Source organism: Jeotgalibacillus aurantiacus (genome assembly GCF_020595125.1).
GTDB classification, from domain to species: domain Bacteria; phylum Bacillota; class Bacilli; order Bacillales; family Jeotgalibacillaceae; genus Jeotgalibacillus; species Jeotgalibacillus aurantiacus.
On record NZ_JACNMS010000001.1, the window covers coordinates 807400 to 922742 of the forward strand.

A 115343-nucleotide genomic window follows, 5' to 3' on the forward strand; every position below is an offset into this window, starting at 1 on the left:
GTGTTTAAATTTTTTTGCTCCTCCGTGCAGTTTCATGTAAATGTAGGGACTGAATATCCACTTTTTCAGTGCGGCGCGCTCTATTTTTTCATGCGTGTAGCGCTCGACTAGATCATATCCTCCTACTGCGTTTGCTACAAAAATGACTTCTTTTTCCGTTACTGCCAGAATGCCCGGTCTTGCCACCCGGCTATAGATATAGGTGTCCAGGGAACATCTGATATGGGCAAGTATACGATCATTTTCAGACATTTGTTCCTGGACATGTTTTAATGTCATTTGCATCGTACCGCCTCCTATATTCCCTTTATTCCCCATCAACATCATTTAAATCTTTCTATATTTTCTCAGTGCACGAATATTAACAATGGTCAGCATGACCCCAATCAGCAATAAGATGAGTAGATTGAGATAGATATCATTGATCCCCTGACCGTAAATCATGACTGCCTTTAACGCATCTCCCCCATAATAAAGCGGCATGATTTTAGCAACAGTCTGCAGCCAGTTTTGAAGTGAATCTACCGGCAGTAATCCTGCAAAGAATATCTGTGGAATTACAACGATTGGAATGAATTGAACCATTTGCAGCTCCGAGTTTGCAAAGGTGGATAACAGCAATCCGAAGGCAAGCGCTACAAAAGCAATGAAACTGTTGATCAACAATACGTTCCAGATGCTTCCTGTATTTTGAATATCAAGTACATACGTACTATAAATCACGACAATAACTGTTTGAATGATGGCAAAGATTCCATATCCGATAATATAGCCGAAAACGATGTCAGACCGTTTAATAGGCGTGCTGAGAAGCCTTTCAAGTGTGCCGGTGGTCCGTTCGCGAAGAAGGGAGATACCTGAGATCAGGAAAACAAAGAAAAAAACGAAAAAGCCGATTAAAAAAGGACTGATCGTGTCAAAAAAAGTAGTGTCGTCATGTCCAAATGCAAATGTCTCTTCAACTTCTAAAGGAACCGGTGTCTGGTCAGGAGCAATCACCCCTGCTTCAGCAGCACGCGAGAGGACTTCTTCCACCTGGCCGGCAAAATGCTGCTGTTGCATACGTGCCACCTGTGCTTTTACTACTCCGGTTGAAGTCGTAGCGCTGGCATTGTAAGTAATGTTTAGCGTTTCATTGTCCCATACAAAATAACCGTCAAGCTCATCTGTCAATAAGCGCTCCTGAACCGATTGGTCAGAAGCATAGGAAACAATATCGATATCTGCTTCTGCAAGCTGTTCAAGCATGGAATCTGATAGGTTAACTACTCCGATTGTGGCAACCGAATCCTGATTTGTCTGAAACAGAAAGTAAATCAGTGTCAGGATAAATAATGGTGCCACCAGCATCAAAGCTAGCGTTCTGTGATCTCTGAAAATCTGTTGAACGATTCTTCCCGCAACGGCTAATACTCTCATATCAACTCACTTCTCTTTCTTTAAGGAAGATAGATTCGATTGAATTTGTTTGAAATTGCTGTTTTAATTCATCTGGAGTTCCTGCGGCCAGTACACGACCTTCGAGTAAAAGAATAAGGCGGTCGCAACGTTCTGCCTCATCCATCACATGTGTTGTCACAAGAATGGAGTTCCCCTGCTCTTTCAATAGCGTTAACTCTTCCCATATTTCTTTTCGCAGTCTTGGGTCTATGCCAACAGTCGGCTCATCAAGAACCAGTAATTCCGGTTGATGCAGTAATGTCATCGCAAGTGAAAGTCGTCTTTTCATCCCACCGGAATATTGGCTCACTTTTTTATTCAGCTCTTTTTCTAAATCAACCAATGCCATGCAGACACGAATACGCTCATTTCTGTCTTTTGCAGGTACCTTATATAGCTTTGCAAAAAACTGGAGCTGTTCCTTTGCGCTCAATTCCATATACAAAGCATCTGATTGTGCCATGTAACCTAACTGATTTAACATCAATCGATCAGGCATTCTCTTTCCCCGAACCATCACCTCACCCTCATCAGCTTTTTCCATGCCAATAATCGTTTTCACGAGCGTTGTTTTACCGGATCCCGACGGTCCAATTAGTCCAACGATTTCTCCTTCTCCCAGCGTAAAAGAAACATTTTTCAAAACAGGTGTCTTACTAAATGACTTGGATACATGAACAACCTCTACTATTTTCATCTCATCTTCACTCCTTCTTAATCAACAACTCATTGCTTATTGAACACTCTGTTGATTATAATATTAGTAAATTGGCAATTTAATTCAATGATTAATTTAGTTGTAAATGTTGATTAATCAACACTTTTTAAATAAATGTCTATTATTTCAATAAATAAAAAGGAGGCTGGACGATGAAGCAGGATTTGCGTGTTAAAAAAACAAAGAAAGCGATACATGATGCGTTAATAACACTGGTTAAAGAGAAGGATTTTTCACGGATCAGTGTTAGAGATCTTTGCGAAACGGCTGAAATTAATAGAGGAACATTCTATTTACACTACCTGGACAAGTTTGATCTGCTTGAACAACTTCAACAGGAATTACTTGATCGACTGTGGCAGATTGTAACGATCAGGTTGACTGAAAAAATGCACCAGTTGTCATCTAAGCCGGATATCCTTCTTCTATTTGCAACTGAATTGTTTACTTACGTTGATCAGGAAGCTGACACCTTTTATATGCTGCTGGTGGATGCAATCGATCCTTCTTTTCAGGAAAAAATCAAAGACCTGATCAAAAGAAATATGCTGAGACTGACTGATCACGAGACCGTTTCCACGGCTGTTCCGATTGATTACGTGATGGCGTATGTAACAAGTGCTGCAGTCGGTATTCTTCAGCACTGGCTTCAGCGTGGCAGAACTAATCCCCCTGAAGAGCTTGCCAGAATGATCGTACAAATCAACCTGAATGGACCTATGAGAATGTTAAATGCTTGAAAGATCATTGAAGTTCACTTCTTTTACTGTATTTTTAAAAGGAGAGAAATGAGTGTGTAAATAAACATGAGATTTTTATAGCTGGAAAGCACTTAGAAAAAAGATTATTTTCAACGAATAAAAAGTTAAATATTACAATTAAATTCACTTAATTATGCATATTAGCTGATTTATTCTGTTGCGCAACCCATTTTCAGGTGATATAGTGATCGTGCATAGAAAAAGTTCATACCGTTATCTGCACTGGGGGTGCTTATGTAGCTGAGATGAGAGCAATGGCTCCGATCCCTTATGACTCGATCAGGATAATACCTGCGTGAGGAAGTGTAGTGACTTCTCTTCGTATACAGCAGGAGCAGTGGCTACATCTTTCACGGATGTGGTCTTTTTTTATGCAAATGCTCAGAAGGAGGAAGTTGAAATGGAATGTGGAACAAGTAACATTGTCGGGTGCCGGTTTTCGCTGCATCCGATGACAGGTGATTTTATTTCGGTGATTAAAGGAGCGCTTGAGGCAACGGATCTTTCGGCTGTGTGGCGTCATACAGACGATGTGTCGACTGTGATTCGCGGACAGGAGCAGCACGTTTTCAACGTCATTAAAGCGATTACGCTTCATGCTGCTAAAACGGGTGCGCATGTGGCGATGAATGCGACTTTTTCAGCGGGCTGCCCCGGGGATACGGCTGGTGATGTGTATATGGAAGTTGATCCTGCTGTGAAAAATCATGACGAGACAAAGCAGTATGTGTCGTCACAGTTTGCGCTTTACCCGATGAATAACCCTGATTACATGAGTGTGATTTATAGAGAAGTAGACCGTGCGAAGGAACGCGGTGTCTTTAATGATTCCATGCATTATGCGAGCGGCATTCACGGTGATATTCACGATGTATTTGCGTTTTATGAAGAGACTTTTGGAAAGGCGCGTTCGGGTGAGCACCGTCACCTGGTCATGACGGTTTCAATGAGTATTAACAGTCCGTCGCATAAGGGCTGAGTTAATGTTAAAGTCGTGGAAATTGAAAGAAGTCGTATTGATGTCGCTATTTGCTGTTGTATTCGGGATTATTTACCTGATGTTTTTACATCTTGGAAACGTATGGGCAGCGGTGATTGGGCCCATCGCCTATGAATGGATTTTCGGGATTTGGTTTATTGTCTCGATTATTGTGATGGCGATTATTCGCAAGCCGGGTGCTGCGGTGATTCCCGAGACGATGGCTGCTGCCATTGAAGTGATGCTTGGTAATGCGGTCGGACCACGTCTGATTTTAGCCGGTGTCATTCAGGGGCTTGGGGCAGAAGCAGTTTTTGCTGCTACCGGATACAAACGCTATAACCTGGCTGTCTTTATGATGGCAGGAGCCGGAGCGGCTATATTCAGCTTTGTTTACGGCTATCTGCTTGGCGGTTTTGCAGCGCTGGCACCTGAATACGTCCTGCTCATGTTTGTGATTCGCGTGATGAGCGGTGCGATTATTGCCGGAATTGGCGGTAAATATTTAGTGGATGCCCTGCTCGCAACAGGCTCACTTCGTGGTTATGCGATTACGAAACGTGATGCGCATGCCTGATGTGATTGATTTACAGAACGTGTCGTTTCAGTTTCCTGAATCGGACAAACCCTTGTTCAGCGGGCTGGATTTTCACGTGGGACAAGGCGAAAAAGTTGTGATTACCGGACCAAGCGGCTGCGGCAAATCGTCGTTATTGTTTTTGTTGAATCGGCTTTATCCAGCGAATTGTGATGGGATTCTTTCGGGCAGCGTGACGCTGTTTGGACGAGACGCTTCAGAATATGGACCTGGTGAAATCAATCAGCGGATTGCGACTGTTTTTCAGGATCCCGACAGTCAGTTTTGCATGCCAACTGTGGAAGAAGAGCTTGCGTTTACGTTGGAAAATGCGAAGATTCCGGTTGAAGACATGGATCAGCGGATTACTGCTGTGCTTGAGGAAACCGGGTTGAGTGAATTCAGGCATGCGGTGATTCAAACCTTATCGGGCGGACAGAAACAGCGGGTCGCAACGGCCTGTGCGTGGATCATGGAGCCTGATATTCTGCTGTTGGATGAACCGCTCACGCATTTAGATCCGGTGACGGCTAAGGAATTTGTGGCGTGGCTTCGCAGGCTTCACGCCTCACGCGATCTTACCGTGGTGGCGATCGATCATCAGGTCGCATTATGGGATGGATTTTTTGATCGCAAATGGCAGATGGAAGCGCCGAAGCATGAGCGCCCTCAAGTACTTCGGCAGGTGAGAAGTCAGGCGGCCGTGAGTTTAAATGTTCATGAGCTCGCTGTCTCGCCTATCCTCTCACCTGTATCGTTTTCATTGAAAGAGGGCTCGATCGCGGTGCTTGCCGGACCGAACGGCAGTGGTAAGTCTACACTTTTAAAAGCGCTGTGCGGCTTAAAATCTACCGGGGGCAGTGTGAAACCTGACAGAATCGGTTACGTGCCGCAGTCTCCCGAATTTCTGTTTTTAACAAAAAGTGTTCATGAGGAGCTTGCCTTTGGTGGAGGTTCAAATGTGGATCACATGCTTGAACGCTTATATTTGAACGAAGTGGCGGACGCTCATCCTTTTGCAGTCAGTCATGGTCAGAAGCGGCGCGTAGCCATCGGTGCCATGTTATGTGACGGCAGACCGGTTATTGTTATGGATGAACCAACTGCCGGACAGGATGCTGCGGCCCTTCAGGAGCTTGAGTCATTGCTGATTGAAAGGGCGAACGAAGGCGTAACTTTCCTGATCGTCACGCATGATATGAACTTTGCTGCGCGCGTGGCTGATCAGGTGTTACTTTTGCGCGAGGGACAGCTGACAGGCGTGTTTTCGCCCGGGCAGGTTTGGCAGAATAAGGAGCTTTTAAGCGCACACCGTTTACTGGCTCCAGCGGGGGGTGAGCGCTATGCGGCAGTGGCTGCACCGCATGAATCCTTCTATTAAGTTTGTGATCATCACGATTTCTATGATGACGATGGCGTTTTTCTTCAATCCATGGACACCACTCGTATTCTTTTTTGGTGTTGTGCTGTTTCAGCTCGCATTTGCGAAGGTGTCGTGGAAGATCTGGGGGCTGATGATGCTGCCGTTTTTACTCGGTGCCGTCGGCTATTTCTGGACCACGCTTGTTTTTGGCAATGACAATGCTGACCCGCTCGGCACGGCTTTATCGTTGAGCTTCCGGGTGCTGGCCTTCTCCAGTTTGTCGTTACTATTTGTTTTTACGACAAAACCGGTTGACTTCATTCTGAGCCTGATGCAGCAGCTGAGGCTCTCGCCGAAGATCGCCTACAGCATTTTGGTCGGGTATCAGTTTCTTCCTGTATTGAAGGATGAATTTGTTCAGATTCAGCAGGCGCAGGAGCTGCGGGGTATCGTGAAGCCTAAGTCGCCTGTTAAACGGGTGCTCACGATGCGACACGTGCTGATTCCGATGCTGGCCGGTGCTGTGAGAAAAGCGGAACGGACTGCCTTTGCGATGGAAGCGCGGGGGTTTACCGGTGAAAGTGACCGTACGTTTTACCGGAGAGCAGCAATTGGACGGACAGACATTTGGATGACGATCATGTTTTTGGCACTCGTTTTGATCAGTATCTATGCAGGGATCATGGGACCGGCTATTCAATAGGGAGTAGCCGGTTTTTTTATATGTAGACGTGAAGAGGTTCGAAAGATTTCGGCCGTTGTTCGCAGGATATCGATGCTGGTTCGCAAGATATTCAAGTTGGTTCGTAGAATGATAGATGACGTTCGCAAAATATCAGCACCCTTTCGCAGGATTGTGCCATTTGGACTATCGCAGAGTTGGGGTCTGTCCTGAAGTCTACCGTAGACTTCATGGACAGACCCCTCTTCTACACTCATCCCCACTTTACACACCCCATCAATAAGCATAAAATTATTCATGTTAGAAAATTCATCTGAAAAGAGGACTTATTTATGAAAAAACGTTTTTTGACGGCGGCTGCGCTTTCGACAGCCATGATTCTTGCTGCTTGCGGGAATGCTGAGGACAGCGAGGACAGCGACCAACGAAGCTCCGATGAGGAGGCCTTTACGATTGGTGTCATTCCAGCTCAGACCGAGGGCGAAATGGAAGGCGCGATGAACAAGCTTCAGGACATTTTGACTGAGGAGCTTGGCAGAGAAACGAAAATTGATGTGTATCCTGATTACAACGGCGTCGTGGAAGCAATGAATTATGATCAGATTGACATGGCGTATCTTGGACCGCTGACGTATGTCATTGCCCAGGAACGCAGTGATGCAAAAGCGATCATCACCCAGCTTGTGGACGGCGAGCCGTTTTATCATTCCTATATCATTACTCATACTGATGAGTCATACGAAACAATCGAAGATTTATTAAACGATCCGGCGGCAGTTGATTTTGCTTTTGGTGACCCCAACTCGACATCCGGCTCTCTGATTCCTTCTATTGAACTGCAGGATCGCGGTGTTTATGAGTCTGAGGACGACTATGATTTTAATACAGTCCGCTTTACAGGATCACACGATGCAACTGCGCTTGCTGTACAGAATAAACAGGTAACGGCCGGTGCGATTGACAGTGCGATTTATAATCAGCTGATTGAATCCGGTAAAATTGATGAATCCCAGCTGAAAGTCATCTGGGAATCGGAGCCGTTGTTCCAGTATCCTTGGGCTGTGACAGCAGGTACTGATGAAGAAACGATCCAGACCTTACAGGACGCCTTCCTTGCGATTGAAGATCCTGAAATCCTCGACGCATTTGGTGCATCAGGATTCACGGAAGCTACACCTGAAGACTATAACAGTATCCTGGATGCCGCTGAAAAACAGGGCATTTTAAATGAATAGAGCTGATCACCTTGTGGTTTAAAAAAAGACATCTTCTTTATGTTGCTGTTTTGACCGTATTGGTGACTATCAGTATGCGTATCACGGAATTTGATTTAGCCAAATTCCGTGATTTTCGCAATATGATTGATTTTCTAGGTCAATGGTTCCCGATGGATTTCTCCAGGCTTCCTCTCATGCTTGAAGATGCAGGTGAAACATTGGCGATGGCGTTTCTCGGGAGCTTTTTTGCGCTTTTAATCTCCCTTCCCATCAGCTTCCTGGCCGCTAAAAATACAGCGCCAACCGGATTTTTTCATGTGTGGCGCGTCGTCTTGAGCTTTATCCGCTCGGTTCCTGAGATTGTGATCGGTCTTATATTGCTGACGATGCTTGGTCTAGGGCCGTTTCCCGCTGTTATTGCGATCATGATTCATAACATCGGGGTGCTTGGAAAGCTGATCTCTGAATTAATCGAGGCGGCTGATCCCGGGCCTCAGGAAGCCATGGTGGCTGTGGGTGCAAGGAAATGGACCGCTCATTTCTTCAGCATTCTGCCACAAATCTGGCCTAATGTATTGTCACACTTTTTTTACCGTTTCGAAGTGGCGATCCGGACCTCTCTCGTGCTCGGATTTATCGGGGGCGGCGGGATCGGACAGCGTTTATTCAACGATTTTAAAACCTTTCAATACAGCTCAGTCGCACTTGACGTGCTCATTATCATGGTCATGGTGATCGCCATTGATTTTCTGACGAGCTATATTCGAAATCGAGTCATTTAAGGAGGCCCTGTATGATTCAGACACAACAGCTTTCAGTCCGCTATCCAAATACAGAAGCCCCTGCCCTGGCTGATGTCACCCTTTCTTTTTCTAAAGGGGAGTTCGTCTGTGTGCTCGGAAAAAGCGGTGCAGGTAAATCAACCTTTATCCGATGCCTGAATGGTCTGCAGCCGCCCACATCCGGAACTGTGCTGGTAAACGAAAAATCACTGTCTGATCTTTCAGGGACTAAAATCAGACAGGTTCGCCGCTCATCCGGTATGATTTTTCAGCACTTCAATCTCATTCCGCGACTATCTGTGATGCAAAATGTGCTGACCGGATCTTTTGGCTCCCGTTCTTCGTTAAAGAATCTGACAGGTGTTTTTTCAAAGCAGGAAATGGAACGGGCCCGCGAAATATTAAAAGAAGTCGGTTTATCAGATCTCGAGAAGCGCAAAGTGGAAAAGCTGTCCGGAGGTCAAAAACAGCGTGTCGGCATTGCCCGGGCACTGATGCAGGAGCCGGCTATTCTACTTGGAGATGAACCCGTTGCAAGCCTTGACCCCGGAACAGCTGATCAGATTTTCCGGCTGATTACACGCATGCATCGTTCTCTTGGTCTGTTAACGATCATCAACGTGCATGATGTTCAGCTTGCGAAACAGTACGCAGATCGGATCATTGCGTTAAAGGATGGTCACGTGATTTTTGATGGAGAACCGGAACAGTTTACACAGGAAGAATACGATCAAACTTATGCATAACAGGAGGTGATTGAGAATGAACAAACCTGATAGATGGATCGGTATCCTATTGGTGACGCTCGGTGCTACGTTTTGGGGTGTAGGCGGAACAGTAGCAAAAAGACTGTTTGAAACAGAGCAGATTCCGGTTGAATGGCTCGTTTCCGTGCGTCTGCTGTTAGCCGGCGCGCTGCTGCTGCTCATTGCCATGACAACGAAAAATAAAGCGAACGTCATCAGGATCTGGAGGGATCGATCAGCTGTCATTCAACTGGTAACCTTCAGTATTCTAGGGATGCTTGGCGTGCAGTATACGTATATGGCATCGATTGATCTCGGGAATGCTGCTGTCGCCACCCTTCTTCAATATCTGGCACCTGTGTTCATTCTCTCCTACCTGATTTTCAGGCGCATCAGCAGGTTTACAGGCCGCGATCTGATCGGGGTGTTATTGGCACTGTCAGGTACGTATCTGCTGCTGACAAACGGCTCTATTCAGACTTTATCTGTTCCTGCTGGTGCGATCATTTGGGGCGTGCTGTCCGGAGTGGCTCTTGCCTTTTACACCCTCTATGCCGGAGACCTTCTGGCTAAATGGGGGTCGCTCAACGTCATTGGCTGGGGTATGCTGATCGGCGGTGCAACGATGGCTTTGATCCATCCCCCGTGGGTGATTAATACGACAGGCTGGACCGGCCCTACACTAGTTTCACTCGGATTTGTGATTGTCTTTGGCACGATGCTTGCTTTTTGGTTTTACCTTGAAAGCCTGCGCTTTTTAAAGCCGCAGGAAACGAGCCTGCTCGGAAGTATTGAGCCGCTCGCTGCGATTGTCACTTCCGTGTTGTGGCTTCAGCTGACTTTTGGTTTATTTCAGGTCGCAGGAGCTGCTCTGATTATTCTGATGGTCATTTATTTATCTGTTGTGAAAGAAACACCTGCCACTGCTCAATCAGAACGAAAAACAGCTTGAGGAAAGGATGAAACCGATTGAAAACATTGTCATACTCTTTGCTTGATGTCTTTACCACAACGCCATTTGGAGGCAATCAGCTTGCTGTTTTTTATGAAGAACAGCCGCTGGATGATGTACAGATGCAGCAAATTGCCAGAGAACTGAATTTATCAGAAACTGTGTTTGTTCAGCCTCCATCAAACGGAAGCAATCAGAAGAAACTTCGTATTTTCACTCCTCAGATGGAGCTGCCGATGGCTGGTCATCCCACGATTGGCACGGCCTTTTTATTAGCTGATAAAGGGCTGATTGATGTAAAAGAGGGCGAAAACAGCTGGGTGCTCGAAGAGGGTGTCGGAGATATTCCGGTGACCGTCACGCAAAAAGACGGCACGATTACATCGGTTCAGATGCAGCAGCCAGTTCCGCAGTTTGGTTCAATTTTCGATAATCGTAAACTGGCAGCGGCACTACTTTCACTGTCAGAAGAGGATCTGAGTGATCATTTACACGTTCAGACTGTGTCATCCGGTGTACCGTTTCTCTTTATCCCAATCCGCTCACTGGAAGCCATGAAAAAAATCCAGTTCCGTACAGATGTATGGGAACAGCACTTCAGCATAAATGATGAAACGCAGCATATTTTCGCTTTTTCAACAGAAACTGAGCATGCTGACTCCCATGTTCACAGCAGAATGTTTGCACCTGCGATGGGGATTGCGGAGGACCCTGCTACAGGCGGGGCAAGCGGTCCACTCGGAGCCTATCTTGTAAAAAACGGTCTGGTACAGCCCGCAAGTAATCATCACTTCACGATGGTCAGCGAGCAGGGACTTGAAATGGGACGTCCGAGCTTCATTGAAATAGAGGTCAAAACAAATGGTCAAGAGATCGTTCAGGTGAAAATCGGAGGGCCTTCTATGATCGTCGGAGCGGGAGAACTATACGTATAGGAATAGCAAAAGAGCGGGGGTACCGCTCTTTTTTATGGTCTGTAAGGCAGCACCAGTGTTACCACAGTGCCCCCTTCCTCTCTATTTTTAATCTCAAAACGGCCAAAATGATTTTTCATGATATTATTGCACATTAAAAGACCCAAACCATTTCCATTCGTTTTGGTCGTATAAAACGGGTTTCCAAGCATGCGTAGATGTTCCTCCGGGATACCAGGCCCATTATCTTCCACATGGATAAAGATCTGATCCTCTTCCTGATATAGAGATAAATAGATCGTTCCTCCACGGTTCATGGCTTCAATCGCATTTTTCATCACATTGATCAGCACCTGCTTAATCTGATTCTCCTCGCAATCCGTCACAACAGTCGTTGATTTTTTCCACTCAATCTCAATGGCATGCAGCAGCAGTTCAGGCTGTAAAAACAACCATACCTGCTGCATCAGCTCATGTAAATTCGATTTCTTTAACGTGAGCGGCTTCGGTTTGGCAAGTGACATCAGTTCATTAACGGTCTGATCAATCCGGTTAATTTCTTCTTTTAGCAAATGAATATAGAGCTTCTTATCTGCTTCTTTTTCATTTTCAAGCAGCAGAGAAGTAAAGCCTTTTAGGGTAGTCAATGGATTTCTGATTTCATGGGCGATCCCTGCTGCAAGTTCACCAAGTGCAGAGAGCTTTTCACTTCTGAGCAGCAGCCCTTCTGAATGCTTAAGCTCTGTGATATTGTTGCCGATGCCGACATATCGGTAGCACGTACCCGCTTCATTTTTACAAGGAATAATCGTGCCGTGAATCCAAAATTCATGGCCGAATTTATCTTTATGCTTCAGCTCTCCTCTCCACACCTCTCCCTTATTCAACACAGAAAGAATCGTTTGAATGGAGCAGCGACGGTGATAGGTAAAGTCAAGCAGGCGATACGTCTCTCCAAGCAACTCATTTCTCTCATAATGTGATAATTCACATACAAGATCATTAACATATTGAACCTTTCCCGATTCATTAAAAATAACGATAAAAGACGATTCTGCAATCGCATCCTTTACTGTATTCAGCTCAGAAAGTGTTTGATTTAGATGCTGGTGAGTATTGAGAAGTTCATCTTCTTTTAATTTCCGCTTTGTAATATCTGTTCTGAACGTGATATAGCGTTCGGGAAGGCCGTCTTCGCCCAGAAAAGGAACGATCGTTGCGTGAACCCAGTAGAGCGTATGATCTTTTGCTACGAGCTCAAGCTCCCCTTCCCAGGTCCTGCCCTTAGAAACTTTCTCCCAGACCGAGGCCCTTAACGCATCGCTTGGTGGCGTTCTCCTGAGAAAATCATGCGTACGGCCTATAATCTCATCCTTATCATACTTAGAAACCTCACAAAAACGCTCATTCACATATATAATCCGGCAATCCCGGTCTGAAATCGACACCAGCAAATGCTGATCCAGTGCCGTCATGATCTGTATCACATCATTCATCGCAGAAATCATGGCGATTCTCCTACATTCGTTTTAACAAATTATAGTCCCTTTGAAAGATTTTGAAAAGTTAATTATTTCTTGGGGACGGAGCGGGTGTTCTTTTTTGCAAAAAGGAACACCCGCTCCGTCCCCTATTTCTTCATCCGCTCCAGATGCGCCATCCCCCACTCATGCATCGCGTGTAGAATCGGCTCAAGGGTTTTGCCGTATTCTGTCATGGAGTATTCGACTTTTGGCGGCACCTGCGGGTAGACTTCACGGTGGATGATGTCGTTTTCTTCGAGCTCACGCAGGTGCATGGTGAGCATGCGTTGTGTGATATCCGGGATTCTTCTTCTCAATTCATTGAATCGGAGTGTGTCTTCGGCCATCAGGTGCTGCAGGATAATGGGCTTCCATTTACCCACGATCATATCCAGAGCTGTGACAACCTGGCACTGGTTTGGATTTACAGGCGTTTTCATCGTATCACCTCATGCATAGTATCTTTTTTGATACTATACCACATTATTGTGCCTACTTATAAAAATTAGGGGTATATGAGACACTAGAAAGAGAAACCATTTAGAGGAGTTGTTGTTATCATGGCAGATCGTTTCAAACGTTCGGTTAAGGATCATTGGCGTGTCCAATATAATCAGTATGGTTATCCTCATGTGCAGCAGGGCTGGATTTTACCCCCTGATCGCAAGGAGGAATTTGATCCGTTCATTTTGATGGCGGATGATTGGTTTAAACGCGGTACTTTTTCTGATCACCCGCACCGCGGATTTCAGACTATTACCTATGTGGTCGATGGACGTCTGGAGCATATTGATAATCACGGCGGACACTCGGTGCTAGATGCCGGTGATGTTCAGTATATGAATGCAGGATGGGCAGCACGACACGGCGAGGAAGCGGTTGATGATGATCTGATTCACACGTTTCAACTCTGGCTCAACCTGCCACATGAACTGAGAACGACCACGACCTCTTATCAAAATGTGTATGTGGAGGACGCCCCTGTCGTCACATTTGAAGGTGGCAGCGTGCGCGTCTATTCAGGCGATATCGCAGGCGTTACCGGTCCGATGAAAAGTCTTGTTCCAATCACCATGACCGAAATTCATTTAAAAGCCGGGGCTGAATATAAACACGTCATTCCCGAAAACCATAATGCCTTTTTATACATGACAGCGGGCGAAATCGAAGTCGGCGAAGAACGCATTGCACTTGCCAAAACAGATGTGGCAACACTCACTTATGAAGAAGACGGCACAGAAGCAGAAAGTGAGCTCGTCATCCGCGCAAAAAGCCGCGCACGTCTCCTGCTATACTCAGGCGTTCCTTTAAAAGAGGAATACATCGCACAAGGTCCTTTTGTGATGAGCAATATGGAAGAAATCAAGCAGGCCTACCGCGACTTCCAGGAAGGTAAATTCGGCTCACCTGCAAGGAAATAAAACAGGGGGACGGAGCGCCTGTGTCTTTTCAGTCGCTCCGTCCCCCGTTTTCAAATAAACTCACTCATTTGACCACCAAATGAGTGAGTTTATTTGTTTTGAGTATGTTTTTGATATAATTTGAGTACAATGTCAGTCACGAGGTGAGGAAATGAGAGCATTCAATTACGATTTTCTTGAAGAACTTTCTTATCCAATGGAAACGTTACGATTAATTTCACGTATAAACGAGTACAAAGGAAAACAGGATTTATATATCAGGCAGGCTCCAGAGCTGCTAAATACCTTGAGAAGTGTTGCAGTGATTCAATCTACAAAAGCATCAAATGCGATTGAAGGAATCATTGTGACGGACAAACGGTTAAAAAGCATTATGGATAAAAGTACCGAACCTATGGATCGTTCTGAAGGAGAAATTGCTGGTTACCGCGATGTCCTCGACTTAATCCATTCATCTCATGAGGCGATTACCATTGAACCCAATGTTCTCTTACAGTTGCACCGAATGATATACAAGTATCTGTCATTTGAGGGTGGATCATGGAAAAACAGTGATAATGTTATTACTGAGACATTACCAACACGTGAAAAAAGAATTCGATTTCAGCCAACCTCAGCCTTTGAAACACCTAAAGCGATGGAAGAACTCTGTTTTGAATTCAAACTCAACCGTGGGAAAGATCATGTAGAACCGCTTATTCTGATTGCTGTTTTTGTACTCGATTTTCTTTGCATTCATCCATTCAACGATGGCAATGTTCGTATGGCAAGGCTATTGACACTTCTGCTTCTTTATCATTTTGGGTACGAAGTGGGACGATATATCAGCCTTGAAAAGATTATTGAGGATACGAAAGAAGGTTACTACGAATCACTTCGTATTTCATCTATGGACTGGCATGAAAATAAAAACAATATTTTCCCTTGGATTCATTATCTGCTTGGCACTATCATTGCTGCATACAAACAGCTGGAGGATCGTGTAGGGTTAGTAGAATCTAAAAAAGGCGGGAAAAGCGAGCGTGTAGAGCGCTTCATTGAAAATAAAATTGGTTTCTTTACAAAAGAAGATATAAAAAATGCCTGTCCTGATGTAAGTGAATCCACCATAACACGTGTACTTCAGCAACTAAAAAGCAATAATAGAATCGAAATTTCTGAGCATGGACGTAATGCAAAATGGAGAAAAACATAACATTAATTAAATAAACTCACTCATTTAACCATCAAATGAGTGAGTTTATTTGTTTTGAGTATGTTTTTGACGTAGTTTTAGGATGCATTTCATGAAAAAACCACAGCTCTATGAACTGTGGCGAAAATGAATCAGGCAGTTTGAGCCCCTTTTTTCTTTTCTGTCTGGTCAATAATTTTTGTACCAACGAGATCTCCTGTGATGTTCAGCATGGTTGCACCCATTCCGACGAGTGCGTCAATCGCTGTTAGCAGTGCAACGGCTTCCATCGGGAGTCCGAGCTGGGCAAAGACTGTCGCGATCATGACAATTCCTGCTCCCGGCACACCCGCGGTTCCGATCGAAGCAAGTGTTCCAACGAGCACGACCATCAGCATCTCAGTCAGACCGAGTGGCTCTCCTACCACGTTTGCCGCAAAGACAGCGGATACCGCGATACGAATCGCCGCGCCATCCATGTTAATGGTCGCACCAAGTGGCAGGCTGAAGCCGTATAAGCTTTTAGAAACGCCAAGGTTTTTAGCCGCATTCAGTGTAATCGGGAGTGTCCCTGAACTGCTTTGCGTCACAAAAGCAGTCAGCATCGGCGTGCGCGCCTGAGAGAAAAACGCTTTTGGACTGATCTTAAAGGCCAGCATCAGCAGAATGTAAATCACGATTTGAACCGCAATTCCCACATACAGCACGGCTACCACATTTCCAAGCTCAAGAAGCGTATTCAGCCCCTGGCTTCCTACTGTATTCGCAACAATCGCAAAGACACCGATCGGTACATACTGCAAAATGCCTTTCATAATCGTAAGCGTGGCTTCGTTCAGGCCATTCGCTACATTATATACCTGCTCCCCAAGCGCCTGGTGCTCAGAGGATGAGCGCAGGTAAGAAATCGCAATGCCGAACACAATCGCTGTGAAAATGATCCCGAGCAGATTATATTCAGAAAAAGCCGTCACGATATTAGATGGCACAATGTTCAACAGAACACTGATCACACCCGGATTTTCAGGCGCTTCAAATGTTTCGTTTGGCAAAGAGAGCCCTGTTCCCGGTGAGAAAATCGTCGCGACCGTCAAGCCGACAACAATCGCAAACGCAGAGGTCGCGGTATAATACAGGAACGTTTTCCCGCCCATCCGTCCAAGCGAGCTGAGCTGCGTCTGGTTCACCCCTACAATTAATGTAAATAAAATTAATGGCAAAATCAGAAAGTTTAACAGGTTTAACAAAAGATCCCCGAGCGGTGTTAATGCCGAAGCACTTTCACCGAAAACAAGCCCGGTCACGACACCAAGCACAAGCGCAACCGTAATCTTCAGAATGAGTGAGGTCTTCAAGTACCCTTTCCACAATTTCTTCATGCCAATCCCTCCTTTTTCAGTTCTGTATCGAAATTGCTCATTACGAAAGCAATTTATTCAGATTCATTTGGTCGGGATTAACCGTATAACAGAACTGTTCGGAAGTCAAAAGAGTTGCTCTTCAGAAAAAACTTTATAATTCACGGATGCGGACTTCACGTTCACCATCCTTGATGCCGTCCCACTCCACATGGATTTCAAAGGTGCCCTCTTGAAAAAAATATGGGATCCGGCGGCGCACTGAATCCTGCATGGGAAGTGACGAGAGATCCTTTTTATCCACCCACACGAGTTCACCCTCCGGCGGTTGCGCCAGCAGTTCTCCTTCAAAATCATCCGTCAAATAATGAAAAATCATATAACGATCCTGTTTTTGCGGATTGACATACTCATATAACCCTTTATAGATCATGCTATTGATTGCAAGCCCGGTTTCCTCTTTAACCTCCCGAATCGCACTATCCGAAAAGCTCTCAGGAAAATCAACCTTCCCACCAGGCGGAATAAACCCCTGAAAATCACCATGCTGACGGTCAATCATCAGAACCTTATCATCCTTTTCAATCATACACATCGTCCAAAACTTAATATTCACAGCTGCTCCCCCTAAAGATGTCTTCTACCTACTATTCTTCTAAAAAGGAGGAAAACCTTCTTGGGAGGAGAATTACTAACTTATAAATATCCAAGGAGTGTTAACATGATACAAAACATTGGACAAATCGGCATACCCGTACAAGATATTGAAAGAGCAGTCGATTTTTATCAGAACAAACTAAATTTGAACCTGCTTTTTCAAACAGATTCAATGGCCTTTTTTGAAACCGGCGGCATTCGGCTGATGCTGACATTGCCGGAAAACGAAACGTTTGACCACCCCGGATCAGTCGTTTACTTTAATGTAAATGATATTCATGAAGCGAGCAGCACTCATCAGAAGCGAGGTATCACTTTTATCAGTGCCCCCCATCTGATCGCTAAAATGGACACAACAGAAACCTGGATGTCCTTTTTTCATGATACGGAAGGAAATACGCATGCTTTGATGAGTGAAGTCGAACAAAGTCAGTAAGGGAGGAGATTATATGTCAGCATTACTGGCATTTATCAAGGAAAATCAATCCAGTGCTGAACTTCTTCAACTCAAGGAGTCCACCCACTCCGTTGAAGAAGCCGCACAAGCTGTTCAAGCCAGCACTGAACAGCTTGTGAAAAATATTTGTATGATCAGTGAGGACGACGAACTGATTGTCGCCATTGTCAAAGGAGAAGATCGCGCAAGCACAAGCAGAGTAAGCAAAGCCTTAAACATTCCACGCCCACGCCTCGCAAACGAACACGAAATCATCGATAAATCCGGATTCCCGGCTGGCGGCGTGCCCTCCTTTGGCTTTGAAGCAACCTTTCTGATTGACCCTAAAGTCATGGAAACTCCTGTCGTCTATACAGGAGGCGGCACAGCGCAGTCGCTTATTAAAATACCTTCTGAAGAACTGCTGCGTTTAAGCAGGGGACAGATTGTCAGAGTGAGAAGATAATAACAGGGGGACGGAGCGGGTGTGCCTTTTTTGCACACCCGCTCCGTCCCCTTGTGTTATACATCCGACACCCTTTGCTTCTTCTCTCTTACAACAACTACCTCTGACACTTTTAACAGCACCTTGACTAATAGATACCCAACAAGCGCACCTGCTCCATTCAATATCACATCATCAATATCAAACTGACCGGTCATGGTAAAAAACTGGGTCAGTTCGATCAGCAGTGACAATCCCGCACCCATCAAAAGCATTTTCCACCAGTTACGGCATTTCTTATAAAGGATTGGCAGAAACAGCCCGAGTGGAAGAAAGATTAAGAGATTACCAAGGGTATTATGTAAAATAATATTTGAATTAAAATACTCTGATCCGTTTAAATACATCGTAATATTGCGAAACGGCGTCAGATTCATGTTATGTTGCCAGACCTCAGCGCTCCAAAAAGATTCGGCATTTTCCGGCCAAAAGAAATAGAGTCTTGTTGCTTCTCCAAATGCAACTCTCTCTATTAAACGAATAAACAGCAGGTTGGCCAGCACAATAAAACTGTAAAAAGTAAAAGCGCTCAAAATCAACAGTCTCAGCGGTTTATAAAAAGGAGACATCACGCTTTGCAGGCCCTTTTTCAGTTCTTTTTCATGGCCGAAGATGTGAATGGCTTTTTCAGCAGCTTCTGTATCAGAACAACCTTCCTCTAAAAATTCTTCCTTCAATAAAAGCAAATGACCAAGCATCTCCTCACAAATGTCTTCTTTCTCTTCCGATGAACAATGCAACTCATCTGTGATCTCCCACACATACTCTTCAAGCCTCTGATCCACGCAAGTCCCTCCTCACCGTTTTAATTAAAGCCGTGATTTTATCCCATTCGCTCTGCTTTCGCTCTAGCTCCTCCTGCCCATTCAATGTGATTCTGTAATACTTCCTGCGCGGTCCTGGTTCCACTTCACGCCAGTAAGACTCCATCCATCCTTTTTTCTCAAGCCGCTTCAAAGCCGGGTAAAGCGTTCCCTCACCCATTTCATAAAGATCCTCACTGCTCACTTTAAGCGACTTCACCATTTCATACCCATACATATCCTGCCTGCTCACCAGCGATAAAAGCAAAATATCAATGCTGCCCTTCATGATTTCCTTATCCATTTACAAACCACCTGTTCCAAAATTTATCTTTTTAAAATCGTAACACTATGTACATCGTATTACAAGGTAAAAAAGAAACAGAGGGACGGAGCGCCCGTTCAAAAAAGAAACAGGCGCTCCGTCCCCTAGTACACACTGTCACACGTGCCACCGATCGGCTCATAAAAACAGTGATTTTTAAATTGTCCTGTAAACGGCTGGTTATACCAGGTTGACGGGCATGGTCCGTACGGGTTGAAGTACCAGAGGGCAAATCTTGCAGGATGGTCGGTCCAGTAATCCAATGCTTTTTTGGCAAGCTGCTTTTCTTTTTCGCGGGCACGGTGATAAAAAAGGTTGCCCTTTTGAACCGCTTCAAAGGAGTAATTATTACCCTGTATCTGGAAAATGACATCATGCACATTCCGGACATCCCTGAAATCCAGACAGTCCACTCTTACACGATTCACAATCACATTTCCCACATACAGCATGCCCTGTGCACCTTCGCCCTCTGCCTCTGCTCTCATCATCCTCGCCATCAAGTCAACATCTGAATCCTTATATTGAATTCTAGGCATCGTCTCACCCCTCTATATCGTATGAGAAGGGGTGAAAATGGTGACTGAGGGACAGAGCACACAAAAAGGAACACCCGCTCCGTCCCCCTCTACTCTTTAAAACGTATGGCTTCCTTTAACCACTCCGCATCTTCCTGACTGATCCACCTGTATTCATCATCAAATCCAAACCAGGCACCATCCTCTTCAAACCAGACAGGCATGATCGTCAAGGCTGTATGATGCTTCGGATTTCGTACTTCTATGATGACATCATGCTCCCCCAGATCAGCCGGTGCTTCCATCACTTGACTGAACATCATGATTTGCTGAAGGTTGTCAACTGTATTCAGATCCTCACGATCCGTAAACGAATGTCTGATGACTGTCTCCTCTTTCCTTTCTTCGTGCGGATAACCAATCAAAACCTCACGTACAGGCTCATCATACATCGTTTTTGCCACTGCAAAGCCTCCAGTAAAAATCAGACCTATCGCAGCGGCTATGCTTAGCACAAAATAAAATCGCTTCATTTTTCATCACCGATCCCTTCTCTTATATAAAGGATTCGGTTTTTTAAATGGAAATTCCTTCTTTTTTGTAAACAAAGGGACACAGTTTCCAGAAAGGAACACCCGCTCCGTCCCCTAAACCCGTGCTCTGTAAACCAGCATCAGCATCAAAAACGAAATCCCAACCATACACGCTACCCACATCCACGCGAGTTCCATATTACCGGAGTCCATGGCGACGTAGATGGCGAGTGGGGCTGTCTGGGTGACGCCGGGGATGTTGCCGGCGAACATGAGTGTCGCGCCGAATTCTCCGAGTGCGCGGGCAAAGCTCAGGATGCCGCCGGAGATAATCGCCTTGATTGCGAGTGGTGTAGAGACTGATAGAAAGACGCGGAATTCACCTGCTCCATCCACTCTTGCGGCATCTTCAATATCGCCATCTATTGACTCAAAGCCCGTTTTCGCGGACTGATACATTAAAGGAAAAGCAACCACAATAGCCGCAATGACTGCTGCCCACCAGGTAAAAATGACCGGCTGGTTAAAGAGCCACTCAATCGCCTGTCCTGCCCAGCCATTTCGCCCAAACCAGACGATCAGTAAAAATCCGACGACAGTTGGCGGCAATACGAGTGGCAATAAAAATACTGTCTCAACAAGCGCTTTCCCTCTGAATGAACGCCCAGCCATCAACCTGCCAGCCAAAATACCGGTGATGATGACCACCATACTTGCAACAACCGCCACCTCCAAGGATAAACGCAGTGGTTCCCAGAATTGTGCTGTCATCATGGCGTCAGCCCTTTAAATCCGTATTCCTCAAAGACAGCAAGTGCTTCTTCACTCTTCAAATAGTCATAAAACAACCTGGCTGCCTCTGACTCCTTCACAATCCCGAGCGGATAGACAATTGGCGCATGAAGTTCAGAATCCAATTCCTCCACCACCGTCACATCCTCCGAGCTCATCGCATCTGTCTGATACACGATCCCGGCATCCACATTTCCCGTTTCTACATATGTAAGTACCTGTCGCACGTCTTTGGCATAAACCATCTTTCCCTCAACCGTTTCCCATAAGTCCAGCGCTTCCAATGCCTCTTTTGCATATTGCCCGGCCGGAACTGATTCTGGCGTACCTATTGAAATCCGCACCGTTTCCGGCAATTCCTCCAGTGCGGAAACCTCCTGCTCATTTGGAGTGATCAGCACTAAGGAATTTCCTAATAGATCTACCTCAGAAGAAATCAAACCCTCCTCCGATAAACGATCAAACGGCTCCTCGGCTGCCGAGAAAAACAGATCTACCGGAGCCCCCTGAGAAATTTGCTGGCTTAAGGATCCCGAGCTGCCAATATTGAATTGAATCTTAATATCCGGATTATCCTGTTCAAAATCTGATTGAATCTCTTCCAGTGCATCCTGCAGACTCGCAGCCGCTGATATGGTCAGCTCTGTTTTTGCTGTATCTGACTGCTCCGATTGCGAACAGCCGGCAAGCAGGAAAGCACCTATTATCCACCATTTTTTCATCCGTCAAATCCTCTCAAACAGTCTGTTCATTTCATTATATCGAACTCCCATTTAAAAAGAATCCCTTTATTCGCGCCCGTATGTTGCCGTATGATAAAAGAAAAGTTAAGATGAGGGAATGGATTTCAACCGCTGTTTTTGTGAAATAAACTGTACAGGAAGTGATCAGCTTGCGTATTAATAAATTTATCAGTGAATCAGGAAAGGCGTCACGCCGCGCTGCGGACCGCCTTGTAGAAGAAGGAAAAGTGAAGATCAACGGCAAAATCGCCAAAATTGGTGCCCAGGTGGAGCCAGGCGACGAAGTCATGGTTAACGGTCAGACGATCCGCCTCGCCCGCAACAATGTCTACATCGCGCTCAACAAGCCGGTCGGCATCACCTGCACGTCTGAAAAAGGTGTGAAAGGTAACATTATTGACCTTGTGAACCATCCACTACGCATTTCGCATGTGGGCCGTCTTGATAAAGAGTCTGAAGGTCTGATTCTTCTAACAAATGACGGGGACATCATTAACGAAATTCTCCGCCCGGAAAACGAGCACGAAAAAGAATACGTCGTGTCAGTGGATAAACCGATCACACCGGAATTTGTGAAGCAGATGTCTGAAGGCGTCAAGATTTTAGGTACCAAAACAAAGCCTTGTAAGGTTGTTGAGCTCTCTAAATTTGAGTTTCAAATCACCCTCACACAAGGTCTTAACCGCCAGATCCGCCGCATGTGTGAAGCGCTCGGCTACGAAGTATACCGCCTGCAGCGCACGCGCATCATGAATATTCACCTGAACAACCTGCCAGTCGGACAGTGGCGTGACCTTTCGAAAAAAGAGCGCACACAGCTATTCAGAGAGCTGGATTATGAACCAAGGGAATGGTGATGTGCGTTTTTGAGGAGGATGGATGGGGTTCGCAGGATACCGGCCGTAGTTCGCAGAATTAGCGCCGTCTTTCGCAAAATAACGTCTAGGGTTCGCATAATTCCAGCCCACGTTCGAAAGATTTCACCAGCGTTTCGCAAAATCGTGACATTTCACCCACCATCATCTCCTACATGAAAAAAGCCTTTGTCTCCCCGGGACAAAGGCTTTTTCATTATCGTCGATCCGTACTATCCACCGTCTCATACGCGGTTTTCACTGTTGGCATAATGGCCTGATACAGCCTGTGATAGGTCATCAGGTTGTTTACACTTTCAATCGCTTCCTGCTGATGGTTCGCCTCGTACAACAGATGATCGTTTTTACGTATCATCTTTTTATCTTCCATGCCAAGGCCAAACAGCATAACTTGAAGCTTTTTCTCTTCATCCCACTGATCCCATTTCTCAGTTTCAAGCTTTGGGTAGTCACGGTCAACCGATTCCCACTTCTGCTTAACCGCTGCTCCTTTTAGCGTTAAAGGTCGGTAGAAATACGCATAACCGATTGCGACAAGTGTAAATAGGAATGACAGCAGAAAATGCCACGGCAGACCGTTAGCCGGAAATAAAATGAGAAACGGCAGCATCGCAAGTCCAGTCAGGGCAATTCCGGCGCGATGCATTAAGGCTTCCTTAAATAGACCGCCTTCCTGGATCAATTCATCCTTTATCAGCTCTTTCCACACGTTATCGTCATGCCGGAAAAGATTATGCTGGTCTTCATAAAGCGTATACAACGATAAATCCGTCATCCTGAAGTCAGTACCCGAGCCCATTTTTTTAAATAACCAGTCAACCAGCTTTTGTTCATGCTTTTTCAATCCGGACTCATTAACAAGTCTGAAGTGGCCTTCTTCTATTTCCTCCACATTTCCTTTCCGGATCAGCTCAAGAAGTGCAACACCCATCGTTTCATCCGGAAATTCGTGTCTGGTCAGTCTTGTATTCATAAAGTAAAGCAATGCCGGCATCGTCACCTCCGGCTGTGTTCCCTGCTGCTCCATTTCCTCCCGAACCATTCGGGCATTGCGCCAGCTTTTCCAAATTCGCCAAATCAAAAACAGACCATACAAAAGAACAATTGGCAGACCAATCATACCGAATAATCGGCTTCTTTCTTCCCCGGCGACAATTTCCTCCTCAATCCCGCGAAGCGCTTCAATTAATTCAGGACGCAATTCTCCATTTCCCGGATCTGCCGGCTGACCGAATGTTTCAGCGTCCCATGCTACACGGATATCTCCATCCCGGTTGGACGGAACCTTACCGTAGTAAAACTCGACAGCACCGCCCTCCATCACGGACTCTTTCCCATACGCTTCATCATACCCGAAAGCAATGCCCTCTTCTGCCGGTTCGAACGGCCAGACCTGAATCGTTAAATCTTCAAAATCTGTCGGATTGGACGCATCGAAAAAGCCCCAGTGAAACTGCGCCAGGTCCTCATAAAAATCTACACCGTCTACAATGGTATAGACAATTTGAATCGTGAGAATCTCATCCTGACCACTGCGCTGGATCGAGTACGTATTGCCGTCCTTCACTACATTCAGCTCAGAGCCATTTTCTGCTGCCCTGACATTCTCAATAGTCTTTCCATCTCTTACAGGCAGCGTTCGTGTAATTTCATTGAATGCCCCCTCAAATTCATATGTATGTGTTTCTCTGACTTCAACATTTCCATTCTCCGCAGCATATGCTTCAATCAGAGATTCTTCGATCCACACCGTTGCCGCTTTTGTCGGTGCAGGCTGGATAAAAAACGAACTGATTACGATCAATATCATGATTTTTGAAAATCTATTCATCTATTACACCCGCTTTCTTATGTAAGAATACGGCAAAACACGCCACTTGTTTCATTATAATTCTCTTTCTTGTAAAAATAAGTTAAATGTACCATTAGTCAGTACACTTTTTAGGACAAAACTGCTATATAACCTGCACAATATCGTAAGAATTTTAATCAAATCAGCCTTGCTGTCTGAAGCCTTCCCCTGTTAAACTAGACAGAACGTTTTTGGAAAGAGGTGGCAGGTAAATGCTTCAGGCACTCATCATCTTTGTCGCACAGCTGATTTTTGTTCCGGTTTTAACCTTACGAACCATTATGATGGTTAAAGGTATGAAGGAAAAAGCAGCAGCCATGGGAATCTTAGAAGGGTTTATTTACGTGATTGCTTTAGGGATTGTATTTAGTGATCTATCAAACTATTTAAATATGGTCGCCTACGCGCTCGGCTTCGGAATCGGGGTTTACCTCGGTCAGATTCTCGAACAGCGTCTGGCAATAGGCTTTGTATCGATTGAAGTCAATATTATGAGTAAAAATGAGGATTTAATAAAGAATTTAAGAGATGAAGGATTCAGCGTTTCCACCTCAGAGGTTGAAGGAATGAACCAGGCACGCCGCTACAGACTGGATTGTACCGCACGCCGTGATCGCGAGCGTGAGTTTATCGACATTGTGAGTCAGTACGAACCGAGCGCCTTCATCGTATCTTATGAGCCGCGAAACTTTAAAGGCGGTTACATCACAAAAGCCATGCGGCGAAACAGGAAGAAAGCGAGCCAGATACAAAAAGGTTAATAATAGACCGGTCACCTTTCTGTTGCTGGGAAGATGACCGGTTTTTTTCTTCAGTTTAATGACCTCGAATCAGGCGGGACTTTTCTCACTGAACTGACGAACTTGTTTGCGAAGCTTACAAAAGTGGCCGCTGAACTCACAAACCCGGTGTTCAACCTCACGAATGCCACGGCTAACCTCACGAACTCTTCCGCTAACCTTACATACACAAATTAAAAAGAGGCCTGGACAACCGTCCAGGCCTCTTCCTCTAAATTTGCGGCGTTAAGGCACGCTCCACAACGTGTTCCTTTGAAAAGGATCCTTATCCGACTTACGCAAACGAGCTCATCGCATGAAGTCTACATTAAAGGAATAAAGGGATGATGTCAATTAATTCTTCCTTCTTCTTTGAGTATTTCTACAAATGCATCTACAATTGTGGGATCATAGTGACTTCCTGAAAGTTTGACGAGTTCATCTACTGCTGTTTGAACACTCAGTGCCTTGCGGTAAGCCCTGTCTTCGGTCATTGCATCAAATGTATCACTTACTGCAATAATTCTGGCTTCAAGTACAATGTCATCACCAGATAACCCGTATGGATAGCCCGATCCATTCAGCCGTTCATGATGCTGTAAAATAATTGTTGAAATGCCCTCAAAATAAAGACTTTTTACCATTTCAGCGCCATCAATAGGATGCCTCATAATAAGGGCAAACTCTTCTTCTGTCAGTCGGCCCGGCTTTAGCAGGACTTCCTCAGGGGTGTTTATTTTCCCTACATCATGCAGAACCGAAGAAATATATAAGTTCTCGAGCTGTACTTTTGCCAGCTTCAATTTTCTCGCTATTTTTACTGCATACATGGCTACACGGTTATTATGCTGGTACGTATAACGATCTTTTTTCTCCACCATTTCAACCATATTTTTCAATGTCTGGAACTCGGCACTTAACTCATGAAAAGTTGGTTCTGTCACAACCCAGAGCATCGTCACATCGGTTCTGGCCCGGAAATGGACAGGCTCTTCAAGATCGCTCGAAATAAAATAGTCATGAGGATCCAGGATAACGGTTTCTCCATATACCTCACCTGTAATTTCACCGGCGAGCAAATAATAAAACTCCATGACATTCGAATGCTCAGAGGGGTAGACGTAAAATAGGCTGCCTTGTGTGATATGCTGCACCATGATTTCAGTTCCGTCACCACGTGCTAAAAGGTTAATATCAAAACTGTTTGAGATAAACTGTTCAATATATTCATCCTTTTTCTTGATCACAAAAGACATATGTATCACCCCCACTTAATGTATAGCAAAAAGAGCGGAATCATTATTCATCCACTCTCTTCACCAATTGCGATTTTCTACTGCAGCAGCAATTTATTAGTCACAGCAAGGAACAACACGTATTGGGTCAATCCATACATCACGATCACCAAAGCGCACCAGAATCCACTCGCACTCAGCTTCAACGCCGAGCTCAGCGGCTTTTTCAATAGCATCTGCTGTCATGTCAAATGTCTTGTTATATACTTTATCGACGATTTGATCCAGTTGTTTATTATATTTTTCAGTTAACTTGATGTATTCTTCACTGCTTGCATCAAGGCCTTCGACAGAAGTGAGATAGTCAGCGTACAGTTTATCTGATTTTTCAACCGCTTTATCAATTTCATCCGCAATCTTAGCATTTGTTTTTTCAATCAGCTCATATGCTTTCGCCTCATCAGAAGATGATGTGTCTGATGCAAAAGCACCCGTTCCAAGTCCAAAGAATAAAACGGCACTAAACAGAATGGTCAGGAATTTTTTCATTTATGTTTTCCTCCTCGTTTGCATATATATTCATATCCACTGAATAACCACACACTCCAATATGCTCCAGGGAGGTCAAAACAGCTGATTTTAATACAAAATACGAGATTGTACTCTTAAAAGAAGCCTTACATCTATTCTTTCCTATGAATATCGTATTAAGATTATTATACTAACAGCTGAGACCAAAATCCAGAAGAATATACAGGAGTAAAGACACATTTTCATTTACTTTCTGTGTACCCTATTGTCGGATCTCTAATCTTCAATAAAAATGAAAGCCATGTTCTTTTCTTTAATATCGTTCTATATAAAGAACATTTTGTGCACGGTTGACTGACTTGATCTGCTATTTCGATCATTCTCACAGATTCGCACTCCTTTCTTACGACCGATTCTGATCAATATAGCCAGAAAAGATCATTTTTTTCTCCCTTTATAGAGAATAACATGTTCTTAATAAAGAATAAAGTGTTTTTTCCAAAAAAAAGAACACTCCGATATATTTAACAATACCAGAGAGTCCTCAACGCTGATGTTACTGTGCTTTTTTCAATTCAACTGACGGTAATTCTTTTTTACTTAAAACAGACCAGTAGGTAAACATTCGAATCGTTTTTTCAAAAGGACCCTGGCTGAATATAGAGACCATCCACAAGCTCGCTGCCCATTGACATGCGATAATCACAATTGATAATAAAATCCCTGTGAATATGCCAAGCTGAGTGAAGTAACCAAGTCCAAACCCGTAGAAAATCATCACACAGATCAGCGACTGCATCAGGTAGTTGGTAAGAGATAATCGTCCAATAGCCGCAAAACCTTTTACAAACAATGAATCATTTTGGTCCATAAGCAGGCAGAAAAGTGCCATGTATCCAAATGCCAGAACCGGACCTCCCAGCATATATACAGAACTGCTGATATTCAGCTCTGTTGCAAAATAGGCAAAACCTTTTAGTAAAACCCCAACGGGCACCAGCCAAACAGCTGTCCGCCTGACTGTTTCTTTGTATAAATAGAGTCTGCTGAACAGGTTGATTTTAGCTGCAGCCATTCCGTATAAAAACATCGGTAATATCATAAATGGCGCAAGTAGCAGAATAAAAAAGAAGAGCCCTGTTTCCATTACAAATGGGTCCTCTGTTGTCCGATGGTGCATGATCTCAGAGTATGTACCGTTTTGATAAATATGGTTTGTGTCTGCAATATATTGTGTGAGTTTTACTTTTTCTTCTTCTGTAACCGCAAATTCCTGTCCTCCGTATGTAACAGCAGAGGTTAAAACCAATAAAACCGTCGCCCAGATCAGTAACGTTTTCACTTTTCTTCTAACAAAAAAGAAGAGAACAAAGCCGGTCGCTCCATACATAAAAAGGATGTCTCCTTCCCATACAAACTGGGAATGGATGACGCCAAGAACAATAAGGAATACCATACGTCTGATCAGATGACGCTTACGTTTTAATCCCTTCTTCCTTAAACTCTCTACCATTTTAATGATTCCATAGCCAAACAAAAAAGCAAAAATCGGCATAAAGCTCGTTTCAACAAATATTTTCAGAAAGGCCAGTGCGCCTTTATCAATCCATGATGACGGCTCCAGTTCATCCTTACCGAACACACCATACAGAAATATCAGCATGTTCGCTAATAAAATGCCAAATAAACTTAGTCCCCTTAATGCATCTACAACCGCAATTCTTTTTGTCATACTGTATCTCCCCTTTATTCGTTCTTTCTTTTACGCTTCATAAAGTGGAAAGGATTCAAAAAATTGGTTGCGTTCTGATAGCAATACGGAAATGCTAATTCAACCATCCAAATTCGAACCCCCCTCTTTCTCAGCGTATAATAGATTTATTAGCAGTAAGGAGTTGTTCGATATGAGTATTCAAGAGCTGGGTTATGAATTTGATCCTTATTCATATCTTCTTTTTGTTCCGGTTGGACGCCGGTACTCCACCATTCGTTCTATCGGTCATAAAGAGGAGCGGGCAGTGCTTTCACGCATTCAGCAGTCAGCTTCTGAAGCATTAAGCAAGCTAACGTCCGAACAAAGAAAGCAGCTGTCACAGTTTGTCGGAACAGACGAGCCGATGATTCCAATACCCGTTTATAAGCAGGAGCATATTTATCCGATGCTTGTCCGTCCGGAAATGTTTTTGTGGACAACCCATTCCCTTCAGCGAGGGCTGCCGATCGATCATGAACTATTTTACGAAAAAACGTATAGTAAACTGTCAGCAGAACAGCTGGATGAACATATCAGACAGGTCGTGCGTGATTATGTATTTTGCGCCCATCTTCATCAGCAGGAACGCAGTCAATGGATTGATAGGATCGCTGCCGCCTTTAAGACGCATCCATTTATCGAGCTGGCTGAGTCGAAAGAGCCGATTGTCAATGCCGTTGAGACCATGAACCGGTCATCGCTTCTTGCGGTATTAAAGTATCCCGAAGATATCGCTTTCTGGCGTCACCGGGTAGAGATTGTCATGAGACCATACCGCCAGATTCCGGGAGCATGGCGCTGGGATGTGTGTAATCATGCGAAGGAATTAAGGATTCTTGATGAAACGCAATCCCTGCAGTGCGAATGTCCAATTTGTCAGTTTCAAATCACGTATGATGTTGAGAAAAATGAAGTGATCCTGCCAGAGGAACCGATCATGGAACGGACCGTAAAACGGATTGCAACCATTGAGCGGCAATTTAATGAGATTGCTGACCAAAGCAAAAATGTCATCGAATCACTTCAGGAATTGCAAACAATAAAGGAACAACTAAAGAAACATGCACCATTGCTTGAGGAGATTCTTGATCTGCAAAACGAGCTTGAGGAAGAGAACGACATGGAACTGATCAGATGTTATAAAGCGCTTAAAGAGATCCAGCTGCCAAAAGAGCACATCACGCCAGAACTGTTAAGTCTCGCAAAAGTCACCTTAAAAGATGTTGCCGTGCTAAAAGAATCCAGGAAGTGGGCCGGCATTGACTTCAGGGACGCAGAAGCGCAGTTCCACGATCTCAAGACTCATTTAATAGCACTGCAGGCAGAAAGACAGCCGAAGCCCGGAGATATTATTTTTGAAACAAATGGATTTCAACTGACCCGTGCAGAAGCCGAAAAAGTAGAGTATTTTACCAAACAAACCGATCTGACTTTATCGTTTCACATTCTGTCACAGGTTTTAAAAGGAGAACCTACAAACAAAATCCGGACTTTACAGCTTCATGAAGCATCGATTTTTGGTCTATTAAGATCGTGGCCGGAAAAATATATAACGAAAGCGGTCAAATATATTCTCCATTAAAAAAAGCGGTCTCCCTGAATGTTCAGGGCAGACCGCTTTTCGTTAGGCATTGGTCGAAACTTTTTCTTTCACAATCAGCTTTAAAGTGTCTGCTGTTTTAGCATTTAACTCGCGGATCAGATCCGGATTGTCTGACAGTGTCAGACCGTAAGAAGGGATCATCTCCCTAATCTTCGGTTCCCACTCTCCGATCTGGTCAGGGAAGCAGCGTTCGAGTACTTCAAGCATGACAGAAACGGATGTTGACGCACCAGGTGAAGCACCTAGCAATGCAGCAATGGAGCCGTCTTCTGAGCTGATGACCTCTGTTCCGAACTGAAGGGTGCCTTTTCCAGCTTCCGTGTCTTTAATTACCTGCACACGTTGACCGGCTACAACCAGCTCCCAGTCCTCACTGTTTGCCTCAGGAACGAATTCACGAAGTGCTTCCATGCGCTTTTCCTTTGAAAGCAGGACCTGTTCAATCAGGTATTTTGTCAGCGGAATATTTTTCACCCCTGCTGAAACCATCGTAACGAGGTTATCCGGTTTTACAGATGTAATTAAATCCATATTTGATCCGGTTTTCAGGAATTTTGGAGAGAAGCCTGCAAAAGGTCCGAAAAACAGGGATGCCTGATTGTCGATAAATCGTGTATCTAGGTGTGGCACGGACATTGGCGGTGCGCCAACCGGTGCTTTTCCGTACACTTTTGCATAATGCTGCTCGACAATTTCCGGTTTTTTGCATACTAAAAACAGTCCGCTGACAGGGAAACCGCCGACGGATTTACCTTCCTTCACGCCTGATTTCTGAAGGAGGTGCAGACTTCCACCACCGGCTCCAATGAAAACAAACTTCGCTTTATGATACTCAAGACGCTCATTTTTCAGATCACGAATTTTCAGCTCCCATGAACCGTCCTCCGAACGCTTCATATCATCCACCTGATGCTCATAGTGAACACCGACACCCTGACTTTCAAGATGCTCAAATAATTTACGTGTTAACGCACCAAAATTCACATCCGTGCCTGAATCTATTTTAGTGGCCGCCATCGGCTGATCAACTGTACGACCCTTCATGATCAGTGGAATCCATTCCTTCAGCTGATCAGGATCATCCGAATATTCCATCCCTTCAAATAAAGGATGGTCTGAAAGCGCTTTAAATCGGTTGTTCAAAAAATGAACGTCTTTCTCACCCTGCACGAGGCTCATATGTGGTAATGGCATGATAAATTCCTGCGGATTGTTAAGAAGCCCGCTGTCCACAAGATGGGACCAGAACTGCTTAGAAACCTGAAATTCCTCGTTAACCTTCACTGCTTTTGAAATATCAATCGAGCCATCCGGCTTTTCATTTGTGTAATTCAGTTCACATAAAGAAGAGTGCCCTGTACCTGCATTATTCCATTCATTTGAGCTTTCCTCGCCCGCCCCGCTCAAACGCTCAAACACGGAAATGTTCCACTCCGGCTTCAGCTCCTTCAGCAAGGCTCCAAGCGTCGCACTCATAATACCGGCACCAATTAAAATAACGTCTGTCTGCTGATGTCTGTTACTCATGTTTACCGCCCTTATCTTTTGAAATTTTGCAAAAAATGAAGCGACAGCTGCCCTTCATCTCTTTCCGGTTAATAAATTCCTATATACTAGTGTATCACTATGTTTAATTGATTAAAATGGTTTGTTGTGCCAGAGGCGTGGTTGTGGGGTTTTTCGGGTGATTGCGCGGCGGTTATGATGGAGGTTCAGGAGGGGCGTGAACGATACAATTCCATTTTGAAACAGTACAATTGCCAACTGAAACAGTACATTTATCGATCGGCCCGATACAAAAAACCCGGGTCAGAGGGCTAATGATACAAATAAATGCCAGAACAGTACAATAAAAAGCTGAATCAGAACAATTCTCCGACAGAACGATGAAATAACTGGCAGGAACATAACAAAAAATCACCCCACCCCCACCTCTTCTACCAACCCAACAAAAAAGGGAGCCGCAGCCCCCCTGTCTCTACCCGTGTATCTTAACAAGCTTTTCTGTCTCAAGGCGGTGATGCGGATATCCTTCAGAAGCTGCATAACCGAATGGCACCATGGCAGCCAGCGTAACGTGTTCAGGCAGACCAAGCAGCTCCTTTACTTTTTCAGGCTCAAAGCCAAGCATCGGATTACTTGCATAACCGAGCCCCTGCAACGCTACCAGCATAAAGCCAAGGGCAATATTGGTCTGATTGAGTGCCCATGCTGAACGCTCTTCAACTGTCATTTGAGAAAATATCTCTGTCAGGCTCTTGATCTCCTGTTCCTTACGCTCTTTCGGCAATCCGACATGCACAATGTCAGGAATGCTTCTCATCATTTCTTCAGAATCGCTTACCAGCAGTATCACAGCCGGTGCGGATGTCACCTGCTTTTGACCATAAGAGACTGATTGAAGCTTTTCTTTTAAAGCGGCATCCGTTATGACGTGAAAGCGCCAAGGCTGAAGATTGTAAGCGCTTGGTGTCAAACGCACAAGGTCAATGATCTGATGGATATCCTTCTGACTGATGGCACGGTCCTGATAGGTTCTGATGCTGCGGCGGGTTTCAATGGCTTCCCTTACGCTTAATGTTGGTTTTAATGTTGATGTTGTCATGGTGATTCCTCCTAATTGGTTACCTTTATTTACTATGGGTGCGTATGTCTGCGTTTTTTAACCTTGATGTATTTGCGCCAATGACGCCAAGAATAATCATGAGTGCGCCGATGTAGTGGTAGCCGTAGAGAGGTTCCTGTAAGAAAATCATTCCGGCTGCCATCGTAATGACGATAGTCAGGTTGCCAAAGACACTCATTTGAAAGGCTGGTAAAACCGATAAGGCATACGCCGTTAAATACGAGGTGAACAATGTCGACAAAATCCCTAAATTCAAAGTGGCAAATGTATAATCTGCATGACTGAACGGCTGGAAGTAAGCAGTGATGGTTCCATTAAACACATGCTGAGTCAGTGACGCTGCATTAAAAACAAGGAAGCCCACAAGCGTACTGACGTAGGTGATGAGCAAAACAGAGACATTCCGGGTCAGCTTTCTCGTTAACACCTGATAAACCGATTGCGACATGACGGATAGGAGGATGAGCATGATGCCTGCTAAAAGAAAGCCTGAACCGCCTGCTCCGTTCATCAGCATGATATACACCACACCAAGCACCGACAAACCGATCGCAAGCTTTTGTTTCAGCGATGAGGATTCCTTCAGCCATAACGCTGAAAGCAGCAGGGTAAAGACCGGAACCGCAGCCTGAATAATGCCTGCTTCTGCGGAAGAAACCGTCTGCATGCCAAAAGCCTGAAAACCAAAAAACATTACTGGATAAAAAGCGGCCAGAAATACGATTTTCTTTATGTCGGGCCGAACGGTACCGAGTGAGATTCCTGCCGATGTCATGAACAGCGTCATTCCCGCAAAAGCAATTGAAAAACGGTGCGCCAATGCATCAAGAGGGGTTGCAAACTCCAGTGAGATTTTGACAAACATAAAGGATAAACCGATAATAATGGCAACAAGAATCGCTGCCGTATAGGCTCTGCTTTTAACAGACATTGAACTCACCTCCTTTTCATGAGATTCGGTCTATATGTGTATCTTAAAATGTTTTCAGAGCTTCGTCTGATGAAAAAAAGACATCTGTGCCGGTACAGATGTCAGGGAGGAAACGCTATGCTGAAATATGAGATCATTTATCACGACCTTCTGCAATTGATCCAGTCAGGCCAGATGCCATCAGGATCGAAGGTGCCCTCTATCCGCTCACTTAAGCAGCAATATGCCTGTAGCACTAGTACGGTTCAGACAGCTTTGTTCAAGCTTGAAGAGCAGCATTTGATCTATGCCGTTCCAAAAAGCGGTTTTTATGTAGTCGATCACGAAATGCTGCCAAAGCCTGCGGATCAGACCATCATTGATTTTGCGACAGCCTCTCCAACGTGGCATCATTTTCCTTACAGAGATTTTCAGCACTGTATGAATAAAGCCATCGACATGTATCAGGAGGATTTGTTTCATTACGGCACCTCACACGGACTTCCATCATTGTTAAAGGAAGCGCAAAAGCTGCTGGAATCGTATCAGGTTTTTACCGGAACGAATCAGATCTTTGTCACATCCGGCGTTCAGCGTGCATTGTCTATATTGAGCGTGATGCCATTTCCTAATGGCCGTACACGCATCCTTGTGGAACAGCCGGGATATCATTTATACCTTGGCTATCTTGAGGCACATGCCATTCCGGTAGCGGGTATACAACGGACTGCAGAGGGGATTGATCTGAACATACTGGAGCACATGTTTCAGCAGGGTGATATCAAGTTTTTCTACTGCATGCCACGGTTTCATAACCCGCTCGGCACCTCTTTATCAAAAAAGCAAAAGACCGCCATTTTAAAACTTGCCCATCAATATGATGTATATATTGTAGAGGACGATTATATTGCTGACTTTGAAGAGAGTACAAAAAACGACCCCCTTTATGCCATGGATATACATGATCGCGTGATTTATTTGAAGAGTTTTTCTAAAATTATGTTTCCCGGTCTGCGAATCGGGCTGACTGTGTTACCAGACAACATGATCGCACCTTTTCAACGTTTTAAGCGAATCAGTGATATCGACAGCTCTATGATTTCGCAGGGAGCGCTTGAGCTTTATATTAAAAGTGGTATGTTTTTGCGATACAGAGATCAGGTGAAACAAGCTTATATTCAACGGGCACTGGAGCTTCAAAAAGCGCTTCAAAAGCACCTGCCTGACTATCAGACCCCAACAGTAATGGCCATGCATACTCACCTGACGCTGCCGAAACACGTTAACCTTCCTTCCGTGATTCGGTCCCTCGCAGAGAAGAATGTTCTGCTTGAAATGATGGATGAACATTATTTAGACGGCTTTTATCAGGATAAGCTGCTGAAGATTAACGTTTCAAAGGTGGAGAAAAACCAAATTAACGAAGGTATTGAGAAAATAGCAGACGAACTGAATTCAGGAAGACACCATTTTGTATGATCATTAGACATAAAAAAACCGGGTGCCGCGTGAATACGGCATCCGGTTTTTACAGCTTCGCAGCATATTGCTTCAGCTTCACACTCATCTCTTCAATTTCATCAATAAAAGAGGACACTTCTTCTGTGGAAAGTGCCTGCTTGCGGCCAACTTCTACGACATTTTCGACCATTGACTGAATGTCTGTGATGGAGGACTGCATTTTTTTCAGCATATCATTGATTTTATCAGTCGACTCCAAGGTGTCATTCGACAGCTTGCGGATCTCCTGCGCCACAATGTTGAAGCCTCTTCCATGCTCACCGGCTCTGGCTGCCTCAATTGAAGCATTCAAACCAAGGATGTTCGTCTGGCTTGCGATCTTTTTAATGAAACCAATGACTTCATCCGTATTTTTCATCGCATCTGCCGCTTCATTGGACTGCTCAAGCAGCTGTCGGCTATATTGGGCAAGCCCTTCAGAACCACTGTGAATGGAAGTAATCCGCTCATTTGCATCATTAATGGATTTAAAAATCTGATCGGAAATGGCCTGAAGCGCTTTTTCATTCTGCTCCTGAATCTGGATGGCTAATGCCCCGATGATTTCGTTCCCATCCAGGATTGGCATCGCGAGGCCTGTAAATGAAATACCGAAAAATTCCTCCGGCACCTCCTGTCTAATCTCCTTTTTAAAACGGATACATTCTGCCAGCGGTTCATTCGGATCAATCGGTCGGCCAGGCTGCGCCCCAATATTTATTTTTCTGCCCGGAAAGTAGGCGAGCCATTCCTTCGTATTCACGAGCCCAATCCCAATATCCGGCAGCATGGCGTGAATCGTCGGAATTACCTGCAAAAAGGCTTCAAGTTTACGTATATTTACTTCAGTTATTGATAGCGTTTTCATAATATTGTTATTCTCCTATTCATCTGAGAAATTTCACTTTAGTTTAAAAATAAAACTTTAGTTTCAGAAACTAAAGACCTATTCGATTATATGACAGAACCTCATCATTTGTGAAGTGATGAGGTTAGTCGAAGGCTACTAATCATGTTTCTTTAATGAAAAACCAATTTGATGCAACGCCCGCTGAAGATTCGCTTCAATCAGTACATCTTTCAGATGAATGCCCGACTGGATCGCCTGTAACGCAAGCTCTGGCCGCATGCCCGTCATAACTGGCACAACGCCGACCATTTTTAACAGCGTCGCGATCTTCAAAAGAGAGGCGCTGACAAAATCATCAATCTCAACAACACCCGAAAGGTCAATAATGAGATAATCCAGCGATAATTCCTGACTTTTAATCAGGGCAGCTTCGTTGATCTGATTAACACGATCCTCTGTGATAATCCCGATAATCGGCAAAATCGCCACTCCTTCTGCAATCGGAACAAAAGGAACGGATAAACTCTGAATCTGACTGTTAGCGTAATCGAGACTGATCACAAAGGAGAGCATGGAAGCCATCGTCTGAAAAAGTGCCAAATGTTCCTTTGTTACTTCCACGTTGGACGTATCAAGCCCGCAAATGGTTCCGTAATTTTTCCCGCTGGCATAATAAATGGGAATTCCGATGAAGCTGCCTCCGCCAAGATCGCGGGTCACATTCAGCTCATTTGTCAAATTGTTATCATTCAAATCATTTATGTAAAGCGGCTCATTACCGTGATCAACACTCACCTTGCATAGCGTCTCTTCAAAGGGTAAAGTATCCCCTTTTACAACCAGCGGCTGATTTTTGTTCAAAACGTGGGTAATTTCATTCGTATGGCGGTCATTCCTTGCAATAAACAAGGTATTGACATTCACGAACATACTCATCATCTGGAGAATTGTATCGGCTACTTCATCAACAGACTTGAAGGAATGGGTGGAGGGATTCAGAGAAAATGGTTGCATTAACAAAACTACCCTTCTATAACGTTATTTGCTATTCTATATACCCTTCCAGTCCATTAATAAGCGTATTCGGGACTATTTTTTCAAGACGAAAAGACTAATATTTTGAGATGATTTTGCCGCGAATGTGACTCCTCCCGGCAAGGGATATCGTTTCGCGTCCAGCTCAGCACATTAAAAACACCAGCCCGTAAAAGGACTGGTGCTCAAATCTTAACCGATCTTCTTCCGCTCCACGACTGCCTGCTCCATCAGCCTGGTCACGGACTCCGGATCATGAGACGGCATATAAATAGTTGGATGATAAAGAGAATAAGAGCGAATCGCAGCGATCGTTTCTACTGCAAGCTCTGAATTTTCTGTAATGCCCGGCAAATGATAATGCAGCAGTTGCTCCTGATTAAAGGTCACATCACCGGCAAAAAACAGTGATAACCCATTATCCCGCACAATAACTGACTGATGCCCGGCGGTATGACCCGGCGTTGCTACGATCGAAACATTTGGATGCAATGAGTGGTCCGCATCCTTAAACAGAGAGTCAGAATGCGGCAGATCAGTCGGCTTTACTTGCATATTTTTCGGCCATTGATGAGGAACTGCGCCACGCGGGGCTCTCATTGCATGGTCATATTCTGTCCGGGACATGATCACCGGCTTTCCAGCCACTGCTGACAAGCCGCCCGTATGATCCGTATGGGCATGCGTCAAAATCGTAAAATCAATCGATTCAGGATCAATCCCACTTTTTCTCAGCTGTGCTTCAAGCGTGTGCTTCTCTTCAATATCAAAACGCAGAATCCGCTTCAGCATCCATTCATTCCCCGAATCTCCTTTAAACCAGTCAGGCTCTTTCACCCGATGCGTTTCGCCGGTATCCACCATAAATTTCATATCAGGCAGCTCCACCAGCCAGCACCAGATCGGCAGCCACTCCGTCCACGACACAGACGCCATCAAAGCCGGAAGCCTGAACGCAGTCGGTCCCCTCCACTGACGATGCGCCTTCTTCACCTTCACATGACCCGTCGAAAAAGCATGAACCCGCAAACCAGACATCTCATTCTGATAAACCAGCACCCTCATCGCCCTCACTTCATGTTGGATTTACCATGATTATAAGGTGATTCGGTGTTTTTTGGGATGGCTGGGGGTGCTGGGGATGTGCGGGATTCACGATTAATAATCAACTAATAAAGACTGACAAACATTCTGACTAACCATGATAAAATGAATTTAATATCTAAGTAGGAGCTGAAACGATGAAAAAGAAAGTCAAAGTTGTTGCTGCAGTCATTGAAAATCAACAAAATGAAATTTTATGTGCGCTGCGATCTGAAGACATGTCTATCCCCAACAAATGGGAGTTCCCTGGAGGTAAAGTTGAGGAAGGTGAAAACCTTCAGGAGGCACTGGTGCGGGAAATTAAAGAGGAACTTAATTGTGATATCAAGGCTCATGAAGTGATTCATGAAAACGTTCATGAGTATGAAACTTTTGTTATCCAATTAATCGCAATTCGTGCAGAGCTTATAAAAGGAGAACCAGTAGCAACTGAGCATGCCAAGCTAATATGGATGCATCGCAATTATTTGGATTCTCTAATTTGGGCTCCTGCGGATATTCCTGCCGTCTCTATGTTGACCTTACAATCTCACGTATAATGAAATCGCCAGGACAAAATGTCTCTGGCGATTGTTTATGTTTGCTCATGTAAGTAATCATAGATTTGTTGGTCAAGACTTTCTTGTAACATTAAATTCATTGTAACAACTGGTAGATTCTCACCTTTGTCATTAAGCATTGTAGTTTCTTCTACTGAATTTTTATCAGGTATCACTTCACCGAGGTAGTAAAAATCACTGCCTTCATCATTGTCTTTTTTAACAAATAAATGAAGATCAATGTTACGTTCCTCAGCTTCAACAATTTCAATGACTTCTTTGGATGTTTTCTTCCTTCTGCTCCTCGTATACCAATGAAAAACTTCCGGATTAATGAATGATTCACCATAATTGACACTAGCTTCAATATCATCTTCCTTATGATAAGTCACGAAGATTGGGCAAGAACCATGTTTTGTTTTATAGCCGTAAATTGTTGATTGCTCATCTTTATCCCAGTTCAATAACCAACACGCATCTTTTCGAGAATATTTCTCGAGTCGCGTCAGCTTTTGGCTCTGTTTGTAACGTTCACCTCTAAGTAGAGCGGTATTTAATACATCTTCGACTAGTGTTAAGAACCAGGGCTCTTTTAATAGACCGATTATATTACTAGAAAGACTATACAAATCTCCTGCAACTGCGATCAGAGCATTACTACCATATTTTTTACGATCTGCTGATTTAAAAAACGTTAGTGTCATAACCTTTTCAACAGACAATAGGGTGTCCATGTCGTAACGCGCACCATCATTTTTCAGTTTATTTATGTATGCTGACTTTAATATTGTTCCGGTGCTTATTAATTCCTTTAAGAGTAAAGCTTCATGTATTCTTTTCCCAGATAATATTTCCTGTGTCAACATCGTCAAAACCTGAAGGTGTTCTTCTTCTAAGTCTACTACCTCTTCATTGACTGCCTGCAAAAAGATGTGATAATTCTCTTTTTTTCCAGCAATGACAATCGGATCAATAGAACGATGACTGTAAAAGTCTGATAGCATCGGAACCCTGCCTATTTTGTTTTTCAGCTCACGGTAAGCATCTCGGAGAACGGATAAATGGGTCAGGCTGGCATGTTGAATGGAAGCATAGATTCGCTCTTTCGCAATCGCTTCAAAATTGATCGTAGATACTCCTTTTATGTAGCTTTGATCAATGACTTTGCGACGAATTGAATCTTTATTTTGTGAACGGTCACCCGATAGCGCAACCGGAATGAGATAATTATTTCGATAGTTTCCGATGAAATCAATGACAGTGACAAAGTCTTTTGATTCATGTTTTCTCAAACCACGGCCGAGCTGCTGGATAAAGATAATGCTGGACTCTGTCTGACGAAGCATCACGACTTGATTGACGCTTGGTATATCAATACCTTCGTTGAATATGTCTACTGTTAAAAGATAGTCGAGCTCACCGTTTTCGAGACGGCTTACTTCAAGATTTCGTATTTCCTGAGGATCATCGCCGGTCAGGGCGCACGTGCGAAACCCTCTTACATTAAGCTCTTTTGATAATGTATGTGCTTCCTTTTTGGAGCTACAAAACATCAGTCCACGTACGGAGTCACCCGAGTATCCGTAATAGTTGATCTTATCTATGATTCTGTTAATTCGCTCTTCAGACACAAGCTTCTGGAACTCAAAAGTATCTTTTTTCTCGCCGTTAACTTCCAGGTCTGTTACACCAAAATAATGAAAAGGACAAAGCATCTCCTCTTCCAAAGCTTCTTGTAACCGGATTTCATAGGCAAGATTATAGTTGAATAGCTTAAATAAATCATAACCATCAGAACGCTCAGGCGTGGCGGTCATGCCCATCAGGAAAGCCGGATCAAAGTAATCAATGATGCGCTGATACGTCTCGGCTCCCGCACGATGACTTTCATCAATAAGGATGTAATCAAACTCGTCTCTTTGAAACTGATTAATTGTCTCAAGTTTAGACATTGTTTGAATCGTAGCAAATAAGTATTTCGCATCCGCAGACTTTATTGAACCAGTTAATAATCCAAAGTCGTCTTCACTTCCACCAAGAACGCGCTGGAAGTCAGATTTAGCTTTTTGGAGGATTTGTTCCCTATGCACTAAAAAGAGCATTTTTTTAGGTCTGAACCGTCTTACATCAAAAGCAGAAAGATAGGTTTTCCCTGTCCCTGTCGCCGAAACAACTAATGCACGTTTCTCACCTTGTAAGCGTACATTTTCAATACCTTGAAGAGCTGCTTGTTGCATAACGTTTGGTTCAATTTCTAAAGCATCTTTGACTCTATTGACGGAATAACGCTCTGGCATTTCAGCTATTTTTTCAGGAAGTGTTTTCAGCCAATCTTCTTCGTATCTAAGAATCCATTCAAGTGAGAGACCCGTGCTTTGTTCCCACATTCCCTCAAACTGCGAACGAAAGTGATGAACAATATCTCCATTTTCGTGAGATGTTAACTTAACATTCCATTCGTAATTCTCCTTTAGCGCTTTATCAGTTATGTTTGAGCTTCCAACAATTAATGAGTAATACTCATCGTGCTGAAAGATGTATCCCTTAGAATGAAAACCTCTAATATCCGAAATTCTCACCTCTACATTTTCAAGCTTCAGTAACTCTTTGAATACTTTAGGCTTGTTAAAATAAAGGTATGTAGAAGTTAAGATTTTCCCTTGAATTCCTTTTTCCTTCAAGTCATACAAGTGAGACTTTAGTGTGGCAAGACCTCCCTCTGTAATGAAAGCCACAGAAAATAAAAAGTGCTGACACTTTTTCAATTCATCTGTCAAAGAGGTTAATACATCCTGACGTTTATTCGACTGGTTAACCAGTAACTCCGGCTTAAAACGACTTGACTGTGTATGCGACTTATTAAAAAACCCTTTTTCAAGAGAGCTTCTAAGTTGCTGAGCAAAACTTTCCACGGACAACACCTCTACTTATTTAAGTTCATTAACCTTCAACCTCACTCGCTCTTCCACCAGCCCATCAAAATACTTCGTAAAATCGGACTCTCCAGAATAGGATAGGCAAAGGTATTCCTTGGCGCGGGTCATGCCGATGTAGAGGAGTGATGCTTCCCGCTCGACATCGTCTGTGAGAACAAATGGCATATTGTCCACATTCACAATAAATACGGCCTGAAAATCGAGACCCTTGCTGCTTTCAATGGTACTGATTTTTACCAGTCCATCTTCTTTTTCGAAGTTACGCTTAGACTCACTGTTTTCTGTCAGCCAGTAATAGCGGATGCCTTCCTGATCAAGCTCTCTTTTTAAAAGGTCGATATAGTTCGTTTTATATGTGTTTTTAACCCGGTAAAGAATCAGCATTTCAGCGTAAGGCACATTCTTCTGTTCATGCAGTTTTTTAATCTGTCTGGCTACCATATTGGCTTCACTTTTGAAGGTGTCGGTTTTAATGATAGCCGGTTCAAAACCTTTCCGTTTCGTGCTTTGAGGCGCGATGATCTCACCGTCCATCTCCTTTGCGACCACCTTGTTTTTCAATGCGGATTGGGACTGATAGAAATCCCATGCAAAAGCAACAATCTGTGCGGTATTACGGTAATTGATGCTTAGCACCTTCGACCGCCCTCTGAAATCAAGCCCGGTATCCTGCACATAGCTGCGCTTCCGTTTATAAATGGATTGAGCCCGGTCTTCAACTAGAAGCAGCGATTTTGTATCAGGATTCAGCAGCTGACTGACCAATTCAAACCATAAAGGTTCAAAATCCTGGCCTTCATCAATAAGGATCGCATCATACATCGGGAGAATCGCTTCACCTTTTTTAAGCTTCTCAACTATGACTGGAAGCTCTTTTTCATTGCATTTAAGATCATGCTTTAACCACGCATGAAAATTCCTTACCTCAATACGATGCTCAGAGTGGTTCCCTTCTTCTGCAAAATCAAACAGATTGTCAGGCTCCATCATCTGGAAGACCATCTGTTCAATAAAGCGGGAAAGAGAGATGTTATAACAGAGAATCAAGATTTTCCACTCCGGATTTTCTTTTGCCAGGAGCTTTGCACGACTTGCTAAGATCAATGTTTTTCCGCTACCCGCTACACCGCGAATCAGACGGTTCTGATCACCAATCTGCTTCGCCAGATTTTCCTGGTGCAAATCCATCGCCTTAATATTGTGCAGCGAGAGCAGTACCTGATCCTGATAGGGCGATACCTGCTTAAATTCCGCGCTGATCCGGACCTCAGGAAACAGGTGATAGCGAATCGCATCCACCTCTTCTTTTGTCAGCGGTTCTTTCATCCGGTAAGGGACGGTAAACATATTTAAAATTTTCTCAACGAACACTTCCTCAGAAAACGCCTCATCATCCGGGTTCATTTCATCCCGCGTTAAACAAAACAACGGATCCACAATCGAATACAGATCGTTTTGGATGAAATCCTTCTGCGTCAGCCTCGTAAACACAGCACCACAGCCATAAGGAAACTTTAAGTAAGAAGCGTATTTCCCCTCCAGCTGAAGCAGGTTTTTGTCTTTTTTTAAGGCGTTCACTAAATGAAACATATTTTCTCTCGCCTGCAGTAACGGACTTTTCGCTTTCACCTGCTCACCGTTAGAAGTAAGCAATGTCCATTCATCCTGATTGAGCTGAAATAACGTATTTTTCGTATAATCCTTTACCTCTAAAACAACGATCCCCAAATCAGGCCCGACGATGACAAAGTCCGGTCTTCTATTTAGAATCGAAGGCTCATAATACACAATATAGTCTTCTGGCAGGTGTTCTTTTAAAGTGCGGAAAAGCAACCTTTCACCCGCGGTTGCACTCGACCGTATCGTTTCCGGAACTGTATATGCCATGTGTCACACCTCATTTTCCAACTTTTGTGTCTATTATACTATAAGTGAGATTTTATTTTACAAATATTTGATGATTTCAGGTTGATCTGGGTAGTTGTCCGAGACAGGTTCGCACAATATCTGCTTTCTTTCGCAAAATTTTGTCGATGGTTCGCAGAATTCACCTCGTGTTTCACACAATACTGACGTCCTTCCACAGAATCCGCACCACCTTTCACAAAATCATGCCAAATGACCTATCCCTCCACACGCCCGACACAATTTCCTCCTCATAAATAAAACCAGCCTTTGACATCCACCACACTCTCCTGTAAATTATTATATGTACGAACAATATTAATTAAATTAAAAATAATATTCGCTTTTAGGAGTGTTTTATATGGATAATGTATTCGATTACGAGGATATTCAGTTAATTCCCGCAAAATGTGTCGTAGAAAGTCGATCTGAGTGTGACACATCTGTGCAGTTTGGGAAGCATACGTTTAAGCTACCGGTGGTGCCTGCTAATATGCAGACGATTATTGATGAAAAGATTGCGGCTTATCTTGCTGAGAACGGTTACTTTTACATCATGCACCGCTTTGAACCGCAGACGCGTATTTCGTTTATAAAAGAGATGCAGTCTAAAGGCTTGATTGCGTCAATCAGTGTTGGGGTGAAGGAAGAGGAATATGGCTTTATCAAGCAGCTGGCGGCAGAACAGCTTGTTCCTGATTACATTACGATTGATATTGCGCACGGTCATTCGAATGCCGTAATCCGGATGATTCAGCATATTAAGGCTCATTTACCGGAGAGCTTTGTGATCGCAGGAAATGTTGGCACACCTGAAGCGGTGCGTGAGCTTGAGCATGCTGGTGCGGATGCGACAAAGGTTGGGATTGGGCCTGGTAAGGTGTGTATCACGAAGATCAAAACCGGTTTTGGAACGGGTGGCTGGCAGCTGGCGGCACTGCGCTGGTGTGCGAAGGCGGCAAGCAAGCCAATTATCGCAGACGGCGGCATCCGTACGCACGGTGATATTGCCAAGTCTGTCCGGTTCGGGGCTTCCATGGTCATGATTGGATCCCTTTTTGCAGGACATGAGGAGTCACCTGGTGAGACGACACTGGTTGGCGGAAAGCTCGTAAAAGAATATTTTGGCTCAGCATCTGAGTTCCAAAAAGGCGAAAAGAAGAACGTTGAAGGAAAGAAAATGTTCGTCGAGCATAAAGGGTCTCTGCAGGATACACTCACTGAAATGGAGCAGGATCTGCAGTCCTCGATCTCTTATGCAGGCGGTAACACCCTTGAAGCGATCAAGCATGTGGATTATGTTGTCGTGAAGAACTCGATTTTTAACGGGGATAAAGTTTATTAATGAGAAAAGCCGGCGCCTTAGGGTACCGGCTTTTCATTTAATATGCGCCCTGAGAATAAGTCATCTCATAGCTGTGTGTATAGATTTCAAAAATATTGCCGAATGGATCCTCGACATACACCATTTTATAAGGCTTATCGTCTGGATAATACTCACGGATTGGCATACGCTGCTTCCCTCCGTATTGCTTAATCTTCTCAACCAGCCCCTCAATGTCAGGATCCTGCACACAAAAATGAAAAATACCGGTCTTCCAATATTCAAAGTTATTGGACGGTTTTTCATTCTGAGGGAATTCAAACAGCTCTACTCCAATCTTATCTCCTGTAGACAGATGGGCAATACGAAACTGCTCCCAGTCGTTCCCGAATACATCGCGGCACATTTGCCCGATCGCCGTATCATCGTTATACACGGGAGAGGGCTCCATAATGGTGTACCATCCTAAAACCTCTGTATAGAACGCTACTGCTCTATCTAAATCCGGCACTGAAAGACCAATATGAGAAAAATTTCTTGGATACGTCATCATCTGATAATACCTCCTTATTTGTTTGACAGCACCTATCATAAAGGCGTATTCTTCTACACACAAGAATGCACTTTTAAGTAAGATACTACCCAAAAGGATAGTAAAGGAGGCAATAAGATGACTGAAAATATTGAAGTGGATGAGCACGGGAAACTGAAATGCTCCATTGAATATACCCTGAATAAAGTCGGAGGCAAGTGGAAACTTGTCATTCTTTGGCATATTATTTTTGACGGCACGCAACGCTATAATGCACTTAGGCGTCTGCTTCCGGGCATTACCCATAAAATGCTGAGCCAGCAACTGAAGGAGCTTGAGCAGGAGGGACTGATCATTCGTACTCAATATAATGAGATGCCACCGAAGGTTGAATACGCGATCTCTGAAAAAGGGTTAACACTAAAGCCGTTGCTTGAGGAAATGCATAAATGGGGCAGGGAGCAAGGCGAATAACCGGCCTTCTGCTCCCTGCCTCTATTGATGATTCAAACCTTCTCTTCATCGACCACAATACTATAAGAAACATTCAGCTTATTCATCATCCACTGCTGAAACACGTCCTCAAGCTTTTGCTGAAGTGCCTCTCCTAAAAGGCCTTCATCAACCCCAAGCTCTTCTAACGGGAAGGTTTCAGTCGCAGAAAAAGCTTTATTCTCCGTCTCAAATGAAAACGTGACTGTTTTCTTCAATGCCCTCACTTCCTTAAGCCGTTTTTTGATCCAGGCGCTGCCGGGTACCTTTGCGCGCTGTTGAAAAGATCAGGACGCCAATGCCAAGTAACAACAATCCTACACCTAACCAGGAAAGTAAACTCAAAGCTTCGTTTAATACTAAAACACCCAGCATGGCAGCAGTCAGCGGTTCACCGAGTGACAGCGTAACGGCTGTGGAGGATGATGTGTGCGACAAGCCCCGTGAGAATAGTATGTAAGCGACAGCCGTTGTGATCACCCCTAAATGCAACGCAACACTAAGTCCCCGAACGTTTAACACCCAGGAGATATCAAAGATAAACAGAAATGGTGACAGCATCACGGCACTCAGTGTAAACACGGCGGCAACCGCAGATAGCGGCGGATGATGCTGAACGAGCTTACGGTTCACAATCGTATAGACCGCAAAAGACAGCCCCGCACCAAGCGCAAGCAAAATGCCTGCCGGATCTGCCTGTACAGCTCCCTGATTGCTAAATAGCATGATACAGCCCGCGATGGATAATACCGTTGAAATCCACCATACACGAGCCGGCCGCACCTTTAAAAACAGCCATTCAAGTAAACCCGAAAGCACCGGTGCACTGCCGATCGCCACCACCGTCCCAATCGCGACACCCGTCATCGTAACAGCTGAGAAAAACAGCGGCTGATACGCAGCCATACTCAGGGCTGCCATCAGCAGTGCCGGGATTGGCCAACCCTTCGGATTAAATGAGCGGGTTGCGCGTAACAACCCCATCAAAAACAATCCTGCTATCGCCATTCTGACCGCTCCGATCGCAATCGGATGGACCCCGTCCGGAGCGAGCGCCTGCGCGGTACCGGTCGTTCCCCACAAAACCGCCGCCATTAATATGAAAAAAGGAGCCAGCTTTGCCTGCATCTCCCCAACCTCCCCTTTTAAAAAAGACCTTTGTTTAAGCATAGAAAAGAGCGGCGGACTTTTCTATACCGTTTCAAAGGTCTTTGTTAACCATTTTTAAGATGTCTGTACTGCTTTGGCGCAAAACCGGTCTGTCCGGCAAACCACCTTGTAAAAGAAGACGCATTTTCAAAGCCGGTCTCCTCGCTGATTTTTCCAATCGTCCAGCTGCTTTCCCTCAAAAGAGACTGTGCCTCTTTTAAACGGAGGTCAGATACATACGCTTTAACCGTTTTACCGGTCTGCTTTTTAAACCAGGCAGAATAATAGGCAGGGTGATAATGTTCCATTGCTGCCAGTGTTTCAAGGCGGACCGGCTCTCTGAAGTGGCTATGCAGATACTCAATTGAAGCATGCCTTTGCACCTCAAGCTTCCCGGTTACGTATCGCGTTAAATGAGACAGTGATTCTGCCTTCTGCTGACCCGCTTCCTCAAGCAGTAAATAACGGATCGCCGACCATTGCTCATCCAGCCGCGTGTATATCGTATCTGTTCTGTCCGGCAGATAAAGAGTCGGAATATCCAGGATCAAAAATTCGTTCCGGTCATGAGAGCGGTAATCGTGATTGTAGCCCGGCGGTAAATAAAAGCAGTAATCCGGCGTTAAATGCACATGCTGCTGATCCGTCTCAATATCCAGCGATCCCTGCAGCGGAAACAGAAATTGGCCGTAGGCATGCTGATGAGACATATATTCTTTTGTATAAGATCTTTTTTCGCATACGACTTCGTTTAACAGCACAAGTTACGCCTTCCTTTCTCCCTGATCTTCTTCATTTATACGTTTGATTATAAGTGACTGTTAGAGTTTTGCCCATGTTAAATGGCCATAGAAAAATTGTGAGAGCGAGAGCCAACTCAGCGGTACTTCCTTCCAGTCCATATGCTATGATAAATAAAAAGAACTATTTTTATTTAAAACATATCCAAAAAGTCAGGGGGTAAGGGCATGGTAAAGAATCAGCAGGGGATCTCATTAATTGAAGTGATGGCTTCCATCGTCATTATTACCATGCTTTTGACCGTCTTTTTAACAATGTTTCTCACTTCTGACCGTTCCAATGAGGCCTCAGAAGACATTGTCGACTACACCTTTATCGCTCAGCGCCAAATGGAGGAGCTTTACGAAGCCGGACAGCAGTACAGCTCTGCAGATATCGGAACCGTGATGACAAATATTCTCGGCTTTACAAACCAATCGGCGACTGCCGGCGAAAGTATCTGGGCAAAAAGCGGGACAGCTTCAGACGGATCTGCTTATACCATTGAGCTGACGCTCCGTTCCTATACACCTGAAAGCAGCGAATTCAGCCAGCTTGGCCAGACATTGAGACGAACCATTGTAGAGGTTTATCCGCAGCCAGGTGCACATCCTGTAGCAAAAATGGAAAGCCTCATAGAATGGAGGGATTGACTGCGATGAATAATGAAAAAGGCTTAACGCTTGTTGAATTACTCGCCGTTCTGGTCATCACCTCTTCAGTCATTGTGCTGGTGATCTCAATTGTCATTAATACAGGAAACAGCGCCAGCAGTCAGCAGCAGGAGAGCCTCAGCATCCGCAGCATGACGACAGCCCTTAACTCGATTACAACAGATGTGAGGCGCTTTCCCGAAAACGTCACGATTCAAAGTGATGAACTTGCCATTTCAGCGGATGGCGAGACGATTATGTACAGCTATGACGCAGGCAATTCCGTGCTATTAAAAAACGGAACAGCTTTTGCAAGAGGCGTCACTGATTTTACCGTCGTATTAAATGGGGACACACTTGAAGTCACCATCATTGATCAGGCGGCAAAGGAATGGCAGACCCAAATTGTGTTGCGGAAGGGAGCGGACCTGTAATGAAGAGACACGTCAATAATCAGGAAGGCTATTCCCTCCTGTTAACGATTTTTGCCGTTACGTTTATTTCCATTATTGCTGTCAGCATTTTATCATTCACCTCTTTGACAACAAGTGTGTCCGTTAATGAACGTGATCACCAGTCCTCCTATTACATTGCAGAAGCCGGACTCGTGGAAAAACGGGCCGAGCTGAATGCGATTGCTGCCAATGCATATCAGGAAGTCAAAGCCCAGTATGACGCATTGGATCCGGAAGAAAAAGCAGCGTTTAACTTCACTTCAACCTTTTACAGCCGCGTACAATCACGCGTGAATGAGCATCTCAGCTTCACGAAAACCGTCACCTACGAGGAACAGCAGTCCGTGACCCCGGTTTCAACAACCGAGGTGACACAGATCAGCACGTCCCCTCTCATTTATGAAATCACCTCCACCGGCACGATTCCGGGCAAAAACCTGCCAGGTCAGACAAAAGAACTGAGCCAGCAGGTGCAGGTCCAGATGAATGTGAATGCAGAAACCGAGCTTGTGACCATCCCAGGTAGCGGTGGCGAAACGGTTAAATACCGCGCGTGTTATTCGGTTTACGCGACAGGGGATTTTTACCATAACGGCAAGGATTTGAAAGGTCCGATTTATGCTGACGGAAATGTTTATCTGGATAAAAACAAAACATCGATTGATGGAAACGTTTATGCCAAAGGTAATGTCACGCTGAACGGTGGAGAAGTTGATGGGGATATTTATTCGGAGAAAGAGGTCTATTTACAAAATAAAAAGTCCGATGTCACGGGTGAAGTTTTTGAAAATACAAGCTTAGAGAACGCCAAAAACGACTGTGTAAATCAAGCGCCTGCCTTACCTTCTGTTGCTAGTGCGTTTCCTGCAACTAATGCGCCTACTCCGCCAGATAGCGATTCCATTACAGACGGGATTTTAAATGTCAATAACAACGAAACACTGGAACTTAGTCAGGACATTTATTTAAAGGAAATTAACTTAAAGAACAATGCTGAATTAACGATTGATTTACAGGGTCAAAACCGAAAAGTTTTTATTGATAACCTCAATTTAAATGGTGGAAGCATTAAAATTAAGAATGCTGGAAAGCTCGAGTTAATTGTCCAGAACCACTTCTCTGTAAGCGGTGATGGTGAAATCAATACAAACGGAAACAAGGACCACGTTGAGATTCGTTATGCAGGAAGTGAAGACCTGAAATTCACGGGCAAGACATCATTAACCGCAAACCTTCATGTGAAAGATGCCAATCTCGATTTTAAAGGAAACAATAGTATCGGCGGTGACCTGTTTGTGTACGGGGAAGCTGAGATCACAACATCTGGAAACTCTGATACTGTAGACAGGCTTGTTCTTGCGCCGAACAGTAATTTCTTTATCACCGGAAACGGAAATGTGAATGGCAATCTGATTGTTAAGAATTTCAACATTTCCGGCAACGGCTCCATCAACCCGCCAAAAAACGACTATGGTGAATGGGAAGGTCCCAGCCCCGGAACACCTGACGAGGAAATTGAAATTATCCGTTATGCTGATGACGGCAGTTTTTTGAAGGCGGATGAGCTGAGTGAGCAGTGATCTTAAAGGTGAGAGAAATGGAGGAAAGTGTTTGAGATATTTCTACCTATCAGTCGTGTTCATGTTTTTGCTACTCTCAGGCTGCCAGGCTTCTTCAACAGAAGGTGTCATAGAGGAAATCAGCGGAAATGTACTGACGATTGCACCCGCGGAACAGGACCCTGAAGAGCAATATGTCCTTATCACAATCTCATTTAATGAACAGACACGCCTAACTGGAGCAGCGTCAGATCTCACTGATTTAAGAGTCGGCGATCAGATCAAGGTTTCGCTGAATCAACAAATCGAAGAGGCTTTTGCGGAAGAAATTCGTGTGGTAAATGAATAAAAAAGTCAGGAGCACAGTCTCCTGACTTTTTTATATTAGAAGCCTTACGCCGTCGCTTTCTTTTTAAACGGAATGGCCATTAGTAACAGAATGACAATCAGACTGATCACGATGGCAATCGGTCCGCCTAAGTTGGCAAGAGATCCGAAGAAGATGCCTCCTACGCCAAAGTCTGCGTCTGAGAATGTTGTGTTCGCAAAGCCAAGTTCTCCGAGAACCGGAAGTAAGAATACAGGCAGGAATGAAATGATGATCCCGTTTACAAAGGAACCGGCTACGGCACCCCTTATACCACCTGTTGCATTACCGAATACGCCAGCAGCGGCTCCGGTGAAGAAGTGTGGCACAACGCCCGGCAGAATGATGGTGCTTCCTGCAAGCGCCATAAAGATCATACTGAACAGACCACCGGCAAAGCTTGAGAAGAATCCGATCAGCACGGCATTTGGCGCGTACGTGAAGACAATCGGTACATCGAGTGCCGGCTTCGCGTTCGGTACAAGCTTTGTTGAGATCCCTTTAAAGGCAGGGACGATTTCCGCCAGTACTAGACGAACCCCCGCTAAGATGACAAACACACCAGCCGCAAAGTTACCAGCCTGAATCAGTGAGAACACGAGATAGTTCGTTCCATCACTGAGCTCAGCTTCAATAAAGGTTGGACCTGCTGCGATGGCAACAACAAAGTACATCACGACCATTGTCAGTGCGATACTGACCGTACTGTCCCGAAGGAATCCAAGACCTTTCGGGAAATCAATTTTTTCTGTAGACGTTGGTTCTTTACCGCCTACTGCCTTTCCAACTAAACCGCTCAACGCATAACCAACAGCACTAAAATGACCCAGTGCGACATTGTCGTTACCCGTCAGCTTTCTCATAAACGGCTGAAGAATCGCTGGTGACAAGGTCATGATAATACCAAGCGCAACGGCTCCTGCAGCAATCTGTGGTATGGTATTAAACCCTGCAACCGCCATAATCACAGCGAGCATACACGCCATATACAGTGCGTGGTGCCCCGTTAAGAAAATATACTTAAAGCGTGTAAAACGGGCGATCAAAATATTCACGATCATACCGAAAAACATGATAAGCGCCGTGTTTGAACCATACTCATTTAGAGCCAGTGCGACGATTGCCTCGTTATTCGGTACGACCCCCGCTACATTAAACGCCTCCTGGAACATGGTGCCAAATGGAATGAGTGACGTTTCCAAAATGCCGGCTCCGGCTGCAATCACCAGGAAGCCGACAAAGGTTTTCGTTGTTCCTTTCATCGTGTCAGACAGGTTTTTCCGCTGCGCGATCAGACCGATTAACGCGATCATGGCAACGAGAATAGCCGGCTGACTCAAAATATCCACCAGCGTTGTCAATACACTGTTCATATTGTCTCACCCTCTCATGAACCTGATGTTAAATCAGGTTTTTTTCTTCGGCCATCTTGCGGACCTTATCTCTTAACTCATCCATATCAATAATGTTATCGAGCACGACTACTTCACCAAGGTGTGCCCCGCCTTCTGCAATATCCTTCGCAAGGAAATACACGTCTGCATCACCCGGTGAAGCTGAGCTTAAATCAGAGTGATTCACCTCAACACCTGTAATGCCAAGCTCTCCTAATACCTGATTAATGTTCATCTCCACCATAAAACTTGTGCCAAGTCCTGAACTGCATACCGCTAAAATTTTCATCTTATTCTTCCCCCTCTTTAATCATGTTAATAATTTGTTCTGCAGAGTCTGCATTTTTCAACGTATTCAGCGCTTTTTCATTGCCAAGCAGCTTTGTTAAATGAGCAAGTGCCTTTAAGTGCGCTTCACTGTCAACAGCAGCCAGGCATACAAACACATCGATCTGATGCTCCTCCTGGTCGAGTAACTTTACAGGCTGTCTTGTTCTTAAAAAAGACATCCCAACCTCGTTCACACCCGCATCAGGTCTTGCGTGCGGAATCGCGATGCCTTTCCCGATATGAATATAAGCACCGGCTTCCTCGACGTTATGAATCATTGCATCCACATACCTCGGCTCCACTGTATCGGAAGTGACCAAAGGTTCTGCCGCTTTTTTGATCGCTGTTTTCCAATCAAGCGGCTCGTCTGTAAATTGAATGGTTTCTTCTGTTAATAGTTCTGAAAGCATTGGTTTTCTCCACCTTTTCGCTGTGTTATTCATATACATCAGTTCGACCAGCTCAGATATCAACTTCTTCTCGTTTTTGATATCTGCATGCCGCCGGACAACATCCATTACTTGTTCAATATCTATATTGCGTTTATTTAACTGCGGAAAAGCAGAGGTTACCTCCTGAATCAAGTGCGTCTTCTCAACAATGGAAAGTAAAGGCTTTACCCGGTACACCGGCTTCACAGACGTGATCGGTACCGTTGAGAAAATCAGGTCGTAGCTTGAAGGAGACAACTTTTGCACATGATCTGTCGTATGGATTCTGGAAAAATCAATCCCCGGGAACAGCTCTATCAGTTGCGAGCGCAGCATCACAGATGAGCTGACGCCATTTGAACAGACAATTAAGGCGCTGATCTTATCCGGTTCATCCTCATTGAATTTTTCCAGATACCCTCCGAAATGAAGGGTAAAATACCCGATTTCCGCTTCGCTGATCCCTTTACCTGTCCAGTCAGTGAGTGGACGCAGTGACTTTTCAACAAATTGAAAGAGCTCGTGATAATCCTCTTTAATCTTGTCTGTCATTGGATTCATGAGCGGAATGCCAAACGTCAGCCGGAAATAAGTCGGTACAAGATGATTGAATAAACTTTTGACTAGATACGCTTTATGGCGGATCGGCAGCAGCGTATTCCGCTCGAACTCATCAACAATTTCTTCTGCGAGTTTCTGAAGCGTCAAATGAACCTGCGGATTCATCTCCTCCTGGCTTGTCAGCAGCTGAATGGCGACAAAATACATTTCCTGTTCGCCCGCTTCCGGGAACAATAATGCAGCTAACTCAGCCGCATCATGGAACATGTCCTGCTCCTCCAAAAGTAATTTTTCATGATCTTCGAAATGGAGCTGGCTATTCTTTTGACGCATTTTCACAAAAATCAGGTGATACATCATTTCGACTTTCCTGCTTCTTACGAGACGCAGAGGCTTCGTTTGCAGGAAATTCTCAATCTGCGCTGTCGTTTCCATCATGAGCGACTCAAGCTCCCAGGCTTTGATCGTGCTGATGATGATTTCTTTTCCAAGCGGCTTCGAGAGCAGGGTGTCAATACAATAGATTGCGAGTCTTCGCTTATCCATTTCAGATCCCTTTAGGAAATATCCATCCATCCGCTGATAGTCAAGCTTCAGGTTCCATTCAACGCACAGCTCCCTCGCCTTTTTCACATCCGTCAGCGCCGTATTCTTACTGACATTCAGGACGAGCTGATAATGATAGCTTGAGATGACTTCCTGTCTGATAAAGGTGTACAGATAAATCATCAGCGGGCGATCCTGTTCAGAAACGATCAGGTCATTACCTTTTACGGAAAGGGGAGCTTCTTTTTTGATAAAGCTTTTAATTTGATCATCTACACGGAACATCAGATTATTCATTTCCACCGGTGGAAGCTGAATGATACTCAGCGAGCTATTTGTCTTTTCAAACAAGTACTGAAATTGACGCTCTGTCAGGTTGAGCTCCATCATAATTTCAGGCTTTGTAATCTGCTGATATTGGGTAATCCTTTCAAGAAACTCGTACGATTTCTGATCCATCAAAGGAAGTCCCTCCGTTTCTTAATGCTATTGTAAAGCGCTTACATCACTGTCGCAACACGTTCAGGGTCCAATCTCTGTCCGGCCCTTCAACACAAATTGGGCTCAGCACGCCTATGTTGCTTCTCGTATAGACTTTATACTTTAACTAATAAGTCAACAGACGACAAACAGGAGGCGGTATCGTTGAAACCAAAAGTAATCGCTTTAGATATGGATGGAACCGTTCTCGATGCCTCAAATCAAGTCAGCCCACGTCTGGCCGAGCTGCTTTCTAAATGGCAGACCGATCATGAAGTCCGGCTGATTTTAGCATCAGGCAGAACAAAGCAGGAAATTGAGGATGTGCTGCCGGAAACGCTTCAACCAGACGGAATCGTTTCTGCAAATGGAATGGGGAGTTACCTGGGGAATACAACGCTTGCTGAGCACACACTGGACGCTGAACTGGTGGAAAGAGTCATTCAGGCAGCTGGCGCAGAAGGCATTTATTACGAGGTGCATCCGCTGCACGGGGAACGTTTTTCACTAAAGAAGGATCAGGCATTGTTTCAGGAAATGCTTGCACAAAAGCAGCCTAACACGCTCCACGACAATGAACTTCTTGCCAGGCAGGAAGCGGTGAAAAAGGATATTCAATGGACGTCAACACCATCATTTGAAGGACATGTGAAGGTGTATTTTTTCAGCATGAGCCCTGAAAAAATTAATGATTGGAAAAGAAGGCTTGAGAAAGAAGCGGTGAACTTTTCATTCTCCACCTCGTCCTCGTCTTTGCATAACGTGGAGATCATGAACGCAGGCGTGTCAAAGGCTACGGGTATTCAGATGCTACTGCAAAAATGGAACATGACTCCTAATCAGCTGATGGTTGTCGGGGACAGTGAAAATGACCTACCCATGTTTCAATACGCGGGCCGGGCCGTTGCCATGCAAAATGCAGAGCCGCATGTGAAGCAGGCCGCTGATGAAGTAACCACACACGGCTATAAAGAAGATGGACTGTTCCGGTTCTTGAAAGAATTTTAAATAAAGAGAGCGGGGAAATTACTCCGCTCTGTTTCTATGTAACTGGTTTGATTGAAGTAACACTCACCTTTGGCCAGATGGACTGCCAGTTCTTTTTAACAAGCCGCTCTTCGTAAATGGCTGCACGCTCTTTTGTTTCTGTAAAAGAAGCAGTTGGCTTCACCTGAAGATTAAGAACATCCTCAAGACCGCTTGGTGCCGTCAGCACGAGCTTGTGCTGCTGATCGAGTGTGACCCCGAGTGCCGTTGCCGTTTCAGGAAACTTTGAGATGGCATCCTCAGAGGAAGTGTAAGGAGCAAGACCGTTCACCAGATGCATTCTTGCTTCGTTTTTCACAGACCACGGCACCTCCGGCATCATTTGAAACAGACGCTGCTCATACCCTTTTTCCGTTTCCTCACGCAGATCAGCCGGATCAAAATAAATCACATCCACATCCGGAATGCTCGTCCGTTCATCAAATCCGTGAAGCGTATCCCAGATTTTCGAACGCACAAACCCCGCACAAATCCACCAGTCCGGCAGACCAAGTGTCCCCGCTGCTCGAATGATGCTCATCATTTGCCTGTCCGATTGGATTAAGTTGTGGATGTCTTCTTCATTTTTTAACAAGTGATCTCATCTCCTCTTATCATAACCGAACATACATTCTTATTTTAACACAAAGAAACCCGCACTTACGCATCAGCGCAAATGCGGGCACAACTTTATGAATCAACACCCAATCTTCCTCTTATCCTCTTTCCCCAGCCTCACAAGCACCATTCTCAAGCCACTCTGTTCCTTCCCTAGGCAGCGCTTGATGCGGGAGACCATGCTGGAGCGGGCGTTGGTTTCGTGTTCGATTTGCTCGTAGGTTTCACCGTTCATGAGTCGAACAGCGACCTGGTAGCGCTGCATAAAGGCTTCGAGCTCCTTTTCAGTCGCCATGTCCTCAAAAAAATTGATGCATTCCTCAATTGATGTCAAAGAAAGAAGCGCTTCAAAAAACTGTTCACGGCTGGTTTGTTCTTTCCCGGCCTTCATCGTGCCACTCCCCATTTCAAACTGTCATCAGAAATGTTTATTACAATACCATTTTCTTTTCCTCAAGCACTGCATTTTCCGCAAAGGCATTTGCTTCCTCAGGCGGCAGCACAGCAAGGAATTTCGAGTACCCTATGATAATGGCGATAATCGGTGTGATGATACACATAAAGCTGAATAATACATAACCCATCCCTACACTCAATGTGGACATGATAAAGGCTCCTGACACACCCCACGGTACAAGCGGATGCACAACAGTTCCGGCATCCTCAAGTGTTCTGGACAGGTTCTTCGGATGAAGACCCGCTTTTTTATAAGAGGACTCAAGCATCTGCCCAGGCAATATAATCGACAGATACGCTTCCCCGATCACCACATTGACCCCAATACAAGATAAAACGGTTGTCAAAATGACATTGCCTTTTTTATTCAGGAAGCCTGCAATACCCTCAATGATGACCTGGTGGAAACCGATCAGCTGGATCAGACCGCCAAATGCAAGTGCCACTAAAATAATCGATACACCAAACATCATACTGGCCAGACCACCTAAAGAAAGTAGACTGTCCACAGCTTCCACACCCGTTTCAGCCGTGTAGCCGAAATGCGCTGTAGCCATCAGCTCTCCAAGTGTCACACCTGGAACTGTATAAAAAGCAGTCAATACGGCAATTAGTAAACCGCATAGCAGTGTTGGCAGCGGTGGAACCTTTCTTAAGGCAAGCAGGATAATCGCAAGCGGTGACAGCAGTGTGATCGCGGTCAGCGGAAACTGGTCGCGTAAAATCTGCGTCATCTCTTCAATTTGTGCAAGGTCCGGATTCACAAAACGCGTATCAAGACCAATGACTGTAAAGATCACCATCGTAATCAGCAGCGCAGGAATCGTCGTCCAGAGCATATAGCGGATATGCTCGAAAATATCGACCTTCCCGATCGCAGAAGCAAGGTTTGTCGTATCAGACAGTGGTGAAATCTTATCTCCGAAAATCGCCCCACTGACAACCGCGCCCGCCGTCATCGCAGGAGAAATATCCATTCCGTAGGCAACCCCCATCAGCGCGACACCCATTGTACTGATCGCACTCCAGGAGCTTCCTGTCATCACAGATACAACGACACAAAGCACAACAGCGGATAATAAGAAAAACTGAGGTGATAAAAACAGCAGTCCGTAATAGGACATGGTCGGCACGGTTCCATTTAGCGCCCAGATCCCGATGACCACACCGATCATGCATAAAATCAGAATCGAAGGAAGCCCTGCAGAGATTCCTTTCACCATAGCTCCCTCTAATTCCTTCCACTTAAACCCGAGAAAATAGCCATAAAGTGCGACAAGCGTCGCTACAATGAGAATTGGAATTTGAGGTGCGACCTGATAATGCAAAATGCTGACACCCAGCACTGCAGTTAAAACGACCATTAACAAAACAGACATCAAAAAAGAAGGTGTACGTGTTTTCATTCTGATCCCCCAATCAATTTGTAATCGTTAGCATTTTTAAAATGCATTGAAAACCCTCTGTGTGACATGTTAATCATTTTAATAAAGTGCAGCATTTTACAATTAAAAGAGCCCTTTTAAAACGCAGAGATGGTCAGTCACCCCTGCGTTTTCACTTACTTCCAGCTGTATTTATAATCCTTGTCTTCAAATTGATGCGCCTGCTTCACCACTTTTAGCGGACGGAAGGTATCGATCATGACCGCAAGCTCTTCTGTTTCCTTTTTACCGATGCTTGCCTCGACCTTTCCCGGATGAGGGCCGTGCGGAATGCCGGATGGATGCAATGTGACAGAGCCTTCCTTCACGCCTTTGCGGCTCATGAAATTCCCTTTGACGTAGTACAAAACCTCATCACTATCCACGTTACTGTGGTAATAAGGAGCCGGAATCGCCTCCGGATGATAATCGTACATTCTCGGTACAAACGAACAAATGACAAAATTATTCGCCTCAAACGTCTGGTGGATCGGCGGTGGCATATGCACGCGGCCGGTAATCGGTTCAAAGTCACTCACGTTAAACGTATAAGGGAACAAATAGCCGTCCCAGCCGACCACATCGAGTGGATGGTGGCCAAACGTATGTAAATGCATAAAGCCTCTGGACTTCGTTTTCACATGATACTCACTCCGGTCATCAAACGTCTCAAGCTTTGAAGGCGGATGAAAATCGCGCTCACAAAACGGGCTGTGCTCAAGCAGCTGCCCGTGAATATTACGGTAGCGCTTCGGCGTTGTGATCCAGCTGTTCGTCTCAATCACGAGAAATTTCGTTTCGCCTTCATCCGGCACGATGCGATAAATCGTCCCGATCGGAATGACGATATAATCACCCGGCTTATAAGGCAGCGTACCAAACGTGGATTCAACCTTCCCTGTACCGTAATGAACAAACAGCACTTCATCTCCGTCGCCGTTTCGGTAAAAGTAGTCCATCGGCTTTGTTGGATTGACGACACCAATCAGTACATCATCATTCCCAAGCAGATACTGTCTACCCTTAACCGCATCTGTTTCCTCTTTATACTCATGAGAATACAAATGGCGCGGAGCGAGCGCAGCCTGCTCCTCGTACTCTACCCTGCACTCTCCAATCAGCGTCGATTCAGTCATCGCTGTTGGCGGATAATGGTGATACAAAATGGACTGTATACCTGAAAAGCCCTTCGTTCCCATCACCTGCTCACGAAATAATGAGCCGTCCTCTTTTTTAAACATCGTATGTCGTTTGTGTGGGATTTTCCCCATCTGTTGATAAAACGGCATCGCCTTCGTCCTCCTACCCCTTCATATCGGCTTCCACTAATGCAGGTACAATGCGACCTGTGACTTCCCCAAAACCAATCCGGTAGCCGTCCCCCTGACACCACCCAGTTATCGTAATTTCGTCCCCATCCTCAATCCATTGACGCTCTTCACCCGATTCAAGCTCAACCGGATCTGCACCGCGCCACGTCAGCTCAAGCATACTGCCGCGCTGTACTTTTTCCGGACCGCTGATCGTGCCTGATGCAAGCAAATCGCCAGACCGCAGATTGCAGCCCGCCACCGTATGATGACTGATCTGTTGCGCCATACTCCAGTACAGGTAACTGAAGTTCGTCGACATGATCCGCTGTCGCTGCTCCATTTCACGGCTTTTCATATACACTTCAAGCTTAATATCAAAAGACTGAGCCCCTGTTTTCTGCAAATAAGGAAGAGGCTCCGGATCCTGAATCGGACCTTCCTTACGAAAAGGCTCAAGCGCCTCAAGCGGAATGACCCACGGTGACACAGACGTTGCAAAGCTTTTCGCTAAAAATGGACCAAGTGGCTGATATTCCCACGCCTGAATATCCCGTGCGCTCCAATCATTGACGAGCACAAGTCCAAAAATCTGATCCTCCGCATCCTTCATCGCAACCGGCTTACCCTGCTCATTACCCGGGCCAATAAACCAGCCCATCTCAAGCTCAAGATCAAGCTGACGGGTCGGACCAAAAACCGGCGCATCCGCTCCTGGTGGCTTCATCTGACCTCTTGGCCTGCGCACATCCGTCCCGCTGACCACAACAGAGCTTGCGCGACCGTGATATCCAACAGGTAAAGACGTCCAGTTTGGCATCAGGGCATTTTCCTTCCCCCGAAACATCGTACCCACATTGGTCGCATGCTCCTTTGATGCATAGAAATCGGTGTAGTCCCCGATTTGAGCCGGGAGTAATAAAGATGCTGTTTTCATTGGAATGATTGCTTTTTCCCGCAGCTCAGTATGATCTCTCAGCTCCGGTTCATCCTCATGTAAAAGCCGCTGAATCTCCTCTCTGACTAGCGTCCAATTCTGTTTTCCAAGACTCATAAAACGATTGAGGGATGGCTGATTAAAGACGGCCTCCTCTTTGAACCCTGCACGCCTGAAAAAACCTTCCGCTTCAAGCACTGACAAATCCAGAATGTAGTCGCCAATCGCCACACCAATCCGGGGATCTCCTTCATTTGAAGTCTTAAAAACCCCATATGGTAAATTCTGAATCGGAAAGTGAGAAGACGGATCTACCTGAATAAATGACCTCATGATGACCGTCCTTTCTATTCGTTCAACAGTCCAAGCGTACGCAAATCCTCGAGCGGCTCGGTAAAGCTGCAGCTGCCATAGGAAATGAACGCTGTTTTACGCAACTTTTTAATCTCTTCTACTGAGATGCCTAGCTCCCGCCAACCTGCTCCGGTTTTGGATAAGGTAAAGTCTGTGGAATTTTGATCTTTTAGGATCTCTGTAATCGTTTCAGGTGCCAGATTATGAACCCTCGTCAGCATGGCAGCCGTGAATACATTTAAAAAGCCGTGCATCTCCGTTTGCACCTCAGATCGATACATACGAACCGGATGGTGCAGGCCTGCCGTGAACTTTTGCGGAACCCCCCTGTCGCTGCAGGCTTTCAGGATCCATGCAAGCTGCTTTGGCTCCGGAAAAGCAGCTGCCGTCACGCCGCCTGTCCGGAATTTAAAACCAAGTGTTGTGTCCTGGGTCCGATTGTGATGAGCAATGGCATCAAGCGCTTTTAAAAGGCGCTGCTCTCCAGCTGATTCATCCGGAAGCTCAAGAAATGTCCGGATCGCAAGACTGGCTGATTGCTCCGCAATTTCTTTTAGTAACGACGGCTCCGGTGTTGCTGGGAGAGGCAGCTCAATCATGGACACCGCCACCTGTCCCTCCGCCTTTGCCAGAAAGGTCCGGATGACTTGCAGATCTTCCTTGAAATAGGGAAGAACCTCTGCATCCGTCGGACTTTTTCTGGCAATGACCGAGCAGTCCAGCCTTTGTTTTTGTGTAAACAGCTTGAGATAAGGCTGCAGCTCATTCAGCCTGACTGCAGGAATAATAAAACGGCCGAGCATCCAGGCATCTTTGTCAGCAAGATAGGAAGCGTAGTTGCGAACTGCATCATTCATAGAGAGCTGAGCCGGTGGAAACAGTCCGGCATAATCGATTAGCCCCGATAAATACGCCTGTATCCCCGCCGGAATGTGCGCCTTAAATGTTTCCACGACGCTCCTGCTCACGTTCAATGGACTCAAAAAGCGCTTTAAAATTCCCTTCGCCAAAGCCGCGCGCCCCTTTACGCTGGATGATCTCAATAAACAGTGTCGGGCGGTCAACAATCGGCTTTGTGAAAATCTGCAGCAGATATCCCTCATCATCGCGGTCCACTAAAATATTCAGCTCCTGAAGCTTCTGCACATCCTCATCAATGTCACCAACGCGTGCTACAAGATCCTCATAATACGTGGATGGCGTCTGTAAAAACTCCACGCCATTTTCACGCAGCGCACGAACCGTGGAGATAATGTCATTCGTCAGCACAGCTAAATGCTGAACGCCTGGACCGTTATGGAAATCAAGGTATTCCTGAATCTGAGACTTGCGTTTCCCTTCAGCCGGCTCATTGATTGGAAACTTGATACGGCCTGTTCCGTTCATCATCACCTTTGACATGAGAGCAGAATATTCCGTTGAAATATTTTCATCATCAAAATGCTTCAGCACGTTAAACCCAAACACTTTTTCATAATAGCTCGTCCACTCATCCATGCGCTCCACATTTCCAACAACATGGTCGATCCCGACAAGACCGATTGACTTTGCCGTCCCTGGACCTTCATAAGGCTCGTAGCCAGGAAGGAAGCTGCCCTTGTAATCCTGATTTTCAATCAGTGTGTGTACCACATCTCCATATGTACCAATAATCGCTTTTTTAACCGTGCCGTTTTCATCACTTTCTGTCCAGGGCTCCTGATTGGCAATGCCGCCACGCTCAATCGCGCCGTGATAAGCCTCGTCCACGTTAGATACCTTAAGTCCAATATCTTTAGTGCCTTCACCGTGCAGCTTAACGAATGCCGCGATATCAGTCTGGTCAGTTAAAGAACCCGTGATGACAAGGCGGATCATGCCCTGCTCCAGCACATATGATACGCGCTCGCGGCTGCCCGTCTCTAAACCACGGTAAGCCTTAATTTCAAAACCGAATGCATGACAGAAAAAATACGCAGATTGCTTGGCGTTGCCGACATACAGCTCAAGGTGATGAAAGCTTTCGACCGGGAATACGTCTTTGATTGTTTCGTTGTTTAATTCAGTTACGTCTTTTGCCATTTTTAGGGCCTCCTAGAAAAAATTTAGAATCTTTTTAAAAATTTTAATCTTTAGTATGTCACATTGCAAACGCTTACTTTAACGCGTGAAATTGATAGAAGGGTGAAGGTTTGAAGGCAATCGTGCCGGACCTCACCCTCCCTTTCCGCGGCCGCGCGGTGAACCCACTGTGCTTCGCACATCGGTTTCACCTGTCGCTTCACTGCCGCAGGAGTGTCGGGTGAGGTCCAGCACTCTGATCTGATAAACGGACACTTATCTTTGAAAATCAAAATTGCCGCGATTGGAAATTTTTTGTAGTTGATCAATGGTCATAAAAAAATCCTTTATCACGATCATGCGGTAGTGCTTTGACCTCGATCCTTGCGATCGCGTTTGTGGCGTCTTTATAATCACTGCAAGCAGTGTGATTATCGATGGGAGGTTGTGTGGCGTGACGCATATGGTGAAGTTTTGCCCGAATAATTTTAAAGGTGAGCTTGGGGAGACAAAGCAGCGTGTGAGGGAGTTAGCTGATACGGAAGTGGTGGAGCGGCTTTGCTTGAATTTTTGTGGTCAGTGTATTGTTCAGCCTTTTGCGATTGTAGATGGTAAGGGTGTGTTTTGTGATCAAGTAGATCAGCTTTTTCCTGCGATTATGGATAAGCTTGGACAATCGGTTTCGACGCAATAAAATGTAAGCGCTTTATTTTACTGGCATATTAATTTACAAGCGGGGGTAAGATGGGATGAAGATGATGACAAAGGCTGAGACAAAGACTGCGATGTCAGCAGATCTTTTTGAGTTAATGCAGGAGCACGAGCAGGTCGTATTTTGTAATGATCCGGAAACGGGCCTGCGGGCGATTATTGCGATACATAACACAACACTTGGACCGGCGATTGGCGGGACGAGGATGAGAAATTATGAGACGACTGAGGAAGCGCTTGAGGACGTGCTGAAGCTTTCTAAAGGAATGACATATAAGTGTGCAGCTGCTGACGTTGATTTTGGGGGCGGAAAAGGTGTGATTATCGGGGATCCATCGAAGGATAAAACGCCTGAGCTGTTCCGGGCATACGGTCAGTTTGTTGAGTCGCTGAACGGCCGCTTTTACACAGGGACGGATATGGGAACGGTGCTTGAGGACTTTGTGCACTCGCACAAAGAGACGAACTGTATCGCCGGGCTGCCGGAGGAATATGGCGGTGGCGGTGAAACGTCGATTCCGACTGCGCTTGGCGTCCTGTATGGGATCAAAGCGGTTTCGAAGACTTTATACGGTACAGAAAACCTTCTTGAAAAAACATTCTCCATTCAGGGGCTTGGTAAAGTTGGATTCAAAGTCGCTGAGCATTTATTAAAGGAAGGTGCGAATTTGTATGTGACAGATATTAATCCTGATATGATCAACGCGCTTGTACAAAAAGGTGAGCTGATGGGCAGAAGCGTGATTCCGGTTCAGGGAGACGACATTTACAGCGTACCGGCTGACATCTTTGTCCCATGTGCCATTGGCGGCATCATCAATGAGCAGACGACTGAACAGCTAAAGGTCAAGGCCATCACAGGAGCTGCCAACAACCAGCTTTTACACGAGTCGCTTGCTGTGACGTTAAAAGAAAAAGGCATTCTCTACGCACCGGATTATATCGTCAACAGCGGCGGCATTATTCAGGTAACCGATGAGCTCTACACGCCAAACAAAGAACGCGTCCTGAAAAAAACAAAAGCCATCTATCACTCCCTGCTTGAAATCTTCGCCCAGGCAGACGAAAGAAACATCACCACCATCGAAGCCGCCAACACCATGTGCGAACAGCGCATGGCCACAAGAAGACGCCGCAACAGCTTCTTCTCACCAAGAAAGTGTGCGAAGTGGGATGTGAGGCATTAAAATTTATAAAAAACAGAGCCGGTTTGGCTCTGTTTTTTTGCGTAGAGTTGGGGTCTGTCCCTCCGGTCTACCGTAATCGGACCTCATTCACTCTGTTTAAGTAGTAACCTAATACATATTTTTCATAAACATCCTTTAGGTGTTGGTTGAGAATCGCGCCTTTGGGTAACCTTTCCCATGCAGCATCCGTTTCCTCATCAAAGGCGTCCTTCATGGCCTGTAGAAAAGCTTGATCATTTTTGTGATGATCAAGTTCGGGCATGTTGAGCGTTTGATCAATGAAGTCATAAATCTTTGGATTTCTTTGTTCTTCATCTAACAAATTCACAACCTCGCAGCCTAGTGCAATGATCGAGCCCTGGTGCAAGAGCTCCGCCTCTTTTCCGTAAATCACTTCATCTTTTTCAGACATGACGGTTGCAAATAAGAACTTTTCATAGTCTACAGGTTCGAAGTCAATGTTATGGCCAAACCCACCGTAGCTTCTGGCCATATCATGATACATCCAGAGGATATGCATGATCGTCTCTCTGGCTTCCGGAAAACGTTGATCGTTGAGGTAAAATCGGTCTTTCATGATTATAGACACCACCTATAACGGATTATGGCTGGATCACTGCGTAGACTTGGGATCTGTCCCTGAAATCTACACTTACCCTAACAACATGAGAAAACTATACATCTGTGCAAATATAAAACCAAAGGTCAGAGCAATGCCTAATACGGTTTGATTATGAGTGCTTTTTTTAGCGTGTATTTTCTTTATAAACATAAATAAATTTATTACCCAGAGCACACCGAGTAAGGGCACAATGAACAGAAGAAAAATGAATTCCAAATGTTTCGCCTCCATTTTTTAGAAAATTCATCTTTTTTAGTATATCAATATGACCAATTACAAAAAAGCCGAGCCAGCAATCCAGCTCTGCTTTTTTTATGTAGACATGGGTCTTTCCCCAAGTCTACCGTAGCTCCTGGGACAGACCCTCCTCTACGCTCATAGGTCAAATGACACAATCCTTGGAAAGTTGCCTGAAATCTTGTGAACCGTCTCTCTTATTTTGTGAACCATCCCCAACATTCCATGAACCACCGCTAATATTTTCCGAACAACGATCAAAATTCTATGAACCTCCGTATGTTTAGAGCTGGACAGAGTCAGGTACAGACCCATGTCTACCTTCACCCAATCGCAATCATCCGCTCAATCGCGCGTTTTGCCTTGTTAGCGGTTGCTTCCGGCACGGTAATCACGTGCTGGTTTTCTTTGAGGGCTGCCAGGACTTTTTCGAGGGTGATCATTTTCATGAATGGGCAGATGGCTTCGGCATTGGCTGCGATGAAGCGTTTTTCCGGATTTTTCTTTTGCATCTGGTGGATAATGCCGACTTCAGTTGCAACAATAAATTCGTCTGCCGCTGCGTTTTCTGCGTGTTTGAGCATATGGCCTGTCGACAAAATGTGCGTCTTTTCCTGCGGCAGAACGCCTTCAGCAGTCAGGTACATGCTTGATGTGGAGCAGCCGCACTCAGGATGGACGAGCAATTCAGCGTCAGGGTGCTTGGTCATGACATCTTCTACCTGCTCCGGACGGATCCCTGCGTGCACGTGGCATTCGCCCATCCAAATATGCATGTTCTCACGGCCCGTTTCTTTTTGAACAAATGCACCAAGGAACATATCCGGTAAAAACAGAATCTCCTGATCCGCAGGAATGGAGTTGACGATCGCGACCGCATTTGAAGATGTGCAGCAGTAATCGCTTAACGCTTTCACCTCAGCTGTCGTGTTCACGTATGCCACAACGACCGCCTCAGGATGCTCTGCTTTCCAGTCGCGGAGCTGATCGGCTGTAATGGAATCTGCCAGTGAGCAGCCCGCCTCGAGATCAGGTAACAGGACAGTCTTCTCCGGATTTAACACAGCTGCGGTTTCCGCCATAAAATGGACCCCGCAAAATACGATGACATCGGCCGTCGTCTCAGCAGCTGCGCGGGCAAGCATGAGTGAATCTCCCAGCACGTCCGCGATATCCTGCACCTCCGGAATCTCGTAATTATGCGCCAGAATGATCGCATTGCGCTTTTCCTTCCACTCCTGAATTTCCTCAATCAGACGGTTTTTCGTTACGGTTGTTGTCATATCAAAATCCCCTTTTCAGCGTCAGCAGTGACTTTCACACTGATATCCAGCGCTTTATATGAATGTGTTAAAAATCCAAGCGAAATGTAGTGAACGCCGCAATCGCGGTAGGCTGCCAGATTCTCAAGCGTGATACCCCCTGAAGCCTCCGTCACAATGTGATCCGGCACGAGTTTTTTCAGCTCAATGATTTCATCTGGCGTGCGGTTATCAAACATGATCACATCCGCTCCTGCCTCTACTGCTTCAAGCACCTGCGTACGCGCTTCTGTTTCAACCTCCATTTTGACCATATGCCCGGCACTTTTCCGGACCCGCTCAACAGCTTCAGTAATCGAGCCTGCAAATGAAATATGATTATCCTTGATCATTACGCCGTCATACAGTCCGTAGCGATGATTGAAGCCGCCACCGCAGCGGACCGCATACTTCTCAATCATCCGAAGTCCCGGCGTTGTTTTTCTCGTATCGCAAATTCTCGTCTCCGTATCACCAAGCGTTTCAACGGCTTTTCTGGTCAGCGTTGCAATCCCGCTCATCCGTTGAACCAGATTCAACACCACCCGCTCCCCTTTTAAAAGCGTGGAAATCTGACCTGAAACCACAGCTAAACGCTGTCCGACTGAAATCGAATCCCCATCTTCTACAAACAGCTCGACCTGAACATCCGGCTGTAAAAGCGCAAAACCTGTGCGAATGATGTCCTCTCCGCAGAAAATTCCTGCTTCTTTTGCTAAAAAGACGATTTCTCCCTCAGTGCCATCGGTAAAAATCAGATCCGTGGTCAGATCCTGCTCACCAATATCCTCTATCAAAAATTGCTCAATGCTTGATCGCAGCTTTAATGCGTTCATCTTTTACCCTCACTTCCCCTTTGTTCGTCTGAACGATCGTTTTCTTCAGCCAATGCTGATCATCCTCAAACGGAAAATCCGCTCTGAAATGCCCACCCCGGCTCTCCGTCCTTTTCAGCGCAGCCTTTGTGATCAGCGAAGCCGTCACGCCCATCAAAAACCCGGTGAGCTCAGAAATGGTATATGCGTCCAGGTCACGAACTTCATTTAGCTGAAATGAATCAAACCACTGCTTTTGCCTCGTTAACCCTTCTTTTGACCGGACGATGCCGACGTTTGCCATCATGCTTGCCTGCAGTGTTTGAATGTCCGGCACCGGAAGCTTTTTATATATGCTGGTGCGTTTCAGATCCGGTGTAATTGACGTTTGATCGTCATGATTATTAATCCATTCTGCAAGACGTTTACCCTGAAACAGCCCCTCTAAAAGAGAATTGCTGGCGAGGCGGTTTGCTCCGTGAAAGCCGGTGCAGGCTGCCTCCCCAATGGCATACAATCCCGCAACGGTGGTCTGTCCTTTCAGATCCGTCTTAATCCCGCCCATTAAAAAATGACTGCCTGGCGCAACCGGAATCCTTCCGTCTGAAATGCTAATCCCATTTTTTGCACACAGTGCCGTTATGGACGGAAATCGCTTTTCGAACTGATCAATTTTGCTGATATCCAGGTAGACATGCTGACCACTTTGAATCAGATCAAACATCGTCTGTGACACAATATGGCGCGGTGCCAGATCCTCAAGCGGATGAATACCGCGCATCACCGGCGTGCCGTCTTCTGTCACGAGTACCGCACCCGCCCCTCTGACCGCCTCAGATACGAGCCCTTTTGCCATCCCATTTTGATAAAGGAGGGTTGGGTGGAACTGCACAAATTCCATATCCGCGACCGCCGCGCCAGCAAGATACGCCACCGCAATCCCGTCACCTGTCACCGTTTGAGCGTTGGAGGTAAAGGAATACAGCTGACCGCAGCCGCCTGTTGCGATGATCGTGTGACGGGCGAAACAGTGCCGGATGCTTCCGTCCGCCGATTTACCTTTTACACCAATACAGCGGTTTTGATCGTGATCCATCAGCAGCTCATAAGCAAAAATATTTTCTTCTATTTGTACATGAGGGGTCAGTTTGGCAAGCAGCGCTTCTATCACATGCTGACCCGTCGCATCACCGCCGCTATGAACAATCCTTTTTTCAGTGTGTGCGCCTTCAAGACCAAGCTGCAGGTGCCCTTCCCCATCACGATCAAAAATAGGGCCAAGACCTGAAATCAAATCAGATGCTTCCTGGACAATCTCACGGGCTGCAGCCTCATCAGAATGAAAGGCTCCCGCTTCAAGCGTGTCTATATAATGCTTTTCGGGAGAATCACCCGGCCCAACAGCCGCCGCAATCCCACCCTGCGCTAAATAAGAATTACTCTTTCGAAGTGATGACTTTGTGATTATCTTCACATTTAATTCCGTATCAATCATGGTCGCCAGCTGTAGCGCAGCAACCCCACTGCCGATGATGAGAACATCCTCACATTTTATGATGAAGACCCCCTTTAATTACATGTGTCTTTACATCTGTCACAAAACCTATCTTTACATAGATTTGACAGAAACACAAGGGGGCAGATTCGCCTCTGTGTAAGGACGGTCTTCACTCCCAGACGTACAGTATTTATTTCCCGATTTCTTCAGAAGATTTGATCAGCTTGTCGTATATACGAGTTATGTAAAAGTCCGTAGGATAAATAATTGTGTAAATTCGAATTTCATTGATTGGGAGGATATTGATGGATCTTTTTGTGAACGCTTTATTTGTATTGTGTATCTTATTTCCAGTTTTACATTTAATCAATTGTCTCCCCTCATTTCGACGCAGCGGAGAGGCTGTAACATTAAACCATAAACCTGAAAAGGAACACGGCATCAGCATTCTGATTCCATGCTTTAATGAGCAGGCGTTTATCGACACCTCGGTGCAAAGCATGAACTCACTGCCCTATTCTTCCTACGAGGTTATCTATATAAATGATGGCTCCAGTGATGATACGATGGAGCGCTTAATAGATTTTTTAAAATTGGAACCTGTTTCGATCACCCGGGCAAACAACCTGACGCATAAAAAAGTAACCGGCTGTTACCAGTCGTCTATTTATCCAAACTTTTACGTGATTGATAAGGTGAATGGCGGAAAAGCGGATGCACTGAATACCGGGATTGAATATGCCAGTAAAGAACTGATTATTACACTCGATGCAGATACCCTTTTATCAGAGGAGGCTCTGCCTGTCGTCAATGCAAAATTTCAACAGCCTGAAGTCGTCGCAGCCGGCGGAATGGTTCACGTGCTGCAAACACGATCTCAAAAAGCTCGCACCCCGCTATCTATTAAAGCTGCAAATCTTTTAATCAGAGCCCAGATGCTCGATTTTCTCAAAGGGTTTTATATTTCAAAAATCTCACTGTCCCGCTTGCAGTCCCTATCGATCATTTCCGGTGCTTTTGGCATTTTCAGAAAGGATATGCTCATCAGTGTCGGCGGCTATCGATCAACAATCGGCGAGGATATTGACATCACACTGCGGATTCACCAGGCCATTTCAAATAGGAAAGATCAAAAAATTGTATTCATTCCGGAATCCGTCTGCTTTACAGAGCTGCCTGAAAACTGGCGTGACTTCTTCAAACAGCGGATCCGATGGCAAAAAGCATTTATAGACTGCCTGATCCATTTCCGGAGCTTCTTCGCCAAAACGATTTTGACCAAGCCGCTATCCCTGTTTTTTATTATCGAGTCATTTTTAGTCGGAACCGTGTCAACGTACCTGGTCACTGGACTGATCCTGACCGACCTGATCTTTTTTGAAAATGGAGACCTGTATCACTATCTCACCTTCTATCTGTTTTATATTTGCTTTGCCATTATTTATAACCTGTCCGCCATTTTCATGAGCCGAAGCTATGGATATCACCTGAACAAACAGGAGCTTACCGAGCTTATAGGAACGATTCTATTCGATATTCTCATCTTCCGCTTCGCTCTCATGTACCCGGTCATGCATGGCAGCATCTCCTACTTCTTCAACAAAGACTGGAACAAAGTCGCCCGTACAGGCCGCAAATACCACGCTCCTGCACGTGGAATGTAAACCTTTCATGCTACAGTAGAACAGGGCTTGATCCCAGTTCTACTGTGGCGTGGGGTCTGTCTTGCTACTAACTTTTCCCCGACTATACATATTCAATTCGGCATTTTATAATAGAACAATATTGAGGAGGTGAGAAAATGGAGAATGAAATCCTGAAGGCAATTGCCGGGCTTCAGAAGACGATGGATGAGCGGTTTGAAAAAATTGATGGGCAGTTTGAAAAGATTGATGACCGCTTTCAGCAGATTGATGGGCAGTTTGAAAAGATCGATAGCCGTTTCCAACAGATTGACGGTCAGTTTAAAAAGATCGATACCCGTTTCCGGCAAATCGATCAGCGGTTAGATGGAATCGATCACCGATTAGATGGGATTGATGCAAGGCTGGATCAATTCGATGTCCAATTCGTAGAAATCAGAGGTCAGCTCGAGCACATGGAAAATGAGCGCCAAAGAGAGATCATGTCTATGCTGAAGCTTATTGCGGACAAGCAGGACGAAAATAATCTAAACCACGACTACCTGATGCACAAATACATGATCCACGATAAAGAAATCCACCTGTTAAAAAAACAACTCAAAAACTAGTCAACTGACCACATCAGCTCCAGACCATTCCTCAGGAGCACTGATTAAAAACCAAAATAAAACAGCAGTGCACCGTTGCACCGCTGTTTTGTTTTGCAGAATAAATGAATCTTTTTCCTGCCTGTATTTTCATGCCCAACCACTCCTTTATCCGATTCACTCCCTTGCACTTTTCCCCAGATCGCAGTAAAGTATATACTGATTGAAGTCTGCTTTTGTCATGGTGATGTAGAGGGGGATTTGTCCCTGTCTGCGTTTTTGTGTAGGCCCAGGTCTACGGTATATAGATTCCGGGAAGTGATTTCCCTTAAGGAAAGGGTTCAGATAGATATGAAGGATAATTTTTGGCTTGAGCTGCCGAAGCCGTTTTTTGTGCTTGCACCGATGGAGGCTGTGACGGATGTGGTGTTCCGTCATGTGGTGAGTGAGGCGGCACGGCCTGATGTGTTTTTTACGGAGTTTACGAATTCGGAGAGCTATTGTCATCCGCGTGGTAAGGATAGTGTGAAGGGCCGTTTGACGTTTACAGAGGATGAACAGCCGATGGTTGCGCATATCTGGGGCGATAAGCCTGAGTATTTCCGCCAGATGAGTATCGGGATGGCGGAGATGGGCTTCCGCGGTGTGGATATTAATATGGGGTGTCCTGTGCAGAACGTTGCGGCGAACGGCAAGGGCTCCGGCCTGATCCGTCGTCCTGATACGGCTGCTGAGATTATTGAGGCGGCAAAAGCGGGCGGACTGCCTGTCAGCGTGAAGACGCGCCTCGGCTACACGTCTGTTGATGAGTGGCATGACTGGCTGAAGCATATTCTCGAGCAGGATATTGCCAACCTGTCGATCCACCTTCGCACGAAAAAAGAAATGAGTAACGTGCCCGCACACTGGGAGCTCATTCCTGAGATCAAGAAGCTGCGTGATGAGATTGCTCCACACACACTTCTGACCATCAACGGGGATATCGAAGACCGCCAAATGGGTCTTGAGCTTGCTGAAAAGTATGGCATTGACGGTGTCATGATCGGCCGCGGCATTTTCCATAATCCATTTGCCTTTGAAAAGGAAAAGAAAGAGCATTCAAGTGAAGAATTGCTTGATCTGCTTCGCCTGCAGCTGGATCTGCACGACAAATATAATGAAGAACTCGAGCCGCGCGCATTCAAGCCGCTTCGACGCTTCTTCAAAATTTACGTACGCGGATTCCGCGGTGCCGGCGAGCTGCGCAACCGCCTGATGGAAACAGAATCCACAGATGACGTACGCGCACTGCTAGATGAATTCACAGAGAAAAACGGTGTGAAGGAAGAAGAAGGATTTTCGGTTTCCTGATGATAAGAAAGAGAAGAGCTGGTTGCGGCTCTTCTCTTTCTTGGTTTTTGGGGACGTATATTTTGAATCATTCGTTAAACGAAATACATCCGTAAAACGTAAGTCTAATTTCACTGAAATGACGAACTTCCGCTGTATGCTCACGAATCCGCGGTGTAAACTTACGAACTTGGGCTTTAACCCCACAAACTTCGCGGGTAACCTGGCGAATTTGAACTACAACCTTTGGAATCAGAATCATCACTCATAACCCTGACCCTTTAATGTCCTCATACATTTTCCGAATAATCCCTTTAAGACTTCCATTCTTTCCTTCGTTGAAATCACCTCAAAAGGAATATAGACCTCGTGGCTTTTACGCTTAAATTTCCGCATTTCATCAATATTAAAACGAAAGATTTGGTGCAGTTCCTCCTGAATGCTGATCCCCTTTGTCGACGACGGCTTTCCCGGGTCAACGTGAATGATCACGCACTGATAATTTTTATCCCCGATGATTGACACGAATTTGCTCTGCTGCCCCATAAAAGAAAAAGGCTTGTAACCAATATTGAATGATTTCTCCGGGAGGTTTGTCCTCATCCGCCCGAGAGAATGAATAAATTTATGCAGTTCAGCTGCTACTAATAGCGGGTTCATTATGAACAACTCCTTTTTTAGTTAAATGAAGCATGGGGACGTATATTTTGAATCATTCGACAAACGAAATACTCTGCGAAGTGCAGGTCTATTTTCACTAACCTCACAAACTTTAGCTGTAAACTGACGAATCCGCGGGGGAAGCTGACGAACTTTGGCTTTAACCTCACAAACTTCGCGGGTAAACTGACGAATTTCCATCGTGAGCTCACATTGGATTCGGGAGTCAGAGCGGCCGTGGGCGGTAGTAGGTCCTTTTACACTAAACTCACGAATTCCTGCGCAAGCTCACAAACTTTCACGTTAACCTCACGAACCGGCCGCCTAACCTCACAAACTCTCCCGCTCACCTCACGAATCCACCACACAACCTCACAAACCCCACAGCCCCTCTACCTCACAAGCTCCCTTCCACCTACTACCTTCACATCCCACTCCTTCAAAAATCTCGCGTATGCCAGCGGTTCGCCGTGGCGGCGGATGTTGGTTGAGAAGTCGATGATTTTACACGTTTCGGTGCCGCCGAAGCGGTGCCCACGCAGGCCACGGCCGACCATTTGTTCATAGAGAATGATGCTTGAGGTTGGCCGGCAGATGATGAGATGATCGGTTCTCGGCGCGTCAAAACCCGTGGTCAGAACGCCATAGTTAAAGAGAAATTCGATGTCCCCTTTTTTAAATGCGCTGATGTGCATGCGGCGGATCGGCTTTGGTGTGTCTGCCGAAATGACCGCAGATTTACGGCCGATGGCGTTCATCGTCATCGCCAGAAACTCGGCATGCTGAACGGTGCAGGCATACACTAATGATGACGAGCCTTCCGGAATCGATTTCATATAGTTGATGATTTGCAGGTTACGAGTTTGATCAGCAGCAAGTATCTGCAGAAATTCCGAGCTGAGATCGTGGTCGTCCTGATTGAACAGATCATCTGTCACCTCGGTTTCCACCCCGTCCTCATGCAGGATGAAAACCGGCTCCGCTAAATAACCCTCTTTCCTAAAATAGCGAAGCGGATGATCGTTATACTCCTTCATATCCGGGAATGAAGGATGGATGAGATAGGCATCGAACTGATCGACAAGCTTCATCGTTTCGTCGTTGCTGCGGCCCGGAGTGGCAGTGAGACCGCAAATCGGAAACAGGTCATCTCCCGCAAGCTCCCTTGCTCTGTCAAACAATGCACGATAGCTTTTTGCCGTAGCATGGTGGGCTTCATCAATAATCATCGCGCCGCAGTTTGCCAGAATCTCCTCAAGCGCCTCATCCCCGCTCTGGATCCGGGAATAAAGCTGCTGGATACTCGCGATCACCGCACCGCCAATCATATCCTCCACCTCAAACTTCTTACCGCCAAAAAAGCGGTAAATCCTCAGTGCTTCAGGGAATTCGCGCTCCTGCCACATTTCGCTGATACAGGAAATCGCCTGCTCGCAAAGCTCCTCGCCCTGCGCGATCCACAGCATATATTTACCCTGCTCAAACCGTGGCTGCATCCAGTCAATAAAGCTCTCAACCGCAACACGCGTCTTCCCGCCCCCGGTTGGCAGCGTCACAACACATCGGGTTTTATCCTGTTCCTTATTCAAAACCTCCAGCATCCGGCTTTTTAAGCCAACCTGGTACTCCACAAGCTTCGGAACCGCACGCCTCGGCTCAATATCCTGAATCGCATCCGTGCTGTGATCCTTTGGAATCGAAATGCCTGAGAACACAAGTGGAAAATCAAATGCCGTCACAAAATCACGTGCCCATCTGCCACCAATGAGCCACTTCTTTTTCGCAAGCGCCGTGCGCATATAAGTCGGAGACGTAATCGCCTTCCCCTGCACCTTATTCCGCTCATAAAGCGCCATCAACCTCTCCTCAGAAAGCTGTCGCAGCAAATGAATCCGCAAATCGCGAACCTCCTCACTGCTGCCCGCAAATAAATACGGTCCCTTCTCCACAATCAACATCTGCGCAATCCGGACCTCATCCGCCGCCGGCTCACGCAAATCCCTGAACACGCGAACCAGCTCCTTATACCGCTCTCTGCCCATCAGCTTCATCAGGCTATTCATTTTCACGCCATATGTATGTACCAGCAGCTCCGCCGTCTGTCTAATTTCCTCTTCAGTCGGTAATGCATTCAATGATGGTTCTCCTTTCGATGTAAATCTTGATTCTATTATAAGGGTTATGCGTGAGGCGTGGGGACGTATATTTTGAATCATTCGTGGGACGAAAAAGAAACGCGGGGACGGAGATCATGTATCATTCGAAGAACGAAATTCAACCAACATACTGTTCGGGACTTTTTTCACTAAACTCACAAACTCCGGCTGTAACCTCACGAATACGCGGCCGCAGCTGACGAACTTGGTCTTTAACCTCACAAACTTCGCGTCTCACCTGACGAATTTCCATCGTGAGCTCACGTTGATCAAGGGAACCATTTTTCTTGAGAGGAAGCCGTGGCGACGTAGGTCCTTTTACACTAAACTCACAAACTTTCCCGCAAGCTTACGAACTCGCACACGCAACTCACGAATCTGCCGCCGAACCTCACAAACTCTCCCGCTAACCTCACGAATTCATCCCACCACCCCAATTTGATATGATAAAAACAAACAAAACTCAGAGGTGCGTATGGAAGCTGTACATTGGTTGGTTAAAAGGGTGCGGCAGCGGATCATGGACCGTCGATATTCGGTCAATGAGATTCTGGCGGGGCGGTATCAAATTGAGAAAGTGTTGCAGAATGGGAGTTATGGGATCATTTATTTGTGTGAGGATTTGAACACGGACAATAAATGCGTTGTGAAGCAGATGCGAAAAAGCAAGCGGAAGGAAAATATAGAGAATTACGCAAAAGAGACGGAGATTCTTCAACAGCTGAATCATCCTGGCATTCCGGCTTTTATAGAGGCGTTCTCCCATGGCGAGGAAGTATTCTTTTCCATGGAGTTTGTTGAGGGCAAAAATGTGGAGGACACATTGTTTGCGTCAGGACAGCAATATTCAGAGAAGGAATGTCTGGCGCTTTTGAAAAAGCTGACGGAAATCGTTTGTTATATCCATCAGAATGGCATTTTTCATGGGGACATCAGGATTCCAAATGTGCTGCTTCATGGGGAAGAGGTCCACCTGATCGATTTCGGTCTGGCGAATACGCTTAGAGACGGAGATCTGAAAGAGTGCGAACTGCTCGCACAGGATGACTTTTTTGATCTGGGTGATTTCCTGCTATTTCTGCTTTACTCGTCTTATGAGGGGGACACGAAGAGAAACCAGCCATGGACCGAGGAGCTCCGCCTGCATCCACAGACCACACTGCTGCTGAAACGGCTGTTGAAGATTGAACGTCCTTACTACCATTGTGAAGAGGTTCTTGAAGATATAGATAATCTAATCAGCCAGCCCACTAAAAAGACTCCGTCATAAACGGAGTCTTCAGTCTGTCAATCAGCTGCTTGAGTAGTGTCTTTTCTTTTTGTAATGGTGTGAGCCATACATAGGATTGCGGCCTCGGCGGCTGCTACTGCTGCTTCCGTAATACTTGCGTCTTTTTCCGCTGCTTGAGCCGTGACGATAAGATCTTCTGCGCCCACTGCTGCTTCCCCGCTTACTCAACTCTTTCGAAATGCCTTTCATGATCTTTTTAAACATTTAAGCATCCTCCTTTTGAGTAGAGGTGTTCTTACTCTCCAGACAAATACACCCTCTATAATGAGCATACGGTGGATAAAGAATTTGTACAACTAATATCCCTTGAAATGCGGGTACGAGATTGCTTTGAAAACAGTGTTGTGGTGTAGGTCTTATTACACTAAACTCACAAATTTTCCCGCAAACTGACGAATCCGCGGACGGAACTCACGAACTTGCCTGAGAACCTCACGAAAGTCGCGGCTAAACTGACGAATTTCCTTGGGAAATTCACGATGGTCAGCACACCATCTCAGGCCGGGGAGGCGTAGGCCTATTTACACTAAACTCACAAACTTTCCCGCAAGCTCACGAATCCGCGGACGGAACTCACGAACTTGCCTGAGAACCTCACGAAAGTCGCGGCTAAACTGACGAATTTCCTTGGGAAACTCACGTTGGTCAGCGGCACCATTTCAGTCCGGGGAGGCGTAGGCCTATTTACACTAAACTCACAAACTTTCTTGCAAACTGACGAATCCGCGGACGGAGCTCACGAACTTGCCTGAGAACCTTACAAAAGTCGCGGCTAAACTCACGAATTTCCTTGGGAAACTCACATTGGTCAGCGGCACCATATCTGTCCGGGGAGGCTTAGGCCTATTTACACTAAACTCACAAACTTTCCCGCAAGCTCACGAATCCGCGGACGGAGCTCACGAACTTGCCTTCTAACCTCACAAAAGTCGCGGTTAAACTGACGAATTCCAACCCTGACCTCATAAACCCTACCCACACCAAAAACGCAAATGCCTCTCATCCGTAGACCGAATGATGCAGCATTTGCGTTTTTTGTATCAGTTTATTGTTCCGCCCGCATTCAGGTAGCGTGCATTGAATTCCTGAACGAATTGGTTGACGATGTTAGTGTCATGAATGATGAGCATGTTTTCGTCATTTACGTTGTTGCCGTTGTTGCTCCAGTTTGTTGATCCGACCACGACTGTCGGGTCACTCGTAGTGTCCGCATCGATGATCATGGTTTTGCTGTGAAGTTTACGGTCTTCGTTTGCTTTATAAACCGGTGCAGGGTTTGCCCAGCGTGTATTTGGATTATCGACGCTTGTCTGACTGGCTGTGCGGCCGGTCATATCCACGCTTGCACTCCACCACTGGTTCCAGAAGCTGTAGTCAAACAGCCCTTTTACATCAAAACCGGTAAGCGTGCCCTCGAGATCATTGTAGGAGCCTTCATATTTATGTTTCAGCTCGTCGACAAGACCCTGATCGCTCCAGGCAAAGATGGTGAAATAAGCATTGAGATCTGCTTCATTTTTAACCAGCTCTCTCATACGGCCCAGTGCATCATCACCTGTAGAGAAATAAACCTCTACCATTTTGCCGCCTACATCAAAGATATGCTGGGTATTGTCTGTTTTTCCGGTACCGAAATTAGAAATCATTGCATCCGGGATCAGCGTATTGCTGCCCCACATTTCGTTAAATTCCGTTTCATAGGCATTTGCCACTTCAGGTGCATGGAGCTCTACAACGTGCTGCTGATTTCCGCCAAGTACGCCGTTTGCCATATTTTCCTCTGAACCGTAAAGCCCTGTTACAGTAAAGTTCCAGCTGCCGGTAAATACCCATTTATCATCCACAACGGCAAACTTGTTGTGCATTTGAACACCTGGAGAATAGTAAGTACCATCTGTTTTTTGCTCAGCGTCCACAAATAAATATCCTGTATAGTCCGTACTTCCAATCGTATAAGTGCCATACTCAAAGTCACTTGGTTCTGCAGGCAATCCATACGATGTTCGCAATGCCGCATCCTCTACTGCGAGCATAGCAGAATCAGAAAAAACCTGAATATCATCTCCGGTGCCAAGCGTACCATCCCGGCCACGCACCATTTTCTCTATGTATAATCGCATCACTGTAAAGCGATCTGCATAATGAGGATCTGCCGCATCCTTCGCATCAGCGATCACACGCACATCTATCCCTTCAGCCGCCTTGTTGATCAGCGTATCAACCACACGTGGTAAATTAATTTCATACGTGGCAAAATCAATACTTGTGGTAGCCTCATTCAATCGCTCAATTAAACGGTCTTCAAGATTCACATTATGATTTGCCGCATTTCCAGAAGTCGCATATTCAGATAGCGCACATTTATTAAAGTAAACATTAATCGCATATAATTGCTCTGAAACATTATTCAAATGCTCTGTTGTGTCACCACAGACATTGCTTCCCGTCGAACCGCCATTATTAACTGTTGTACTGTTAGCAGGCGTGCCATAGCCGCCATCATAGGCTGCTGTTGCAGTGCTCCAGCTTTCAGCAACCGTGCCTGAACCTGAAAGATCCACTCTTTCCATTGTGGCTTTAGATGTATTATCACCACCGTACCAGGCATCAACCGAATCGATTAACACACCCCCGGCATCACGCAGCTCCAATACTTCACCCGTATTACCGAGCGAACCGCTGTACACTAAATCAGCAGCCACACCAGGAACCGCAACATCATCGGTCTTCTCCATCAGATAAGACCCATTAGCAGGAATTTGCCCCTCCAACGTAATAGAAGGCGAACCATCCTGTGCAGCTAAAGTCCAGCCTGTTACATCAACACTCTCCGATGTAGAATTCGAAAGCTCCATCCACTCATCCGAATAACTGTACGTCGTACCCATCCACGCAACCTCACTGATGACCACGTCATTCGGAGTAACCGCCTGAACGCTCTCTTCACTTACATAACCAGGAACAAAAAACGACATGACCAGCACAACAATTAACGACCGACTCAAATACTTCCTCATCATCACAGCTCCTTATCAATTAGTACTCCACTAGTATAAAGGAGTTGCTTATATAAGTGTTTGTTTATTATTAATTGTTTGTAAATATTTTTTGAGTCACGTGAAACACGGGGACGTATATTTTGTTTCATTCGGAGAGCGAAACATTGCGTGCACTGGGGTGGGTCTATTTACACTAAACTCACAAACTTTCGCGCAAGCTGACGAATTCGCGGACGGAACTCACGAACTTGCCCGAGAACCTCACGAAAGTCGCGGGTAACCTGACGAACTCTATATCCAACTTCACAAACTTTAAAAACACAAAAATATAATTCACCATTTACATCCCCACCTCCGCCATGTATGATATTGTCAATCAGGGAGATGATTTTATGTATAGCCTATTTCAAATCTGCAGTATGAATCTTCATCATCACAACTAGCCTTTCACGTTATTGATCTAAGAATTTGATCATTGTGAAGGGCTATTTATCATGAACCGCATGAGAAAACGTGTTTCCGTTTCTCGTGGGGTTCTTTTTATTTTCAACTATTTAGGGAGGCATGAACATGAAAAAGATGGATTATCAGAATGTGAAAGGGACACAGGATTATGTTGGAAATGAGGCGGTGATCCAGCGCCGGGTGAAGCAGACCATTGAGGAGACATGTGAGGCCTATGGCTGCCAGCCTTTTGAGACGCCGATTTTGAACTATACATCGCTTATGGCGAGTAAGTATGGTGGAGGTGCTGAGATTCTCAAGGAGATGTATAGACTGAGTGACCGCGGTGAAAGGGATCTGGCTTTGCGTTATGACTTAACGATTCCTTTTAGTAAAGTGATCGCGATGAATCCTGCTTTGCGGATGCCGTTCAAGCGGTATGAGATTGGCAAGGTGTTTCGTGACGGGCCGATTAAAACAGGGCGAAATCGCGAGTTTACGCAAGCGGATATTGATATTACCGGCATCAAATCTCAGGCAGCAGAAGCAGAACTGATGCTTCTTGCAGCAGATGTTTTTGAAAAGCTTGGGCTGGATATCTTGATTCAGTACAATAATCGCAAGTTGCTCGGCGGTGTTCTCGAAGGTTTTGGCGTACCGAAAAAACTTGTAACAACAGTTGTGTTGAGTCTTGATAAAGTGGAGAAAATCGGTGTTGAGAATGTGGTAAAAGAGCTTACAGAAAAAGAAATACCTGATCAGGCAGTTGTATTAATAAAGGATTTATTGACTAACCCAGAAGCAAAATCACTTACGTATTTTCAATCGGAAATCGTTGAAAAAAATGAGCAGACGTTGGAAGGTGTTCAGGAGCTGGAGGAGCTTCAAGGCTATTTATCAGCGCTTGGAATAGATGACCGCTGTCTATTTAATCCCTTTTTAGCGAGAGGGCTTGAAATCTATACAGGGACCATTTATGAAGTGTTTTTAAAAGACAACTCGGTATTAAGTTCAAGTATTGGCAGCGGTGGCCGCTACGATGATGCGATCGGCGGGCTGATGGGCAGTGAAACACGATATCCCACAGTTGGACTATCATTCGGAGTAGATGTCATTTGTACAGCACTGAACGTGTTGACTAAAAACGAGAGCAACTCACCATTAGTGGATCTTTACTTAATACCTCTCAACACGGAGAAGGAAGCGCTCGTACTGGCCAGAGCCCTAAGGAAAAATGGTTTGCGGGTTGAAACAGAATTCGGCCGCAAAAAAGTCGGCAAAGCGATGGAGCGGGCAAACAAAGAAAGTATCAGATATGTAGTCGTACTTGGAGAAAAAGAAGTGAGTGAAAACAAGTACCGGGTGAAAGACATGGTGACTGGAGAAGATGAGGAGTTTGAATTCAAGTTTTGAGCATAAACAAGACACCCGCTGAGTAGTTGAGCGGGTGTTTTTGAATCACGGGGACGTATATTTTGTTTCATTCGGCGAGCGAAACATTGCGTGCACTGGGGTGGGTCTATTTACACTAAACTCACAAACTTTTGCGCAAGCTGACGAATCCGCGGACGGAACTTGCGAACTTGCCCGAGAACCTCACGAAAGTCGCGGGTCACCTGAGGAACTCTACACCCAACCTTACAAACTCACTCCTCAACCTCAATAACCGAATCCAAAGAAACTTCTGCGTGATAAATTCCTTTACTATTCATCAAAAACAAATGGTTGCCGCGCATGCGGATCGAGGCATTTTTATGCTCCAGTTCTTTTCCATGTTCGTCTTTCAACATAACCGTGTTTTCTAGTCGAAACTCACCGTTAGACCTTTTGAGAATTAGAAAGTTTAACCGTTGCGAGCAGTATACAAGCATCGTGTCAGCATCAATCAATATAAATTGACTGAAACTGATTTTTTCTTCTATTTCATCATGCTGGACTTCTTCGAAATGATCGAAGTAAACAAAGGATGACATGAGCGTATAATGGGCGAATACTTGATCGGCACTTTGGACGTTAAATCCCTGCAATTCAAACATCATCGGCAACTCTGGACGGAAAACGACTTCACCCTTTTCTGAAAAGACAGCGATACCTGAATAGCCAATCGGCTCTTCCCAACCAAGGTTTCCATATACGCCCTCATCAAAATAGCCGACCCAGATTGTATTCTCATCATCAATCGCCAGGTCAGAGATCCCGTCTCCCAGCACAAACTCATCCAGACATTCACCATCCATTGTGTATCTCCTGGCATTTTGCTGAATCCAGTCCTCTGTTCTTCTGCACCTGCATGAAGCGAGCAAAATTGTGCCGTCTGTATACGTATCAATTTTATTAGGGATAAAAGGGAGATCTTTGACAGCAAATGTCGATACGGCATTCCGATCGATGATCCTCACTGTAAAATCTTGACTAAACGTCCTTTCATCCAAATTTACAAATGGAGTAAAATCCTCATCTACAATGATAATCTTTTGATCACGCGTCAAGGTTGTATTGTATACCTTCTCTGCTGGAACAACCACATCACTCCACTTACTCAAAACGATGGTTTTCATCTATGTATCCGCCTCCGTCATATAAATAAAGACGTTTAAGCTGAATCATACACAGATGGATGGATCCAGCTTAAACGTCCTGTTTGACTAGTTCTATTTACACTAAACTCACAAACTTTCGCGCAAGCTGACGAATTCGCGGACGGAGCTCACGAATTTGCCTTCTAACCTCACGAAAGTCGCGGCTAACCTGAGGAACTCACCTCGTAACCTCACAACCCCACTCCATCATCAAAAAATCGAACTTCGAAACACCTCTTTATGATAAATTCCTTCATCATGTATTAAAAACAAGTCTTTTCCACGCATTCTGATCGTTGTTTTTTTGATGTCGAATTTGGTTCCGTGTTTGTCTTGTAACATGATCTCATCTCTTTTTTCATACTCCTCAAACTCATTCTTCCTGTGAAGTCGATAGAGTTTTTCAGCGCCGTATACGAGCATCTCATTCCAATTCAGCAGAATCAATTCGTCAATGTCGACATCTATATCTAGATATCCATGCTGCACTAATTCAAATCGATCGAAATGAGTAAAATGTGAGAGCATGGTGTAATGAACATAAACTTCATCGGCGTATCCCACGTTCAACGCTTTTACTTCATCAATGCCCAGCGACTCCGGCTTGAACAGGACCTCTCCCTTTTCTGAGAAAGCCACTAATCCTGACTGGCCAATCGGCTTGTTCCAATCAGGGCTGCCCTTTACCCCTTTTTTATCATAGCCTACCCAGATCGTATTCTCATGATCGATCGCAACCCTTGAAATCCCGTCTCCGAGCACGAACTCATCCAGACACTCCCCGTCGAGTGAGTACCTCCTCGCATTCTGCTGAATCGCATCGCCTGTTTTCCGGCACGTGCTTGATACGATCAAAACCGAGCCGTCATTAAATGTATCCAATTTAGCCGGCACAAAAGGAAGATCCTTTACTGCAATCGACGTCACATGATCTTGATCAACCAAACGGACAGCAAAATCCCCTCTAAAAGTTAGGTGGTTCCACGCTGGAGATTGATCAAAACCCTCCGCAAGAAAAAGGATCTTATGATCATTTGTGACCGCTACTGTCGACCTTGCAGCCTCCGGAACAATCACATCACTCCATTTCGTCAGCTCAATCGTTTTCATTTACACAGGCTCCTCCCTTAATATGCTGCTAATATCTTATTCAAAACATGAACCCCTTTTCGCTCATACAGGAGGATGCCATGATAGATCCACAGCTGACTGACACAAGAGACAAACTGGTCCGCCGCTAAACGATGAGAGTTAATTACTCAGGCTGTAAGTGGAGGATGGACGGTGGCAGAGGTTGTCGAGCATCCGACAGTGGCTGAAGTGAATTTTCTCCGACTCGTGGAAAATTTCACCCCTCAGCAACAAATTCAATCATTGCGCCGTTCTTCATATTTTTTATATTCATTCCATACGGTAGTTGAGATACGAGATTCTGAATCTGATAACTCGCTATACCATTGATGATGATCCCCATTACTGAAATGATCATTAATGAGAAGCAGAGACTGATAAACAAACTCATAGACCATTTGAAGCCTCTCCAGATTTTCATTCGATGTCTCACCATCGTTGTCTAACTCGCTGTAAAAGTTAGACAACAAAGCCAGTTCATTTCCGATCACACCAACATTCCCGTTTATCCGCTGAATATCCCCGGCCAGGGAATTCAGCTGTTCCTGATGTCTTACGAAACCGGTGTCACTAGATTGCGCTTCCAATTCATTGATCCAAAATTCAGGATCAGTCTCAAGTTCAAATAACGCATTCTTGATAGTAGTGGCATAATACGCCCCACCCTGCCCTTTAAATGCTTGATTTTGTTGATAAATGAAAATATTAAATGACACTGAAATCACAAGAACGATGGACAATACAATGAGCAGATATGTACTTTTTCGACCTATGAGATCCACCACCCAAACTGATTTTTCCGGTAATTAGCTTATATTTTCGATCAATTAACGAAATTACACATGATGAGCTTCTTAGAATCCCTGAGTCTATTTACACTAAACTCACAAACTTTCCCGCAAGCTCACGAATCCGCGGACGGAACTCACGAACTTGCCCGAGAACCTCACGAAAGTCGCGGCTAACCTGATGAACTCCGGCCACAACCTCACATACCCCACCCTCAACTCTCAACCTTATACTTATTCAACACCTCTTCAGGTATGTGACAGTAATCATCCGGGCATTTTGCCAGGCGGTCCTGGTGTTCTTCGGCGCTTCTTACGTAGTTGGTGAGCGGCAGGACTTCGACAGCGACCCGGTCGGCGTCGGGTCTGTTATGTATAAACGCGCTCGCTGCTTCTAAATGAGCGGGATCTTCACTGCACACGCCGGTTCTGTACTTCTCCCCAACGTCATCCCCCTGCCGGTTCACACTATACGGATCAATGATTTCAAAGAAATAACCCATCAGCTGATCCACCGTAACCACACCCGGATCAAAGACCGTCTTCACACATTCCGCATAGCCATCGTACGGACCTTCAAGCGTCTCACCAGCACCATTCGCCCGCCCCGCTTCCGTCCACGTCACACCAGGCAGCGTCTTGATAAATGCCTGCACACCCCAGAGGCAGCCTCCAGCGAAATAGATGGTTTGCATGTTACTCACCTCGTTTTCTTAATTAAAGTAGCAGTGAACTTTTTTGATAAAGGATAAATTATCTCTACCTCTATTTTATTGGATGAAAATACCTTTTAACAAGGTTATAATTGATAAAACACCAAAAGGAGTATGCTCAGTGCCTGAATACAATAAACTCGTCCGCGACCAGATTCCAAATATCATTAGTAAAAGCGGTAAGAAATTCGAAACGCGAATACTCAGTGACAAAGAATTTTTAACAGAGCTTAAAAAGAAAATGCAAGAAGAACTTTATGAATACTACTCTGCAACAAATCACTTTGATGCGATTGAAGAGCTTGCTGATCTTCTTGAACTGATTGCAACGGCAGCTAAAACACACGGATCGTCACTTGAGGATGTAGAGATTTTACGTAAGAAGAAAGCCAATGAACGAGGCGGATTTGATGATAGAATATTCTTAGTCAGTGTAGAAGATTAGAAACGGAGAGAATTTCACATGAGCCACAAGCTGAAGGTTGCTGAAGCAAAAGCTGAATATATTACAGAGCAGGACGTGTGGAGTCATTTCAATTTTATCTTCTCCTCAAGATCCAAAAACTCTACCACTTACAAATTCGTACTGATTAAATCTCTTCTTGAAAATCTATATAACGTTAATAGTCAGCTTGAACTTACATATTTTCAGATATTTGAGAGCTTTACAAAGATCTACTGGAATCTGGTCATCCACCATAAACTAAATCAAATTAACATGTATGGAAAAAAAGCTGGTGTGCAGACAGAACTTGAAGCCTTTCAGCAAAAATACATGATTGATGATTCCATCGTCTTTGATAGATTACCGGATCACCTGCAGCTTGAACTCATTCGAAAAGTAACAACAAAATCTAAAATTAACGTAATGGGTGCCATCTACGGGGATACGGGAGGCAACATTTATTCTTTCAATAATAAAACCGAACATCTTAAACTAACACCCAACTTTTATACGTTTATGCAAAAACATCAGAAAGTGATTATGTATCTTGCCAACTATCAACTGGCACTGTTTTTAGAGAAATTCAATGACAGCGGAAACACGATTAATCTCCTTATGAAAGTTGAGAACTTATCAAAGCGTTCTTCACTGGACAGCTTTTATAAGATCCTTACTTCGGTTTATCAAAATGAGTGCTTTTACTGCGGAAAAGAGATTCGCTCGCGAAAAGGAAATCATGTTGATCATTTCATCCCTTGGAGCTTTGTGCAGACTGATCAGCTATGGAATCTCGTGATTGCTTGCAGCAAATGCAATACTTCTAAAAACGATAAACTTGCAGAGAGTGCTTTTTTGCAAAAGCTGATCGAGAGAAATACAGCATTACTGAAAGATCAAATTATTCTTAAGCGAACTGATATGCAGATATACAGACCTGATAAGCTTAAAGCTCTATACAAATTCTCTATAAATAACGGATACACTGGTGTTTGGGTTCCGAAAAACGCTTAAGAACTAAAGCAGGAAGAGTGGTTTGAAAAATATAATTATCATATCCGTCCTATGTGTATACAATACCACTTTCTGAACTTATGAACTTGGACAAGTTCCATGTAGCTACGTTGCAGAACCTCCACACTTTACTTTATACGGTTGGAGCAAGATAGTATTGGATTATCATCCTTGATAATTTTGGATCAATTGGTATATACAGCAATAAAGATTATGCATTTATTTAAACACTTTACTTAATTAGATTGTTCATCCTATTAGAACTATTAATTCAGAAATTAATAAATGATAGCCTTTAAGGAGGGTTGCTATGTTTGATGAGTTATTTCATTTGTTAGATGCCAATGTTTCTCCTTTAATTGTCGAAGAGAAAATTAAAGGAGAAACATTTGTAGTACGAACTTATAAAAACACCGAAAGTATTTTTTCAAAGGTATTCTTCATAGCTATAAATAAAAGAACTTCTAATATGTTCTCAACAAGTGGAGAATCGTATTCAGATTGTTTAAAGAAACTACATGACTTCTTAATATAAAATATTTATTAATAAATATTTTATATTCTCACACAATAAGAATAGTGAATTGTAATATAACAGAAAAGAAAAAGTTGAATAAAAAATTTAATCGAAAAAAGAATAATTCCCTTTAATTATTCTTAATCATGTTGTGATAAATCTAAACCCGATTGTTATTTAATTCAGAATACCCATATTTATGAACAACTTTTCTAAGATACAGCATAGAAAAAAAACGGTTCCATTTCACTAAGTAGTAACATCCAATTTAATTCTTAGATGCTAATGGTCCTCACTCGTCTTATACTAGTTACAAGGTTCTTTTTTTTAGTCTGAGAAGTATTAAATCATTCGAATTATTTTAATGTGAATTAATTGATTATACATAAACAAAAATCATCTTCATAGTTATAGTTTTATTTTCTTGATATAGTAGTAATATAATGTTTTGTAATTGTCGAAACATATCTATGCGGTCTTCAATTTTTCATGAAATTTCTAACGAAGATGAATAATATCAGCTAGATAAATCAAAGGAATCAACATCCCACCTTAATAATACAATTAAATGTGGAAAGGGGACATATATAATTTATGAATAAACAAAAACTAGCATCCAGAATATGGGAATCTGCTAATAAAATGCGCTCAAAGATCGAGGCTAACGAATATAAAGATTACATTTTAGGATTTATTTTTTATAAATACCTCTCAGACAATGAGGTAAAGAAACTGAAAGAACTAGGTTTTACACAGGAAGATATTGAGGGAGTTGTTGAAGAAGATGCTGAAATCGTAAAGTATGTCCGTGAAAATGTCGGTTACTTTATTGCTTACAAGGACTTATTCTCAACTTGGCTCCAAATGGGCAAAGATTTTGATGTGGCAAACGTCACGGATGCCTTGTCAGCTTTCAACCGTTTGATTAACCCTTCTCATAAAAAGGTATACGAGGGTATATTCAATACTTTACAGACTGGTTTAAGCAAACTTGGTGATAGTTCAGCTTCTAGAACAAAAGCTATCAGCGATCTGATCCATTTAATTAAAGATATACCTATGGACGGCAGACAAGATTACGATGTGATTGGATTTATATATGAATATCTTATTAGCATGTTCGCTGCTAATGCAGGGAAAAAAGCAGGGGAGTTTTATACTCCGCACGAAGTATCTATTCTTATGTCAGAAATTGTAGCAGACCATTTAAAGGATAGAAAAGAAATCGAAATTTATGACCCCACAAGCGGTTCAGGTTCTCTGTTGATAAACATTGGTCGCTCAGTTGCAAAGCATATTGATGACGAAAGAAATATTAAATATTACGCCCAGGAACTAAAACAGAATACATATAACCTTACTCGTATGAATTTAGTCATGCGTGGTATCCTTCCAGCTAACATTCTTACCCGTAATGGTGACACTTTGGAAGATGATTGGCCGTACTTTGATGAAAACAATCAGGTTGAAACATATAATCCACTTTATGTCGATGCAGTTGTGTCTAATCCCCCGTACTCTCAGCACTGGGAACCGACTAATAAGGAAACAGACCCGCGCTATGCACGATTCGGTCTTGCTCCAAAAGCAAAAGCCGATTTTGCTTTCCTGCTTCATGACTTATTCCATATTAAGCCAGAAGGAATTATGACAATAGTTCTTCCACACGGTGTTTTATTCCGCGGTGGAGAAGAAGGAGAGATTCGAAAGAACTTAATTGAAGAAAATCACATTGATGCTATCATCGGACTTCCTCCAAATATTTTCTTTGGTACGAACATTCCAACAATCATAATGATTTTAAAACAAAAGCGAGAGAATACTGATGTATTAATTATTGATGCCTCGAAAGGTTTTATTAAAGCAGGCAAGAACAATAAACTCAGAGCTTCTGATATTAAGAAGATCGTTGATATCGTAGCTATCAGAGCAGATATTGGCAAATTTTCAAGGAAAATCAGCCGTGATGAAATCCGCAGAAATGAATACAATTTGAACATTCCAAGATATGTTGATTCCTCTGAAGACGTAGAGAAATGGGACCTATATGCTTCTATGTTCGGAGGAATCCCTGTGAATGAAATTGCTAGACTTAACGATTATTGGAGTGCTTTTCCAGGATTAAAAGAGGTACTTTTCACAAATGGTGGAGGTCCAACTAGGAATTTAGCAGTAAGCAATATTGAACTTACTGTAAAGGAGCATCCATCAGTAACAGCCTTTATATTAAACTACAAAAACTCCTTTGCACACTTTGATAGTTATCTAAAAAGCAAACTAATAAAGAAGATAGAGGTACTGAATATTTCTAAAGAAAAAGCTATTTTGAGTAATTACATTTTTGAGTGCCTTAGTTCAATTCCACTTATTGATAAATATGAAGCATATCAGATACTTGATGATCAGTGGTCAAATACATCTGTTGACTTAGAAATAATACAAACAGAGGGATTCAATTCTGTTAAAAAAGTTAATCCAAACATGGTTAGTAAGAAAAAGGACGGCAAAGAAGAAGAGGTACAGGATGGTTGGATAGGTCATATTATACCTTTTGAACTTGTACAACAGACGCTTCTTTTAGAACAATATGAAGCACTTAAACAAATAGAACGACGACTTGATGATATTTCATCTGAATATTATGAAATACTTGACTCGCTTTCCGAAGAAGAAAAGAATTCAAGCTTAACTAACGATTCGAGCGATGCATTTGTTGCAAAAGAAGTCGGTACCACACTTAAAGAAATCTTTTCCGACGTGGAGACCCAAGAAATAAAGGTTCTAAAAAATTATGCCAAGCTCTCCAAAAAAGCCGATAAATTAGCTTTTATCAAGGCTAATGATGATGTGGTATGGTCAAATATGGATGTAAATAAAGATGGAACATATAGCAAAAAATCGGTAAATTCTTATATAGTAGAGCTTCAATCTTCTTATGAATTCCCAAAAGATTCATTTGAGTCAAAGATTGTACAAGTGAGCAATTTGTTAATAGAAGAAAAAGATATAAAAGTAAAGATAAAAGCAGATGCCGCTGAATTGCATATGAAAACAAAGGAAACAATTGAGTCACTTTCTGACGAACAAGCACTTGAGCTACTTAAGCAAAAATGGATCTCACCACTTACGGAAAGTATTTCTCAACTTCCAAATTATGTAATTAACCTTTTGATAAACAAAATTCAAGCACTTTCTGAAAAGTACGCGGTCACATATTCATCAGTTGAAACAGAGATACAAAAAACGGAGTCTAGTCTTTCTGCCCTCATTAATGAACTCAATGGCAACGAATATGATATGAAGGGCCTCGGCGAACTAGTAACATTATTAAAGGGTGAATGATATGGATGAAAACAAAAAGAAACCAGAAATTAACTTTAATAAGTTTAAAGAAGATTGGGAACAGCGTAAATTGGGGGATTATATAATACCTTATTCAGAAGTAACAACTGAGAATAATCAGTATCCTATTCTAACATCATCCAGGAAAGGTATTTTTTTGCAAACTGATTATTATCGTGGTCACCAGATCGCTTCTGCCAATAATTCAGGCTATAATATTGTACCACGTGGCTTTTTTACCTATAGACACATGTCTGATGATGAGGTTTTCAAATTTAACATAAATAATTTGGTGGATTTTGGAATAGTAAGTACGCTCTACCCTGTATTTACCACCAATTCAGAATTGAATTCCAAGTATCTTCAGTATCAATTAAATGAGGGTGCTAATTTTAGGAATTTTGCAAAATTGCAAAAACAGGGTGGTTCAAGAACATATATGTATTTGAGCAAACTTAAAGAGCTCACATTAACAATGCCAAAAACTCTTGAAGAGCAAAAAAATATTTCTGATTTTTTTACAACCATTGATAAATTAATTAATCTTCACCAAGATAAGTATCACAAGTTGATAACTATTAAAAATTCATTGATTGAAAAAATACTTCCCTTGGATGGAACCAACGTTCCAGAAATTCGCTTTGCAGGGTTTACTGATCATTGGGAACAGAGAAAAGCTGCTGATATTTTCATGTCGATAACTAATAAAAATCATCCCCATTTACCTGTTCTATCCGCGACACAAGAACATGGAATGATATTAAGAGAGAATACAGGTATTAACATTTCTCATGACAAGAACAATGAAGCGACGTATAAAAGAGTTTTACCGGGGCAGTTTGTAATTCACCTGCGTTCATTTCAAGGCGGTTTTGCCCACTCAAAGGTAGAAGGTATTACGTCTCCAGCTTATACAGTTATGGACTTCTTTGAAAAAGAAAAACATTATGATTTCTTTTGGAAATATATTTTTAAATCCGAAAAATTTATAAAGAGTCTTAGAAATGTAACTTATGGAATACGTGATGGTAGAAGTATTAACTTCGATGATTTTTCCACAATGATTGTTTTATTTCCAAGTTATGATGAGCAAAAGGTTATAGGACAGTTTTTTCAAAGCTTTGACCACCTTATCAATCTTAATCAGCGAAAGCTAGAAATATTGAAAAACATCAAAAAATCAATGTTTGAGAAAATGTTTGTGTAGGAGGTGTATGTAATATGGTCTTTAACAAAGAATCTGAGTTCGAAGAATCTCTAATTGAAGTACTCTCGCATAAAGGATGGGAATCTAAGATCCTGAAAAATCCCTCAGAAGAAGATTTGATAAACAACTGGGCGGATATTCTATTTGAAAACAACAGGGGTATTGATCGTTTAAATGATTTCCCTTTAACTAGGGGTGAGATGCAACAGATTATGGAACAGGTCAACACGCTACGGACTCCTTTGAAATTAAACGGCTTTATCAATGGAAGAACAGTAGCAATTATTCGTGATAACATCGATGACGTTTTGCACTTTGGAAAAGAGGTTAGCCTCAAGATTTATGACCGACGTGAAATTGCTGCAGGACAAAGTCGTTATCAAATTGTACAACAACCCAAATTTAAAAGTAAGTCCAAAATATTAAATGACCGTCGCGGTGATTTGATGCTCCTAATCAATGGTATGCCAGTTATACATATCGAGCTGAAACGCAGCGGCGTTTCGGTTAGTCAGGCGTGTAATCAGATAGAAAAATACTCCACAGAAGGAGTCTTCACTGGAATATATTCGCTGATACAAATATTTGTTGCTATGGAACCAGAAGAAACTGTTTATTTTGCTAATCCTGGAACGGAAAGAAAATTTAACAAGGATTTTTATTTTCATTGGGCAGATTTTAATAATGAGCTGATCAATGACTGGAAAGATATTGCATCATCACTACTTTCCATTCCTATGGCACACCAACTTATTGGCTTTTACACTGTAGCAGATGATTCTGATGGTGTTTTAAAAGTGATGCGTAGTTACCAATACTATGCAGCAAACGCCATTTCTGATCGTGTTTCAAAAACTAATTGGGATGGTCGCAATAGGCTCGGCGGGTATGTTTGGCATACTACAGGCTCCGGCAAGACCATGACTAGCTTCAAATCAGCACAACTTATTGCAAACTCAAAGGATGCCGATAAGGTTATCTTTCTGATGGACAGAATTGAACTCGGAACTCAGTCTTTAAAAGAATATCGCAGCTTCGCAGATGAAAATGATTCCGTTCAAGCTACTCAAGATACCATTACTTTAATATCAAAACTAAAAAGCACAGACCCTGCAAATACTCTTATAGTCACTTCTATACAGAAAATGAGCAATATCAAAAGTGAGGAAGGCAGCATATGTGCTTATGATATAGAGATAATGAGTTCTAAGAGAATTGTCTTTATCATAGATGAAGCACATCGCTCGACATTCGGAGAAATGCTAACGGATATTAAGTGTTCTTTTCCATCTGCCGTTTTCTTTGGTTTTACAGGAACACCTATTCAAGATGAAAACCAAAAGAAAATGAACACTACATCCACTATCTTTGGTGATGAACTACACAGATATAGCATTGCTGATGGTATTCGTGATAAGAATGTTCTTGGATTTGACCCATACAAAGTACTGACTTATAGAGATAGGGATGTTAGGAGAGCTGTAGCTTTGTTACAGGCAAAAGCCAATTCTGTTGAAGAAGCCCTTGCTGATTCTAAAAAGCAGGAAGTCTTTTATAGATTCATGGATTCTTCTCAAATAAAAATGGCAGGTTATGTAGGTGAAGATGGAAATTATGTTAAAGGTATAGAAGATTATTTGCCGACAACCCAATATCAGACGGAAGAACATAAGAATATGGTTGTTAAGGACATTGCTGACAACTGGCTGACATTAAGTCATAATAGCAAGTTTCATGCAATTTTGGCTACAAGCAGTATACCAGAAGCAATTCACTACTATCGGTTAATAAAAAAAGAAATTGCCGAATTAAAGGTCACGTGCCTATTAGACCCAACTATAGACAATAACGGTGGACTTGCTTTGAAGGAGGACGGTCTAATCGAAATAATTGAAGATTATAATGATAGATATGAGCAAAAATTTAGTCTAAAGAACTTCAATAAATTAAAAAAAGACATCGCATCACGCCTTGCTCACAAAGAGCCATACAAGTTGCTCGAAAGAACTCCAGAAAAACAGCTAGATCTTATAATTGTAGTCGATCAGATGCTTACAGGATTCGATTCAAAGTGGATTAACACTCTTTATCTGGACAAGAGACTTCGGTATGAAAATATAATACAAGCATTCTCACGTACAAATCGTTTGTTCGGACCGGACAAGCCTTTTGGAACCATTAGATATTATAGGTATCCGCATACAATGGAACAAAACATAGAAAAAGCTGTGAAGCTCTACTCTGGCGATAAACCTATTGGATTATTTGTAGAAAAGCTTGAGTATAATCTAAACAAACTTAATTCTATATTTGATGATATCAGTACGCTATTCACTCGGTCCAGTATCTCTAACTTTGAAAAGCTTCCAGATGACCGTTCAGAACGCGGAAAATTTGCTTTACTATTCAAATTAATGAATAACTATCTGGAAGCTGCAAAAATTCAAGGGTTTACATGGAATCAGTCAACTTACAAGTTCAGCCATGGCCGTGGCAAACCCAGAAGTAAGGTCGAAATGGATATTGATGAAAACACCTATCTGGTGTTGGCGATGCGTTATAAAGAGCTCTTTGGAGACAGCAACGGAAGTAGAGGTGAGGACGTTCCATTTGAAATAGATGGCTACCTAACAGAGATTGATACTGGGAGAATCGACTCGGATTACATGAACTCTCGATTTGAAAAATTTTTAAGAATACTTATACAAGATGATGTTAATGTAACTGAAATGAGGAAGACACTTGATGATTTACATAAGTCATTTTCTATATTGACACAACAACAACAAAAGTATGCCAACATCTTTCTTCACGACGTAGCGAGCGGAAATGCAAGAATAGAGAGCGGCAAATCTTTTAGAGATTACATAACTGAATATCAATTCAAGGCTAAGAATGATCAGATCCAAAGTATTTCTCGAATTTTGGGAGTGGATGAGAGTAAACTCCGTAATCTTATGATTGCAAAGGTAAATGAAGCAAATATTAATGAGTTTGGTCGATTTGATGATTTGAAGGCCTCGGTTGACAGAGTCAAGGCTAAAGAATATTTCGAAACAATGGAAAACGTAAAACTACTACCATTTAAAATCAACATAAAAGTTCACAATTTGCTTCAAGAGTTTGTTCTTAAAGGAGGATACGATATCGAAGAGCTGAAGGAGTAGTAGACAGCAATTTTGCTTAAACAATTTACCAGTTATTTTCTCAAAATAAGATCCATTCCCACAATATAAAAACAGATAAATAAAAGGTTAGGGAAATTAAATCCCTAACCTCTTTATATAAGAGATAAAAAGCGTAGACCAATTGAAGAATGATGAACAGTTAGACGAATCATTAAAGTATTACATTAACTAATACGACACCTGATATTTGCGAGAAACTTTACTCCTTAACCCCAAAATACCAATATACTCGCTCAAGCAGCACTAGCCTTATCCAGTTAATGCGGAAACGTAATTTCACAAAACGATAGCGAACAGTGACTCTGTAGCACAACTTTTCAGTTAGGCCGAGTTAGTCTGAAATAAAGAAGCCGATTTTTTCCGCAGTTGTTTAGGAGTAGGACTTCGATTAAATTTATGGTTCACTATGCTCTAAGGCATTTGGTGTATTCGGGACAGCTCTGCTTGAGGTATTTTACTATCAGTTTGTAGATCGTAATAATGTTAATTTTTATGGTGACTTTTCCAACGAGATAAGCGATTAAAGTGTATTATTTTTAAAGAGAGTATGCTTTTATACTGAAAAAGTTCTTCACTGATTAGGCATGGCTTTATGAGCTCCAGAACAAAGATCTTTTGTGACGAGAATAGCCATTCGTTACAAAATTTAAGTAGCCTAGGATTGCTGTATTGGCATATAATTAACCAGGCTCAAGTGATTATCTAAACACAATTTAGCGCTTTGAATGATTCAATATCTTATTTTCTATATTTTTACTAATAGTTTATCTGGGCACATTAGATGCTTTCGTAATAACAATAGCGTAATGAAAAAGCTACTGTATAAATAAAATCATCTTTCACACCTTTGAGATATTTGAGCACAATACAAAGTTGCAGCTTTTAATGAACTCTTGAAGTATTAGTATTAAAAAGTGTTAGATGATCTAATCAACCCTGTTTAATTACTATAGATAAGAAATTAAGCAGTTAATTCAAGTGATTAAATACCGTGGAAATTGTGCTAAACTTGTGCTTAGAAAGAGCAGGTACCTCTTATATATACTTTTAAAAAACATTCAAAAAGATATAGTATAGTAGTGTAAATATTTACTTAAAGAGAGGCTATGTCATAGTGAAAAAACCCTTAGCAATAGATATATTTTGTGGGGCTGGAGGTGTTTCTCAAGCCTTAAAAAATTTCTTCAATATCATTACAGCAGTGGAATACGACCCTATAATAGCAAAAACCTATGAGTTAAATCACGGAAGTGAACACCTCATTATTAATGATGTGGAAAAATTGACCAAAGAAGAGTTTATAAAAATGACCAACTTAAAAGTAAAGCAGCTTGATTTACTAGTATCAACACCTCCTTGTCAAGGTTTCTCAAGACACTCACGAAAAAAAGCCTTTGATAGTAATGATCATAGAAATAAATTAATTTTAGAAACAACCAGAATTTCTGATATATTCCATCCTAAATATATTTTTTTTGAGAACGTAGATAATATAATTAACTATAAAGTTTTTCATACATTCTTAAGAAGGTTAGTAAATTTGAATAAGTTAGGATACAAAAGAAACGAAAATCGTCCCTCTTATCATATCAATTTCAAGGTTGTCAGTGTTTACAAATACGGTGTACCACAAAAGCGACGGCGCTTAATACTTTTAGCAAAAAGAATAGATGACTATCCATTTGTTGAGGGCGTTATCAAATTCCCCAAGGACGGCACCCCTATAATTGGATCGCCTCTTAATGTTTGGCCAAAAGAAAAATCATCTATATTATTGGGAGAACATCTATCTAAGTATGAACTTAAACCAATTGAAGCCGGCGAAACTGATCCATCTGACCCACTGCATACTTGTAGAAACCTCTCTGCACTAAATTTGAAAAGGATCAAATCTACTCCTCATGATGGAGGCAGTAGAAACGCGTGGCCTGAAGAACTACTTCTAAATTGTCATAAGAAAAGTAATGTCAGTTTTGGAGATGTGTACGGTAGAATGGATAGAAACGATTTTGCTCCAACGATAACTTGTGGTTGTATTAGTTATACTAAAGGACGTTTTGGGCATCCAACTGAGGATCGAGCAATAAGCCTAAGAGAAGCAGCTTTAATTCAAACATTTCCGTCAGATTATAAATTTACAGGCGAACTATCGGATAAACCTTATAAAGGTTCCAAAGATAACATGGCAACTCAAATTGGAAATGCTGTTCCGGTGAAGTTAGCCGAGACTTTTATTAAAGAGTTATATTCAGATCTTATAAACGAAAAAAACAGGGAATGAGTGCTTCCCTGTTTTTATTTTACCTTAAATCAAATTTTTAAAGTTCGATATATAATTCGATTCTTTATAAAAAATTTCATTAATACCAGCTCTCGATTGATAAGCTATATAGCGATTTATAATATTTTGAATATAATCTTTCTTTAAAGTAATTAATGCTCTTTTTTCCTCTAACTCAGATAAACTAATAGTACAAGTATCATAAAAATTCCATTTTATATAAAATAAATCACTTTCTAATGGTGCAGGCATAAAATAACAGTTGTTTTTTGTGTTTTTTAATTCATCTATTTTAGGTTTTTGAACTTTTTCACCTACTAAAAATTTAAATTTATTTCCTACCTTTTCTGGTCTTTCTATATCACATAGAGGAGTTATACATAACAAATAGTCTTCTCCAGATAAATTATTAATGATACTTCCTGTTTTAATACTGTTATCTGATGGTGAAATAAACTTAAGAATCTTAGTAAAGGCTAAGGTTTGTTTTTGGAACGATTCAACAAATTCGTCTTCTTTTTCAGAACTATAATCATCTATAAATAATGTAAAGAATAAAACATCGTTGGTTAAGCTGAAAAATTTTTTTTGATCGGCTACTATCTCTTTCTCTACATGTTCCTTTAAAAAACTAGATATGTTATTTTTCAAATCGTCAAGAGAATTAGATTTTTCGATAATTTTTATGAATTCAGTTCTAAAATCGCTCTTTTTAAATAAGTTCGGAATTTTATTTTTTGACGGTTTAGTATCGATATTAAGCATTTTCATTAATGGTTGAGTATAAGCTTCGTTATAGTCAGTCAAACTTTTTATTAGATTACGCCTTTTCATAGCGAATAGAAAATTACTTTCGTTTGAATTAAACTCAGAGTTATCACCTTCTATAACACTAGAAATTAAAGTGTCATTGATGAAAACAGAAATCTTGTCGTTCTTTAAATTTGATGTTACCATTTGCGTAAATAATACTTTTTCAAAAGGAGTATTAAAACTAGTTATAGAACTATTCAAGTTTTTATTCAGGAGGTTTGCACTCTCCATTAAATGTAGCGCTAAGCTTTTATTGGTTAACATTATTTTTGAAATGTTTTTTATAATGCTCTCTGGGTCTGCTTTTTTTGTCATGATTATTCCAAACAAAGATTTAGAATTGACGTTTTCTTTTTCTTCAAAAATAAATAGATCTTCACCATTTTCATCTTCCAATATTTTTTTACACAAAAATGATCCTTCTAATTTCTTTTGCACACTATGGACATCCTCTTGCGTATAAATAACAGCACACTTAAGTCCTTTTTTTGTTGCTACAAAGCTATTAATGAATTCAATCGCTCTTTCTCCCATTGAAGACTTATCAATAGACGAAGGTTCCAAATTCCAATCCACTATTAATAATTTTGAATTATTTAGTGCGTTTCTTAATATGTTAATATCATCCTTTTCAACATACTTCCATGGCAATGTGACAAACCCTCCACGAATTAACTCTTGATATGTTTCAAACGGAGTGCTTAAGTTTTCATTATAGTTAATTTCGGAAGCAATTGCAGCCTCTGATTTAGAATCGTCATCATAAAATTCATATTCACCTATTTTAAGATTTGCGTTTGAAAATGTTTCTTGGCTAACAGATTCAGAAGGACTCAATTCCAAATTATCATCAATTATTACAGCACTATTGAAATAATCTTTAACAATATTTTCCACTATACTTTGCTTAGTCATTTTGGTTTACCTCCGATATAGCTACTTTATCACTAAATTCGATACAGAAGCATGCCCCCGATAAGTTTTTAAGTGTATCATTTGAATTAACAGCAAAAAAGCTGTGCCCGTTATGTTCTAGAATATCTCTTGATAAGAATAGCCCCAAACCTCTTCCACCTACTTTTTTTGTAAAATAAGGTTCAAATACAAATGGTACATCTACTAGATTAATACCCGGGCCTGTGTCTTGTATAAATAATCTTAATTTCTCAGAATCCATATAAAAATGAATCTGCCTATTTTCTTGATTAAGTAGCCAATATATTGAGTTAGAAATTATATTAACAAGAGGCGTGAATAAAACGGATTCTACCTCTTTTATAACAATACTCTCAGGAATCTCATTTATTATCTTAATATTATATCTTTTTATATCTGTATAAAAATATTCCATTAATGTGTCAATAAACTTGTTTAGTTTAATCTCACTTTTGACATTTCGAGATTGTCTATATAGTGGACTCATTCTAGTATGCAGTCGTTCCAATGAACGAAATGCATTATTGCTCTTTTGCAAAACGGAACTTAAAGATGTGTTTTTAAGTTTTGAATCTAATATCTTGTAATTTCTCTTAATTTCTTGATAAAGAGCGTTGAATTCGTGACTAGTTAGTTCAGCAGCTAAACCTACAGCTGATATATCTCGATACATATCTACTTCTTTCTTTAATATACCAATTAGCTGATCATCTGTGTAATTTACATTATCTATAATATTGTTAAAGTTTTTTATAGTATTTTCTGTTTTCCTATGAAATTGCTTTGATGTAATAGCCTGACCCGCTCTAAATAATTTCTGTTGTAGCATTAACTTCTTTTTTTTGATATGCTCTATTTTATACTTTGCTTCGTCTAATAATAAGGAGAAATCCGTGAATAAATCTCCCGATTTCAAATTTTTCTTTATAAAAGTTAGCTCTTTTCGACTTAAAGATAATGTTTGATACTCTTCTTCAAAATATTCAAACTCAACTTTGAGGTTTCTATTATACTCACTCAAAATACTATTAGTTATTGAATTGAGTTCCTCAATGATTTTTTCTTGATTGATTTGTATTATATTTTCCATAATTCTTGAAATCGACTCAATCTCACTTTCTAAGCTATCGATTTGAGCAATCACATCATTTACAGTTGCATTGTCTGATACCAAGCTTTTTTCATATCTCGAGATTGCAGAATCTATTTCTTTTTGAATAACTTCTTGAAAATATACTTCGAGTCTTGCTTTCTCTTTTTTTATTTCACTATTTAATTGATCAATACTTTCTAACAAAGTATTTGGGAGTGTATATCTCAAATTTGGAGTTATTTCTAATGAATTTATAGAATCTATAATTTCATCACTTTTTAACCTTAAATTTATAAAGCTATCACCAATATATTTCCTAAAATTAATATTTTCTTTTTTTACATTCTCTCTGAATGTATCAAGTATACTTTCAAATTCATTCTCAAAACTTTCTAACATTTTTTTTAAATCGAAACTATTATTTTTAACTTTTTTTTGTATTTCTTTCAAGTATTTTTTTTGTCTATTTTCTTCCTGTTTTTGTGCTTCAAGTTGTCCTTTCTCAATTTCGAACCTCTTTAATCTTGCTTTTCTTCTTCCTTTTCTCTCATCCTTAGTTTCTAGAAAATCATACGCCCACCATTCAAGCATGTTAAAGGTAACCTCTTTAAAGTAAAGGTATTGTTGATTTTCTATAAAACCTTCTCTACTCGATTTATCAACTAATTTATTATTATCTTTTTTACTTATTTCAATGTATCCAAACATTCTTCTAAAGCTAAAAGGGAAAGTAGACGCTCTGTTACTTCTTTGTGCTTCCAGTTCAAGATAATCATTTCCAGGTTCTCCGTATGGTAATATTCGAAGTCCATCTCTAAATACATAAATCCCACCGATTTTTTTCAGTTTTTCAGTTATACTTTTATGAGAATCTTTACTCAACGCTGAATTATGTTGCTCGCCTTCAACAAAAAACCAGTTTATTGATAATGGACCACAATCCTTAATATTATTGGTATCTAACCCTTGAGTTAAAACAACATTTTTGACGTTAAACTCCTCCGTATTTGATTCACTGTACTTAACTTTACAAACACCCGAAAATCTCCCGTTACATATCTCACCTTTAATTGAATAGTCATAAAAGTTAATATCTTCTTCACTGAACCAAGTTTGGTCTCTTAAATTAAACCCGTTTATTATTATTGAAGGTATAAAACTCATTTCATTTTGATCATCCTTCATGCCAAATCTTGCAAAAGGATTCTCAAAAGAATAAAGAGTTCCCAACAACCTAGCATGTCTTCTTTCCATACTTTTGTCTTTTGTTTTTGAAAGAAAAGAGTCCCAATTCCACATATATTCCATGTGACTAATATGAAAAACTGTTCCACTACCCATTTGCTCAATCTTATATAATTCGTTTTTAACTTTATTAGAAATAGTATACTCTTCAATTTGTGTAGAAACTTTTCGAACTATATCTTTATTCCAAACATGTTCGTTTGAAAAATTTTCTAAAAGTTTATTCTTAAAAAAACTAAATTCATTTTCGATGAAACCTATTATTTCTTTAAAACTTCCAAATTTTTTTACAGGTAGATTAATATCCTCTAAAAACATGTTTTCATTTCTAAATAACTCCCAGTGCAAATAAAGAATAGACCATTCACTATTCCTCTTTGAAACAAGAAGTAATTGATCTCCTAATAAGGATATTGCTAATCGACCAATGCCTTTTTCTCCAATTTTCACTCGCCCTTTTCTCGTTTTTTCAAAACTATTCGTTTTGGAATGAGTTCCTAAAGTAAGCCATTTCTCTTCTATATCAATTCTGGTCATGCCTTCACCATCGTCAGAAATTATAATTTGATTTTTAGTAGTATCTATATCAATCGTACCGAAATTTGCATCTGCGTCGTATGAATTACGAAGTAATTCAGATATAGCAGTTACTTCATCACGAATTTGTTGCTTCCCCAACAAATCAACAGCTCTTGCCCTGGTCCTAAAAGTAGCCATGTTACCCCCCTATTTTACTTCATGAAGTTAATAGATTCCTTTTAAATATACATCATATTTTACAGCTATTTCTTGGAAAAAAAAAGAATTAAAAAATTTCTCTTCCCGTTTCATAGAATAAATTAATACAATCTACTAAAATTATCTTTAGTTTATTTTACATTAGTTATCTTTGCTAATAGTGATTAGCTTTATATTAATATAATTTTTAAACTTATAATTTTATTTAATCCAGATCATTTATGATAAGGTCCTTTCCTCATAATCCTAAACCTCCGATCCCCCTGCTCCAACAGCATCAGCTTATCCAACTAATGCGGAAACGTCATCTTAGATCTAGGCGTGAGCTATTTAGTATATAGGTCGATTAAATGAACTGGATTACTTAACAAGAAAGTTTTAAACTTACATCGGCGGAACATAAATATTCAAAAACACAGGCACCGTCATAATCCCGATATTGACCAAGAAGTGTGAGAATATTGCCCACCTCAAGCTCCTGGTTTTAAAATAAATGACCGACCACACAATCCCTAATAGTAATAAATTGATGAACACATGATAATGGCTATTTGCAATGGAAAATACGCCCCACATTAATGGGTGGCTCAGCATAAAAAATAATGTAGAATACCCTACGCTGATCCATTTAGGAAACCACTCTATGGCAGCATCTAATAAAAGACCTCGCCAATATAGCTCTTCAAACCAGGGGTTAATGAGCGCAAAGGCAACCCAAAGAACAATGATTAATGGCGAATCAAGTAAATGAACGTTCATGATTAAAATGGACATAGGGAACAAACCGAATATTAAAGCGAGACTGATTGATAGTTTTGAAGGTTTGGATTTCTTTAACCAGTCTTTTACCCGTTTGTTTCCTTTGAAAAAAGCGATACATAATGCAAGGGAAGTCCAGTAAACGAGCGCCAGTGGGATCCATGCCCATTCATTGATAAAACGAGAAAAAATAGTGGCTGTTACAAAGCCGATTAAAATGATAACCAGTGGCGATAAAAGAACGGCGATTCTCGTGTTTTTACTGATCTCTAACAGCATCCTGATCCTCCCCGGCTCTCATCAAAAATACACTTAGTATGATATTTGCATCAGGCATAGGACATTCATGCCACTGAATTTTGTTGATCGCTAACCCCTGAATAAATGCATAATAAGCGACAGCTAATTTCATCGGATCCTCTTGAATGATTTCACCTTCGGCTTGCCCTTCTATGATGATCGGAATCGTGGCTGCTACTGGCGAGTTGGCACTGTTGGTTAAAATCTCTCTTACTTCTTCCGGCACTGCATCTGATGTGCTTGCCTGGATCATGATGAGGAAAAGATAGATGCGATCTCCAGTGACAATCCCCTTTAAAATTGTTTCTGTCATCCACTTTAATTTTTCAATAGGTGTTCCTTTGAGTTGTTTCGCTTCGTTTACAACCTCTATAGAACTTTCAGAAGCTTTTTTGACTAAGGTGACAAAGATTTGTTCCTTAGATTTGAAATAGTGATACACAAGTCCATGACTTAACTGGGCTTCCTGCGCGATATCACTAATTTTAGCGGCCGCCATCCCTCTGCGGGCAAACACTTTGGCAGCAGCATTTAATATCTGCTCTCTTCTTGCATCTCTAATCTCAACATTCTTGTGTTCATCTCTCGGCATCTCTCTACCTCATTTTCGATTGAATAATCAGTCAATATAATCATAGAAAATATTTCTAATTTTTACAACCATTATTTTTGAGATCATAAAAAATAGGACATCCATTTGTGTGTGGAGGATGTCCTTTGATAAATCATTGTTTGAAAATTCATCTAAAGTATCTGGATCTGAGACTGTTGTTTAACTTCATTTTGTATCATATATAAAGTGAATGACTTTTAATAATGATGTTAATAGCAGCTTATACTGTACTCAAATACAGGTCTAGTGACGCCTCTACTTCTTTGGCAAGCAACTCAATAAAATCGTTATAATCCTCTGTTGTATGGGCTTTATCTAGTGCATTATAGTAATCCAACGGATTTTCTACCCGGATAATGATTGGGGAGTAACCCGATTTCATTAACTCCAGATTTAGTAACATCCTTGAAGTACGCCCGTTGCCATCAATAAAAGGATGAATGCCTACAAAGATGGCATGTAGCATTGCTCCTCTCACGATTGGATGTAAAGCTTGTGCATCGCGATCATACCAAGTCATTAAGTGATTCATTTGTTCCTGAATGTTAAATGGTGGAGGCGGTGTATGAACAGCTCCTGAAATAAAGACTTGCTCATTATGATAAACACCTGCAAATTCATCATCAATCCCTTTTAAATTTAGGCGATGCAATTTTTTGATTTGCCACTCCGACAAAGGCTCATCTTTACGAACAATGTCCTCAACATAAGTAATCGCACTTCTGTGATTGATCACTTCTAAATGCTCTCGCATCGTCTTACCACCGACCGTAATCCCTTCAAGGACTACTTTCATTTCTTTAATTGTTAATGTATTTCCTTCAATCGCATTGGAATGATACGTCCATTCTAAAAATAACTTTTCCCTCAAGCTTTGGACTGTGTATTTAGGTAATGGCCGCTTAGCATCAAGCTGTTGCTTTTTCAAATCAATTTGTCCTAACATCGTTTCATCGCCTTTAGTTAGAAGAGTTCTTACTAATGATCAAAATGTAAATTAGGCTGAAATAGCATCAGCACCTCAAATTATTCACTTATATCTATCATCGACGTTCCCATTAGGATCGAATCATCGTTTTGTTATTCGAATCAACTGCTCTTACTTATGATACGGCTCATTCCTCACAATCCTAAAACTCCGATAAACTTGCTCCAGCAACACCAGCTTTATCAACTGATGCGGGAATGTCATCTTTGAAAACGACAATGCATAGTTACTCCGCTGCTTCACTTCATCACTCAGGCCAAGTGAACCGCCGATGATGAAGGCGATTTTGCTTTTGCCGTAGGTGGCGAGCTGGTCGAGTTCTTTGGCGAGTTGCTCGGAGGTGAGCTGTTTGCCATCGATTTCAAGGGTGATGACGTGGGTGTCGGGTGCGATTTTGGCGAGGATGCGTTCGCCTTCTTTTTGTTTGACGATGGTCATGTCGGCTTCGCTCAGGTTTTCGGGTGCCTTTTCGTCCGGGACTTCGATTAAGTCGATGGTGGCATAGGCACTCAGGCGTTTCGTGTATTCGGCAATGCCCTGCTTCAGGTATTTTTCCTTCAGCTTGCCGACTGTGATAATACTGATTTTCATGGTGATCCCTCCGGCGCGATAAGTGGTTTAAGTGTATCATTTTTTGGTGGGGTTGCGGGTAGCTCATCACTTCTTAGGGGTGAGCTTTTTGAGTTTATAGTAACGAATCTTTCTGTAGTGGGTATGGCATCCGCTCCAGGCTGCTTTGGAGATGCTAAGGATTGTTTAACAAGACTCTTTTATCATCTAACCTTCATTTAGGAACCCGAATGATTCACCATATACCATCACGTGATTCATTTTACCGAAACCTTTTATCTGACTTTTCCGTAAACTTTTTATATGACATAGTGAGGTGGGTGGGGAATGTGGATAGGATTGAATTGATCAATCTGGTGCCGAAGTTTTTGGCTTTTTATGAAAGGGCTCGTGTTGAAGGTATGGATCGTGATGAGCGATGGGATTTATGGAAAGAACACTATCATTTTGCGGCGGTACCTCCAGGTGATGAAGGTGAAAAAATGGCGAGAAAGCTATTGGATGACGCCTGGGATCAATATACTGAGCAGGTCGATTACATAAGGAGTTGGCAGCCGGAGCAAAAATCGGTTGAAAACTATTTATCAAAAGTAAAATCTTTATTGGGGTGTACAGAATCAATTAATTTGGTTTTAGTTTATTTTGTTGGCGGATTTGAAAGGAATGCTTTTGTTGCACCTTATGACGAGGAGCGATTGGCCATGTGCATTCCCGTTGAATGTGGAGACTCTGATATTACGCTTTCTCACGAGTTAACGCATATCGTCCATTCAGCCACTGCCAATCTAACAGCAGGCTGGGAAAGAACGATCGCTTCAACCATTTTACGAGAAGGTTTGGCCACACAAGTCAGCAAACATTTGGTACCTGGTAAAGAAGATCAATGTTATATCGAACACAAAGAAGGATGGTTCGACTCCTGTCAATCAAGCAGAACAGACATCATAAAAGGAATCATGCCCTATTTAGATGACTCATCATCAGAATTAATCACCAGGTTCACATTTGGCACTGGAACCACAAACCACGAACGAGAAGTCTATTTTGTTGGTTGGGAACTTGTGAATCTTCTATTAGAAGAAGGCACCACATTAGAGGAAATCGCAGCGATAAAAGAAGATGATATGCCGGATTATATAAGAGACGTTTACCCCAGGTTGTTAAGCTGACGGGGTTTAATTGAATAAGCACGACATAAAGAAAGCTTGGGATCTAACCAAGCTTTTTTGTGTTTAGTAGGTTGGATCTGTTCTTTCACGGGGTTGGCAGCCGTTAAAAGAATGTTAAGAATTAATCAATAAAACTCTTTTATTACCTAACCACCATTTAGCGAACCGAATGATTCACCATATACGTCCCGGTGAACCCGAGCACGTTCCTCAAACAGATCTTTTTCATTCACCTGAAGGGTTGGCGTAGAATGTAATTTGTTTATGAAAATCGGAGAAAGGTGTTGTGAGAGATGAATAGTACGTCAACAAAAAAGCAGGAGATTTTGGATGCTTATCTGTTCAGACACGCCACAAAGGCTTTTGATCCGAGCAGGAAAATTTCAGATGAGGATTTTGATTTTATTTTAGAGGCGGGAAGACTTTCACCGAGCTCTGTCGGGTACGAGCCGTGGCGATTTCTGGTGGTTCAGGATATGGAGGTCAGGGAAAAGCTGCGGGAAGTCAGTTTTGGTGCGCAGGGTCAGTTCCCTACGGCCAGCCACGTTGTGATTCTTCTTGCGCGTAAAGGCGCACGGGCTGATTCGGATTATGTACAAAACCTGTTAAGGAATGAAAAGAAGGTTCCGGAGTCTGCGATCGAGAAGATCACGGAGGCTTACAGACAGTTCCAGGAGGTCGACCTGAACTTATACGAAAGCGACCGCGCACTCTTCGACTGGGCCAGCAAGCAGACCTACATTGCCCTTGGTAACATGTTAACGGCTGCCGCTCAAATCGGGATTGATTCATGTCCGATTGAAGGATTCAATATGGAAAAAGCAACAGAAATTCTTGTAAACGAAGGATTATTAGACCCGGAAGAATTCGGCATCTCCGTCATGGCCGCTTTCGGATTCCGCGACAAAGATCCCGAGAGCCCAAAACGCAGACTCAGTCAAAAAGAGGTTGTGCAGTGGGTTGAATGATGACTTTTAAGCTTGCGTGCAGAGATAACGCAGCACGCTGATAATCCCCGTCCTGATTTGATGTAGGACGGGGGTTTTAATATGGCTATTTTCTAATCTGTTTAAAGTTAGTTCTTGAATGATTCAGGGTGTACATTCCGGCGGATCCTTCTTGTTTCTTTTAAATCAATTTAATTTTTGTTTTAATCCTTCTCATTATTTTCTCCCAGTCACTCATACTTTCAATTGCTGAAACATTTAATACGTCTGATATTTTACGCTGTATAATCGGAAAGAAATCATTTAAAATAACCTGAAGTAAATTATCAGCATACTTATTGTTTTCTTCAAGTTTTCCTTCTACATAATCAAAGAAATTCACCTGTTCATTGTTGTAGTGTAATAGATTCCTTAATTTCTTTGTCTCTTTTTGTAGATTCTTTTTGTATATAAGTAACAGCTCATCTAAATCATTCAATGTTAAAGCAGAGTATTGTTGCGATGCTCTATCTTTAATGTCAATTAAATTTTCCATTGTTTGATAAAATCTAATAGAAGATAGTCTTAAAAGTAAATATTTATCTAGGCTAAATTCTTTTTTATCATGATTCAAATGTTTTTTTATCCAGAGACAACTTGAAATCTCATTTTGTATTATAAGTAATCTCATTAAGCAAACATTTGTAACTAAATCTTCTTTAAAAAGTCTTTTATGCCAAACATCTTTGCACTCATAATCTTCTTGCTGAATAGAAAGTGTTTTATTCGAAGGTAATAAAACGGGTTGATTAATAGAATCTATAATTACAGCCATATTATTTCCGATTTCTTTAGAGAAGTCTCTTATCCTCCCTTCAGTATCTTTCGAGTTAAAAAACGGTGTCTCATCATATACATAAGTAACATACAATGTGCTCCCAACAAGATTACCTCTGTCTAAATAAAATCCTAAGTTATCAATATCATCCCCAAATAAATTAAAATGAGTATCAAGTATTTTATTAAAAATGTCTCTATTACTCTTGCCTTGACTGGATTTTATTTTATGACGTATAGGTTCAATTTTTTTATAAATAGCTATTTCTTCTTTCAAAATCCCATCGCTTTTAAGTACATTTATGATCTCATATAACATTAAACAACTATCACGGAAAAGAGAATATACAGCTACACTATTAAAATTGTTATCATCATTAAACAAGAGCAATTTTTTTATACCATGCAAATCATGATTAATCGTTTTTAAATAACTCAATAAAATTCTCCTTAAATGAACTCATATTTTATTACAGTATATAACAAACAGAAAAAGCTCATCGCTATGCGTGAGCTTTGTTTACTTTGATCTTATTCAATCTGATGATCATTGAACAGCTGCGTCAAAAAGTCCGCGAAGCTTTTGGCAAGAGTCTGTTCCTCCTTCGCATCCGCATCATAATAGATAACAGATGGTTCGTCAGATGGCTGGATGTCGCGGTAATCAAGCGCAATGCCTGTCGAACCCTGTGTTGAGAGGATGACTATTCCTGTCGGCAGCCCCCATTCTTCTATCAGGTAATGACTCAGTAAAATGCCTACAGTGTTGCTTTTGCTGACCCCCATTAGATCGTCAATAACAAGAATGTCCGGTTCGTCATTCCAAAGGAAAGGATGCAGATTCTTCTCTAAATGTCCGCCATTTTGAAGGCGCATCGTTTCTTTATAGGCATCCGGCAGCGTAACGCCAAGTGTGCTTTCAGCGTGTGCGATCATGTCATCATTTAGCGGCTCCAGCTCAGAAGGGTCTTTGCCGGTTCGAAATAGGTTTGTCATAGGTTTGCTCCTTTAAGGGTTTGCGTAGAGTGATCATTCACCAATAACCATCTGTGTCATTTTTAAAGTTTGAAGCTCTTGTTGAACGAGATTGATCGAATTGATCGTCTCTTTTGATCGTTGCGTTAATTCATCAGGCAGATTTTGAAGATCTTCTTTAGATGTTTTGAAGTCTTCTTTTAAATCTTCTTTAATATCTGATCCGATCTCAGGATCCTCTTCATTTTCTTTCCAAAATTGAATCGTTTTGAGCGCATTTTTTCCTGTCTCCTCAATCGAGTTATACATAGATTTGATCTGTTCAATGGTCAATAAGACGTTTGATGAGACTTCAAAAACCTCATAAGCTTCTGGTGTAAGGGTTCTCAAATCTTCAATCTGATAGATCAAATTAGAGTCTAATTCTTCCTGGATCAGGAGCAATTGGTCTACACTCTTATCTTTTTCATATTCCGCATACAATAACTCCACTTTCTGATGGGAATAACTGATCTCTTTTTGAATTAAGGATAAGTCCTCTAGATGAATTAACATGCCATTTATATCCTCAAGCTGAACCTGGGCAAAAGATAATTCGCTACTCACTTTATCAACAACCGGAATTTTAACAAGAGAGTTGGCGTTAACAATGAAAGAAATAGCCGTGTCAAACTGATCCGTTGCCGCTGTTATAGGGGCCAAATTTTTATCCAGCCAGCTAATATTCTCGTTGATTAAAATGATGTCCTGATTATATTTTTCCAAATCACTCATTATTTTTGGTACTTCCGTTTCGATGACTTTGATCGAGTCCGTTCTGGCTTTCATCATGTCTTCTTTCAACAACTTCATCTCAGAAGCTTCACGATCACTGGCATTTATAACTACCCGGCTCGTGGCATATCCAACTGAGCCTGAAACGAGTATTGATATGATAATCGTGATAATAAATAAATATTTCGGAAATACTTGTTTGCCCGTCGATTTAGATCTCTTTTTCTCCTGATCCATTTGCAGCTCTCCCTAAATTTTATAACAACATGCACAACCACTTCATTCACTTTAATTTTCGAACAGATATTCAGCTAATCTTTACTATTTACTAGTTTCGATAGTGGTTTTTCAACATACAAAAAACCCCTGTCCCCAGAGGTTCTCACATCCCTATTACCCCCGCTCCTTCGCCTGCTGCGTATCGCGGATGTTTTTCTGAATCGTGATGGCTGCAAACAGGCTCAAAACAAATGCCATGCCGTAGAAGCCTTTTTCGCTCAGGATGATGCTGCCTGCGTTGTAGAGTCCGATGGCCATGAGGAGGATCGCGATGATGACGGCGAGCCAGCTGAGGCCGTAGTAGATGCCTGAGACCGGGATGTCTTCTTCTTTGTCACGGACGGCTTTTTGCAGGGATACAGCTGAGTAAAGGCCGAATACGAGTACGGCAAAGTAGTAGCCTTTTTCGTTCAGTTCCATGGCGGCGTTGAACAGGCCGATCAGGTACGCGGAGAGCCCGATCGCAAGTGCTGCCCAGCTTGCGCCTTTAAAGGCAGGGGTTGGTTCTCCGGGCTTTCGCTCCACCTTGATCCTCGGTTTTTTCTCGTCATCCTGCATGAATGAGCTTTCTTTTACTTCTGCCATGTGCCATTCTCCTCACTTTCGTTCATGTCGTGGTCTTTATATGACCTTATGCTCGATTGCTTCTATTGTTTACCATCATCTTATACTTGATCTATGAAGCTTGTAAACAACATTTAGAAGAGTGTGAAGGTTTTTCCATATGCACATAAAAAAAGCCGGAGTTTTTACGCTCTGGCTTCTTGTATATGATTATGCCACATGCACCGTAAAGTTAACATCTACGTTGCCGCGTGTTGCGTTTGAGTATGGGCAGACTTCGTGGGCTGCGTGGACAAGGTTCTGGGCTGTTTCTTCGTCTACGCCTTTTACGAGTACGTCCATGTCGACTGAGATGATGTAGCCTGCGTCACCTTTGTTCAGGGATACGTGGGCTGTGACTTCGGTGCCTGTGTGCTCGATTTTTTTCTGCATGGCAATGATGCTCATCGCTGAATCGAAGCATGCAGAGTAGCCTGCTGCGAACAGCTCTTCAGGGTTGGTTGCGTTTGGCTTGGCATCCGGTCTTGGTGTTGTCAGTTCAAGATCGAGTACGCCGCTTTCTGAACGTACCTTACCTTCACGTCCACCTTGTGCCGTTGCTGTTGCTGTAAATAGTTTTTTCATGATTGGTTCCTCCTTGAGATCATTTATGTTAGAATTATATTGTACACAATCTAATTTTACACAATGAAAAAGACTTTGCAACCAATATGACTCTTGGGAGGAGATTTTTTGAACCCATTACATTTATCGAATCAGCTGTGTTTTCCGTTTTACTCAATTTCCAAGGAGATTATCAAGCGCTACCAGCCTTATCTTGCCCCGCTCAACCTGACGTATCCGCAGTACCTCGTGATGCTCGTGCTGTGGGAGGCGGATCATGTGCCACTCAGTAAAATCGGGAAGCGGCTCCAGCTCGACTCCGGCACCCTTACGCCGGTTGTGAAAAAGCTCATCGTGAACGGCTATGTCGAAAAAAGTCGAAATCCGGATGATGAACGCCAGCTTGTGATTAAGCTCACTGAAAAGGGGCATGCGCTGCAGGAAGAAGCACTCGATGTACCGGCTAAGATCAATGATGTGTTAGGTTTGAGTGCAGAGGAATACGCGCACTATAAAGAAATGCTGGATGATTTGTCTGTGAAGTTAGGGCTTGTTGAGGAGAAGGAGACTTGTTGAAAGAGAGGGTTTTTTTAGAATCATTGATCATAGACAAAAGCCTGGGGCATTCCCAGGCTTTTGTACTTAATACGTCGTTCTTCGCCCATTATCAACCGGCTCAGGCATCGTTTGTGTAAATCACGTTATCTTCCCTGTCATAAATACTTAATTCTACCTGGGTGTGAATGGCCAGGTTGCTCTTATTTTTATCGTAAAACAACAGCAGGCCTTTTGAGCTGCCTACTTCTTTCGTTGTCGTTTTTCCATCACTGAATCTAACTTCCACCGTGTGGGCCTCGCTTAAAAGTTGTTCATCATGGATGATCACTTGAGCATGTGGACTTCCCGTACCCGTGATGCCGAGGTGAACTTTTTTATTCGTATTGCCGCTCCAGCTGGTGCGATTTTCGATGATTTCGTCTCCACTTTTTGATAAATAGTAAATACTCTGTTCAGACAACACAATCGTAGAACCTTGTAATTCTTCTATCGCCAATGGTTCAATCCCGTTTTCTTCTATAAACTGTTCCAGTTCTGTTGATGATAAAGGTATGTAGACAGGCTGGTCATCTGCACATCCTGCTGTGATTATAGTTAAAAAAACGATAAATAATATGAGTCTTTTCAATTAGTACACCCCCTCTTTTATTTTAACATAGTCTTCCATGAGGATTTTTGTTCAGATTTCACCGCCAAACCCCACTAACCCCCTCAAACCCATCTCTCACCATCTCCTCATGCTGTCTATTGAATAACTCAGGCAATTCCTCCTGTGAAAAGTACTTCAACTGCATTGTTTCGTTTCCGTCCACTTTTAATGAACCGTCTGTCTGCTTCCCTTTAAATAAATGAACAATGGTTTGGGCACGGTCTCCGTTTGGATAGGTGTCTTCGTATTTTGAGTAGATACCGATTAAATGGTCGATCTTCATTTTGAGACCTGTTTCTTCGAATATTTCTCTGATGGCGGCTTCGGCTGAGGATTCACCGAGCTCGATGGCACCGCCGGGCAGTCCCCATTTACCGCTGTCTCCACGTTTTTGGAGCAGGAGTTTTCCTTCTGAATTGAATAGGCACGCGCCTGCAAAATTGAGGATGATCGGTGCGGGTCCGGTTTTGCTTCGAATCCATGTGATGTAGTCCATGAGTGAGTTCCTTTTTTCATTTAGTGTAGCACGAAAAAGGAATTTTTTTCTTATTACTGGTATACTGTTAGACAATCTTGGGGATGGAAAGGGTGAGTCAGATGAAGAGTGGAAAGTGGATGATTTATGGGGCGAATGGCTATACAGGGGAGCTGATTGCGCGTCAGGCTGTGAAGGATGGGCTGACGCCTGTGCTTGCCGGACGGAATAAAGAAGCCGTTGAGAAGCTGGCAACTGAGCTTGGACTTGAGTCACGTGTATTTGCGCTTGATCATGCTGGCGTGGTAGCGGATTCGCTTGATGGGATGGAGCTAGTGCTGCATTGTGCGGGACCGTTTTTACTGACGAGTAAGCAGATGGTGGAGGGGTGCCTGACTGCTGGTGCTCATTATCTTGATATCACGGGTGAGATCGGCGTGTTTGAGATAATCCATTCGCCGAAGATGTCTGAGCGGGCGGCTGAAAAAGGGATCGTGCTGTGTCCTGGTGTCGGCTTTGACGTGATTCCGACTGACTGCACAGCGCATAAGCTGAAGGAACTCATGCCGGATGCGGTCGAGCTTGCGCTTGGCTTCCACTCTAAATCAGGGATGTCACCCGGCACAACGAAAACGATGATTCATGGCCTCTCTAAAGGGAGTGCTGAGCGTCGCGACGGAAAAATCGTGACGTTTCCAATGGGCTCTAAAAAGAGAATGATCGACTTTGGACGCGGGGCACGTTCAGCAACGGCGATTCCATGGGGAGATGTCTCAACGGCTTACCATACAACGAAAATCCCGACGATCTCGACCTGGATTCCGATGCCGGAGAAAAATATCCGCAACGCGCGTGTCATGTCTTTTTTCGGACCCGTACTTGGCACGAAGCCGGTTCAAAAGCAGCTGCTGAAATGGGTGGACAAAAAGGTGAGCGGACCCGATGAACAAACCCGCTCCACTTCGCCGTCTTTTGTGTGGGGCGAAGCAAAAGCTGCAGACGGCCGCACAAAAACCGTCCGTCTGCAGACTGCTAACGGATATGATCTCACTGTTTACGGCTCTCTTGAAATGGTACGCCGCATCCTCGGCCGCGACCTGCCAAGCGGCAGCTTTACGCCTGCCGGGTTGTTTGGTTCGGGGCTTGTGGAGGCGCTGCCTGGGTCGGGTGCGTTTGAGGTGGAGGAATAGTTTGAGGTGCCAGGCACCCGTCGAAGTTTGTCGAATACAATTTAAAAAGCCTTCTTTTGAGGGCTTTTTTATTTTGCTGAAAGATAGGTGCGCAAAATAGGCTGGAAAGTAGGTAAAATAAACAGAAAAGTGCGCATAATAAATCGGTAAGTCCTCATAATCAGTATCAAAGTCTATCAAATTTCCCCTGAAAGAAACATAATCCCAAAGAAAACCGGTCCTCATCTGGACCGGTTTTTTGCAAGTAATGGATGTTCCAGCGCATTTAATTCTTCTCTCAACTTCTCTTTATCAAGCGACTCGCCAATGAGTACCAAGTTCATCGGCAGCTTCATGATTTCGTCGGTGTAGATCGGGATGCCGTATGAGTATTGGATTTGTGTTGTTTTGCCTTGTTCGAACTGGACGAATCCTTTGATGCGGTGAATGGTGTCCGG

The 115343-nt window shown here is 43.0% G+C and carries 108 protein-coding genes, 1 pseudogene and 1 riboswitch (2 of these 110 only partly in view); of the genes and pseudogenes, 44 read left to right on the forward strand and 65 right to left on the reverse strand.

Features of this window, described 5'->3' with window-relative positions:
• The 3 genes in view from H7968_RS03815 to H7968_RS03825 are tightly spaced (at most 42 nt apart) and all read right to left on the reverse strand, a layout consistent with a single transcriptional unit that may run on beyond the window.
• A protein-coding gene (locus tag H7968_RS03815; RefSeq protein WP_227394905.1) for a PH domain-containing protein crosses the window boundary here: on the reverse strand, window positions 1-285 show its 5' portion. It extends 51 nt beyond the left edge of the window; the window shows 285 of its 336 coding nt (coding positions 1-285); it begins with the start codon at window positions 283-285; its stop codon lies beyond the left edge, outside the window.
• Window positions 286-327: 42 nt separating this feature from the next.
• Window positions 328-1419, reverse strand: coding sequence for an ABC transporter permease (locus H7968_RS03820; RefSeq protein WP_227394906.1), 1092 nt, complete (start codon window positions 1417-1419; stop codon window positions 328-330).
• 1 nt (window position 1420) lies between these two features.
• Complete coding sequence (locus tag H7968_RS03825) at window positions 1421-2137, reverse strand: ABC transporter ATP-binding protein (RefSeq protein WP_227394907.1); 717 nt, start codon at window positions 2135-2137, stop codon at window positions 1421-1423.
• A 173-nt stretch (window positions 2138-2310) separates the two neighbouring features.
• On the opposite strand from H7968_RS03825, the gene H7968_RS03830 reads away from it, so the two are divergent.
• The 10 genes from H7968_RS03830 (at window position 2311) to H7968_RS03875 (ending at window position 11152) form a co-directional block, all read left to right on the forward strand.
• Window positions 2311-2898: a TetR/AcrR family transcriptional regulator gene (locus H7968_RS03830; RefSeq protein ID WP_227394908.1), complete on the forward strand. Its 588-nt coding sequence runs from the start codon at window positions 2311-2313 to the stop codon at window positions 2896-2898.
• Window positions 2899-3133: 235 nt separating this feature from the next.
• Window positions 3134-3238, forward strand: a riboswitch (TPP riboswitch).
• Window positions 3239-3319: 81 nt separating this feature from the next.
• Window positions 3320-3898, forward strand: a complete 579-nt coding sequence (locus H7968_RS03835; RefSeq protein WP_227394909.1) for a Ykof family thiamine-binding protein — start codon at window positions 3320-3322, stop codon at window positions 3896-3898.
• Between the two features lie 4 nt (window positions 3899-3902).
• Window positions 3903-4475 (forward strand): ECF transporter S component, encoded by a 573-nt coding sequence (locus tag H7968_RS03840; protein ID WP_227394910.1) that lies wholly within the window; start codon window positions 3903-3905, stop codon window positions 4473-4475.
• Window positions 4444-5856, forward strand: coding sequence for an ABC transporter ATP-binding protein (locus H7968_RS03845; protein ID WP_227395083.1), 1413 nt, complete (start codon window positions 4444-4446; stop codon window positions 5854-5856). Before H7968_RS03840 ends, H7968_RS03845 begins: the two co-directional genes overlap by 32 nt.
• Complete coding sequence (locus H7968_RS03850; RefSeq protein WP_227394911.1) at window positions 5819-6541, forward strand: energy-coupling factor transporter transmembrane component T family protein; 723 nt, start codon at window positions 5819-5821, stop codon at window positions 6539-6541. The genes H7968_RS03845 and H7968_RS03850 overlap by 38 nt, the downstream gene beginning before the upstream one ends.
• 311 nt (window positions 6542-6852) lie before the next feature.
• On the forward strand, window positions 6853-7755 hold the full coding sequence (gene phnD, locus H7968_RS03855; RefSeq protein ID WP_227394912.1) for a phosphate/phosphite/phosphonate ABC transporter substrate-binding protein: 903 nt from the start codon (window positions 6853-6855) through the stop codon (window positions 7753-7755).
• 11 nt (window positions 7756-7766) lie between these two features.
• Window positions 7767-8519 carry a phosphonate ABC transporter, permease protein PhnE gene (phnE, locus tag H7968_RS03860; RefSeq protein WP_227394913.1) on the forward strand — a complete coding sequence of 251 codons (753 nt, stop codon included), beginning with the start codon at window positions 7767-7769 and terminating at the stop codon, window positions 8517-8519.
• A gap of 11 nt (window positions 8520-8530) precedes the next feature.
• The gene (phnC, locus tag H7968_RS03865; RefSeq protein ID WP_227394914.1) at window positions 8531-9265 is read left to right on the forward strand and encodes a phosphonate ABC transporter ATP-binding protein; all 735 of its coding nucleotides are present in this window, start codon (window positions 8531-8533) and stop codon (window positions 9263-9265) included.
• A gap of 16 nt (window positions 9266-9281) precedes the next feature.
• Window positions 9282-10217 carry an EamA family transporter gene (locus tag H7968_RS03870; protein WP_227394915.1) on the forward strand — a complete coding sequence of 312 codons (936 nt, stop codon included), beginning with the start codon at window positions 9282-9284 and terminating at the stop codon, window positions 10215-10217.
• 17 nt (window positions 10218-10234) lie between these two features.
• On the forward strand, window positions 10235-11152 hold the full coding sequence (locus H7968_RS03875) for a PhzF family phenazine biosynthesis protein (protein ID WP_227394916.1): 918 nt from the start codon (window positions 10235-10237) through the stop codon (window positions 11150-11152).
• 32 nt (window positions 11153-11184) lie between these two features.
• On the opposite strand, the gene H7968_RS03880 is transcribed toward H7968_RS03875, so the two are convergent.
• Window positions 11185-12639: a PAS domain-containing protein gene (locus H7968_RS03880; protein ID WP_227394917.1), complete on the reverse strand. Its 1455-nt coding sequence runs from the start codon at window positions 12637-12639 to the stop codon at window positions 11185-11187.
• Window positions 12640-12761: 122 nt separating this feature from the next.
• Window positions 12762-13094: a winged helix-turn-helix transcriptional regulator gene (locus tag H7968_RS03885; RefSeq protein ID WP_227394918.1), complete on the reverse strand. Its 333-nt coding sequence runs from the start codon at window positions 13092-13094 to the stop codon at window positions 12762-12764.
• A 120-nt stretch (window positions 13095-13214) separates the two neighbouring features.
• Between H7968_RS03885 and H7968_RS03890 the strand changes: the two genes are divergently transcribed.
• On the forward strand, window positions 13215-14075 hold the full coding sequence (locus H7968_RS03890) for a pirin family protein (protein WP_227394919.1): 861 nt from the start codon (window positions 13215-13217) through the stop codon (window positions 14073-14075).
• Between the two features lie 151 nt (window positions 14076-14226).
• On the forward strand, window positions 14227-15270 hold the full coding sequence (locus H7968_RS03895; protein ID WP_227394920.1) for a Fic family protein: 1044 nt from the start codon (window positions 14227-14229) through the stop codon (window positions 15268-15270).
• A gap of 131 nt (window positions 15271-15401) precedes the next feature.
• Here H7968_RS03895 and H7968_RS03900 read toward each other — a convergent pair whose 3' ends face one another.
• Window positions 15402-16628 carry a dicarboxylate/amino acid:cation symporter gene (locus H7968_RS03900; protein ID WP_227394921.1) on the reverse strand — a complete coding sequence of 409 codons (1227 nt, stop codon included), beginning with the start codon at window positions 16626-16628 and terminating at the stop codon, window positions 15402-15404.
• A gap of 133 nt (window positions 16629-16761) precedes the next feature.
• Window positions 16762-17202 (reverse strand): 8-oxo-dGTP diphosphatase, encoded by a 441-nt coding sequence (locus tag H7968_RS03905; RefSeq protein ID WP_227395084.1) that lies wholly within the window; start codon window positions 17200-17202, stop codon window positions 16762-16764.
• Between the two features lie 126 nt (window positions 17203-17328).
• Here H7968_RS03905 and H7968_RS03910 point away from each other — a divergent pair, with 126 nt between their 5' ends.
• The gene (locus H7968_RS03910; RefSeq protein WP_227394922.1) at window positions 17329-17700 is read left to right on the forward strand and encodes a VOC family protein; all 372 of its coding nucleotides are present in this window, start codon (window positions 17329-17331) and stop codon (window positions 17698-17700) included.
• 13 nt (window positions 17701-17713) lie between these two features.
• On the forward strand, window positions 17714-18166 hold the full coding sequence (locus tag H7968_RS03915; RefSeq protein WP_227394923.1) for an aminoacyl-tRNA deacylase: 453 nt from the start codon (window positions 17714-17716) through the stop codon (window positions 18164-18166).
• A 56-nt stretch (window positions 18167-18222) separates the two neighbouring features.
• Here the strand turns inward: H7968_RS03915 and H7968_RS03920 are convergent, their stop codons facing one another.
• The 6 genes from H7968_RS03920 to modA all read right to left on the reverse strand — a co-directional run bounded on the left by H7968_RS03920 (window position 18223) and on the right by modA (window position 21898).
• Complete coding sequence (locus H7968_RS03920; RefSeq protein WP_227394924.1) at window positions 18223-18990, reverse strand: VanZ family protein; 768 nt, start codon at window positions 18988-18990, stop codon at window positions 18223-18225.
• Window positions 18974-19312: a PadR family transcriptional regulator gene (locus H7968_RS03925; RefSeq protein ID WP_227394925.1), complete on the reverse strand. Its 339-nt coding sequence runs from the start codon at window positions 19310-19312 to the stop codon at window positions 18974-18976. The genes H7968_RS03920 and H7968_RS03925 overlap by 17 nt, the downstream gene beginning before the upstream one ends.
• Before the next feature lie 125 nt (window positions 19313-19437).
• Window positions 19438-19872: a cell wall hydrolase gene (locus tag H7968_RS03930; protein ID WP_227394926.1), complete on the reverse strand. Its 435-nt coding sequence runs from the start codon at window positions 19870-19872 to the stop codon at window positions 19438-19440.
• Window positions 19873-19961: 89 nt separating this feature from the next.
• Window positions 19962-20315 carry a hypothetical protein gene (locus H7968_RS03935; protein WP_227394927.1) on the reverse strand — a complete coding sequence of 118 codons (354 nt, stop codon included), beginning with the start codon at window positions 20313-20315 and terminating at the stop codon, window positions 19962-19964.
• Window positions 20316-20498: 183 nt separating this feature from the next.
• Window positions 20499-21155, reverse strand: a complete 657-nt coding sequence (gene modB / locus H7968_RS03940) for a molybdate ABC transporter permease subunit (protein ID WP_227395085.1) — start codon at window positions 21153-21155, stop codon at window positions 20499-20501.
• Window positions 21155-21898 (reverse strand): molybdate ABC transporter substrate-binding protein, encoded by a 744-nt coding sequence (gene modA, locus H7968_RS03945; protein WP_227394928.1) that lies wholly within the window; start codon window positions 21896-21898, stop codon window positions 21155-21157. The genes modB and modA overlap by 1 nt, the downstream gene beginning before the upstream one ends.
• A gap of 161 nt (window positions 21899-22059) precedes the next feature.
• On the opposite strand from modA, the gene rluF reads away from it, so the two are divergent.
• Window positions 22060-22776, forward strand: coding sequence for a 23S rRNA pseudouridine(2604) synthase RluF (rluF, locus tag H7968_RS03950; RefSeq protein WP_227394929.1), 717 nt, complete (start codon window positions 22060-22062; stop codon window positions 22774-22776).
• Window positions 22777-22990: 214 nt separating this feature from the next.
• Here rluF and H7968_RS03955 read toward each other — a convergent pair whose 3' ends face one another.
• Window positions 22991-24625 (reverse strand): DUF2207 domain-containing protein, encoded by a 1635-nt coding sequence (locus tag H7968_RS03955; RefSeq protein ID WP_227394930.1) that lies wholly within the window; start codon window positions 24623-24625, stop codon window positions 22991-22993.
• Window positions 24626-24858: 233 nt separating this feature from the next.
• On the opposite strand from H7968_RS03955, the gene H7968_RS03960 reads away from it, so the two are divergent.
• Window positions 24859-25407: a DUF2179 domain-containing protein gene (locus tag H7968_RS03960; protein WP_227394931.1), complete on the forward strand. Its 549-nt coding sequence runs from the start codon at window positions 24859-24861 to the stop codon at window positions 25405-25407.
• Between the two features lie 368 nt (window positions 25408-25775).
• Here H7968_RS03960 and H7968_RS03965 read toward each other — a convergent pair whose 3' ends face one another.
• The 3 genes from H7968_RS03965 to H7968_RS03975 form a co-directional block, all read right to left on the reverse strand.
• Window positions 25776-26681, reverse strand: coding sequence for an HD domain-containing phosphohydrolase (locus H7968_RS03965; protein WP_227394932.1), 906 nt, complete (start codon window positions 26679-26681; stop codon window positions 25776-25778).
• Between the two features lie 96 nt (window positions 26682-26777).
• The gene (locus H7968_RS03970) at window positions 26778-27209 is read right to left on the reverse strand and encodes a hypothetical protein (protein ID WP_227394933.1); all 432 of its coding nucleotides are present in this window, start codon (window positions 27207-27209) and stop codon (window positions 26778-26780) included.
• A 538-nt stretch (window positions 27210-27747) separates the two neighbouring features.
• Window positions 27748-28923, reverse strand: a complete 1176-nt coding sequence (locus H7968_RS03975; RefSeq protein ID WP_227394934.1) for a DUF418 domain-containing protein — start codon at window positions 28921-28923, stop codon at window positions 27748-27750.
• 172 nt (window positions 28924-29095) lie between these two features.
• Between H7968_RS03975 and H7968_RS03980 the strand changes: the two genes are divergently transcribed.
• Window positions 29096-30526, forward strand: a complete 1431-nt coding sequence (locus H7968_RS03980; RefSeq protein ID WP_227394935.1) for an RQC-minor-2 family DNA-binding protein — start codon at window positions 29096-29098, stop codon at window positions 30524-30526.
• 42 nt (window positions 30527-30568) lie between these two features.
• Here H7968_RS03980 and H7968_RS03985 read toward each other — a convergent pair.
• From H7968_RS03985 to H7968_RS03995, 3 genes and pseudogenes are all read right to left on the reverse strand, one after another.
• Window positions 30569-32098: pseudogene (locus H7968_RS03985) on the reverse strand (malate:quinone oxidoreductase); the annotation flags it as partial.
• Between the two features lie 427 nt (window positions 32099-32525).
• Entirely contained in the window at window positions 32526-33152 is a 627-nt protein-coding gene (locus tag H7968_RS03990; protein ID WP_227394936.1) for a nitroreductase family protein, read from the reverse strand.
• A gap of 25 nt (window positions 33153-33177) precedes the next feature.
• Window positions 33178-34104, reverse strand: coding sequence for a DMT family transporter (locus H7968_RS03995; protein ID WP_227394937.1), 927 nt, complete (start codon window positions 34102-34104; stop codon window positions 33178-33180).
• Between the two features lie 117 nt (window positions 34105-34221).
• On the opposite strand from H7968_RS03995, the gene H7968_RS04000 reads away from it, so the two are divergent.
• Entirely contained in the window at window positions 34222-35562 is a 1341-nt protein-coding gene (locus tag H7968_RS04000) for an aminotransferase-like domain-containing protein (RefSeq protein ID WP_227394938.1), read from the forward strand.
• A gap of 49 nt (window positions 35563-35611) precedes the next feature.
• On the opposite strand, the gene H7968_RS04005 is transcribed toward H7968_RS04000, so the two are convergent.
• From H7968_RS04005 to H7968_RS04015, 3 genes are all read right to left on the reverse strand, one after another.
• Window positions 35612-36451: a methyl-accepting chemotaxis protein gene (locus tag H7968_RS04005; protein ID WP_227394939.1), complete on the reverse strand. Its 840-nt coding sequence runs from the start codon at window positions 36449-36451 to the stop codon at window positions 35612-35614.
• 138 nt (window positions 36452-36589) lie between these two features.
• Window positions 36590-37447, reverse strand: a complete 858-nt coding sequence (locus H7968_RS04010) for an STAS domain-containing protein (RefSeq protein ID WP_227394940.1) — start codon at window positions 37445-37447, stop codon at window positions 36590-36592.
• A 213-nt stretch (window positions 37448-37660) separates the two neighbouring features.
• Window positions 37661-38527 carry an N-acyl homoserine lactonase family protein gene (locus H7968_RS04015; protein ID WP_227394941.1) on the reverse strand — a complete coding sequence of 289 codons (867 nt, stop codon included), beginning with the start codon at window positions 38525-38527 and terminating at the stop codon, window positions 37661-37663.
• A 182-nt stretch (window positions 38528-38709) separates the two neighbouring features.
• Between H7968_RS04015 and H7968_RS04020 the strand changes: the two genes are divergently transcribed.
• Window positions 38710-39111, forward strand: coding sequence for a (deoxy)nucleoside triphosphate pyrophosphohydrolase (locus tag H7968_RS04020; RefSeq protein ID WP_227394942.1), 402 nt, complete (start codon window positions 38710-38712; stop codon window positions 39109-39111).
• Window positions 39112-39146: 35 nt separating this feature from the next.
• Here the strand turns inward: H7968_RS04020 and H7968_RS04025 are convergent, their stop codons facing one another.
• Both H7968_RS04025 and H7968_RS04030 read right to left on the reverse strand, forming a co-directional pair.
• Entirely contained in the window at window positions 39147-42023 is a 2877-nt protein-coding gene (locus H7968_RS04025; RefSeq protein ID WP_227394943.1) for a DUF3427 domain-containing protein, read from the reverse strand.
• A gap of 15 nt (window positions 42024-42038) precedes the next feature.
• On the reverse strand, window positions 42039-43934 hold the full coding sequence (locus H7968_RS04030; RefSeq protein ID WP_227394944.1) for a 3'-5' exonuclease: 1896 nt from the start codon (window positions 43932-43934) through the stop codon (window positions 42039-42041).
• A 379-nt stretch (window positions 43935-44313) separates the two neighbouring features.
• On the opposite strand from H7968_RS04030, the gene guaC reads away from it, so the two are divergent.
• Window positions 44314-45297: a GMP reductase gene (guaC, locus tag H7968_RS04035; RefSeq protein ID WP_227394945.1), complete on the forward strand. Its 984-nt coding sequence runs from the start codon at window positions 44314-44316 to the stop codon at window positions 45295-45297.
• A 37-nt stretch (window positions 45298-45334) separates the two neighbouring features.
• On the opposite strand, the gene H7968_RS04040 is transcribed toward guaC, so the two are convergent.
• Entirely contained in the window at window positions 45335-45826 is a 492-nt protein-coding gene (locus tag H7968_RS04040) for a lactoylglutathione lyase family protein (RefSeq protein ID WP_227395087.1), read from the reverse strand.
• A gap of 120 nt (window positions 45827-45946) precedes the next feature.
• Here H7968_RS04040 and H7968_RS04045 point away from each other — a divergent pair, with 120 nt between their 5' ends.
• Window positions 45947-46282 (forward strand): winged helix-turn-helix transcriptional regulator, encoded by a 336-nt coding sequence (locus H7968_RS04045; RefSeq protein ID WP_227394946.1) that lies wholly within the window; start codon window positions 45947-45949, stop codon window positions 46280-46282.
• Between the two features lie 32 nt (window positions 46283-46314).
• On the opposite strand, the gene H7968_RS04050 is transcribed toward H7968_RS04045, so the two are convergent.
• The 3 genes from H7968_RS04050 to H7968_RS04060 form a co-directional block, all read right to left on the reverse strand.
• Window positions 46315-46518 carry a hypothetical protein gene (locus H7968_RS04050; protein WP_227394947.1) on the reverse strand — a complete coding sequence of 68 codons (204 nt, stop codon included), beginning with the start codon at window positions 46516-46518 and terminating at the stop codon, window positions 46315-46317.
• 13 nt (window positions 46519-46531) lie between these two features.
• A complete protein-coding gene (locus H7968_RS04055; RefSeq protein ID WP_227394948.1) occupies window positions 46532-47428 on the reverse strand; it encodes an EamA family transporter in 897 nt (298 codons plus the stop codon).
• Window positions 47429-47514: 86 nt separating this feature from the next.
• Window positions 47515-48210 (reverse strand): helix-turn-helix transcriptional regulator, encoded by a 696-nt coding sequence (locus H7968_RS04060; protein ID WP_227394949.1) that lies wholly within the window; start codon window positions 48208-48210, stop codon window positions 47515-47517.
• Between the two features lie 207 nt (window positions 48211-48417).
• Between H7968_RS04060 and H7968_RS04065 the strand changes: the two genes are divergently transcribed.
• From H7968_RS04065 to H7968_RS04080, 4 genes are read left to right on the forward strand one after another with little or no spacing between them, the layout of a single operon-like run.
• Entirely contained in the window at window positions 48418-48882 is a 465-nt protein-coding gene (locus H7968_RS04065; protein ID WP_227394950.1) for a prepilin-type N-terminal cleavage/methylation domain-containing protein, read from the forward strand.
• A 5-nt stretch (window positions 48883-48887) separates the two neighbouring features.
• Window positions 48888-49316 carry a type II secretion system protein gene (locus H7968_RS04070; protein WP_227394951.1) on the forward strand — a complete coding sequence of 143 codons (429 nt, stop codon included), beginning with the start codon at window positions 48888-48890 and terminating at the stop codon, window positions 49314-49316.
• Window positions 49316-50917 (forward strand): DUF7305 domain-containing protein, encoded by a 1602-nt coding sequence (locus tag H7968_RS04075; RefSeq protein ID WP_227394952.1) that lies wholly within the window; start codon window positions 49316-49318, stop codon window positions 50915-50917. The genes H7968_RS04070 and H7968_RS04075 overlap by 1 nt, the downstream gene beginning before the upstream one ends.
• Before the next feature lie 31 nt (window positions 50918-50948).
• Window positions 50949-51245 carry a hypothetical protein gene (locus tag H7968_RS04080; protein WP_227394953.1) on the forward strand — a complete coding sequence of 99 codons (297 nt, stop codon included), beginning with the start codon at window positions 50949-50951 and terminating at the stop codon, window positions 51243-51245.
• 44 nt (window positions 51246-51289) lie between these two features.
• Here H7968_RS04080 and H7968_RS04085 read toward each other — a convergent pair whose 3' ends face one another.
• Genes H7968_RS04085 through H7968_RS04095 form a run of 3 tightly spaced genes read right to left on the reverse strand, consistent with a single transcriptional unit; the run spans window position 51290 to window position 54984 of the window.
• The gene (locus H7968_RS04085; protein WP_227394954.1) at window positions 51290-52636 is read right to left on the reverse strand and encodes a PTS ascorbate transporter subunit IIC; all 1347 of its coding nucleotides are present in this window, start codon (window positions 52634-52636) and stop codon (window positions 51290-51292) included.
• Between the two features lie 28 nt (window positions 52637-52664).
• Complete coding sequence (locus H7968_RS04090; protein WP_227394955.1) at window positions 52665-52946, reverse strand: PTS sugar transporter subunit IIB; 282 nt, start codon at window positions 52944-52946, stop codon at window positions 52665-52667.
• 1 nt (window position 52947) lies between these two features.
• Window positions 52948-54984: a BglG family transcription antiterminator gene (locus H7968_RS04095; protein WP_227394956.1), complete on the reverse strand. Its 2037-nt coding sequence runs from the start codon at window positions 54982-54984 to the stop codon at window positions 52948-52950.
• Window positions 54985-55170: 186 nt separating this feature from the next.
• On the opposite strand from H7968_RS04095, the gene H7968_RS04100 reads away from it, so the two are divergent.
• Window positions 55171-56013, forward strand: a complete 843-nt coding sequence (locus H7968_RS04100; RefSeq protein ID WP_227394957.1) for an HAD family hydrolase — start codon at window positions 55171-55173, stop codon at window positions 56011-56013.
• Between the two features lie 34 nt (window positions 56014-56047).
• Here the strand turns inward: H7968_RS04100 and H7968_RS04105 are convergent, their stop codons facing one another.
• The 7 genes from H7968_RS04105 to hppD form a co-directional block, all read right to left on the reverse strand.
• The gene (locus H7968_RS04105; protein WP_227394958.1) at window positions 56048-56626 is read right to left on the reverse strand and encodes a nucleotidyltransferase family protein; all 579 of its coding nucleotides are present in this window, start codon (window positions 56624-56626) and stop codon (window positions 56048-56050) included.
• 102 nt (window positions 56627-56728) lie between these two features.
• Window positions 56729-57040, reverse strand: a complete 312-nt coding sequence (locus tag H7968_RS04110; RefSeq protein ID WP_227394959.1) for a YerC/YecD family TrpR-related protein — start codon at window positions 57038-57040, stop codon at window positions 56729-56731.
• A gap of 40 nt (window positions 57041-57080) precedes the next feature.
• Window positions 57081-58511, reverse strand: coding sequence for a Na+/H+ antiporter NhaC (gene nhaC / locus H7968_RS04115; protein WP_227394960.1), 1431 nt, complete (start codon window positions 58509-58511; stop codon window positions 57081-57083).
• 155 nt (window positions 58512-58666) lie between these two features.
• Window positions 58667-59818: a homogentisate 1,2-dioxygenase gene (locus H7968_RS04120; protein ID WP_227394961.1), complete on the reverse strand. Its 1152-nt coding sequence runs from the start codon at window positions 59816-59818 to the stop codon at window positions 58667-58669.
• 13 nt (window positions 59819-59831) lie between these two features.
• On the reverse strand, window positions 59832-61109 hold the full coding sequence (gene fahA / locus H7968_RS04125; RefSeq protein ID WP_227394962.1) for a fumarylacetoacetase: 1278 nt from the start codon (window positions 61107-61109) through the stop codon (window positions 59832-59834).
• A gap of 14 nt (window positions 61110-61123) precedes the next feature.
• Window positions 61124-62083: a hypothetical protein gene (locus H7968_RS04130; protein ID WP_227394963.1), complete on the reverse strand. Its 960-nt coding sequence runs from the start codon at window positions 62081-62083 to the stop codon at window positions 61124-61126.
• The gene (gene hppD / locus H7968_RS04135; protein WP_227394964.1) at window positions 62070-63191 is read right to left on the reverse strand and encodes a 4-hydroxyphenylpyruvate dioxygenase; all 1122 of its coding nucleotides are present in this window, start codon (window positions 63189-63191) and stop codon (window positions 62070-62072) included. The genes H7968_RS04130 and hppD overlap by 14 nt, the downstream gene beginning before the upstream one ends.
• Window positions 63192-63633: 442 nt before the next feature.
• Between hppD and H7968_RS04140 the strand changes: the two genes are divergently transcribed.
• Both H7968_RS04140 and H7968_RS04145 read left to right on the forward strand, forming a co-directional pair.
• Complete coding sequence (locus H7968_RS04140; RefSeq protein ID WP_227395088.1) at window positions 63634-63864, forward strand: DUF1450 domain-containing protein; 231 nt, start codon at window positions 63634-63636, stop codon at window positions 63862-63864.
• A gap of 61 nt (window positions 63865-63925) precedes the next feature.
• Window positions 63926-65068 (forward strand): Leu/Phe/Val dehydrogenase, encoded by a 1143-nt coding sequence (locus tag H7968_RS04145; RefSeq protein WP_406566360.1) that lies wholly within the window; start codon window positions 63926-63928, stop codon window positions 65066-65068.
• A gap of 67 nt (window positions 65069-65135) precedes the next feature.
• Here the strand turns inward: H7968_RS04145 and H7968_RS04150 are convergent, their stop codons facing one another.
• The 4 genes from H7968_RS04150 to nadB form a co-directional block, all read right to left on the reverse strand.
• On the reverse strand, window positions 65136-65645 hold the full coding sequence (locus tag H7968_RS04150) for a hypothetical protein (protein WP_227394965.1): 510 nt from the start codon (window positions 65643-65645) through the stop codon (window positions 65136-65138).
• Between the two features lie 605 nt (window positions 65646-66250).
• The gene (gene nadA, locus H7968_RS04155) at window positions 66251-67210 is read right to left on the reverse strand and encodes a quinolinate synthase NadA (RefSeq protein WP_227394966.1); all 960 of its coding nucleotides are present in this window, start codon (window positions 67208-67210) and stop codon (window positions 66251-66253) included.
• Entirely contained in the window at window positions 67207-68064 is an 858-nt protein-coding gene (gene nadC, locus H7968_RS04160) for a carboxylating nicotinate-nucleotide diphosphorylase (RefSeq protein WP_227394967.1), read from the reverse strand. The genes nadA and nadC overlap by 4 nt, the downstream gene beginning before the upstream one ends.
• Complete coding sequence (gene nadB / locus H7968_RS04165) at window positions 68033-69601, reverse strand: L-aspartate oxidase (protein WP_319799477.1); 1569 nt, start codon at window positions 69599-69601, stop codon at window positions 68033-68035. Before nadB ends, nadC begins: the two co-directional genes overlap by 32 nt.
• A 245-nt stretch (window positions 69602-69846) precedes the next feature.
• On the opposite strand from nadB, the gene H7968_RS04170 reads away from it, so the two are divergent.
• The 3 genes from H7968_RS04170 to H7968_RS04180 all read left to right on the forward strand — a co-directional run bounded on the left by H7968_RS04170 (window position 69847) and on the right by H7968_RS04180 (window position 73121).
• The gene (locus H7968_RS04170) at window positions 69847-71205 is read left to right on the forward strand and encodes a glycosyltransferase family 2 protein (RefSeq protein ID WP_227394968.1); all 1359 of its coding nucleotides are present in this window, start codon (window positions 69847-69849) and stop codon (window positions 71203-71205) included.
• A gap of 137 nt (window positions 71206-71342) precedes the next feature.
• Entirely contained in the window at window positions 71343-71792 is a 450-nt protein-coding gene (locus tag H7968_RS04175; protein ID WP_227394969.1) for a hypothetical protein, read from the forward strand.
• 330 nt (window positions 71793-72122) lie between these two features.
• Window positions 72123-73121 (forward strand): tRNA dihydrouridine synthase, encoded by a 999-nt coding sequence (locus tag H7968_RS04180; RefSeq protein ID WP_227394970.1) that lies wholly within the window; start codon window positions 72123-72125, stop codon window positions 73119-73121.
• Between the two features lie 240 nt (window positions 73122-73361).
• Here H7968_RS04180 and H7968_RS04185 read toward each other — a convergent pair whose 3' ends face one another.
• Both H7968_RS04185 and H7968_RS04190 read right to left on the reverse strand, forming a co-directional pair.
• Entirely contained in the window at window positions 73362-73760 is a 399-nt protein-coding gene (locus tag H7968_RS04185; RefSeq protein WP_227394971.1) for a hypothetical protein, read from the reverse strand.
• 392 nt (window positions 73761-74152) lie between these two features.
• Complete coding sequence (locus H7968_RS04190) at window positions 74153-75895, reverse strand: DEAD/DEAH box helicase (protein ID WP_227394972.1); 1743 nt, start codon at window positions 75893-75895, stop codon at window positions 74153-74155.
• A 541-nt stretch (window positions 75896-76436) separates the two neighbouring features.
• Here H7968_RS04190 and H7968_RS04195 point away from each other — a divergent pair.
• Window positions 76437-77186: a serine/threonine protein kinase gene (locus H7968_RS04195; protein WP_227394973.1), complete on the forward strand. Its 750-nt coding sequence runs from the start codon at window positions 76437-76439 to the stop codon at window positions 77184-77186.
• Between the two features lie 17 nt (window positions 77187-77203).
• Here the strand turns inward: H7968_RS04195 and H7968_RS04200 are convergent, their stop codons facing one another.
• Complete coding sequence (locus H7968_RS04200; RefSeq protein ID WP_227394974.1) at window positions 77204-77353, reverse strand: hypothetical protein; 150 nt, start codon at window positions 77351-77353, stop codon at window positions 77204-77206.
• Window positions 77354-78247: 894 nt separating this feature from the next.
• Window positions 78248-80224, reverse strand: a complete 1977-nt coding sequence (locus H7968_RS04205; protein ID WP_227394975.1) for a phospholipase D-like domain-containing protein — start codon at window positions 80222-80224, stop codon at window positions 78248-78250.
• A gap of 552 nt (window positions 80225-80776) precedes the next feature.
• Between H7968_RS04205 and H7968_RS04210 the strand changes: the two genes are divergently transcribed.
• On the forward strand, window positions 80777-82063 hold the full coding sequence (locus H7968_RS04210) for a histidine--tRNA ligase (protein ID WP_227394976.1): 1287 nt from the start codon (window positions 80777-80779) through the stop codon (window positions 82061-82063).
• Between the two features lie 233 nt (window positions 82064-82296).
• Here H7968_RS04210 and H7968_RS04215 read toward each other — a convergent pair whose 3' ends face one another.
• The 4 genes from H7968_RS04215 to H7968_RS04230 form a co-directional block, all read right to left on the reverse strand.
• Window positions 82297-83208, reverse strand: a complete 912-nt coding sequence (locus tag H7968_RS04215; protein ID WP_227394977.1) for a hypothetical protein — start codon at window positions 83206-83208, stop codon at window positions 82297-82299.
• A 231-nt stretch (window positions 83209-83439) separates the two neighbouring features.
• Window positions 83440-84339, reverse strand: coding sequence for a hypothetical protein (locus tag H7968_RS04220; RefSeq protein WP_227394978.1), 900 nt, complete (start codon window positions 84337-84339; stop codon window positions 83440-83442).
• A gap of 257 nt (window positions 84340-84596) precedes the next feature.
• Complete coding sequence (locus H7968_RS04225; protein WP_227394979.1) at window positions 84597-85145, reverse strand: hypothetical protein; 549 nt, start codon at window positions 85143-85145, stop codon at window positions 84597-84599.
• A 218-nt stretch (window positions 85146-85363) separates the two neighbouring features.
• Window positions 85364-85843 carry a peptide-methionine (S)-S-oxide reductase gene (locus H7968_RS04230; RefSeq protein ID WP_227394980.1) on the reverse strand — a complete coding sequence of 160 codons (480 nt, stop codon included), beginning with the start codon at window positions 85841-85843 and terminating at the stop codon, window positions 85364-85366.
• A 139-nt stretch (window positions 85844-85982) separates the two neighbouring features.
• On the opposite strand from H7968_RS04230, the gene H7968_RS04235 reads away from it, so the two are divergent.
• The 7 genes from H7968_RS04235 (at window position 85983) to H7968_RS04265 (ending at window position 97852) form a co-directional block, all read left to right on the forward strand.
• Window positions 85983-86306 carry a nucleoside triphosphate pyrophosphohydrolase gene (locus H7968_RS04235; protein ID WP_227394981.1) on the forward strand — a complete coding sequence of 108 codons (324 nt, stop codon included), beginning with the start codon at window positions 85983-85985 and terminating at the stop codon, window positions 86304-86306.
• An 18-nt stretch (window positions 86307-86324) separates the two neighbouring features.
• Window positions 86325-87317, forward strand: coding sequence for an HNH endonuclease (locus tag H7968_RS04240; protein ID WP_227394982.1), 993 nt, complete (start codon window positions 86325-86327; stop codon window positions 87315-87317).
• Between the two features lie 310 nt (window positions 87318-87627).
• Window positions 87628-87852 (forward strand): hypothetical protein, encoded by a 225-nt coding sequence (locus tag H7968_RS04245; protein WP_227394983.1) that lies wholly within the window; start codon window positions 87628-87630, stop codon window positions 87850-87852.
• A 576-nt stretch (window positions 87853-88428) separates the two neighbouring features.
• A complete protein-coding gene (locus H7968_RS04250) occupies window positions 88429-91176 on the forward strand; it encodes a type I restriction-modification system subunit M (RefSeq protein WP_227394984.1) in 2748 nt (915 codons plus the stop codon).
• A gap of 1 nt (window position 91177) precedes the next feature.
• Entirely contained in the window at window positions 91178-92383 is a 1206-nt protein-coding gene (locus H7968_RS04255; RefSeq protein ID WP_227394985.1) for a restriction endonuclease subunit S, read from the forward strand.
• A 14-nt stretch (window positions 92384-92397) separates the two neighbouring features.
• Window positions 92398-95550 carry a type I restriction endonuclease subunit R gene (locus tag H7968_RS04260; protein ID WP_227394986.1) on the forward strand — a complete coding sequence of 1051 codons (3153 nt, stop codon included), beginning with the start codon at window positions 92398-92400 and terminating at the stop codon, window positions 95548-95550.
• Window positions 95551-96685: 1135 nt separating this feature from the next.
• Entirely contained in the window at window positions 96686-97852 is a 1167-nt protein-coding gene (locus H7968_RS04265; protein ID WP_227394987.1) for a DNA cytosine methyltransferase, read from the forward strand.
• A gap of 24 nt (window positions 97853-97876) precedes the next feature.
• Here H7968_RS04265 and H7968_RS04270 read toward each other — a convergent pair whose 3' ends face one another.
• The 6 genes from H7968_RS04270 to rlmH form a co-directional block, all read right to left on the reverse strand.
• Window positions 97877-99580, reverse strand: coding sequence for a response regulator receiver domain (locus H7968_RS04270; protein ID WP_227394988.1), 1704 nt, complete (start codon window positions 99578-99580; stop codon window positions 97877-97879).
• Window positions 99573-102656: a sensor histidine kinase gene (locus tag H7968_RS04275; RefSeq protein WP_227394989.1), complete on the reverse strand. Its 3084-nt coding sequence runs from the start codon at window positions 102654-102656 to the stop codon at window positions 99573-99575. Before H7968_RS04275 ends, H7968_RS04270 begins: the two co-directional genes overlap by 8 nt.
• A gap of 405 nt (window positions 102657-103061) precedes the next feature.
• A complete protein-coding gene (locus H7968_RS04280; protein WP_227394990.1) occupies window positions 103062-103715 on the reverse strand; it encodes a CPBP family intramembrane glutamic endopeptidase in 654 nt (217 codons plus the stop codon).
• Window positions 103696-104328 carry a TetR/AcrR family transcriptional regulator gene (locus H7968_RS04285; protein WP_227394991.1) on the reverse strand — a complete coding sequence of 211 codons (633 nt, stop codon included), beginning with the start codon at window positions 104326-104328 and terminating at the stop codon, window positions 103696-103698. Before H7968_RS04285 ends, H7968_RS04280 begins: the two co-directional genes overlap by 20 nt.
• 241 nt (window positions 104329-104569) lie before the next feature.
• Window positions 104570-105295: a Fic family protein gene (locus H7968_RS04290; RefSeq protein ID WP_227394992.1), complete on the reverse strand. Its 726-nt coding sequence runs from the start codon at window positions 105293-105295 to the stop codon at window positions 104570-104572.
• Between the two features lie 153 nt (window positions 105296-105448).
• The gene (gene rlmH / locus H7968_RS04295; protein WP_227394993.1) at window positions 105449-105928 is read right to left on the reverse strand and encodes a 23S rRNA (pseudouridine(1915)-N(3))-methyltransferase RlmH; all 480 of its coding nucleotides are present in this window, start codon (window positions 105926-105928) and stop codon (window positions 105449-105451) included.
• A gap of 308 nt (window positions 105929-106236) precedes the next feature.
• Here rlmH and H7968_RS04300 point away from each other — a divergent pair, with 308 nt between their 5' ends.
• Window positions 106237-107076 carry a hypothetical protein gene (locus H7968_RS04300; protein WP_227394994.1) on the forward strand — a complete coding sequence of 280 codons (840 nt, stop codon included), beginning with the start codon at window positions 106237-106239 and terminating at the stop codon, window positions 107074-107076.
• A gap of 293 nt (window positions 107077-107369) precedes the next feature.
• Window positions 107370-108044: an NAD(P)H-dependent oxidoreductase gene (locus tag H7968_RS04305; protein WP_227394995.1), complete on the forward strand. Its 675-nt coding sequence runs from the start codon at window positions 107370-107372 to the stop codon at window positions 108042-108044.
• Window positions 108045-108204: 160 nt separating this feature from the next.
• On the opposite strand, the gene H7968_RS04310 is transcribed toward H7968_RS04305, so the two are convergent.
• The 5 genes from H7968_RS04310 to H7968_RS04330 form a co-directional block, all read right to left on the reverse strand.
• On the reverse strand, window positions 108205-109278 hold the full coding sequence (locus H7968_RS04310; RefSeq protein ID WP_227394996.1) for a hypothetical protein: 1074 nt from the start codon (window positions 109276-109278) through the stop codon (window positions 108205-108207).
• Between the two features lie 92 nt (window positions 109279-109370).
• A complete protein-coding gene (locus H7968_RS04315; protein ID WP_227394997.1) occupies window positions 109371-109835 on the reverse strand; it encodes an SMI1/KNR4 family protein in 465 nt (154 codons plus the stop codon).
• Between the two features lie 33 nt (window positions 109836-109868).
• The gene (locus H7968_RS04320; protein WP_227394998.1) at window positions 109869-110825 is read right to left on the reverse strand and encodes a hypothetical protein; all 957 of its coding nucleotides are present in this window, start codon (window positions 110823-110825) and stop codon (window positions 109869-109871) included.
• A 156-nt stretch (window positions 110826-110981) separates the two neighbouring features.
• Window positions 110982-111452: an inner membrane protein YiaA gene (gene yiaA, locus H7968_RS04325; protein ID WP_227394999.1), complete on the reverse strand. Its 471-nt coding sequence runs from the start codon at window positions 111450-111452 to the stop codon at window positions 110982-110984.
• A gap of 189 nt (window positions 111453-111641) precedes the next feature.
• Window positions 111642-112055 carry an organic hydroperoxide resistance protein gene (locus tag H7968_RS04330; protein ID WP_134375673.1) on the reverse strand — a complete coding sequence of 138 codons (414 nt, stop codon included), beginning with the start codon at window positions 112053-112055 and terminating at the stop codon, window positions 111642-111644.
• 108 nt (window positions 112056-112163) lie between these two features.
• Here H7968_RS04330 and H7968_RS04335 point away from each other — a divergent pair, with 108 nt between their 5' ends.
• Window positions 112164-112610 (forward strand): MarR family winged helix-turn-helix transcriptional regulator, encoded by a 447-nt coding sequence (locus tag H7968_RS04335; protein ID WP_227395000.1) that lies wholly within the window; start codon window positions 112164-112166, stop codon window positions 112608-112610.
• Between the two features lie 100 nt (window positions 112611-112710).
• On the opposite strand, the gene H7968_RS04340 is transcribed toward H7968_RS04335, so the two are convergent.
• Both H7968_RS04340 and H7968_RS04345 read right to left on the reverse strand, forming a co-directional pair.
• Window positions 112711-113220: a hypothetical protein gene (locus H7968_RS04340; protein ID WP_227395001.1), complete on the reverse strand. Its 510-nt coding sequence runs from the start codon at window positions 113218-113220 to the stop codon at window positions 112711-112713.
• 58 nt (window positions 113221-113278) lie between these two features.
• Entirely contained in the window at window positions 113279-113737 is a 459-nt protein-coding gene (locus H7968_RS04345) for an NUDIX hydrolase (protein ID WP_227395002.1), read from the reverse strand.
• Window positions 113738-113838: 101 nt separating this feature from the next.
• Here H7968_RS04345 and H7968_RS04350 point away from each other — a divergent pair, with 101 nt between their 5' ends.
• Window positions 113839-114906 carry a saccharopine dehydrogenase family protein gene (locus tag H7968_RS04350; RefSeq protein WP_227395003.1) on the forward strand — a complete coding sequence of 356 codons (1068 nt, stop codon included), beginning with the start codon at window positions 113839-113841 and terminating at the stop codon, window positions 114904-114906.
• A gap of 221 nt (window positions 114907-115127) precedes the next feature.
• Here H7968_RS04350 and H7968_RS04355 read toward each other — a convergent pair whose 3' ends face one another.
• A protein-coding gene (locus tag H7968_RS04355; protein ID WP_227395004.1) for a CobW family GTP-binding protein crosses the window boundary here: on the reverse strand, window positions 115128-115343 show its end. It continues 717 nt past the right edge of the window; the window shows 216 of its 933 coding nt (coding positions 718-933); the start codon falls outside the window, past its right edge; the stop codon is at window positions 115128-115130.

Excerpts from the sequence above, each read along its gene's own strand:
- modA (WP_227394928.1), bottom strand. The coding sequence starts at position 21,898 with ATGAAAAAATGGTGGATAATAGGTGCTTTCCTGCTTGCCGGCTGTTCG.
- H7968_RS04205 (WP_227394975.1), bottom strand. The coding sequence starts at position 80,224 with ATGAGGAAGTATTTGAGTCGGTCGTTAATTGTTGTGCTGGTCATGTCG.
- H7968_RS03915 (WP_227394923.1), top strand. The coding sequence starts at position 17,714 with ATGTCAGCATTACTGGCATTTATCAAGGAAAATCAATCCAGTGCTGAA.
- H7968_RS04255 (WP_227394985.1), top strand. The coding sequence starts at position 91,178 with ATGGATGAAAACAAAAAGAAACCAGAAATTAACTTTAATAAGTTTAAA.
- H7968_RS04210 (WP_227394976.1), top strand. The coding sequence starts at position 80,777 with ATGAAAAAGATGGATTATCAGAATGTGAAAGGGACACAGGATTATGTT.
- H7968_RS03910 (WP_227394922.1), top strand. The coding sequence starts at position 17,329 with ATGATACAAAACATTGGACAAATCGGCATACCCGTACAAGATATTGAA.
- H7968_RS04215 (WP_227394977.1), bottom strand. The coding sequence starts at position 83,208 with ATGAAAACCATCGTTTTGAGTAAGTGGAGTGATGTGGTTGTTCCAGCA.
- H7968_RS04195 (WP_227394973.1), top strand. The coding sequence starts at position 76,437 with ATGGACCGTCGATATTCGGTCAATGAGATTCTGGCGGGGCGGTATCAA.
- H7968_RS03970 (WP_227394933.1), bottom strand. The coding sequence starts at position 27,209 with ATGAAAAAATTCCTGACCATTCTGTTTAGTGCCGTTTTATTCTTTGGA.
- H7968_RS03840 (WP_227394910.1), top strand. The coding sequence starts at position 3,903 with ATGTTAAAGTCGTGGAAATTGAAAGAAGTCGTATTGATGTCGCTATTT.
- H7968_RS04090 (WP_227394955.1), bottom strand. The coding sequence starts at position 52,946 with ATGAAAATTTTAGCGGTATGCAGTTCAGGACTTGGCACAAGTTTTATG.
- H7968_RS04020 (WP_227394942.1), top strand. The coding sequence starts at position 38,710 with ATGAAAAAGAAAGTCAAAGTTGTTGCTGCAGTCATTGAAAATCAACAA.
- H7968_RS03960 (WP_227394931.1), top strand. The coding sequence starts at position 24,859 with ATGCTTCAGGCACTCATCATCTTTGTCGCACAGCTGATTTTTGTTCCG.
- H7968_RS04065 (WP_227394950.1), top strand. The coding sequence starts at position 48,418 with ATGGTAAAGAATCAGCAGGGGATCTCATTAATTGAAGTGATGGCTTCC.
- H7968_RS04230 (WP_227394980.1), bottom strand. The coding sequence starts at position 85,843 with ATGCAAACCATCTATTTCGCTGGAGGCTGCCTCTGGGGTGTGCAGGCA.
- H7968_RS04070 (WP_227394951.1), top strand. The coding sequence starts at position 48,888 with ATGAATAATGAAAAAGGCTTAACGCTTGTTGAATTACTCGCCGTTCTG.
- H7968_RS03880 (WP_227394917.1), bottom strand. The coding sequence starts at position 12,639 with ATGATTTCTGCGATGAATGATGTGATACAGATCATGACGGCACTGGAT.
- fahA (WP_227394962.1), bottom strand. The coding sequence starts at position 61,109 with ATGAGGTCATTTATTCAGGTAGATCCGTCTTCTCACTTTCCGATTCAG.
- nadC (WP_227394967.1), bottom strand. The coding sequence starts at position 68,064 with ATGAACGCATTAAAGCTGCGATCAAGCATTGAGCAATTTTTGATAGAG.
- H7968_RS04270 (WP_227394988.1), bottom strand. The coding sequence starts at position 99,580 with ATGACTAAGCAAAGTATAGTGGAAAATATTGTTAAAGATTATTTCAAT.
- H7968_RS04285 (WP_227394991.1), bottom strand. The coding sequence starts at position 104,328 with ATGCCGAGAGATGAACACAAGAATGTTGAGATTAGAGATGCAAGAAGA.
- H7968_RS03900 (WP_227394921.1), bottom strand. The coding sequence starts at position 16,628 with ATGAAGAAATTGTGGAAAGGGTACTTGAAGACCTCACTCATTCTGAAG.
- H7968_RS04010 (WP_227394940.1), bottom strand. The coding sequence starts at position 37,447 with ATGCAACCATTTTCTCTGAATCCCTCCACCCATTCCTTCAAGTCTGTT.
- H7968_RS03930 (WP_227394926.1), bottom strand. The coding sequence starts at position 19,872 with ATGCCTAGAATTCAATATAAGGATTCAGATGTTGACTTGATGGCGAGG.
- H7968_RS03830 (WP_227394908.1), top strand. The coding sequence starts at position 2,311 with ATGAAGCAGGATTTGCGTGTTAAAAAAACAAAGAAAGCGATACATGAT.
- H7968_RS04290 (WP_227394992.1), bottom strand. The coding sequence starts at position 105,295 with ATGTTAGGACAAATTGATTTGAAAAAGCAACAGCTTGATGCTAAGCGG.
- yiaA (WP_227394999.1), bottom strand. The coding sequence starts at position 111,452 with ATGGCAGAAGTAAAAGAAAGCTCATTCATGCAGGATGACGAGAAAAAA.
- H7968_RS04260 (WP_227394986.1), top strand. The coding sequence starts at position 92,398 with ATGGTCTTTAACAAAGAATCTGAGTTCGAAGAATCTCTAATTGAAGTA.
- H7968_RS04275 (WP_227394989.1), bottom strand. The coding sequence starts at position 102,656 with ATGGCTACTTTTAGGACCAGGGCAAGAGCTGTTGATTTGTTGGGGAAG.
- H7968_RS04175 (WP_227394969.1), top strand. The coding sequence starts at position 71,343 with ATGGAGAATGAAATCCTGAAGGCAATTGCCGGGCTTCAGAAGACGATG.
- H7968_RS04280 (WP_227394990.1), bottom strand. The coding sequence starts at position 103,715 with ATGCTGTTAGAGATCAGTAAAAACACGAGAATCGCCGTTCTTTTATCG.
- H7968_RS04085 (WP_227394954.1), bottom strand. The coding sequence starts at position 52,636 with ATGAACAGTGTATTGACAACGCTGGTGGATATTTTGAGTCAGCCGGCT.
- H7968_RS03885 (WP_227394918.1), bottom strand. The coding sequence starts at position 13,094 with ATGAAAACGCCTGTAAATCCAAACCAGTGCCAGGTTGTCACAGCTCTG.
- H7968_RS04315 (WP_227394997.1), bottom strand. The coding sequence starts at position 109,835 with ATGACAAACCTATTTCGAACCGGCAAAGACCCTTCTGAGCTGGAGCCG.
- H7968_RS04110 (WP_227394959.1), bottom strand. The coding sequence starts at position 57,040 with ATGAAGGCCGGGAAAGAACAAACCAGCCGTGAACAGTTTTTTGAAGCG.
- nadA (WP_227394966.1), bottom strand. The coding sequence starts at position 67,210 with ATGACAACAACCGTAACGAAAAACCGTCTGATTGAGGAAATTCAGGAG.
- H7968_RS04075 (WP_227394952.1), top strand. The coding sequence starts at position 49,316 with ATGAAGAGACACGTCAATAATCAGGAAGGCTATTCCCTCCTGTTAACG.
- H7968_RS04145 (WP_406566360.1), top strand. The coding sequence starts at position 63,926 with ATGATGACAAAGGCTGAGACAAAGACTGCGATGTCAGCAGATCTTTTT.
- H7968_RS04005 (WP_227394939.1), bottom strand. The coding sequence starts at position 36,451 with ATGAAAACGCTATCAATAACTGAAGTAAATATACGTAAACTTGAAGCC.
- H7968_RS04350 (WP_227395003.1), top strand. The coding sequence starts at position 113,839 with ATGAAGAGTGGAAAGTGGATGATTTATGGGGCGAATGGCTATACAGGG.
- H7968_RS03890 (WP_227394919.1), top strand. The coding sequence starts at position 13,215 with ATGGCAGATCGTTTCAAACGTTCGGTTAAGGATCATTGGCGTGTCCAA.
- H7968_RS04030 (WP_227394944.1), bottom strand. The coding sequence starts at position 43,934 with ATGGCATATACAGTTCCGGAAACGATACGGTCGAGTGCAACCGCGGGT.
- modB (WP_227395085.1), bottom strand. The coding sequence starts at position 21,155 with ATGACAGCACAATTCTGGGAACCACTGCGTTTATCCTTGGAGGTGGCG.
- H7968_RS04345 (WP_227395002.1), bottom strand. The coding sequence starts at position 113,737 with ATGGACTACATCACATGGATTCGAAGCAAAACCGGACCCGCACCGATC.
- H7968_RS04040 (WP_227395087.1), bottom strand. The coding sequence starts at position 45,826 with ATGACGTATCCAAGAAATTTTTCTCATATTGGTCTTTCAGTGCCGGAT.
- H7968_RS03835 (WP_227394909.1), top strand. The coding sequence starts at position 3,320 with ATGGAATGTGGAACAAGTAACATTGTCGGGTGCCGGTTTTCGCTGCAT.
- H7968_RS04000 (WP_227394938.1), top strand. The coding sequence starts at position 34,222 with ATGCTGAAATATGAGATCATTTATCACGACCTTCTGCAATTGATCCAG.
- H7968_RS03990 (WP_227394936.1), bottom strand. The coding sequence starts at position 33,152 with ATGACAACATCAACATTAAAACCAACATTAAGCGTAAGGGAAGCCATT.
- H7968_RS04240 (WP_227394982.1), top strand. The coding sequence starts at position 86,325 with ATGAGCCACAAGCTGAAGGTTGCTGAAGCAAAAGCTGAATATATTACA.
- H7968_RS04045 (WP_227394946.1), top strand. The coding sequence starts at position 45,947 with ATGACTGAAAATATTGAAGTGGATGAGCACGGGAAACTGAAATGCTCC.
- H7968_RS03925 (WP_227394925.1), bottom strand. The coding sequence starts at position 19,312 with ATGGATAAGGAAATCATGAAGGGCAGCATTGATATTTTGCTTTTATCG.
- H7968_RS03850 (WP_227394911.1), top strand. The coding sequence starts at position 5,819 with ATGCGGCAGTGGCTGCACCGCATGAATCCTTCTATTAAGTTTGTGATC.
- H7968_RS04120 (WP_227394961.1), bottom strand. The coding sequence starts at position 59,818 with ATGCCGTTTTATCAACAGATGGGGAAAATCCCACACAAACGACATACG.
- phnD (WP_227394912.1), top strand. The coding sequence starts at position 6,853 with ATGAAAAAACGTTTTTTGACGGCGGCTGCGCTTTCGACAGCCATGATT.
- nhaC (WP_227394960.1), bottom strand. The coding sequence starts at position 58,511 with ATGAAAACACGTACACCTTCTTTTTTGATGTCTGTTTTGTTAATGGTC.
- H7968_RS04220 (WP_227394978.1), bottom strand. The coding sequence starts at position 84,339 with ATGAAAACGATTGAGCTGACGAAATGGAGTGATGTGATTGTTCCGGAG.
- H7968_RS03870 (WP_227394915.1), top strand. The coding sequence starts at position 9,282 with ATGAACAAACCTGATAGATGGATCGGTATCCTATTGGTGACGCTCGGT.
- H7968_RS03905 (WP_227395084.1), bottom strand. The coding sequence starts at position 17,202 with ATGTGTATGATTGAAAAGGATGATAAGGTTCTGATGATTGACCGTCAG.
- H7968_RS03965 (WP_227394932.1), bottom strand. The coding sequence starts at position 26,681 with ATGTCTTTTGTGATCAAGAAAAAGGATGAATATATTGAACAGTTTATC.
- H7968_RS03955 (WP_227394930.1), bottom strand. The coding sequence starts at position 24,625 with ATGAATAGATTTTCAAAAATCATGATATTGATCGTAATCAGTTCGTTT.
- H7968_RS04095 (WP_227394956.1), bottom strand. The coding sequence starts at position 54,984 with ATGGATCAGAAATCGTACGAGTTTCTTGAAAGGATTACCCAATATCAG.
- H7968_RS04330 (WP_134375673.1), bottom strand. The coding sequence starts at position 112,055 with ATGAAAAAACTATTTACAGCAACAGCAACGGCACAAGGTGGACGTGAA.
- H7968_RS04250 (WP_227394984.1), top strand. The coding sequence starts at position 88,429 with ATGAATAAACAAAAACTAGCATCCAGAATATGGGAATCTGCTAATAAA.
- H7968_RS03825 (WP_227394907.1), bottom strand. The coding sequence starts at position 2,137 with ATGAAAATAGTAGAGGTTGTTCATGTATCCAAGTCATTTAGTAAGACA.
- H7968_RS04180 (WP_227394970.1), top strand. The coding sequence starts at position 72,123 with ATGAAGGATAATTTTTGGCTTGAGCTGCCGAAGCCGTTTTTTGTGCTT.
- H7968_RS03975 (WP_227394934.1), bottom strand. The coding sequence starts at position 28,923 with ATGACAAAAAGAATTGCGGTTGTAGATGCATTAAGGGGACTAAGTTTA.
- guaC (WP_227394945.1), top strand. The coding sequence starts at position 44,314 with ATGGATAATGTATTCGATTACGAGGATATTCAGTTAATTCCCGCAAAA.
- rlmH (WP_227394993.1), bottom strand. The coding sequence starts at position 105,928 with ATGAAAATCAGTATTATCACAGTCGGCAAGCTGAAGGAAAAATACCTG.
- H7968_RS04055 (WP_227394948.1), bottom strand. The coding sequence starts at position 47,428 with ATGCAGGCAAAGCTGGCTCCTTTTTTCATATTAATGGCGGCGGTTTTG.
- H7968_RS04170 (WP_227394968.1), top strand. The coding sequence starts at position 69,847 with ATGGATCTTTTTGTGAACGCTTTATTTGTATTGTGTATCTTATTTCCA.
- H7968_RS03980 (WP_227394935.1), top strand. The coding sequence starts at position 29,096 with ATGAGTATTCAAGAGCTGGGTTATGAATTTGATCCTTATTCATATCTT.
- H7968_RS04320 (WP_227394998.1), bottom strand. The coding sequence starts at position 110,825 with ATGGATCAGGAGAAAAAGAGATCTAAATCGACGGGCAAACAAGTATTT.
- H7968_RS03995 (WP_227394937.1), bottom strand. The coding sequence starts at position 34,104 with ATGTCTGTTAAAAGCAGAGCCTATACGGCAGCGATTCTTGTTGCCATT.
- H7968_RS03820 (WP_227394906.1), bottom strand. The coding sequence starts at position 1,419 with ATGAGAGTATTAGCCGTTGCGGGAAGAATCGTTCAACAGATTTTCAGA.
- H7968_RS04150 (WP_227394965.1), bottom strand. The coding sequence starts at position 65,645 with ATGAAAGACCGATTTTACCTCAACGATCAACGTTTTCCGGAAGCCAGA.
- hppD (WP_227394964.1), bottom strand. The coding sequence starts at position 63,191 with ATGGCAAAAGACGTAACTGAATTAAACAACGAAACAATCAAAGACGTA.
- H7968_RS04140 (WP_227395088.1), top strand. The coding sequence starts at position 63,634 with ATGGTGAAGTTTTGCCCGAATAATTTTAAAGGTGAGCTTGGGGAGACA.
- H7968_RS04305 (WP_227394995.1), top strand. The coding sequence starts at position 107,370 with ATGAATAGTACGTCAACAAAAAAGCAGGAGATTTTGGATGCTTATCTG.
- H7968_RS04245 (WP_227394983.1), top strand. The coding sequence starts at position 87,628 with ATGTTTGATGAGTTATTTCATTTGTTAGATGCCAATGTTTCTCCTTTA.
- H7968_RS04185 (WP_227394971.1), bottom strand. The coding sequence starts at position 73,760 with ATGAACCCGCTATTAGTAGCAGCTGAACTGCATAAATTTATTCATTCT.
- H7968_RS03895 (WP_227394920.1), top strand. The coding sequence starts at position 14,227 with ATGAGAGCATTCAATTACGATTTTCTTGAAGAACTTTCTTATCCAATG.
- H7968_RS03845 (WP_227395083.1), top strand. The coding sequence starts at position 4,444 with ATGCGATTACGAAACGTGATGCGCATGCCTGATGTGATTGATTTACAG.
- phnC (WP_227394914.1), top strand. The coding sequence starts at position 8,531 with ATGATTCAGACACAACAGCTTTCAGTCCGCTATCCAAATACAGAAGCC.